General features: G+C 34.1%; 95 protein-coding genes (1 of these 95 cut by a window edge). 40 read left to right on the forward strand and 55 right to left on the reverse strand.

Annotated features, from left to right (window positions below):
- The first annotated feature begins 135 nt into the window (after window positions 1-135).
- Entirely contained in the window at window positions 136-4,065 is a 3,930-nt protein-coding gene (locus NU08_RS09070; RefSeq protein WP_129746820.1) for a two-component regulator propeller domain-containing protein, read from the forward strand.
- A 496-nt stretch (window positions 4,066-4,561) separates the two neighbouring features.
- Here the strand turns inward: NU08_RS09070 and NU08_RS09075 are convergent, their stop codons facing one another.
- The 7 genes from NU08_RS09075 to NU08_RS09105 form a co-directional block, all read right to left on the reverse strand.
- Window positions 4,562-5,269, reverse strand: a complete 708-nt coding sequence (locus NU08_RS09075) for a LytR/AlgR family response regulator transcription factor (protein ID WP_129746821.1) — start codon at window positions 5,267-5,269, stop codon at window positions 4,562-4,564.
- Window positions 5,269-6,429, reverse strand: a complete 1,161-nt coding sequence (locus NU08_RS09080) for a sensor histidine kinase (protein ID WP_129746822.1) — start codon at window positions 6,427-6,429, stop codon at window positions 5,269-5,271. The genes NU08_RS09075 and NU08_RS09080 overlap by 1 nt, the downstream gene beginning before the upstream one ends.
- 260 nt (window positions 6,430-6,689) lie before the next feature.
- The gene (locus NU08_RS09085; protein ID WP_129746823.1) at window positions 6,690-7,418 is read right to left on the reverse strand and encodes a CPBP family intramembrane glutamic endopeptidase; all 729 of its coding nucleotides are present in this window, start codon (window positions 7,416-7,418) and stop codon (window positions 6,690-6,692) included.
- A gap of 477 nt (window positions 7,419-7,895) precedes the next feature.
- Window positions 7,896-10,100 carry a TonB-dependent receptor gene (locus tag NU08_RS09090; protein WP_129746824.1) on the reverse strand — a complete coding sequence of 735 codons (2,205 nt, stop codon included), beginning with the start codon at window positions 10,098-10,100 and terminating at the stop codon, window positions 7,896-7,898.
- A 66-nt stretch (window positions 10,101-10,166) separates the two neighbouring features.
- Window positions 10,167-10,790 (reverse strand): GNAT family N-acetyltransferase, encoded by a 624-nt coding sequence (locus tag NU08_RS09095; RefSeq protein ID WP_129746825.1) that lies wholly within the window; start codon window positions 10,788-10,790, stop codon window positions 10,167-10,169.
- A 402-nt stretch (window positions 10,791-11,192) separates the two neighbouring features.
- Window positions 11,193-11,579 carry a DoxX family protein gene (locus tag NU08_RS09100; RefSeq protein WP_129746826.1) on the reverse strand — a complete coding sequence of 129 codons (387 nt, stop codon included), beginning with the start codon at window positions 11,577-11,579 and terminating at the stop codon, window positions 11,193-11,195.
- A 144-nt stretch (window positions 11,580-11,723) separates the two neighbouring features.
- A complete protein-coding gene (locus tag NU08_RS09105; protein ID WP_129746827.1) occupies window positions 11,724-12,737 on the reverse strand; it encodes a zinc-binding alcohol dehydrogenase family protein in 1,014 nt (337 codons plus the stop codon).
- Window positions 12,738-12,980: 243 nt separating this feature from the next.
- Here NU08_RS09105 and NU08_RS09110 point away from each other — a divergent pair, with 243 nt between their 5' ends.
- The 7 genes from NU08_RS09110 to NU08_RS09140 all read left to right on the forward strand — a co-directional run bounded on the left by NU08_RS09110 (window position 12,981) and on the right by NU08_RS09140 (window position 18,756).
- The gene (locus NU08_RS09110; protein ID WP_066034931.1) at window positions 12,981-13,541 is read left to right on the forward strand and encodes a GNAT family N-acetyltransferase; all 561 of its coding nucleotides are present in this window, start codon (window positions 12,981-12,983) and stop codon (window positions 13,539-13,541) included.
- Window positions 13,542-13,593: 52 nt separating this feature from the next.
- Window positions 13,594-14,466, forward strand: a complete 873-nt coding sequence (locus NU08_RS09115; RefSeq protein WP_129746828.1) for a helix-turn-helix domain-containing protein — start codon at window positions 13,594-13,596, stop codon at window positions 14,464-14,466.
- A gap of 78 nt (window positions 14,467-14,544) precedes the next feature.
- The gene (locus NU08_RS09120; RefSeq protein WP_207214064.1) at window positions 14,545-15,594 is read left to right on the forward strand and encodes an alpha/beta hydrolase; all 1,050 of its coding nucleotides are present in this window, start codon (window positions 14,545-14,547) and stop codon (window positions 15,592-15,594) included.
- A 181-nt stretch (window positions 15,595-15,775) separates the two neighbouring features.
- Window positions 15,776-16,210: a DoxX family membrane protein gene (locus NU08_RS09125; protein WP_129746829.1), complete on the forward strand. Its 435-nt coding sequence runs from the start codon at window positions 15,776-15,778 to the stop codon at window positions 16,208-16,210.
- A 207-nt stretch (window positions 16,211-16,417) separates the two neighbouring features.
- A complete protein-coding gene (locus tag NU08_RS09130) occupies window positions 16,418-17,254 on the forward strand; it encodes a sulfite exporter TauE/SafE family protein (RefSeq protein ID WP_129746830.1) in 837 nt (278 codons plus the stop codon).
- Window positions 17,241-17,648 (forward strand): DUF1634 domain-containing protein, encoded by a 408-nt coding sequence (locus tag NU08_RS09135; RefSeq protein ID WP_129746831.1) that lies wholly within the window; start codon window positions 17,241-17,243, stop codon window positions 17,646-17,648. Before NU08_RS09130 ends, NU08_RS09135 begins: the two co-directional genes overlap by 14 nt.
- 85 nt (window positions 17,649-17,733) lie before the next feature.
- Complete coding sequence (locus NU08_RS09140; RefSeq protein ID WP_129746832.1) at window positions 17,734-18,756, forward strand: LLM class flavin-dependent oxidoreductase; 1,023 nt, start codon at window positions 17,734-17,736, stop codon at window positions 18,754-18,756.
- Window positions 18,757-19,060: 304 nt separating this feature from the next.
- On the opposite strand, the gene NU08_RS09145 is transcribed toward NU08_RS09140, so the two are convergent.
- A complete protein-coding gene (locus NU08_RS09145; protein ID WP_129746833.1) occupies window positions 19,061-21,484 on the reverse strand; it encodes a TonB-dependent receptor in 2,424 nt (807 codons plus the stop codon).
- A 237-nt stretch (window positions 21,485-21,721) separates the two neighbouring features.
- Here NU08_RS09145 and NU08_RS09150 point away from each other — a divergent pair, with 237 nt between their 5' ends.
- Window positions 21,722-22,999 (forward strand): acetyl-CoA C-acetyltransferase, encoded by a 1,278-nt coding sequence (locus tag NU08_RS09150; RefSeq protein WP_129746834.1) that lies wholly within the window; start codon window positions 21,722-21,724, stop codon window positions 22,997-22,999.
- A 92-nt stretch (window positions 23,000-23,091) separates the two neighbouring features.
- Here NU08_RS09150 and NU08_RS09155 read toward each other — a convergent pair whose 3' ends face one another.
- Entirely contained in the window at window positions 23,092-23,703 is a 612-nt protein-coding gene (locus NU08_RS09155; RefSeq protein WP_129746835.1) for an FMN-dependent NADH-azoreductase, read from the reverse strand.
- A gap of 109 nt (window positions 23,704-23,812) precedes the next feature.
- Between NU08_RS09155 and NU08_RS09160 the strand changes: the two genes are divergently transcribed.
- The 4 genes from NU08_RS09160 (at window position 23,813) to NU08_RS09175 (ending at window position 30,090) form a co-directional block, all read left to right on the forward strand.
- Window positions 23,813-24,184, forward strand: coding sequence for a winged helix-turn-helix transcriptional regulator (locus NU08_RS09160; RefSeq protein WP_129746836.1), 372 nt, complete (start codon window positions 23,813-23,815; stop codon window positions 24,182-24,184).
- 191 nt (window positions 24,185-24,375) lie between these two features.
- Complete coding sequence (locus tag NU08_RS09165) at window positions 24,376-27,291, forward strand: PQQ-dependent sugar dehydrogenase (protein ID WP_129746837.1); 2,916 nt, start codon at window positions 24,376-24,378, stop codon at window positions 27,289-27,291.
- A 91-nt stretch (window positions 27,292-27,382) separates the two neighbouring features.
- Window positions 27,383-29,293, forward strand: a complete 1,911-nt coding sequence (locus NU08_RS09170; protein ID WP_129746838.1) for a fumarate reductase/succinate dehydrogenase flavoprotein subunit — start codon at window positions 27,383-27,385, stop codon at window positions 29,291-29,293.
- 50 nt (window positions 29,294-29,343) lie between these two features.
- The gene (locus NU08_RS09175) at window positions 29,344-30,090 is read left to right on the forward strand and encodes a succinate dehydrogenase/fumarate reductase iron-sulfur subunit (protein ID WP_129746839.1); all 747 of its coding nucleotides are present in this window, start codon (window positions 29,344-29,346) and stop codon (window positions 30,088-30,090) included.
- 192 nt (window positions 30,091-30,282) lie between these two features.
- Here NU08_RS09175 and NU08_RS09180 read toward each other — a convergent pair whose 3' ends face one another.
- The gene (locus tag NU08_RS09180; RefSeq protein ID WP_066035249.1) at window positions 30,283-31,032 is read right to left on the reverse strand and encodes a 4-hydroxy-tetrahydrodipicolinate reductase; all 750 of its coding nucleotides are present in this window, start codon (window positions 31,030-31,032) and stop codon (window positions 30,283-30,285) included.
- A gap of 358 nt (window positions 31,033-31,390) precedes the next feature.
- Here NU08_RS09180 and NU08_RS09185 point away from each other — a divergent pair, with 358 nt between their 5' ends.
- The 8 genes from NU08_RS09185 (at window position 31,391) to NU08_RS09220 (ending at window position 42,208) form a co-directional block, all read left to right on the forward strand.
- A complete protein-coding gene (locus NU08_RS09185; protein WP_129746840.1) occupies window positions 31,391-31,822 on the forward strand; it encodes a DUF1810 domain-containing protein in 432 nt (143 codons plus the stop codon).
- Between the two features lie 202 nt (window positions 31,823-32,024).
- Window positions 32,025-32,642, forward strand: coding sequence for a hypothetical protein (locus tag NU08_RS09190; RefSeq protein ID WP_129746841.1), 618 nt, complete (start codon window positions 32,025-32,027; stop codon window positions 32,640-32,642).
- A 225-nt stretch (window positions 32,643-32,867) separates the two neighbouring features.
- Window positions 32,868-33,467 (forward strand): RNA polymerase sigma-70 factor, encoded by a 600-nt coding sequence (locus NU08_RS09195; protein ID WP_129746842.1) that lies wholly within the window; start codon window positions 32,868-32,870, stop codon window positions 33,465-33,467.
- 68 nt (window positions 33,468-33,535) lie between these two features.
- Window positions 33,536-34,639, forward strand: a complete 1,104-nt coding sequence (locus NU08_RS09200; RefSeq protein ID WP_129746843.1) for a FecR family protein — start codon at window positions 33,536-33,538, stop codon at window positions 34,637-34,639.
- 10 nt (window positions 34,640-34,649) lie between these two features.
- A complete protein-coding gene (locus tag NU08_RS09205) occupies window positions 34,650-38,012 on the forward strand; it encodes a SusC/RagA family TonB-linked outer membrane protein (protein ID WP_129746844.1) in 3,363 nt (1,120 codons plus the stop codon).
- A 4-nt stretch (window positions 38,013-38,016) separates the two neighbouring features.
- Entirely contained in the window at window positions 38,017-39,474 is a 1,458-nt protein-coding gene (locus NU08_RS09210; protein WP_242502519.1) for a RagB/SusD family nutrient uptake outer membrane protein, read from the forward strand.
- Entirely contained in the window at window positions 39,443-40,927 is a 1,485-nt protein-coding gene (locus NU08_RS09215) for a hypothetical protein (protein WP_129746846.1), read from the forward strand. The genes NU08_RS09210 and NU08_RS09215 overlap by 32 nt, the downstream gene beginning before the upstream one ends.
- A gap of 138 nt (window positions 40,928-41,065) precedes the next feature.
- Window positions 41,066-42,208 (forward strand): cytochrome-c peroxidase, encoded by a 1,143-nt coding sequence (locus NU08_RS09220; protein ID WP_165352440.1) that lies wholly within the window; start codon window positions 41,066-41,068, stop codon window positions 42,206-42,208.
- A gap of 76 nt (window positions 42,209-42,284) precedes the next feature.
- Here the strand turns inward: NU08_RS09220 and NU08_RS09225 are convergent, their stop codons facing one another.
- Window positions 42,285-43,016, reverse strand: coding sequence for a hypothetical protein (locus NU08_RS09225; protein ID WP_129746847.1), 732 nt, complete (start codon window positions 43,014-43,016; stop codon window positions 42,285-42,287).
- 274 nt (window positions 43,017-43,290) lie between these two features.
- Between NU08_RS09225 and NU08_RS09230 the strand changes: the two genes are divergently transcribed.
- Together NU08_RS09230 and NU08_RS09235 are read left to right on the forward strand one after the other, a co-directional pair.
- Complete coding sequence (locus NU08_RS09230; protein ID WP_129746848.1) at window positions 43,291-43,905, forward strand: hypothetical protein; 615 nt, start codon at window positions 43,291-43,293, stop codon at window positions 43,903-43,905.
- A gap of 201 nt (window positions 43,906-44,106) precedes the next feature.
- On the forward strand, window positions 44,107-44,757 hold the full coding sequence (locus tag NU08_RS09235) for a VOC family protein (protein ID WP_129746849.1): 651 nt from the start codon (window positions 44,107-44,109) through the stop codon (window positions 44,755-44,757).
- 177 nt (window positions 44,758-44,934) lie between these two features.
- On the opposite strand, the gene NU08_RS09240 is transcribed toward NU08_RS09235, so the two are convergent.
- The 6 genes from NU08_RS09240 to NU08_RS09265 form a co-directional block, all read right to left on the reverse strand.
- A complete protein-coding gene (locus NU08_RS09240) occupies window positions 44,935-45,738 on the reverse strand; it encodes a hypothetical protein (RefSeq protein ID WP_129746850.1) in 804 nt (267 codons plus the stop codon).
- Between the two features lie 99 nt (window positions 45,739-45,837).
- Window positions 45,838-47,838, reverse strand: coding sequence for a heavy metal translocating P-type ATPase (locus tag NU08_RS09245; protein WP_129746851.1), 2,001 nt, complete (start codon window positions 47,836-47,838; stop codon window positions 45,838-45,840).
- Window positions 47,839-48,130: 292 nt separating this feature from the next.
- A complete protein-coding gene (locus tag NU08_RS09250; protein WP_129746852.1) occupies window positions 48,131-49,384 on the reverse strand; it encodes an efflux RND transporter periplasmic adaptor subunit in 1,254 nt (417 codons plus the stop codon).
- 2 nt (window positions 49,385-49,386) lie between these two features.
- Window positions 49,387-50,625: a TolC family protein gene (locus NU08_RS09255; protein WP_129746853.1), complete on the reverse strand. Its 1,239-nt coding sequence runs from the start codon at window positions 50,623-50,625 to the stop codon at window positions 49,387-49,389.
- Window positions 50,626-50,796: 171 nt separating this feature from the next.
- On the reverse strand, window positions 50,797-53,916 hold the full coding sequence (locus tag NU08_RS09260; protein WP_129746854.1) for an efflux RND transporter permease subunit: 3,120 nt from the start codon (window positions 53,914-53,916) through the stop codon (window positions 50,797-50,799).
- A gap of 108 nt (window positions 53,917-54,024) precedes the next feature.
- A complete protein-coding gene (locus NU08_RS09265) occupies window positions 54,025-54,348 on the reverse strand; it encodes a DUF6660 family protein (RefSeq protein ID WP_317126351.1) in 324 nt (107 codons plus the stop codon).
- 291 nt (window positions 54,349-54,639) lie between these two features.
- Between NU08_RS09265 and NU08_RS09270 the strand changes: the two genes are divergently transcribed.
- Both NU08_RS09270 and NU08_RS09275 read left to right on the forward strand, forming a co-directional pair.
- On the forward strand, window positions 54,640-55,761 hold the full coding sequence (locus NU08_RS09270) for a hypothetical protein (RefSeq protein ID WP_129746855.1): 1,122 nt from the start codon (window positions 54,640-54,642) through the stop codon (window positions 55,759-55,761).
- A gap of 13 nt (window positions 55,762-55,774) precedes the next feature.
- A complete protein-coding gene (locus tag NU08_RS09275) occupies window positions 55,775-56,539 on the forward strand; it encodes a porin family protein (protein WP_129746856.1) in 765 nt (254 codons plus the stop codon).
- Between the two features lie 62 nt (window positions 56,540-56,601).
- Here NU08_RS09275 and NU08_RS09280 read toward each other — a convergent pair whose 3' ends face one another.
- The 5 genes from NU08_RS09280 to NU08_RS09300 are packed head-to-tail and all read right to left on the reverse strand — an operon-like array spanning window position 56,602 to window position 63,175.
- Window positions 56,602-57,195 (reverse strand): chemotaxis protein CheB, encoded by a 594-nt coding sequence (locus NU08_RS09280; protein ID WP_129746857.1) that lies wholly within the window; start codon window positions 57,193-57,195, stop codon window positions 56,602-56,604.
- Window positions 57,174-57,986 (reverse strand): CheR family methyltransferase, encoded by an 813-nt coding sequence (locus tag NU08_RS09285; protein ID WP_129746858.1) that lies wholly within the window; start codon window positions 57,984-57,986, stop codon window positions 57,174-57,176. The genes NU08_RS09280 and NU08_RS09285 overlap by 22 nt, the downstream gene beginning before the upstream one ends.
- Entirely contained in the window at window positions 57,983-58,360 is a 378-nt protein-coding gene (locus tag NU08_RS09290) for a response regulator (protein ID WP_129746859.1), read from the reverse strand. Before NU08_RS09290 ends, NU08_RS09285 begins: the two co-directional genes overlap by 4 nt.
- Before the next feature lie 17 nt (window positions 58,361-58,377).
- On the reverse strand, window positions 58,378-61,944 hold the full coding sequence (locus NU08_RS09295) for a response regulator (RefSeq protein WP_129746860.1): 3,567 nt from the start codon (window positions 61,942-61,944) through the stop codon (window positions 58,378-58,380).
- Between the two features lie 16 nt (window positions 61,945-61,960).
- On the reverse strand, window positions 61,961-63,175 hold the full coding sequence (locus NU08_RS09300; protein WP_129746861.1) for a response regulator: 1,215 nt from the start codon (window positions 63,173-63,175) through the stop codon (window positions 61,961-61,963).
- 390 nt (window positions 63,176-63,565) lie between these two features.
- Here NU08_RS09300 and NU08_RS09305 point away from each other — a divergent pair, with 390 nt between their 5' ends.
- The gene (locus NU08_RS09305; protein ID WP_129746862.1) at window positions 63,566-64,411 is read left to right on the forward strand and encodes an SDR family oxidoreductase; all 846 of its coding nucleotides are present in this window, start codon (window positions 63,566-63,568) and stop codon (window positions 64,409-64,411) included.
- A gap of 165 nt (window positions 64,412-64,576) precedes the next feature.
- Window positions 64,577-64,837: a SemiSWEET family sugar transporter gene (locus NU08_RS09310; protein WP_111369762.1), complete on the forward strand. Its 261-nt coding sequence runs from the start codon at window positions 64,577-64,579 to the stop codon at window positions 64,835-64,837.
- Between the two features lie 71 nt (window positions 64,838-64,908).
- On the opposite strand, the gene NU08_RS09315 is transcribed toward NU08_RS09310, so the two are convergent.
- Both NU08_RS09315 and NU08_RS09320 read right to left on the reverse strand, forming a co-directional pair.
- Window positions 64,909-65,745 carry a hypothetical protein gene (locus NU08_RS09315; protein WP_129746863.1) on the reverse strand — a complete coding sequence of 279 codons (837 nt, stop codon included), beginning with the start codon at window positions 65,743-65,745 and terminating at the stop codon, window positions 64,909-64,911.
- Between the two features lie 328 nt (window positions 65,746-66,073).
- Complete coding sequence (locus tag NU08_RS09320; protein WP_129746864.1) at window positions 66,074-66,415, reverse strand: hypothetical protein; 342 nt, start codon at window positions 66,413-66,415, stop codon at window positions 66,074-66,076.
- A 199-nt stretch (window positions 66,416-66,614) separates the two neighbouring features.
- Between NU08_RS09320 and NU08_RS09325 the strand changes: the two genes are divergently transcribed.
- Entirely contained in the window at window positions 66,615-69,431 is a 2,817-nt protein-coding gene (locus NU08_RS09325; protein ID WP_129746865.1) for a PAS domain-containing protein, read from the forward strand.
- Here NU08_RS09325 and NU08_RS09330 read toward each other — a convergent pair.
- Window positions 69,421-69,852, reverse strand: a complete 432-nt coding sequence (locus NU08_RS09330; RefSeq protein ID WP_129746866.1) for a response regulator — start codon at window positions 69,850-69,852, stop codon at window positions 69,421-69,423. The two genes, NU08_RS09325 and NU08_RS09330, sit on opposite strands and share 11 nt — an antisense overlap.
- Before the next feature lie 233 nt (window positions 69,853-70,085).
- On the opposite strand from NU08_RS09330, the gene NU08_RS09335 reads away from it, so the two are divergent.
- Window positions 70,086-70,586 carry a pyridoxamine 5'-phosphate oxidase family protein gene (locus tag NU08_RS09335; protein WP_129746867.1) on the forward strand — a complete coding sequence of 167 codons (501 nt, stop codon included), beginning with the start codon at window positions 70,086-70,088 and terminating at the stop codon, window positions 70,584-70,586.
- A 329-nt stretch (window positions 70,587-70,915) separates the two neighbouring features.
- Here the strand turns inward: NU08_RS09335 and NU08_RS09340 are convergent, their stop codons facing one another.
- The 3 genes from NU08_RS09340 to NU08_RS09350 form a co-directional block, all read right to left on the reverse strand.
- Window positions 70,916-71,629 (reverse strand): DUF72 domain-containing protein, encoded by a 714-nt coding sequence (locus NU08_RS09340; RefSeq protein WP_129746868.1) that lies wholly within the window; start codon window positions 71,627-71,629, stop codon window positions 70,916-70,918.
- Window positions 71,626-72,357: a DNA-formamidopyrimidine glycosylase family protein gene (locus NU08_RS09345; protein WP_129746869.1), complete on the reverse strand. Its 732-nt coding sequence runs from the start codon at window positions 72,355-72,357 to the stop codon at window positions 71,626-71,628. The genes NU08_RS09340 and NU08_RS09345 overlap by 4 nt, the downstream gene beginning before the upstream one ends.
- Before the next feature lie 69 nt (window positions 72,358-72,426).
- A complete protein-coding gene (locus tag NU08_RS09350) occupies window positions 72,427-73,011 on the reverse strand; it encodes a ferritin-like domain-containing protein (RefSeq protein WP_129746870.1) in 585 nt (194 codons plus the stop codon).
- Between the two features lie 189 nt (window positions 73,012-73,200).
- Between NU08_RS09350 and NU08_RS09355 the strand changes: the two genes are divergently transcribed.
- Window positions 73,201-73,740 (forward strand): hypothetical protein, encoded by a 540-nt coding sequence (locus tag NU08_RS09355; RefSeq protein ID WP_129746871.1) that lies wholly within the window; start codon window positions 73,201-73,203, stop codon window positions 73,738-73,740.
- Between the two features lie 205 nt (window positions 73,741-73,945).
- On the opposite strand, the gene NU08_RS09360 is transcribed toward NU08_RS09355, so the two are convergent.
- The 4 genes from NU08_RS09360 to NU08_RS09375 form a co-directional block, all read right to left on the reverse strand.
- On the reverse strand, window positions 73,946-74,110 hold the full coding sequence (locus tag NU08_RS09360) for a DUF1328 domain-containing protein (protein WP_008463190.1): 165 nt from the start codon (window positions 74,108-74,110) through the stop codon (window positions 73,946-73,948).
- Window positions 74,111-74,187: 77 nt separating this feature from the next.
- The gene (locus tag NU08_RS09365; protein WP_317126352.1) at window positions 74,188-75,255 is read right to left on the reverse strand and encodes a DNA topoisomerase IB; all 1,068 of its coding nucleotides are present in this window, start codon (window positions 75,253-75,255) and stop codon (window positions 74,188-74,190) included.
- Between the two features lie 67 nt (window positions 75,256-75,322).
- On the reverse strand, window positions 75,323-75,562 hold the full coding sequence (locus NU08_RS09370; protein WP_129746873.1) for a Rho termination factor: 240 nt from the start codon (window positions 75,560-75,562) through the stop codon (window positions 75,323-75,325).
- A 240-nt stretch (window positions 75,563-75,802) separates the two neighbouring features.
- Window positions 75,803-76,465, reverse strand: coding sequence for a hypothetical protein (locus tag NU08_RS09375; RefSeq protein WP_129746874.1), 663 nt, complete (start codon window positions 76,463-76,465; stop codon window positions 75,803-75,805).
- A gap of 170 nt (window positions 76,466-76,635) precedes the next feature.
- On the opposite strand from NU08_RS09375, the gene NU08_RS09380 reads away from it, so the two are divergent.
- The gene (locus NU08_RS09380) at window positions 76,636-77,223 is read left to right on the forward strand and encodes a DUF4142 domain-containing protein (RefSeq protein ID WP_129746875.1); all 588 of its coding nucleotides are present in this window, start codon (window positions 76,636-76,638) and stop codon (window positions 77,221-77,223) included.
- Between the two features lie 222 nt (window positions 77,224-77,445).
- On the opposite strand, the gene NU08_RS09385 is transcribed toward NU08_RS09380, so the two are convergent.
- The 4 genes from NU08_RS09385 to galA form a co-directional block, all read right to left on the reverse strand.
- Window positions 77,446-78,498, reverse strand: a complete 1,053-nt coding sequence (locus tag NU08_RS09385; RefSeq protein WP_129746876.1) for an NAD(P)-dependent alcohol dehydrogenase — start codon at window positions 78,496-78,498, stop codon at window positions 77,446-77,448.
- A 223-nt stretch (window positions 78,499-78,721) separates the two neighbouring features.
- Window positions 78,722-79,120: a cupin domain-containing protein gene (locus NU08_RS09390; protein WP_066034969.1), complete on the reverse strand. Its 399-nt coding sequence runs from the start codon at window positions 79,118-79,120 to the stop codon at window positions 78,722-78,724.
- 311 nt (window positions 79,121-79,431) lie between these two features.
- Window positions 79,432-80,301 carry a helix-turn-helix domain-containing protein gene (locus tag NU08_RS09395; RefSeq protein ID WP_129746877.1) on the reverse strand — a complete coding sequence of 290 codons (870 nt, stop codon included), beginning with the start codon at window positions 80,299-80,301 and terminating at the stop codon, window positions 79,432-79,434.
- A gap of 96 nt (window positions 80,302-80,397) precedes the next feature.
- Window positions 80,398-83,217 carry a beta-galactosidase GalA gene (galA, locus tag NU08_RS09400; RefSeq protein ID WP_129746878.1) on the reverse strand — a complete coding sequence of 940 codons (2,820 nt, stop codon included), beginning with the start codon at window positions 83,215-83,217 and terminating at the stop codon, window positions 80,398-80,400.
- 214 nt (window positions 83,218-83,431) lie between these two features.
- On the opposite strand from galA, the gene NU08_RS09405 reads away from it, so the two are divergent.
- Window positions 83,432-83,812 carry a hypothetical protein gene (locus NU08_RS09405; RefSeq protein ID WP_129746879.1) on the forward strand — a complete coding sequence of 127 codons (381 nt, stop codon included), beginning with the start codon at window positions 83,432-83,434 and terminating at the stop codon, window positions 83,810-83,812.
- Window positions 83,813-83,977: 165 nt separating this feature from the next.
- On the opposite strand, the gene NU08_RS09410 is transcribed toward NU08_RS09405, so the two are convergent.
- On the reverse strand, window positions 83,978-84,472 hold the full coding sequence (locus NU08_RS09410) for a TlpA family protein disulfide reductase (RefSeq protein ID WP_129746880.1): 495 nt from the start codon (window positions 84,470-84,472) through the stop codon (window positions 83,978-83,980).
- Window positions 84,473-84,792: 320 nt separating this feature from the next.
- On the opposite strand from NU08_RS09410, the gene NU08_RS09415 reads away from it, so the two are divergent.
- Complete coding sequence (locus NU08_RS09415) at window positions 84,793-85,095, forward strand: ArsR/SmtB family transcription factor (protein ID WP_091496855.1); 303 nt, start codon at window positions 84,793-84,795, stop codon at window positions 85,093-85,095.
- 7 nt (window positions 85,096-85,102) lie between these two features.
- Entirely contained in the window at window positions 85,103-86,209 is a 1,107-nt protein-coding gene (locus NU08_RS09420) for an NADH:flavin oxidoreductase (RefSeq protein ID WP_129746881.1), read from the forward strand.
- A 485-nt stretch (window positions 86,210-86,694) separates the two neighbouring features.
- Here NU08_RS09420 and NU08_RS09425 read toward each other — a convergent pair whose 3' ends face one another.
- The 4 genes from NU08_RS09425 to NU08_RS09440 all read right to left on the reverse strand — a co-directional run bounded on the left by NU08_RS09425 (window position 86,695) and on the right by NU08_RS09440 (window position 92,852).
- Window positions 86,695-87,834, reverse strand: coding sequence for an acyltransferase family protein (locus NU08_RS09425; protein WP_129746882.1), 1,140 nt, complete (start codon window positions 87,832-87,834; stop codon window positions 86,695-86,697).
- A 106-nt stretch (window positions 87,835-87,940) separates the two neighbouring features.
- Window positions 87,941-88,588, reverse strand: coding sequence for a DUF1349 domain-containing protein (locus tag NU08_RS09430; RefSeq protein WP_129746883.1), 648 nt, complete (start codon window positions 88,586-88,588; stop codon window positions 87,941-87,943).
- Between the two features lie 195 nt (window positions 88,589-88,783).
- Window positions 88,784-91,000: a glycoside hydrolase family 3 C-terminal domain-containing protein gene (locus tag NU08_RS09435; RefSeq protein WP_129746884.1), complete on the reverse strand. Its 2,217-nt coding sequence runs from the start codon at window positions 90,998-91,000 to the stop codon at window positions 88,784-88,786.
- 205 nt (window positions 91,001-91,205) lie between these two features.
- Window positions 91,206-92,852: a DUF6377 domain-containing protein gene (locus NU08_RS09440; protein WP_165352441.1), complete on the reverse strand. Its 1,647-nt coding sequence runs from the start codon at window positions 92,850-92,852 to the stop codon at window positions 91,206-91,208.
- 115 nt (window positions 92,853-92,967) lie between these two features.
- On the opposite strand from NU08_RS09440, the gene NU08_RS09445 reads away from it, so the two are divergent.
- Window positions 92,968-93,312 carry a 5-carboxymethyl-2-hydroxymuconate Delta-isomerase gene (locus NU08_RS09445; RefSeq protein WP_129746886.1) on the forward strand — a complete coding sequence of 115 codons (345 nt, stop codon included), beginning with the start codon at window positions 92,968-92,970 and terminating at the stop codon, window positions 93,310-93,312.
- A gap of 121 nt (window positions 93,313-93,433) precedes the next feature.
- Here the strand turns inward: NU08_RS09445 and NU08_RS09450 are convergent, their stop codons facing one another.
- Entirely contained in the window at window positions 93,434-95,692 is a 2,259-nt protein-coding gene (locus NU08_RS09450; RefSeq protein WP_129746887.1) for an acyl-CoA dehydrogenase, read from the reverse strand.
- A 330-nt stretch (window positions 95,693-96,022) separates the two neighbouring features.
- Complete coding sequence (locus NU08_RS09455; protein ID WP_129746888.1) at window positions 96,023-96,937, reverse strand: EamA family transporter; 915 nt, start codon at window positions 96,935-96,937, stop codon at window positions 96,023-96,025.
- A gap of 110 nt (window positions 96,938-97,047) precedes the next feature.
- Here NU08_RS09455 and NU08_RS09460 point away from each other — a divergent pair, with 110 nt between their 5' ends.
- Window positions 97,048-98,469 (forward strand): PLP-dependent aminotransferase family protein, encoded by a 1,422-nt coding sequence (locus NU08_RS09460; RefSeq protein WP_129746889.1) that lies wholly within the window; start codon window positions 97,048-97,050, stop codon window positions 98,467-98,469.
- 188 nt (window positions 98,470-98,657) lie between these two features.
- Here the strand turns inward: NU08_RS09460 and NU08_RS09465 are convergent, their stop codons facing one another.
- The 6 genes from NU08_RS09465 to aspA all read right to left on the reverse strand — a co-directional run bounded on the left by NU08_RS09465 (window position 98,658) and on the right by aspA (window position 105,603).
- Entirely contained in the window at window positions 98,658-99,605 is a 948-nt protein-coding gene (locus NU08_RS09465) for a bestrophin family protein (protein WP_129746890.1), read from the reverse strand.
- A gap of 113 nt (window positions 99,606-99,718) precedes the next feature.
- Window positions 99,719-100,441 (reverse strand): hypothetical protein, encoded by a 723-nt coding sequence (locus tag NU08_RS09470; protein ID WP_129746891.1) that lies wholly within the window; start codon window positions 100,439-100,441, stop codon window positions 99,719-99,721.
- Between the two features lie 83 nt (window positions 100,442-100,524).
- The gene (locus NU08_RS09475) at window positions 100,525-101,907 is read right to left on the reverse strand and encodes a sensor histidine kinase (protein WP_129746892.1); all 1,383 of its coding nucleotides are present in this window, start codon (window positions 101,905-101,907) and stop codon (window positions 100,525-100,527) included.
- Between the two features lies 1 nt (window position 101,908).
- The gene (locus NU08_RS09480) at window positions 101,909-102,583 is read right to left on the reverse strand and encodes a response regulator transcription factor (protein WP_129746893.1); all 675 of its coding nucleotides are present in this window, start codon (window positions 102,581-102,583) and stop codon (window positions 101,909-101,911) included.
- 165 nt (window positions 102,584-102,748) lie between these two features.
- Window positions 102,749-104,035, reverse strand: a complete 1,287-nt coding sequence (locus NU08_RS09485; RefSeq protein ID WP_129746894.1) for a BamA/TamA family outer membrane protein — start codon at window positions 104,033-104,035, stop codon at window positions 102,749-102,751.
- 158 nt (window positions 104,036-104,193) lie between these two features.
- Window positions 104,194-105,603, reverse strand: a complete 1,410-nt coding sequence (aspA, locus tag NU08_RS09490) for an aspartate ammonia-lyase (protein WP_129746895.1) — start codon at window positions 105,601-105,603, stop codon at window positions 104,194-104,196.
- A gap of 156 nt (window positions 105,604-105,759) precedes the next feature.
- Between aspA and NU08_RS09495 the strand changes: the two genes are divergently transcribed.
- Window positions 105,760-106,338, forward strand: coding sequence for a pentapeptide repeat-containing protein (locus NU08_RS09495; RefSeq protein WP_129746896.1), 579 nt, complete (start codon window positions 105,760-105,762; stop codon window positions 106,336-106,338).
- A gap of 26 nt (window positions 106,339-106,364) precedes the next feature.
- Window positions 106,365-106,817 carry a hypothetical protein gene (locus NU08_RS09500; protein WP_129746897.1) on the forward strand — a complete coding sequence of 151 codons (453 nt, stop codon included), beginning with the start codon at window positions 106,365-106,367 and terminating at the stop codon, window positions 106,815-106,817.
- 1 nt (window position 106,818) lies between these two features.
- On the opposite strand, the gene NU08_RS09505 is transcribed toward NU08_RS09500, so the two are convergent.
- The 4 genes from NU08_RS09505 to glyA all read right to left on the reverse strand — a co-directional run bounded on the left by NU08_RS09505 (window position 106,819) and on the right by glyA (window position 110,562).
- Window positions 106,819-107,316: a GNAT family N-acetyltransferase gene (locus NU08_RS09505; RefSeq protein ID WP_129746898.1), complete on the reverse strand. Its 498-nt coding sequence runs from the start codon at window positions 107,314-107,316 to the stop codon at window positions 106,819-106,821.
- 21 nt (window positions 107,317-107,337) lie between these two features.
- Complete coding sequence (locus NU08_RS09510) at window positions 107,338-108,378, reverse strand: GMP reductase (protein ID WP_129746899.1); 1,041 nt, start codon at window positions 108,376-108,378, stop codon at window positions 107,338-107,340.
- A 220-nt stretch (window positions 108,379-108,598) separates the two neighbouring features.
- Window positions 108,599-109,192, reverse strand: a complete 594-nt coding sequence (locus NU08_RS09515) for a tRNA-(ms[2]io[6]A)-hydroxylase (RefSeq protein WP_026729503.1) — start codon at window positions 109,190-109,192, stop codon at window positions 108,599-108,601.
- A 95-nt stretch (window positions 109,193-109,287) separates the two neighbouring features.
- Window positions 109,288-110,562, reverse strand: coding sequence for a serine hydroxymethyltransferase (glyA, locus tag NU08_RS09520; protein WP_129746900.1), 1,275 nt, complete (start codon window positions 110,560-110,562; stop codon window positions 109,288-109,290).
- 109 nt (window positions 110,563-110,671) lie between these two features.
- Here glyA and fahA point away from each other — a divergent pair, with 109 nt between their 5' ends.
- A complete protein-coding gene (gene fahA, locus NU08_RS09525; RefSeq protein WP_129746901.1) occupies window positions 110,672-111,955 on the forward strand; it encodes a fumarylacetoacetase in 1,284 nt (427 codons plus the stop codon).
- A 107-nt stretch (window positions 111,956-112,062) separates the two neighbouring features.
- On the opposite strand, the gene NU08_RS09530 is transcribed toward fahA, so the two are convergent.
- Entirely contained in the window at window positions 112,063-113,244 is a 1,182-nt protein-coding gene (locus tag NU08_RS09530) for an endonuclease/exonuclease/phosphatase family protein (RefSeq protein WP_129746902.1), read from the reverse strand.
- Between the two features lie 213 nt (window positions 113,245-113,457).
- Window positions 113,458-114,498: an agmatine/peptidylarginine deiminase gene (locus tag NU08_RS09535; RefSeq protein WP_111369672.1), complete on the reverse strand. Its 1,041-nt coding sequence runs from the start codon at window positions 114,496-114,498 to the stop codon at window positions 113,458-113,460.
- Between the two features lie 183 nt (window positions 114,499-114,681).
- On the opposite strand from NU08_RS09535, the gene NU08_RS09540 reads away from it, so the two are divergent.
- Window positions 114,682-115,343: the 5' end (the start) of a choice-of-anchor I family protein gene (locus NU08_RS09540; RefSeq protein WP_129746903.1), read on the forward strand. The gene runs 859 nt beyond the window's last position; 662 of the gene's 1,521 nt are visible here — the first part of the coding sequence; it begins with the start codon at window positions 114,682-114,684; its stop codon lies beyond the right edge, outside the window.

The raw sequence follows: 115,343 nt of genomic DNA on the forward strand, positions 1-115,343 counted from the left end.
GCTTCATTTGTGTCAATATCTCTCTCAAATGATTCAAATTGTATTAAAAACAGTCCATTTTCATTCAGCTGCAACATTTTGTAGAATATTGAGACGATTTGCAGAAATCTAGATTTTAGCCTAAAAAATACAACTATGCGTAAATTCTTTCTTTTTTTATATTTCAGCTTTTTTTCGATAAATTTTTCGAATGCGCAAGACTATTATTTTAAACATTATCAGGTAGAAGAAGGACTTTCAAACAACACGGTTTTGACCTCAATACAAGATAATGACGGCTTTATGTGGTTTGGAACTAAAGACGGATTAAACCGTTTTGATGGTTATCGTTTTAAAACCTATAGAAGCAGTGGAGATCCTATTCATAGTTTAGGAAGCAACTACATACAATCATTACACGAACATAATGGCACAATTTGGGTCGGTACTGATAAAGGTTTGTATCATTATGATAAAAAACTGGATCGTTTTACGATTTTGAATGAAGCTATAAATGATCGTATCAACGACATCAATCACGACCAAAAAGACAACATTTGGTTTGTTTCTGGCAACATATTGTATAAATATGCACCAAAAAAGAAGGAAACAACCACTTTCAATCCGAACAAATATTTCATTACCACTTCGATTACGAAAGACTATAAAGGAGAAATCTGGGCTTCTTCTTTAAATAAAATCTATCACTACTCTGAAGAAAATCTTTCTTTTGAAAATATTCCGTTAAATCCGCCAGCGAATAAAGCCAATTTTAGAATTACCGTGATTTATGCTGTCGATTCTGAAAATATTGTAATTGGAACACAAGATCACGGCGTACTCCTATATAATAGAAAAACCAAATCGACAAGCGAACTTAAATTCGCAATCAAAGAGCCTGTTTTTGTACGCCAGTTTAGAAAAAAAGGAAATGATGAACTTTGGATTGCCAGCGAATCGGGGGTTTATGTCTATAATCTGAAAACTAAAACCGCTGTAAATCTTAAGAAAAACTACAACGATCCGTACGCGATTTCAGATAATGCCGCTTATTCAATAACAATTGATAAAGAAAACGGAATCTGGATCGGAACGTATTTTGGCGGTGTCAATTACCATCAGAAACAATACACGCAGTTTAAAAAGTACTTTCCGCAGAACAATCAAAACTCCATTATTGGAAGCGCCGTAAGAGAAATTCATAAAGACGATCACGGCGATTTATGGATTGGAACCGAAGACGCGGGCGTAAATCGTTTTAATCCGAAAACGCAGAAATTTACTTCTTATAATGTTTCGTACTATAATATTCATGCTTTAATGCCTCGAAAAGATAAAATCTGGGTGGGAACTTTTGAGCATGGTTTGGATGTTTTAGACCGAAATTCAGGCGCAATTCTCAAACATTATAGTGCAAACGATGGTCGAAGCGGACTGCATAGCAATTTTATTTTTTCTTTTTATGAAATGAAAAACGGAGACCTGATTGTGGTAACAACATCGGGACTTTATCGCTATAATGAACAAGCCGATAATTTTGAAATCTTGAAATTCTTCCCAGAAACGTATCATTATACGAATATGAAAGAAGACAGCGACGGCAATCTTTGGGCGGGAAGTTATCGCGATGGATTGTTGTTTTATAATCCGAAAACGAAGAAAAAAGAGGTTTTTTCGTATGATTATAAAAATCCGAAAGGAATTAGCAATAATACGATCAACGCCATTTTTGAAGATTCTTCAAAAAACTTATGGATTGCAACCGAAAATGGACTGAATCTCGTAAACAGACAAAATCATACTTTTACCAAATTCACAACCAAAAACGGAATGCCAAGCAATGTTTTCTATTCTATTTTGGAAGACGATTCTAAAAATCTGTGGCTGACGACTTCCAAAGGTTTGGTAAAATTTGGTCCAGATCATAAAACCATCAAGATTTTTACCACTGCAAACGGATTGTTGAGCGATCAGTTCAATTACAATTCGGCTTTTAAAGATGCAAATGGCGATATGTATTTTGGAAACCTAAACGGAATGATCAGTTTTAATCCGAAGCACTTCAGTAAAAACAAATACACGCCTTTTATTTACATTACCAATCTTCAAATTAATAATAAGGATATTGAGGTAAACAGTCCCGATTCTCCTATTTCGCAATCTATCTCGTTTTTGGACGAACTGGAACTCAACAACAATCAGTCAACTTTTAATCTGGAATTTGCATCTTTAAATTATACCGCGCCAGAATTGACCGAATATTGGTTTCAACTAGAAAACGTCAATAATGACTGGGTTTATTTAGGAAGAAACAACAAAGTTTTCTTTACCGAACTGGCGCCTGGCGATTATGTTTTTAAAGTAAAATCTTTGAACAGTTTTGGTGTTTGGAGCAAAGAAGTAAAACTGAAAATTACCATTCTTCCTCCGTTTTATGCCAGCAATTATGCCTATATCTTGTATTTTATATTGTTCTGCGCAGGACTTTATTACATTATCAGATATTCTCAAAATCTGACTCAGATTAAAAATAACCGTAAAATAAAACATCTAAACGACGAAAAAGAAAAAGAAATCTATCAGGCAAAAATTGATTTTTTTACGAATGTCGCGCACGAAATTAGAACGCCTTTGACTTTGATTAAAGGTCCGTTGGAAAAGCTTTTAGGCATGAAATACGAATCGGAAGAAGTACCTCAGCATCTTTCGATTATGAAGAAAAACACTTCGCGTTTATTGAAATTGGTAAATGAATTGCTCGATTTTAGAAAATCTGAAATTGGCGGTTTGAAATTGACTTTCGTCGAAGCGAATATCTCTTCGATGGTTCGAAATTTTCATTTGAGATTCAGCCAATTAATTGAAGAACGAGAACTTGAATTTGACTTAGAATTAGGAGAAAAAGACATTCATGCTTTTGTAGACAAAGAAGCTTTCAAAAAGATTCTGAGCAATTTGATCAATAATGCGATTAAATATTCGAATAAAAAGGTTTCCATATCTTTATTTAGAGATGAAAAGAAACTGCATTTGATTGTAAAAAATGACGGAAATGTGATTCCTATTCATTTAAAAGACAAAATTTTCGAACCATTTTTTAGAGTTGATGATAGCAGTACGGCATCAGGAACAGGCATCGGACTTTCGCTGGCATATTCGCTAGCGCAATTGCACAATGGAAGTTTAGAATTAATTGAAGATGTAAATTACAATATCTTCGAATTGGTTGTTCCGCTGCATCAAGAAGAAGAATTTATGCTTTATGCCGATTCTGAGAAAGAACAAACAGAAAGTGAAACGCCAAAAGAACCAATTGAAATCAAAAACGAAAAAGCACAAGTTTTGGTTGTTGAAGACAACGAAGATCTTTTGAGTTTTATTACTACTGAATTGGCAGGAACTTATACTGTTTTAAAAGCCCAAAATGGCGAAGAAGGCATCAAAATCATTCATAATGAAAACATTCAGTTGGTGATTTCAGACGTAACCATGCCAATTATGGACGGATTTACAATGTGTAAAAAGATTAAAACCAATCTTGAAACAAGTCATATTCCTGTTATTTTATTGACAGCAAAAAACTCGCTAAAATCACAAATCGACGGACTTGAAGTGGGTGCAGACGCTTATGTGGCAAAACCTTTTTCTATGGATTATCTAAAAGTGCAAGCCAATAACTTGATTGAAAACCGCAGACAGATTATGAATTATTATGCTAGTTCTCCCCTTTCGCACATTAAAAGCATTGCTCACAATAAAACCGACGAAAAGTTCCTGAAAAAACTAGACGACGAAATCCTGAAAAACATCACCGATCAAGATTTAAGCGTAGAATCGCTCGCCGAAATAATGAACATGAGCCGTTCGACTTTATACCGAAAAATTAAAGACATTACAAATCTGAGTCCGAACGAATTAATCAATATTGTACGATTAAAAAGAGCTGCAGAGTTACTGCTAAACGAAAACTATAAAATGTACGAAATCGCAGAAATGGTCGGCTACAAATCGCAAACAAGCTTTGGACGAAATTTCCAGAAGCATTTTAATATGTCACCAACGGATTATATACAGAAAAATCGTTGATTATTTAACCGCAAAGTTCGCAAAGGATTTTCGCAAAGAAACGCAAAGTTTAGTTTTTGCATTTTATTTAAAGTTCACAAAGTTTTTCAAGTTCAGCCTTTGTGAACTTAAAATAAAATGTATTGGCTTAGAAATACTTCGCGAGCTTTGCGAAAATCCTTTGCGAACTTTGCGGTTAAAAAAACTATTTAATTCCAAAACGTCCACGCGGTTGAAACCGAGGGCTATGTTTGAAAATTGGAATGTTTTGCTATCGCTCTGTGGCCTTTAAAATAAAATGCATCGACTAAAAACTTTGCGTTTCTCTGCGTAAATCCTTTGCGAACTCTGCGCTAAAAACCTTTTTAATCCCAATTACATGCTTAAAAAAACACAAAATCGGCAAAGCTATTTGTTTAAATAATCGCCACGAATTCACGATTTTTATTCTCAAAGATTATCAAAAATAATTCGTGAATTCGTGGCTAAAAAACTTTGTAAACTCTGCGTTAAAAAACTACTTAATCCCAAGCAACTGATACAATTCCTCTTTTTTATTCAAAGCTGCAGAAATGGTTTTCCCGTCAATCAATTCTACAACATTTCCGTTGAGGCTTCTCACAGCTTCGAGATTTAGAATAAAAGAACGCTGCACGCGAAAGAATATTGGGAGTTTCAAAACTTCTTCCATTGACTTTAAAGTTCCTAAAGTTGTATATGATCCGCCGTTGATAACGAATTTCAGATAATCGTCTTGTGCTTCCACATACAGAATTTCACTCAAAAGAATCTTAATCAGCTTTCCTTCCGATTTGATAAAAATGCGATCTGAATTGATCTGATGAACTGAAGTAGTTTTCTTTAGCGAAAGATATTCTTTGGCGCGATTTACCGCTTTCAGGAAACGGTCAAAACGAACGGGTTTTAAGAGATAATCGGCAGCTCCGGTTTCAAAACCTTCCAAAGCAAAATTGCGGTGCGCCGTTATAAAAATAATAACTGGAGCATTGGTAAGCGATTGCGCCAATTCTAAACCATTAAATTTAGGCATTTCGATATCGCTAAAAACAATATCAACTTCATTTTCCTGCAGAAACAATAATGCTTTAGAAGCTTCTGCAAACGAACCTTTAAGTTCCAGAAACGGAATTTCAGCAATAAAAGATTCGATAATATCTCTTGCAATTGGCTCGTCGTCAACGACAATGCATTTCAACTTTTCCATTATTTTCTTAAAACTATTTTTAAATCGACTTTAAACGAGTTTTCTAGTCTTTTAATTTCTAATTCATATTGATTGGGATACAGCAATTCTAAGCGTTTACGGGCATTCTCCACTCCTATTCCGCCAAAATCAGAATCGTTTGGCGTATCTTCCAAATCGTTCTCTAAACTAAACCAAAAAGTATTGTTTTCAATCTTAATGTCGAGTTTTATAAAGGCATTTTTACTTTTTAAACCATATTTAAAAGCATTTTCTATGAAAGTAAATGTCAGAAGCGGTGCAACAAAAAGTCCTGCGGTTTGTCCTTCAATAGCAACTTGAATATCCGTTTCATCTGCATAACGCATCTTTTCTAAAGCGATATAATTTTTGATAAAATCCAATTCTTTTTCCAAACGGACAATTTCGGTATTCGATTCGTAGAGCGTATAACTCATAATATCTGAAAGATTCAAGATGATTTCTGGAGCCAGATTATCTTTTCTAACCGTTAATCCGTACAGATTATTTAAGGTGTTAAATAAAAAATGCGGATTCAATTGCGCTTTTAAAAAGTCCTTTTCAATTTGAATATTCTGAATTTCTAAAGCTGTTTTCTCTCTTTCAACTTGAAATTTCTTATTATACAATTTCGTGATTTCGACCAAAATCTTTGCAAAGCAAAAAGGCGAAAGCAACGAAATGATAATTATAGTCTGCGAAAGCATTTTTTTTGGCGAAACTGCTTCAAAAAAACGTTGTTCTGCGCTCATTTTAATAACGCCTTTCAGTTCTCCAAAAGTAACTTCAAGACCTAAAGCATAATACAAAAGCGAAATAAAATACGTTGCCGCCATCCAAACAAATATTGAAATTGGAAAAACCAATAGCACCAATATTATAATTCGGGTTTTGCTTCCTGAGAATATCTTTGGCAATAGTAAATAAAACAGCATATAAAACACAATCATATTGACCAATGCCATTCTTATGGTTAGTAAAACAGCATCAAAATAGACCAATTTATAGCCAATTACATAACTCAAAAAAAGCAAAACAGAAAAACCTAACCACATGAAAACATGCAGTAAAATTCGATTTCTTTTGGTGAAAAAGCCGTCAAAATTCAGCGAAGCGATTTTATCTAAAAAATATCCCGAAGTCGATGTGGTATTTGGCATGTAATACTGTTGTAAAGCAGTTTCAAATATAATTTATTTTTTTCCATGAGTGGGAAAATATAATTAACACATAGAAGCATAGATTTTCTTTGCGCTTAAAGACGTTTCACTTTGTTTTAATACACATAGCCATTTCTGAAGATATATACAAAGGTTTACATCTATGTGTGAGAAACTAGTTTCTTTCTCTCTTCTTTTTCGAAATAAAAAAATCTATGTTTCTATGTGTTTCAAAATTAATTAGATATTGAATTCCTTTTTTATAAAATTCTAATAACCGCATTGATCAAATTAATCGTATTATGCCCCAGAATAGAATAAATAAGATTTCCCGAAAACTGTCTTAGAATACCAACGCTCAAAGAAGAAATTAATGTTAAGTATAACATTGTAATTACATCAAATTTCAAATGTAAATCCTGATCTAAAACCGCACCGTGAGAAACTCCAAACAAAACTGTTACAATAACAAATGCCCAACCAAATTTGATTCCGCGATAATTCCATGTTGGCGCAAAAGCTTTGTCTAAAAGCCATAAAGAGATTCCTCTAAAAAGGATTTCTTCTGTTAATCCGGGCATTGAGGCTTGAAAAAGGAAAGTTTCTAAATCGAAAGGATTGCCTTTTGGAAATAAAATCAGTTTGAATATAATATCAAATACCGTAAATCCGAAGAAAACCAATAATCCGAATTTCAAGCTTGCTGGCGAATTGGTTTTAGAAGTAAATCCGATTTTGATTCTTTCTTCTTTTGAAACCGAAAAGATTATAATCAATCCTAAAATTAGACTCAAGATTTTTCCAGCCCAATTAAATTTTAAATCCAAGTCGATTAATTGTTTTCCTGAAGCCTGCAAAAACACATCTGCAAGGAAATATAAAATGAAAAATCCTAAATATTTCAAATTAGATTTTTCAGTTTTGAAATGTGCAATAACAATAATCGGAGCGATTAACAAAATCCAAAGAAGAGGCGTAAATAGTGACATAATTTTGATTTTTAAGGTTTTAATTTAAATCAAAAGTATATCTAGAGTATATCAATTAAAATTGTAATCGGTAGAACACACAATCTGCTCGGTGAAAATGTTGTTTTACTCGATTGCAGATTTTAAAAATGTTCCGTAGGAACATCTCATCGGTAGAAAAAATATGTTTTTTAAGTCGTTTTACGTTCCGTAGGAACGTTTGTTTGGTTTCATCGTTTTTTATATCTAACCTATCAAACGTTCCTACGGAACGTGAATTGGGCTGGACACCATTTTTTTTTTCTACCGACGAAACATTCCTACGGAATGATAGCACCTATTAAAAATGAAGGGATCGATTGAATTCAATTCAATTCAATTCAATTCGACTCAATTCGATTCAATTTAAAACCAACCATTAAATAGAAAATGTGCCAATTAGATAATTACTCTCATTATCTAATTGGCACATTTTCTAATTGCCGCATTAATCAATTTCTACCACGTGTATTTCAAGATCAAACGCGCATTAAACGGTGTTCCTGCCGTAAAATGAATTTCTTCTACAGGATCTGTTTCATTTGCCAATCTTGATTCGGTTAAGAATTGTGTTTCTTTCCATTTTGTATTGAAAATATTGTCAATGTTAACGCCAATCGAAACTTTCTTAATCTGATAATTCACAGAAAAATCGGTAATACAATACCCTTTTGCGACAACCGAATTATCTTCGTTTGCTGGTCTGTCGCCTAAGAAACGCGTTCTTATACTTCCTGAAAAACCTTTTAAGTCCTTTACCGAAAGTCCGCTCATTAAAGTGTTTTTTGGAGCAAGTGGCAAATAATCATTTCCCTTAGGTTCGTCTATTGCTCTTGCGTGCGTATATGTATAATCTGCATTCCAGAATAACCAATTGGTCAATTGATATCTAATCCCAAAATCAAAACCTTTACGTTCTGTTTTACCGCTTGGTTCAACTACAGCTTCGTCTCCTACGTATACAAATTCTTGAGCTAGATATAAATACCAAAGAGCCGAATTGACAATCATTCTTGGAAATGGTTTCCAGTTTAAACCTAAATCTGCTCCGTACGTTTCTGGAAGAATTTTTTCTCCTTTTTGCGTCACAACTACACGGGTATCATTACTGTGAAATCCTTTTCCTAACTTCAAGAAATAGTTTAATTTGTCATTTTGAGTATACAAAAAGTTTAGTTTCGGACTAACAATTGCCTTGGTCTGCGTCTGATTGCTGTAATTTGCAGCCAATTGATCTTCATATCCAAATTTGAAATAATCTAAACGTAAACCTCCATTTATCAACCATTTTCCTGCTGTAAAATCAAGACTTGAATAGGTAAAAAGATTGGTTTGGTTGACATTTCCTAAACTCAAATAATCTAAAACTGTTTTTCTATTTAAAGTATGAGACAATTCTACATCTTTATTATTATCATTTCGAAGTCCAGCGCCTAGTTTAAAACGCCATTTTTCATTCAGTTTTTGATCGTATTCAGACTGAAAACCTACAATAGTTCTGTTTTCTTTCTGTTTGATTTGATCGCCGTTTACAGGATCATTCAAGAAAAATGTAAAATTAGAATACAGTTCAAAATCGTATTTACTTAAATATGCGCTGCTTTTGATATGTGTATTGTCATCAATTTTGGCATCGTATTGCAGATTGAAATTGGTTCTGTTTGTATTTCCTCCTTCATTCGGATCGATTGCTCCAAAATGCGAAATCGTTCCGTCGTTTACCGCACGGTCAGGAATTTGTCCGCTGGCGTCCCATTGACTTTTAAAATGCGAAACCGAAATCGCCAAACGGTCTCCATTTTCCATTTTAGCGTTGTATTTTCCAAACAAATTAATTCGGTTAAAATTCTGAGGAGCATCAAAATAACCGTCAGTCATCATATATTCTCCAGCAAAATAAGCCGATTGGTTTTCTTTATTCAATAAATTAAACATCGCAACGGTACGAAAAGTATCAAATTGCCCGCCTTCAAAAGAGATAGAACTGTTCTGCAATGCATTTTTGGTATTAAAACCAACATATCCGGCAGTTGTAAAATCGCCTTTATCTACAAAATAAGCACCTTTATCAAAATCAATATTATCTACGGTTTCAGGAATCACAAAATGCAGATCAGAATATCCTTGTCCGTGCGCGTGCGAAACCATGTTTACAGGCATTCCGTCTACGGTGATATTAATATCGGTTCCGTGATCGCAGTCAAAACCTCTTAAAAAGATTTGCTCTGCTTTTCCTCCGCCCGCATGCTGACCGATAAAAAGTCCTGGAACTTTTCGCAGTAAATCCTGAGAATTTGAAATAGGCTGAATTTCAAAATCGATTTTAGAAATCGTATTTAGGTATTTTAAATTATTGCTGATTTTAACTTCTTCCAACAAAAATGGCTTTTCTTCCAATTGAATGGAGAGAAAATCCAAAGAGGCAAGTTTAATTTTTTGAGTTGAAAACCCTTTTTTGGTAATAACCAGACTATCATTTATCTGCGTTCCTTCTAAGGTAAATTTTCCATTTGCATCGGTATGGGCGTGTGTTTTTGAATTTAGATTTCGAATTAAAACTTCTGAAGATGCTTTTCCATCAGAATCATTTACGATACCATTTAGAGATTGTGCATTAATAGAAAAAGAGAGAATAAAAAAGAGAAGTGCTGATAAAGATTTCATTGCTATTTTGGTAACTTATTGGAATAATTTGAGCGCAAAAATAGCATAGAAAAGCATTTTTCAGGTTTATTCCAGAGAATCTGAGATATTGTTGCTCTTAGGATCGTAGAGCATGGCAGTACACAAACAATTCTTTCTTTCTTTGCTTAATAGTATCGGACAATTGATACAGCTTTTGCAATTTTCCCAAAAAAGTTCATCGTTTGGTAATTCAGAATAAGTTACGGGTTCAAAACCGAGTTCGTGATTCATTTTCATAACGGCAAGACCTGTCGTCAAGCTAAATATTTGTGCTTTTGGATATTTTTTACGGCTAAGTTCAAAGATTTTTCTTTTGATTTTTTTGGATAAACCTGTATGTCTAAACTCAGGTGAGACAATTAATCCAGAATTAGAAACATATTTACCGTTTTCCCATAAAGATATAAAAGCAAAACCTGCCCATTTTCCGTCTGGTGCAAATGCGATAATGGCTTCACCTTCTTTCATCTTTTTCTCAAGCAGTTCTGGCGGTCGGCCTGAAATGCCTGTTCCTCGAGCTTTCGCAGATGATAATGTCTCTTCACAGATCTCATTTATATAGAAAATATGTTTAGCCGTTGCTTCTTCAATAACGAAATCATAAGATTCGCAAACTTTTTCATTTAAAGAAAAAACAGCCGTATCTGTTCTGTCTTGAATGGTTTTCATACTATAGCACTAAACTATTTTAGCGATTAGCATAACCGTAATAAAAAGAACAACCGTAAATACCATTAAGTTGACGAATCGATCTTTGTTTCGTCTAGATTTATTTGAAAAATACGTTTTTGTGATTTCTTTATTTCTTTTGTTACTTGTTTTCATATTCTTTACATGTTTTACAATTAAGGGCTTGTTTAATAATCCCCAACATAAAAACAAAAGGCGTGCCACAGCAACTCATTATATAATAAACCATTCATTATAAAACAAATAATAAAAAATCAGTTTGAGTTAATTTAGAAATGGCTATCAAAATGATACGATGATTTTCAAAATGAAAGGGATTTAAATAAAAAAGCCCTAAATCGAAATTTAGAGCTTTCTTTAATTTATATAATTGCCTGCAGATTAATCCCATTGACTATTTTTAGAAACGGCAAATTTACCTGCTCCAGTAAAGAACAATGCAAGAGCGCCTAAAAAATACAGCATTAATAATTCTAAAGCATATCCACCATGCTCACTAATTGAGAAAATTTCCTGACTATGCATTGTTGCAACTGCCACCACACAAGTTATTGCCAAAAGAACTGCTGCAATTCTAGTTCTGAATCCTAATAAAATGGCAATTGGCGCCAAAACTTCTCCGATGTAAACCGCATATCCAAATGTACCCAAGCTTTCTACAAGGAACGAAACTCCGTGAATAAGTTTAGAAACACCGTGAAAAAGCATTAATCCGCCAGTACTGATACGCAACAGTAATAATCCAAGGTCTGTGTTTTTTGAAATCATAAATAATTTTGTTTTAGGTTAAAAATTTATACTCAATTGGGTTTGTAAGCCGACTAAAATACAAAAATTTCTTATTTAAAAACACTATTATTTAAAACAGTTCCAAATAACTATTCCAAGCTATCACAAAGCCGATTTTAAGCATTAAAACTTAATCGCAATCTTTCCAATTGTCTTTCCAGATTCCAAAAGTTCATGTGCTTTTTTAAGATTTTCGGCTGTAAGTCCGTTTAAAGTTGTGTTTAAAGTTGTTTTCAGAATGCCGTCGTCCAACAAATCTGCTACGATATTTAAGATATTATGCTGTTCAATCATATCTTCTGTTTGATACATCGAACGTGTGTACATTAATTCCCAAGAAAAAGAAACACTTTTGCCTTTCAGTTTATTCAAAACTACAGGCTCAGCACTTCCAGTAATCGAAGCGATATGTCCCTGCGGTTTAATCAATTCAACCATCGTATCCCAATAAGCATTGGTGTCTACGAAATCTAGAATAAAATCAACATGTTCAAAACCTGCTTCACGAACAGAAGAAACCAAATCTTTATGATCTACCACAAAATCAGCTCCTTGCTGTTTGCACCATTCAATAGTTTCAGGACGAGAAGCTGTTGCAATAACAGTTAAACCTGCAATTTTCTTAGCCAATTGAATCGCAATCGAACCAACACCGCCTGCTCCTCCAATAATTAAAATCGATTTTCCTTTGTCTTTGTCAGCACTAATTCTAATTCTGTCAAATAAAATTTCCCAAGCGGTTAAAGCTGTTAACGGAATCACAGCCGATTCTTCAATAGATAATGATTTTGGTTTTCTGCCGACAATTCTTTCATCAATAATCTGATATTCGGCATTGCTTCCTTGTTTGGTAATATCTCCTGCATAATATACAGGATCTCCAACTTCAAACAATGTAACGCTCTCTCCTACAGCCTGAACAATTCCGACAGCATCCCAACCAATGATTTTTGGGGTATCCAAAACGGTTTCTTTTGCTGAACTCTGGCGAACTTTAAAATCGACTGGATTGACCGAAATCGCATCAATTTTAACTAATAAATCGTGTGGCCCAGGAATTGGTTTTACAGCTTCAAATTCGATAAAACTTTCTGGATTTTCTATGGGTAATGAGGTTTTAAATCCTATTGCTTTCATTTTTTTTAATGTTTAAATTAAAACTATACTACAAATATAAGGCGAGTTGAAATCTCTTAATTGGTATATTTTGAGTGTATATTTGTATATATTAAGCACAATGTGTTTTTTGTTTCACGCAGATGTTACAGATTATAGCTGATTCTGCAGATTTTTTATTTAAAATTTGCTAAGATCTGCTCAAATCCTTTAAAATCTGCGTGAAATAATTTTAAAGACTAAATTTGCTAAAAACAATTCACTATGAATATCAGAAAAGCCGAAAAATCAGACTCAAAATATATTGCACCTATATTATTATTAGCAATGGAAGATATTATCTACAAGTTTATTGCTAAGAATGATTACGCTTCCGCGAAAGACTTTCTGGAATATTTCGTTGAAAGAGAAAACAACCAATATTCGTATCAAAATTGTTTTGTGGCTGAGGAAAATGGCGAAATCATAGGCGCAGTCAATATTTACAATGGTTCTGATATAGAAGCTTTACGAAATCCGATTGTGGAATATGTCAGAGCACATTATAATCCAGAATTTGATCCTGAGTTTGAAACGCGTGCTGGGGAGTTTTATATAGATTCTTTAGGCGTTAATCCAAATCATCAAGGAAAAGGAATTGGTTCTAAACTGCTTGTTTTTTTAATTAACGAATATGTACATCAAAACAAACAGACATTAGGTTTATTGGTAGAAGAAGAAAATCCGCTGGCAAAGAATCTTTATTTAAAACTCGGATTTAAAATTGTGGGCGAAAAAACTTTGGTTGGCAAAAAACTGGAACATCTTCAAATTGGCAATGAATAGTGCTGCTTTCGCTAAAGAAAATCATTAAATTTAAAATCCAAAACAAACCGCGATGAACCTTAATAATGTATTTGAATCGAATTATAAAAAACTGGGATTTCTAATTCTGAATCAGGAAACTGTAGAAGAAATAAACAGCGACGAATACAAAGCGTATATTAAAGTATTATATCTTCCGGAAGAGTACCAGGTTACTATTGATTTTAAACAATATCAAACCAAAAGTCCTTCTCTGTTTTTCATCAACAGCAATCAATATCTGCAGATTAATAAGGAAGGAAAAAAACAGGGTTATTTTATGTATTACAATCGTGATTTCTATTGTGTACAGATTCACGATGCCGAAGTAGCTTGCGACGGATTGCTATTCAATAATATATTTGAAATGCCAATGACCACTTTACCCGATAAAGAGGTTTTGTTTATTGAAGGCATTTTCAATCAGATTCAGGAAGAGTTTGTTTCGCCCGATTCGTCTCAGGAAGAAATGATTCGAACGTATTTGAAACAGCTTATCATTAAAGCGACGCGAATCTGGAAAATTCAGCAATTAGGTGTTTTAAACGAAGAACCTTCAAAAGAAATGGATTTCTTTAGAGATTTCAGCCGATTGGTCGAAATTCATTTCAGAACTAAACATACTGTTGCCGATTATGCCGATATTTTGGGCGTTGCTCCTAAAACACTTTCTAATAAATTCAATCGTTTAGAACTGACACAGCCAAACGATATTATAAAAGACCGCATTATTCTGGAGGCAAAAAGGCTTTTGGGTTATTCTTCTTTAAGCGTAAAAGAGATTGCATACCAGCTCGGATATGAAGATCCAGCCTATTTTAACCGACTTTTTACCAATAAAGTTGGTGATACTCCATCTAATTTCAAGAAAAAATACCTTCAAGGGAAAAATGTACAATTAGAATAGACTTTTATCCATTTTCAGAGCTTTATTACCGCCATATCTTTGTCCTATCAAATTATAAATGATTAAAACATAAAAGATATGAAAACTATTAAAGTATTACAACAGAGTTTATTTATTGCAACATTATTAATCGTAAATACAGTTGCTTCAGCACAAGAAAGACCTTATAAAGGGCAAAATGACCCAGAAATCTTTACAGAGGTTCGCAGCTTTTTAAATGCATTAAATTCAGGTGACGGAAAACCATTAGAACAATTATCTGTAACGGATGCAAGAAACGTTTTAGTAGGCGCTCAAAAATCGGTTCAAGTAGATTATTCTGGTATCGAAGAAACTGAAAAAGTAATTTCTCAAAACGGATTAAAAGTAAAAATTCATATTACTAAACCTAAAGGAGCAAAAGCAAATGCGCCAGTATTCATTTTTATTCACGGCGGCGGATGGGTTTTAGGTGATTATCCAACACACAGACGATTAGTAAGAGATTTGGTTGTAGAAAGTGGTGCCGTTGCGGTTTTCCCAGATTATACGCCATCTCCAGAAGCTAAATATCCTGTGGCAATTAACGAAATTTACGCTGCAACACAATGGGTAGCCGAAAACGGAAAAGAAATTGGTGTAGATGGTAAAAACCTTGCTGTTGTAGGAAACAGTGTAGGCGGAAATATGACTGCTGCGATTACTTTAATGGCTAAAGATAAAAAAGGCCCACATATTAAATTACAAGTTTTATTATGGCCTGTAACGGATGCTAATTTTGAAACTGAATCTTATAATTTATATGCCAACGGACGTTTCTTGACTAAAAATATGATGAAATGGTTCTGGGACAACTACTTGCCTGATACTGCTAAAAGAACTGAAAAATACGCTTCTCCATTGCAAGCTAGTTTAGCAGAATTAAAAGACTTACCTCCTGCTCTTGTTCAAACTGCTGAAAATGATGTTTTAAGAGACGAAGGTGAAGCTTATGCCAGAAAGCTTAATGAAGCTGGAGTTCCTGTAACTTTAACTAGATACAACGGTTTGATTCACGATTACGGACTTTTAAATCCGATTGCTAATGTACCTGCTATTCAAACAGCTGTACAACAAGCTGCAATTGTGATCAAAACGACATTGAAATAAGAATTTCAAAACAAATTGAAAATGGGATAGATTGACTTCTATCCCTTTTTTATGCATTTTATCGATTATTTTAAACAATTTGGCGATGATTCTGTCGTTATTAAAAAAAACAGTTCGACGATTTTTGTCTTTTTGAGATAAAATTTGCAGAATGAAATTGCAATAAAAATTAATAATCAGAATGAAAAACATCACCATATTAGAAGCAGGTTTAATTTTAAGAATAGTTTTAGCCATCACAATGCTTTCAGCTGTAGCTGATCGATTTGGAATCTGGGGAGCGCCAGGTTCAAACGGAGTCGCATGGGGAAATTGGGAAAACTTTGTAGTTTACACTAACACTTTAAATCCTTATGCAAACAAAGCAACAGCCGAAATTTTAGGCGTGGCCGCAACTTTCTTTGAGGTTGTGTTGAGTCTGCTATTATTATTTGGATTTAAAACCAGACTTGCCTCTTTAGGAACTGCTTTTTTATTGTTCTTTTTTGGATTTGCAATGGCCGTTTCGGTTTCGGTAAAAGCACCTTTCGATTATTCGGTTTGGACAAGTTGTGCCGCTGCTCTACTTCTTGCTAATATTGGAAAAACAGCTTTTGCTGTTGACAATAGAATATAGTTTTTGGTTGATGGTTTTTTGTTGATAGTTACGGCTCTCTATAGCTTTGACAAAACTATAAACTTCAAAACGGTCAAAACAAAAAACACTAAAACAAACAACCAACCAAAAACTACAAACCATCAACTATAAACATTTTTAAGGTATATTTAAGTTCGTGAACAAATTTGTATTCGTAAATTAGCAAATACAAAAACACATCACTAAATGACAATACTTACCTTTACGCTTATAATGATTCTGGGTGCTTTTTTAGCAGGTTTTATCGGTTCATTATCAGGCTTAGGAGGCGGTATCATTATTATTCCGCTTCTTACTATTATTCTCGGTGTCGATATCCATTATGCCATTGGAGCCGCTTTGGTTTCCGTTATCGCCACTTCTTCAGGCTCAGCCGCAGCTTATGTAAAAGAAGGAATTACCAATATGAGAATGGGAATTTTTCTCGAAATCGCCACTACTATCGGAGCAGTTTGCGGTGCCTTGCTTTCTACAATTGCCCCTACTTCTTTTATAGCAGTTTTATTCGGTTTAACGCTGATTTTTTCTGCAATTAATTCGTTACGAAAAAAAGAAGAACACATTGTTTTAGAATCTAGTCCTTTGGCTAAAAAACTAAAATTGGACGGAACTTATCCTTCTCACGATGGTGAAGTCATAAAATACGGAACTAAAAACGTGCTTGGCGGTTTCAGTATGATGGGCGTTGCTGGAATGATGTCTGGTCTTCTCGGAATTGGTTCTGGTGCTTTTAAAGTAATTGCAATGGATAACATTATGCGTGTTCCGTTTAAAGTTTCAACCACAACTAGTAATTTCATGATGGGTGTTACAGCGATGGCGAGTTCTGTAATTTATATTCAAAAAGGATATATCGAACCTGGAATTTGTATGCCAGTTGTAATTGGAGTTTTGTTTGGAGCTATGGCTGGAGCCAAAATCTTAGTGCGAACAAATCCGAAGAAATTGAGAATATTTTTTGCCTGCCTGATTTTTGTTTTGGCAATAAACATGATTTATAACGGACTAAATGGAAAAATCTAATATGGTACAGGAAGAAAAATTTGGAGAAAAAGATTTTCAAACAATCATAGGAAACTTGCTTCGTTACGGAGTTTGGATTTCACTGTCAGTAGCTTTTATTGGCGGAATTGTATATTTGATTCACAACGGAAGTCAGATTGAAGACTATTCTGTTTTTAAAGAAAATGATAGAAATATATTTGAAGTGATTACGGCTGTTTACAATGGTGCAATTCAAGGAAATGGTGAATCCTTAATATTTACTGGTATTATTTTGCTTTTCCTTACGCCTGTTTTACGTGTTTTGCTTTCGCTATTTTCGTTTTTATTAGAAAAAGATTATTTATATGTCGGCATTACATTAATTGTTATTGCGATTATTATTATCAGTATTTCATTTGGTTTCTCACACTAGATAATTGTAGATTTTAGATTGCAGATTTTAGATTTTGAAATTTGGAATTTGGAATTTCCCAATATTGGAATTTAAAATTAAGCTTATGGAAATAGGAATAGACAGTTTTGCTTCGGCAATGTATGGCGACAACAACACGCTGAGCAGCGTTGACGCTATGGAGCAGCTTTTGCAGAGAATCGAATTTGCAGATCAGGCTGGACTTGATGTTTTTGGAATTGGTGAACATCACAAAAAAGAATTTTTAGATTCTGCTACGGCTGTTATTTTAAGTGCAGCGGCGGCAAGGACAAAAAATATTCGACTCTCAAGTGCTGTAACCGTTTTAAGTGCAGCAGATCCTGTTAGAGTTTATCAGAGTTTTGCGACTTTAGATTTAATTTCAAAAGGAAGAACTGAAATTGTTGTAGGAAGAGGATCTGCCATTGAAGCTTATCCCCTTTTTGGATATGATTTGAGGGATTATGATGCTCTGTTTAAAGAAAAGCTCGAACTTCTTCTTCAAATTAGAGACAATGAATTTGTTTCTTGGGAAGGGAAATTCCGCCCTACTTTAAATAACTTACCTGTTTACCCAAGAGCTTTACAAGAAAAATTACCCATTTGGCTTGGAGTTGGCGGAACTCCAGAATCTTTTATCAGAGCGGGTTCGTTGGGACTTCCGTTAATGGTTGCAGTTATTGGCGGACAAACACATCGTTTTAAACCTTTAATAGATTTGTATAGAGAAGCAGGAAAAGCCGCAGGATATAAACCTAATGAATTAAAAGTTGGCTTGCATTCGCCTGGTTATGTTGGAACAACAACAGAAAAAGCAATCGAAGAATATTATCCAGGTTACGCCGAATTATGGACAAAATTAGGATATGAAAGAGGCTGGCCTCCTGTAACCAAAGGCAAATTTGACGGTTTAATTGATGATTTAGGCGTTCTAATAGTCGGAAGTCCCGAAAGAGCGGCGGAGAAAATTTTGCGTCATAGCGAAGCACTTGGCGGGGTGGATCGATTCACTTTCCAGATGGACAATGCAGGATTGACACACAAACAATTAATGAATGCCATTGAATTGATTGGAACAAAATTGATTCCGTTGATTAAGAAGGCATAATTATATTCTCGCAATCCCAATAAATATCGGGAGCAAAGACGCAAAGATTTTTTTTAAAGCCACTCCCGATAGCTATCGGGATACACAGATTAAAAGGATTTTTTAGAAATTAAATAGCGTCCAGCTTTAGCTGGATGAAATTATAAGCCAAAATTAAAGGCTTTAGCCAAACATCTCTAGTTTAGCTAAAGCCTTTTGACTTTTAAAATTACAAACCTCCAGTTAAAATTGGAGGCAATCCAAAAGGACAATATTTCAGAATCTTTCTTTGAACCCCTGAACCTTTGTCCCTTTGAACCTTTATTTAGAATTTATAAGCAACACCAACTCTAAAATTTCTTGGAGCTTCAGCCTGCCAGTAGTAAGCATTTAACCAACTGTAGAATGAACCGCTATATAAATATTTATCTAAAATATTGAATACGTTTGCAGTAACTTTGATTTTACCGGTTTCATAAGATAAACCTCCATCCAATTTAAAGTAAGAAGGTAATTTTTGAAGACCTTCACTCCAAGTATCTGTTTGGCGTCCGTCAAGGAAAGTTCCTCCAAGAGAAGCACCAAAACCTTTTAATTTTCCATGCTGAAGCGTGTAATTTAACCATGCATTTGCTGTATGTTTTGCATAACCAGGAACAACAGAACCTTCTTTTATAGTCGAAACGTTTGAGTTAAGTACAATCGATTCAGTAAAAGCATAATTAGCAATAAGATTTAAACCATCAACAATTTTTCCTCTCACATCAAATTCGACACCCTGCGCTCTTTTCTCACCTAATACAACACTAACTGGGTTGCTCGGATTACTTGTAGGATCCGCAGTCAATTCGTTTTTCTTTAAAATATTGTATACCGATAAAGAAGTACTCCATGAGCCATCAAACCAATCTTTTTTAAGACCAAATTCAATATTATTTCCAGTCAAAGGCTTAATTTCCTGTCCTGGTGCAACATTACCTATTTGTGGTAAAAAAGCCTGATCATACAAGCCATATATTGCAAAACTATCTGTTATAGAATAACTTGCTCCAAAACGTGGAGTAATATGACTGTCTGACTTTGTTGGCTCATAACTGCTAGTCTGGCTAATCCAAGTATATCGGGCAGCAAGAGTCAATCTCAATTTATTCTCAAAAAAACCAAGTTCATCCTGAACATATGCAGCCGCATACTTTGAACCGTAAAGTCCGCCTGCTCTTTGGCTTAAAGGGGTATCGTGATCAAATTGCGGAAAACCATTTGAAGGCGTATCATAATTTGGATTATAAACATTAAACGGATTATCATAAGTATCCAAATCATGAGATTGTCCCCAATCTGCCATATAATCTTTGCTTCCTAAATCTACTCCACCTAATAGTTTATGAGAGACATTTCCAGTATTGAATTTTCCATTCACAAAAATCTGTCCTAAATACATATTGCTATCTGCATCCCAAATACCAACATTTCTAATGATATCTCCTTTATCAAGAAAAACATCCGAAATCTTGTCACCATCCGTATCAATTTCAGCTGGTCCAACTAAACTTGGCCACGAACTATATCCTTGCTGAATATACTTAAAATAAGACGTTTGAGCTGTAAGTTTCCAATTTTCATCAAATTTATGTTCAAACTGCAGATAACCACTATGATCTTGAATATTAGTATCTGGCAATCCAGGCTGTGTCATGGTAAAATTACGAGGCAAAGTTGCATAACCTCCTGCTTGTGGTCCAAAAACATAGTAAGAACCTACTTCGGTCATATTTGCATATTGAAAGTTGTATTCAAATGTCAATTTTGTTTTATCATCAATCTGATAAGAAATTACAGGCGCAATTACGTAACGGTCGTTATGCTCAAACGGACGGAATGATCCTTTCTTTTGTGCAGCTCCGTTAAATCTGTATAATAATTTTCCTTTTTTATCTAATTTTCCGTCAAGATCGAGGCTTACTCTATAAAAATCGTAGCTTCCGCCAAGTACACTTACTTCGCCTTTTGTTACTCCCGTAGGCTTTTTAGTCACCACGTTGTATAATCCGCTTGGGTCACCGCTTGAAAGCATGAAACCAGCAGGACCTTTTACAAACTCGATATGATCTACAAAACTCATATCTTCAGTTAATGGTCCCCAAAACGAAGAAACCACGTTAAATCCGTTCCTAAAAGCTTGAATTTGAGAACCTCTCATTGTAATATTCGTATACAAATCTCCCCAATGCTCCAAACGTACAGCACCACTCACGTTACGAATCACACCGTCACTCATGCTCGTAATCTGCTGGTCTTTTAAAGTCTGTCCGCTTACAATTTGTATGTTTTGAGGAATTTCTAAAACTGGAGTCTGAAGACGCAAAGACAATGAAGGTTTGTCTTGTTTGTATTTATTCTTTTTAATTACCACTTCGTCAAGATCTTCCTGACTTTCGGAAAGAGTAAAATTCTTAGTCGTAGTTTGTTTAGAATTTACTACAATTTTATCCTCAACAGACTGAATTCCTACTCCATTTAATACGATAGTGTATGTTCCTGGTTTTACATTTTTAATTTCATAATGTCCTGAAACAGTTGTAATGTCTGAATATTTAGTTCCTTTTAAAGCTACAGCAATGTTTTCTGCAGGTTTATTGCCACTTAAAGAAACTTTCCCGTTTACAGTTCCAAGCTGTTGTGCCATCATATTTAATGAGCTCAAAAACAGCACAAAAAGGTAAACTCTGGCATTAATAATTATTTTCATTTGGTTTTGATTTTATATTGAGCGACAAAAGTATGTGCAAATCTCAACTTATCCAAATTATTTTAATTCATTCTAAATAAATACAACAAATTATACTAAATAAGTCGGAATAAATTTAAAAACAGAGTTACTAGGTTATTTCCTGATAATATTAATCTACATTAAGTTTCAAAACGAAATCTATTTCTATCTTTATACTTCTAAATTTCAAAAACCACAAACAAATAACTTCCTGATATGAAACCAAATACCATAAGAAAAGTGGCCATTGTAGGCTATAACAGAATTCCTTTTGCGAGAGCCAATACAGCGTATTCTAATGTCGGAAACAAAGAAATGATGACAGCATCTCTCAATGGTCTTATTGATAAATACAATCTGAAAGGAAAATTATTAGGTGAAGTTGCCGGAGGCGCCGTAATCAAACATACTTACGACAATAATTTGATTCGCGAATGCGTGATGCAGACCAGCCTTGACCCCGCTACACCCGCATGTGATTTGCAGCAAGCTTGTGATACGGGAATTGAAAGCGCTATTTACATTGCCAATAAAATTGCTCTCGGTCAAATTGATTCTGGAATTGCTGGCGGTGTAGATTCTATCAGTGATATGCCGATTGCTGTGAGTGAAAAACTGAGAAAAATTCTTTTAGAAGCAAGGCAAGCCAAATCGTTAGGTGGAAAAATTAAAACTTTTTTAAAACTTCGTCCAAAAGATTTATCTCCATTAGTTCCTAGAAATGAAGAATCGCAAACTGGACTTTCTATGGGTGGACATACTGAAATTACTGCGAAATATTATAAAATATCACGCGAAGAACAAGATGAGTTTGCTTTAAAAAGTCACCTAAATATGGCAAAAGCATATGATGAAGGATTTTTTGACGATATGATTACTCCTTTTAATGGTTTAGAAAAAGATAACAACCTTAGAAGAGACAGCACAATTGAAAAATTAGCCAAATTAAAACCAGCTTTCGATAAAGTAAACGGAACTCTTACAGCAGGAAATTCAACTCCTTTAACAGACGGAGCTTCTTGTGTTCTTCTGGCTAGCGAAGAATGGGCAAAAGAACAAGGACTTCCTATTTTAGCATATATTACTTTTGGTGAAATTGCCGCAATAGAATATGTTAAAAATCAGCAGAATCTTTTGTTAGCGCCTTTGTTTGCTGCCTCGAGAATGTTGGAAAAAGCAGAATTAAACCTGCAAGATTTTGACTATTATGAGATTCATGAAGCTTTTGCCGCTCAAACTTTAGCAACTCTAAAAATTTGGGAGAGCCCAGAATTAAGTGCCGAAATAGGTTTGAAGAAAACTTTGGGAGCTATTGACCGAAATAAACTAAATGTAAAAGGAAGCAGTTTGGCCGCCGCCCATCCATTTGCTGCAACTGGGGGAAGAATTATTGGTGTAATGGCGAAATTATTGAATGAAAAAGGTTCGGGAAAAGGGTTAATTTCTATCTGTGCCGCTGGCGGACAAGGAGTAACGATGATAATTGAGAAATAACACTTAACATTATTTAGTTTTCACCATAAAAATCTGCTAAATCTGCTGGAGTATTTTTTCCACGCAGATTTTGCAGATTTTTTTTGATTTTCTTAAAAAGCAAATTCTTCAACAGAAGACAATGCCTTTGGCAACGCATTTGCGGCAAAGTCTGAAATTGCGGTTCCTTCTACTCTAAAAGTGGTAACATCTGTCATTCCCAAAAAGCCAAATACAGTTCGTAAATACGATTCTGTGAAATCATAGCTTTTCATTGGTCCTTCAGAAAAAATAGATCCTGATGCTATTGACAAATAGACTTTTTTATTGGTTACTAAACCTATTATTCCTTCGGCACCATAACTAAACGTTTTTCCAGCTCTTGCAATTTGGTCTATCCATCCTTTTAAAACCGCAGGAATTCCAAAGTTATATAAAGGAACACCAATTACAATAATATCAGATTCTAGCAAGTTTTTTATTGCTTCATCAGAATATTTAATTGCAGCAATCTGCTCTGGCGTATGTGTTTCTGCAGGAGCGTAAATGGCGCTTATATGAGCATCTGTCAAATACGGCAATGGTGTTTTAGTTAAATCCAACGTTTGTACTTGACTATTAGGATTTAGTAATGCCAACTTCTCGATAATCGCATCTGACAATTTAGTGCTAAATGAATTTTCTCCATTTGTACTTGTAATAATTTTTAGAATTTTTTGGCTCATTATTTTTAATATTATTTGTTTACAAAGCAAACTTATTTACATTTGCTATACATTTTATAGTACTATCCTCGAGGATAGCGCTATAATTGAGGATAGTAAAGCAAAACATATGAAAACAAAGGCCGAAATAACAAAAGAAATGGGGTGCGAACAGGAAGGATGCCTTGCCGCATTATTACCGGTAAGAGATGCTTTGGAAGTTTTAAGCGGCAGATGGAAATTACCTATTTTGATTGCGTTATCAAACAGACCAAAACGCTTCAAGGAAATCTCTAGAGACATAAACGGAATTACTGACAAAATGCTTTCTAAAGAACTTAAAGATCTAGAGATAAACAAATTAGTTATTAGAACTGTCTATGATACGTTTCCGCCAACTGTTGAATATGCAAGAACAGAACACAGTCATACCTTATATAAAGTAATTAGTGCGTTAAATGAATGGGGAACTTTACATCGTAAGGAAATTATAGGAAAGTAATGTTTTTCAAGTTGTTTTTACAGCATCTAAAACACTACAAAAACTTTACAGCATAATCGTAACTATCAATTATTCTTGATTATTGCGCTACGATCAGCACCTCTCAGAAAAACATAACATCTGAATTTTAAGTAATTATACAGAAAAGGGTTAAATTTGAGTACCCAAACCTATAAAATTTCTGAATAATTATGAGAAAAAATCTACTATTTAAAATTCAAAAGCGATTTAGGCAATTATTATCTATTGCTGTTTTATTTATTTACTCCTTATCTTACTCACAATACATTACCCAGAACCTTGCTCCTACAGCAGTAATAAAAGAAGGGCTTGCTCTAGAACAATCTTCTGACGGAAGAATTTTTATAGCAGAAAGAGCGGGTATTGTAAAAGTATTCCAAAATAATGCAGTTTCTACTGTTTTTACTGTAACAACTGTTACAGACAAAGAACAAGGTTTGCTTGGACTAACCTTGCATCCAAACTTTGCTGCAAATGGCTACATTTATGTTTTTTACTCTATAAATGAAGCAAATGTAATTCGACATAGAATTGAAAGAATTAAGATTGACGCTAACAACCAAGTAATCAATAGGCAGGAAATCTTGCTTTTGGAACCCATTGGTGAGGGTTTTCATAATGGTGGTGACCTGAAATTTTTTAACGGCTATCTTTATGTAACAGTCGGTGATAGTCAGCTGAATACAAATTCACAGGACTTGGATACTTACAAAGGAAAAATTCTCCGCTTGACTGAAGACGGACAGCCAGCGCCAGGAAATCCTTATTATGGAAGCGGTTCTATACAAAGACAAAGCATTTGGGTGTACGGTTTTAGAAACCCTTGGAGATTAGTAGCCAATGAAACTGCCAACAAACTATTTGTCTTAGACGTTGGAACTTCGTGGGAAGAAGTAAACGAAATCAGTAATCCTGCCATCCGTAATTATGCTTGGGGCCATCCGCAGGGAGGCGATGGAAAACAAACCGAAACCAACTTATTTACCAATCCAATCTTTACATATGCCACTGGAAGTATCGGAAATGCTTTGACTAATGGCGTACTTTATAATCCTGCAATATCTCGTTATCCAAATCTTCAAGGAAAATTTATCATTAAAGATTTTGTTCGAACAGAAATCAGATCGTTTGATCCAAATGTTACCGATCCCGTTTCTACGGTCTTTTTTACAGCTCCGCAACAGCAGGCTCTTGGAATGATGTTAGGCAATGACGGTTATATTTATTATTGCGCTTATGGAAATAATGGTTCGCTGATTAAGCTGGATTATATAGAAACTGCAGCACCAACAATCGTAAACCATCCGCTTTCTCAATCTATAATGGAAACCAATCCCGTGACTTTTACAGTTTCTGCAAGCGGAACTGGTTTAACCTATCAATGGCAATATAATAATGCCAATATAAGTGGGGCAACTGGTGCAAGTTTTACCATTCCAAACGTAACAACAGCAAATGCCGGAAATTATAGAGTCATAGTCACCAATACCGCGGGAAATGTAACCAGTAATCAAGCAGTATTAACGGTAACGCCATTTAGCAATGCACCTACGGTTTCTATTGTTTCTCCATTACCAACATTAAAATGGAATGCTGACGATATTATTTATTTCGAAGCCACAGCTAATGATGTTGAAGACGGAGCACTACCTGCAAGTGCTTTTTCGTGGAGCATGGATCTTTTTCACGAAGACGTTCCAGGAGCAGGACATTCGCATCCAGGAGCAAGTCCACAGGGTATAAAATCAGGCAATTTTACGGCTTCTAACCAAGGCGAAAAAACACCAAATGTTTGGTATCGCTTTACGGTAAAAGTAACCGATAGCAACGGATTGACGGCAACAAGTTTTGTAGACATTAAACCGAATTTGGTTGACGTTACGGCAGCAAGTTCGCCAGTGCCCCTAAATTTAGAATTCAACCAAAAACCAGTTACTGCGCCTTCTACAAAACAAGTTGTAGCCAATGCTGCTTTACAGACTCTAAACGCGCCAACACCACAGTATGTAGGCAATATCCGCTATGATTTTGATCATTGGAGTCAAGGCGGAACGGCCAATCAAACCTTTAAGGCTCCAGCCTCAGGAGCAATTACCTATACCGCATTTTATACCCCAACTACACTTCAAAATGCACCTTATCAGGGAATAATTGCGCAAATACCTGGAATTATAGAAGCCGAAAATTATGATATTGGCCCAGAAGCTATTTTCGATATCAATGCTGGCGGAGATACGGCTTACAGACCAGGCGACCGTGTTGGAACTGAAGCTTGTAACGAAGGCGGATTCAATTTGGCTTATGTCGTAAAAGATGAATGGCTGAAATATACCGCCAAAGTAAATACAACAGGAAATTACGCGATAAATTTAAGAATTGCTACTCCTTACAACACCAGAAAACTACATTTAAAAGTAGATGGCACAAACCTAACTGGAACTGTCAATATACCTAATACAGGAGGTTTTCAGAACTGGCAGACTGTCGCAATTCCTAATATAGCTTTGACACAAGGAACTCATGTGATCACTTTATATTTTGAAGAAAATGATATCAATGTCAATAAAATGGAATTTGTCCTTTCAGGAAGCACCACTGCTCCTATTGCCGATTTTGAATACAGTCCGCAAATGGGATGTTTGAATACTGCTGTCACCTTTACTTCGGTTTCTGTAGGCACTGTTGATTCTTATTCATGGAATTTTGGCGCTGGAGCGCAACCGCAAACTGCAACTGGAATTGGTCCGCATTCTGTTATTTTTTCTACAGAAGGAGATCGAGAAATTTCTTTAACTGTTACTAATTCAAATGGAAGCAACACAAAAAAAGTTACTTATGACGTCCATAATTGTAATCTTGGAGTAGAAAATCCAGATGCAGAATCCAATAAAATTATCATTTATCCAAATCCTTCAAAAGGAATATTTCATTTATCAAAAGAGCTAGAATGGACTATTTATTCAGTTACAGGAAGTAAAATTAAACAGGGAACAGGAAATGTTATTTCAATCTCAGAATATCCTGCAGGCATTTATTTCATAAAATCAGACACAACCAGTAAAGCCATGATAATCAGCAAACAATAATTTCATTTTATAAGATTTTTATAGTATATTAGAGTCCCTAAAGTATAGTTGCTTTTAAAGTTTTGCATCAGTTCATTTTAAAATAATAAAAATGATGGAATCAAAAATACCCGAAGGACCACTTTCAGAAAAATGGAGTACTTATAAATCGAAAGCCAAACTGGTAAATCCGGCAAATAGAAAAAAGCTTAATATTATAGTCGTTGGTACAGGTCTTGCAGGAGCTTCATGCGCTGCATCCTTGGCAGAACAAGGCTATAATATTAAGTCTTTTTGTTTTCAAGACTCTCCTAGACGTGCACATTCTGTTGCTGCACAAGGTGGTGTAAATGCTGCCAAAAACTACAAAAATGATGGCGATAGTACTTTCAGAATGTTTTATGACACCATTAAAGGCGGCGATTTTAGATCTCGTGAGGCCAATGTATATCGTTTAGCCGAATGTTCTGCCGCTTTAATTGATCATGCTGTAGCACAAGGCGTTCCTTTTGCCCGCGAATATGCTGGCTATTTAAATAACAGATCTTTTGGAGGTGTTCAGGTTTCTCGAACTTTTTATGCCAGAGGCCAAACCGGACAGCAGCTTTTATTGGGTGCTTATCAAGCTTTAGAACGTCAAAATGCTTTAGGAAAAGTAGCATTATATACCCGTCATGAAATGCTGGAATTGGTTGTTATTGATGGCAAAGCCAAAGGCATAATTACAAGAAATCTTGAAACAGGAAAATTAGAGCGTCATGCTGCAGACGCCGTTGTACTGGCTTCTGGCGGTTACGGAAAAGTATATTATTTATCGACTCTGGCGATGGGCTGCAACAGCTCTGCCGTATGGAGAGCACACAAAAAAGGCGCATTTATGGCTGGTGTAAGCTGGATTCAATTTCATCCTACTTCATTGCCACAGCATGGTGAAAATCAATCGAAACTGACCTTAATGTCGGAATCGCTTCGAAATGACGGACGTATTTGGGTTCCCAAAAAAGCCGCAGACGACCGAAATGCAAATGCCATTCCAGAAGAAGAACGTGATTATTATTTAGAACGCCGTTATCCTTCTTTCGGAAATCTTGCTCCTAGAGATATTTCGTCAAGAGCCGCAAAAGAAAGAATTGATGCCGGTCATGGCGTTGGACCTATGAAAAATGCAATCTATCTCGATTTCTCAGATGCCATAAAAGCGCAGGGAAAAGATAAAATAGAAGCCAAATACAGTAATCTTTTTGCTATGTACGAAAAGATTACAGGAATAAACGCTTACAAAGAACCAATGCTGATTTCGCCTTCAGCGCATTTTACAATGGGCGGACTTTGGGTCGATTATGAGCTTATGACTACGATTCCAGGCTTGTTTGCTTTAGGTGAAGCCAATTTTGCCGATCATGGAGCAAATCGTCTTGGGGCAAATTCACTGCTTCAGGCTTGTGTCGATGGTTATTTTATTGCTCCCTACACTATTCCGAACTATTTGGCAGGCGAATTGAATTTGCCTAAACCTGATATTTCGCATCCCGCATTTGAAGAAGCTGAAAAAACTGTGAGAAGACAGCTGGATCGCTTTTTACATACCAACGGAACACTTTCTGCAGATTATTTCCATAAAAAAATAGGACGTCTTCTTTACGAAAATTGCGGTCTTTCACGAAGCAGAGAAAAACTGGAAGAAGCAATAGTCGAAATTCGAGAACTCAAAGCTTCATTTGAAAAAGATCTCAGAATTACTGGCGATAACACTTTAAACAGCGAACTTGAAAAAGCTGGACGGATTGCAGATTATATAGAATTGGCCGAATTAATGTGTTACGATGCCTTACAGCGTGAAGAATCTTGCGGTGCACACTTTAGAGAAGAATATCAAACTGTTGACGGCGAGGCCGTCCGAAACGATGATGAATTCTGTTATGTATCTGCCTGGGAATGGAAAGGTTTAAATAACGAACCTGAACTCCATAAAGAACCTCTAAAATTTGAAGCGGTAGAACTTGCAGTGAGAAGCTATAAATAAAATGGTGAATTGTAAATTGTAAATTATTAATTCATAACTCATAATTATCTATGAAACTTTATCTAAAAATATGGCGACAGTTTAATTCTTCTTCAAAAGGAGAAATGACCGATTATGAAATTGATGGAGTGTCAGAACATATGTCGTTTCTAGAAATGCTGGATCTTTTGAACGAATCTCTTATTCAAAATGGCGAACGCGTAATAGAATTTGACCATGACTGTCGTGAAGGAATCTGCGGACAATGTGGGGTCATGATTAACGGACGTGCTCACGGACCTCTTAAAAACACTACAACCTGCCAGCTTCACATGAGGAGTTTTAAAGATGGTGACACCATTTATATTGAGCCTTTTCGCGCAAAAGCTTTTCCCGTTTTACGCGATTTAAAAATTGACCGCAAAGCATTTGATTCTATTATCGCTTCGGGAGGTTTTATTGGTGCTTCAACAGGTCAGGCGCCAGAAGCAAACAGTATTCCGATCTCGTATGAAACCGCCGAAGCCGCTTTTGATGCCGCTGCCTGCATAGGATGCGGAGCTTGTGTAGCTTCTTGCAAAAATGCCAGCGCTGCCCTATTTGTGGGCGCCAAAATAACGCATCTAGCACTTTTACCGCAAGGAAAATTAGAAGCGCCCAAACGTGCTGTTTCTATGGTAAAACAAATGGATGAAGAAGGTTTTGGAGCTTGTTCGGATACAAGAGCGTGCGAAATCGAATGTCCACAGGCAATTTCGGTGCTTTCAATTGCCAAAATGAATTTAGAATACATGAAGGCTTTGACTTTTAGGAAGTAAGTTTTTTTTTGCCGCTAAGGCTCTAAGGCGCAAAGCTTTTCGTTTAAAACTTTGCGCCTTAGCGTCTTTGCGAGATTAAATATACTCTAAATACATTGCGTTTATCCTTCGACTCCGCTCAGGAAGACAAACCGCACCAACATTTTTCAATAAAAAAACTTTGTGTCTTAGCGCCTTTGTGGCAAAAAAAACTTAAACCGTAAAATAAGGCGTCAGGATATCTTCAAAATTATATAACCCTTTTTCTTTCTCTTTAAGATTTTCAGCCACAAAAATAACTCCGTTTCCAAAAGCTTCTCTTGAAATTGATTCGTGAATTAAACGCACGGTTTGAAAAGGAAAACCAAAAATAACTTCATGTTTACCTACAATTCCTCCTGCCCTAACCGAATTGATGTTTTCTTTATCTACATCAAGCGCTTCTGCTATTTTTACTGCTGTTCCAGATGTTCCTTGTTTCGTTTTAAAATGTTCTTCGTTCACTTCAATATCCACCCAAGGTGCAATTTTCTTTAAAAACTTGGCTGCAAACAATAAATAGTTGACTCCCAAAGTAATATTTGGCGACCAAAATACAGTAGTCTTTTTCGAAAGCTTTTTTAGAAAGGCAAGCTCTTTATCTTTATAATGAGAAATTGCAGAAATAATTTTTACTTGCTTTTTTGCAGCTACTTCTCCATACGTATATATTCCTTGATGCGACGAAAAATCTATAATGACATCAACGGGATGTTTTTCTAATAATTCTTCAATAGATGTTTTTGAACTAGAATAAATTAAGCCGGGTTCTTCTGACTGCACTCCAAAAAATTCTGGAACCGATCTGTGTTCTAAAACCGTACTTTGACGTAAAACCCATTCTAAACAGAATTTTTTATTTTCTAATAATATTGAAGCTACTGATTTTCCAGTTTTTCCGAATCCGATTAATCCTATTTTCATAAGCATTTATTTTTTTTATGGGCGAAGCTTGCCCGGTTGAAAATATTGATATTGTAAGGTGGTCAATATCAATTCTTTTTTTTTTGTGAAGGTTTTAGAACCGTCTGTTCATAAAAATAGGAAAATCATAACAGAACTGCCAATTAAAATTGGTTTTTATAACAATAAAAACTTTTATTAGTACGCTTTTATTTACAAACACAAAATTGTTTTATAAAATTTTACAGATAATACCTTTTCTAAATTATTCCGTTTAAAATGTTAAAAAGTGCTTTCAAAAAATGAATTAGGCCTTGTACAACTAAACAAATTTTGACTAGATTTATGACCTGATATCCCAAATAAACATCAGTAAGTAATGGCCTACAACAATAACGGACTGCTTCGTTTTTTAGATGCTCAGAACAAATTGTATTTGACAGCTCTAGACGAAATAAAGAAAGGTAAAAAAGAATCTCCTTGGATGTGGTTTATATTTCCGCAGATAAAAGGAATGGGTTCTAATGATACATCCAAATTTTACGAAATCAAAAATGCCGATGAGGCAATTGCTTTTTTTGAACACCCGATTTTAGGAAAACACCTTATAGAAATCACTTCTGAACTTATCAAAAAGGAAGAAAATGTTTCTGATATCTTTGAAAGCATAGATATAGAAAATCTTCAATCGTGCATGACTTTGTTTGCCAGCGTTCAAAATACAGAAACTATTTTTCAGGAAGTGCTTCATAAATACTTTAACGGTTCTTCTGATTTTCATACGCTGCAGCTATTATATAGTAATCTCTAAATTTTAGAAATATAGTATTGACAGATAAGACAAATAAGCCCGTAAAGACCTTTATAACAATGTTTTAGTATCTTTCTTTTGAAATAAAATTCATTTTAAAAAACTTAACAAACTTTAATGTAAAATAAACTGTCATTTTACTATTTTTGGCCAAATTTTTAGAAAAATCTCAATAAAACAATACTTGTACAAATTAAAATTAATGAAAAAACTACTTTTTATAAGCATTTTATTAGTCCTTGCAATTTATGTATTCAGAGAAACAGTCTATAAACCTTATCTATGGAAAGAAGCTATGGAAACTCCAGAGCATAAACTAAAACTAGGAAGTTTTGTTTTCAGTAAACAAAGAGATGAAAATGGAAATAGTGGAACAGCAAAAAAATATTTTGTTTTTAAAGTCACCGAAATAAATGGCGATTATGTACGTTTTTCGATAGTTCGTAAATTATCTGAAAAAGGAACTATCAAATCTTCTGATTTTTCAATGCCAAGAGAAACTTATAGAAGTTTTAAACGTAATATCAAAAAAGTTATAGTAACAGGTATTCTGCGTGAAGATTTAAATAAAGAAGGAGGACATACTGTAAACGATTATCTTTTAAAAAAATATCCTTCGTTAAAAAAATCACTTTACTACTACGAGGAGATTCCTAAAACAGAAGAAAACATTAATGAACCGAAAGAATATTTTAATCTCATTTATTCAAAAGAGAAAATCATCGAGAAGAGAAAACTCATTCCGTACATTGTCTCAGACAATAATGTCCCTGAACTAGCAAGGCATTTATCACAAAGAGTATGTGTAATTCTAAATTAAACTAAGAACTCCCAATCATTATAATTGGGAGTTTTTTTGTGAAAGTTTTCATCAAAGAGAATCCCTTTCTAAACCTATTCTGAATAATTTTTTGAGAAACGAGTAATAATTTTATTTTATTTAGAATTAATATAAATAAACTTTTATATTTGCCGCTTTCTGAGCAAAATTGAGTTGTTTCTAAAATTTAATTAATATTGCTTTTTTGAATGTAAATATCGTTTAATGAATAAGAATGTCCGTTTCGAATTAGATCTTTTCCATTCCTTTAAGGAAGGTGACGAAACTGCATTCAATTTTTTTTACGATAAATATTTTAGAAGAATCCAATCTTTCAGCGTTCAGTTTATCTATGATCAGGACGAAGCTGAAAACCTGGCTCAGGAAGCCTTACTACACTTATGGCAAAATAGAGAAAATGTAGAATCCATTAACGGAATTCAAGCTTTCTTATTTACTTATGCCAAATCAAAATGCTTGAATTTAATCCGCCATAACAAAGTGAAGGACAAATTCAAAAACGACCTCTTAAACCATAAAGAAAGAGAACTGAACATTGAAGTTCTAAACTCAATTCAGTTCGATCCTTTAGAATTAACTGAACTAGAACGAATTATTCAGGAATCTATCAGTGATCTGCCTCCAAAAACTAGAGAAGTTTTTATTAAAAAACGCTTTGAGAATAAAAAAAATGCAGAAATCGCCGAAGAATTAGGAGTTTCATTAAAAGCTGTCGAAGCCCACATGACAAAGGCTTTGAAACTTTTAAAATCCAGATTATCTGATTATTTGTTCTTAATTTTTGTACTTATTTATAATAATTAAGAATAAAAAGATAGGGTATTTTAATTCTGAGGTGTACTTATAATGAAGAGAAGTTTTAAAAAGCAGATATGACATCGGAAATAATAAGCAAATACCTTTCTAACGAAGCTTCAGAACAAGAAGTTCAGGCACTTTTTGACTGGATTGAAGCATCGGAAGAAAACAGAAACCAATTTATAAAGGCTAAGAAGATTTGGGCATTGACCACTCTTTCTTCAGATTTGTATTTTGATGCTGCACCAATACTCCAGATAAAACCAAAAAATAGGACTAAACAGTATTTACAATATGCTGCGGTATTTTTAGTGTTTTTGGGTTTAGGAACCACTATTTTCTTATTGAACAAAACAACTGAAACTCCAAAAGAAATTGTTCTGGAATTGGGCGACGGCCGTCTGGAATATTTTTCAGGAAAAACTCAGAGTGCATTGTTAAATGAAAAAGGTGTGTTGGTTGCCAAAAAATTTCCGACCGAAATTGTTTACTTTGGCAAAGTTCAGGATCATAAAGTGATTTATAATACACTTTCTGTTCCATACGGAAAATGTTTCAAACTTAGACTCTCAGATGGCACTGTTGTGAGTTTAAATTCTGGAACAACTTTGCGCTATCCGGAGCAGTTTGGCTTAAACGGAAACAGAAATGTTTACTTAACCGGTGAAGCATTTTTTGAAGTAGCCAAAGATAAAATGCATCCGTTTATTGTTCATGCAAATCAGGCAGATATTGAAGTTCTCGGGACTACTTTTAATGTGAGCGCGTACCCCGAAAACCCTACAATTAATAGTACATTGATTGAAGGAAGTGTACGAATGTCTGAAGCTGCTAATCCTTCAAACGCTATTTTGCTGGAGCCAAATCAAATGGCAACATGGCAGAATAATTCAAAAAAAATTGTCTTAAAAGAAGTTGATCCCGCCTTTTATACTGCCTGGACAAAAGGTGAACTCGCTTTTAAAGACACTCCATTTTCTACAATTGCTAAAATTATCCAGCGTACTTATGATGTTGAAATCATCAACGAAAATTCTGATTTGGCCAAACAGAATTTTACGGGTACAATTAAAATTAGCGAATCTAGTGTCGAAAACATTTTAGATCTTCTAAAACGTGACACGCCTTTTAATTATTCTATTAAACAAAAAACCATTACAATTACCAATCCGCGATAAATAAATAACCATGACATTTACGATACAGCCCGCTTTAAGAAAAATTCTGTTTTTCTTAGCCATTCTCATATCTGGATTTAAAGGATTTTCTCAGAATAAACTCATAACAGTACATGTAAAAAACAAGCCTATAAGCTTAATAATCAAATCTATTGAAGAGCAAAGTGATTTTAGAATCATTTATAATGCTAAAAAAATAGATACCGATCAATTAGCTGATTTAGATGTTAATAATGTGACTTTAGAAACGGCTTTAAAGAAGTTGCTGAAAGGCACGAATATCTCCTACTACATTCAGAAAAAACAAGTTTTATTGACAGATGCGACTCGAGTTGATAAATCTAATTCTGGTAACCAGGAAACTGAACGGATGATTAAAGGAACAGTTTACAGCGCAAAAGACAAACAGCCTCTTCCTGGTGCCACTATTCGCATAAATGGAACTGGAATGGGTGCCATAACCGATTCAAATGGAAAATTTGCTTATGAACTAAAAGGTGAAAACATTAAGGATCAGATTCTTGAAGTTGCTTATTTAGGAATGGAACCACAATCGCAAACAGCGGGTTACAAAAAAGAATTTGTTTTTTATCTTCAAGAAGTTACAGATGAATTGAACCCTGTTATCATTACTTCTTCTTATGGAACTACAAAATTAAAAGAAGAAATTGTCGGAAGTATTTCGACTTTGACCTCAAAAGATATTCCGGTACAACAAGCTTCTGAAAGTTTTGACAAAATGATTACTGGGCAAATTGCGGGTGTAATGGTTGAGAATACTTCTGGCGTTGGTGGACCAGTTAAAATTAACATCCGCGGACAAGGAACTTTACCTTCTTTATCTGGAGCACGTATTGGTACATCCAGCCAGCCCCTTATCATTATTGATGGAGTGATTATGGGTGAAGAATATGGTATTGACAGTGCTTATTTTAGCGGAAATGGAGATTTTACTGAAAATTTCGGAAATCCTTTAATGAAAATTGCGCCAGAAATTATTGAAACAATATCGGTTCTTAAAGATGCCGCTGCAGTTGGAATTTATGGTGCTGACGGAGCAAATGGAGTAATTTTAATTACCACTAAAAAAGGAAAAAAAGGAAAAACTCAGTTTGGTTTCTCTAATCAGCTGGGTATTTCATCTGCCATTAATCAGATTAAATATCTTAATGGCGAGCAGTACACAGAGCTACGAAATGAATTTTTGAAAAATACTTCTCCAGGAACTGCGCCGCTTACTTACAATGGTGTAAGTACAGATTGGTTTGGACTTTTGAACAAGTCAGGGATTTTTAATAAATACAATTTTAATGTTTCTGGTTCTACATCAAAAATTTCATACCGAACCAATATCAGCTATACCAAAATTGACGAACCGCAAATGGGCAACAGCACCAAACAATTGAATGCGGGAATTAATCTTGGATATAGCTCTGGAAAATTAGATATTAGTTTAATGCTGAACCCTAGTTATATCCAGAAAGATGCTCCTAATATTTTTTATTCTTTTGCTTACCTCCCTACTCTGTCTCCATACAACGCTGATAGTTCTTATTCTTATCTAGGAGTCAGCGGTATGACGAGAGGAAATCCTTTAGCGGCAATCGAGCAGAATAAAAATGAAGCCAATACCTATGGTATTTTAGGAAGTCTTGGTATTTCGTATAAGCTGAATAATTTCTTGAAATTCACTACTCTTTTCGGAATGGATTATGTTGATAAAGACCAGGATCGTTATTTTTCTGCTGAGAACGAAAGCGGTCAATTTACAGGAACTTTTGTCTTAGATAATATTACTTATCCAAGATGGGGACGACGTCTTTTGAACCAAAGAAATGCAACGAAATGGAACTGGCAGGGCCAAGCCTTATTCGATAAACAACTTAATGAAAATCACACCATTGACGGTGTTGTAGGTTTTGAACTTTCTGAAGATAAAACTGATTTTCATTATCAATCTGGGATAGGTTTCGTAAATCCAAATGTTATAAATCCTGTCTCTAATGCAATGCGAGATGATAATCCGTTAACTCCTAATGTGGATGAATCTACAAGCAACCAGACTTATGGAAATGAAATTAGCTATAATTCAAGAGTTTCTTTGTTTTCACAAGTCAATTATAATTATAAAAAACGTTACTACTTGTTAGCTAATTTCCGCCGTGACCAAAGTTCTGTTTTTGGAGATGATAATGATGTAGCCAATAATGGAGGCGCTGGAGCAAGCTGGATTATAAGTAATGAAAGCTTTTTTAACAATAATTCTTGGGTGAATTTCTTAAAATTAAAAACAAGCTACGGTACAACAGGAAACTCTAGAATTGGTTCATATCGTTCAAAAGGATTATATAATTACGTTCAAAACAACTATAATGGCGGTACAGGCGCAACTCCAGGTTACGCACCAAACGGAAATTTAGGCTGGGAAAAGAACACAAAATTCAATGCTGGAATTGACTTCAATATCTTTAACAGAATTGAATTTACACTTGAATACTATCGTGACAACAAAAGCGATATGATTACTACAAGAGATATTCCTACTGAAACTGGTTACAATTCTATGCAATTAAATGCTGCAAGCATGTATAATCAAGGATTAGAATTTCAAACTCGAATTAAATGGATAAAAAATAATAATTTCAAATGGACTACCGCTTTTAATATTTCTACTGTCGACAGTAAAGTGACTGACTTAAAAGGTTTAGGAAGCGATTTTTCTACAGCCGAACTAGCTTTAGCCCAAAAAATTGGTTACAGTTCAACTACAGTTTGGGGAATAAACTGGGTAGGCGTTGATCCAGCAACAGGAAGAGATTTAGTTACAAAAAATGGACAAGTTTATGATCTTGCAACTTACAAATCTTTATTTACTATTGCTGATTGGGAACCAATTGGAGATACTCAAGCAAAAGCTTATGGCGGATTCTACAATAGCTTTACATTTTACAAAAATCTTGCATTAACTTTTAGAGGAGATTTTCAATTAGGGGGTGATTTCTTTGCTTCGGATGCTGTAATTGATAAATATTCGAATACTTCAAACAGAAATCTTTCTATAAATGCCTATAATCACTGGAGAAATCCAGGAGATGTTGTGCCTTATGCTGCTGTAACAATTGTACCAGTCACTGCAAATTTGAGTAAATATGTTTACGATGCTACTTATGTAAGACTAAGCAATATTAACTTGAGTTATAATGTGCCAATCAAAAATATATTTCTAGACTCACTTGCCGTTTTTGCTGATGCTACAAATGTATTGTACTGGTACAAGGAAAAAAGTCCAAAAGGAATGAATGGAATTCGAGAATTTAGTTTTATCTATCCACAGGCAAGAACAATTTCGCTTGGTGTAAATGCAAAATTTTAAAACGATGAAATATTTAAAATACATAACAATAATAATTCTGATTTTTTCATTACAAAGCTGTAGTGATTTTCTGGAACAAGAGCCTGGAACCCAAACATCCATAGATGAACTTTTACAAAATAAAGAAGGGGTTTTAATCGCTCTAAAAGGACTTTACCGCGATGTAGAAGCTAATGTGAGAGGTGAACGTTTTGCTGTTTATTCTGATTTACAAGGCGGGAATATAAAATTTACACCTACCTCATCTGGAAATAGTGCTGGGCAGATTACCTCAGGAGTAAACATTAGAGAAGTGTACTCTTTTGAAGATACTGCAGAGACAAGTAATTTTGTTAGTTTTTACAGTGGCAATTACAGTATCATTAATCAGGCTAATTTACTTTTAGAATATACGCCTAAATTAACTGATGCAACTGATTCCGAAAAAAAACAGATAATAGCCGAAGCTTTAACCATAAGAGCGTATGCCCACTTTTTGTTATCGCAAGTTTATTGCCAAAACTATTCTTATACTTCAAATGCTTCACATTTGGGTATTGTGTACAATAAAGAATCCATAAAAGAGGGACTTAAATATCCAAAGAGGGAAACGCTTGCGGTTACTTATTCACTTATTATTGAAGATCTTAAATTGGCTATAAAAAATTATACCGACAATCCTTCAATGGCTGGACCGACCTATTCTTATTTTAACAGGAACAACACAAAAGCACTATTAGCTAGAATTTATTTGTACAAAAGAGACTGGACAAATGCCTATGAAACAGCAAATGATGTAATTACAAGTTCGGGATTCCAATTAATGAGTTCTGAAAATTATATTGCACAATGGGCGCAACCAGATCTTCCTGTTTCCGAGGCTTTACTAGAGTTTTCAATTCCAAAAGATGCCGAAAACGCAGCAACCTCTTCAATGGCTAGTTATTTTGGCTACAATTCAAATACATATGCAAAGTATGTTGCTTCAAATGATCTTGTAAACCTTTATGAGAATAATGACATCAGAAAGCAATTATTTCTAACGGTTAATCTTCAAACTTTAGTAAATGGGCTGTTAACTCCTCGCCCATACAATTTTACAAGGAAATTTCAAGATAATGCTGGTTATGTAGCCTTTAGACTTAGCGAGATGTATTTAATTCGTGCCGAAGCAGCGCTAGAAAACAACCAGTATGCAATTGCAATGCAAGACATCAATACAATTCGTGCGCGTGCTAATGCCACTTTACTTACAAACACTTCAAACCTAAAAGAAGAAATACTTTTAGAAAGAAGAAAAGAACTTTGCTTTGAAGGACATTTGTTTTTTGATCTAATGCGTAATCACAAAGATATTTCAAGAAATGACGGGTGTATTTCTACAAACTGCAGTATGAAATATCCATCTCTAAAATTTGTGCTTCCAATCCCACAATCCAATATTAATCTTAATGAAAACTTACAGCAAAATGAATCCTATTAAGATATTTAGCATATTATCAGCAGCATTACTTTTGGCTTCCTGCTCAAAAGATGATTACAAACTAGGCTCTGAGATTGACCCGTACTTAAGATTTAACTTCTTGGTAAACAGCAATAATATTCCGTTAGAATATCCTACGGTAAATTCTGTTTTAGTACCTCAGTCCACATATACAAATAGTTCTGTAAAAACCCTAAAAGTTCCGGTTGCTTTAACTACTCGTGCCTTAAAAAGTGCGGTAACCACAAATTTCAGTGCGGTTTCTTCAACTGGAGACAACGAAAGTTTTACTGTAAATCCAGTAAATCAATTAGTATTTGAAGGCAGTAAATTAACAGATACCATTTATGTTTCTTTTGATAAAAGATGGGCTGCAAACCAAAGCATCAATCTAAAACTCGAAACGGTTTCTAATCCTGATATTCATATCGGAAATTTAAACACAGCATATCCAAACAATACTTTCAAAATTGATTTGGGAACAATTGCAACTAACTACACTTTTCCTGTAACGCAATATAATGTCAAAGGTGAAGTGGGCGAAACAGTCGATTTTATAGTGAATTTTCCAAATGGCTTTTTCCCTGAAGAAATTAAAAATGCTAATTTTTTCAAATTTCAAAACGGTTTTGAATATTCTTTAACGCACGATGATTTTGGCGATAACAGAAGTTCTGTAACATATCATTTAACTCTTTTAGAAGATCTGCAAAATGATGATGCCCGTTACGAATCAAAAATTACTTTAATAAATATTCCTAATTACACTGCTACAGGAAACACCAACCTAACAATTGTAAAACCAATAAAATCTCTAAGAGATATTCAGGCAAATCCAGCATCAAAATTTACCGATCCTACAAATGCGTTTTATTTGACTTATGGAGAACATTGGTTTAGCAACGGGACCACTTGTAGTTGGCAAACTTTCAACGCTCTGACTTTTCCGGTTGTAGTTACAAAAGATGATCCAAATGCAATCTTATACAGCGACAAAGGAACAACAAATCCTAATGATGAAGTCTATCACGATGCTTTCAAAATCGGGTTTAACGTTGCGAGCGGAACCAATACGGTCAATTCTTTTGGTTTAAAAAGATGGTTTTCTAACGAAAGTAACTCTGCTGCCATTTCTCCTGGATTTAATATCACTTCGGCTTTGGAGTTTTTCCCTGCAAACGGAAACAGCAAAACCGAAGGAACTGTTTTAGTAATTCCACAAGACATTACAATCGGATCGAGTGCAACAAATACCCATATAATTGCTATTTCTGGTGAAGGAACTTATAAAGAGATCAATAACGGTTTATATGAAATTTCATTTGAATTAAAATTGACCAATGACAAACTCTTCGGAGGAACAGTGTCAACACAATACAGAATTTACAATAATAGAACGTATCCAAAACCAGCGGCTTTGAGTATACCGTGCCCGAAAGAAGTTACTTTATAATTATGAGTTATGAATTGTGAGTTATGAATTGTAAATATTTTACATAGTGAACTTTGTCAAAGTTTTCGGAAGTTAAGACAACCTGAGACTGAGACTGAGACTGAGACTGAAAACTTGAAACTTGAAACAAAATTAAAATTGAAAAAGCTAATCTTCCCTCTCCTATTCCTGCTATGCTTAACGGCTTACAAAAGCGTGGAAAATCCTGATTACATTGATATTCAGGAATTACGAAAACTATATTCTAGCGGAGATTCATCAAAATGGCCTGCTGCAGAATTACACGAAAGCATTGATAAATCCAAATTTCAGGATATTGGCGTTTTGCCAGCCGTCCCTTATCCTGCTTATAATCCGTATTCTAAGGAAAAAGAAAATTTGGGAAAAATTTTGTTTTTTGACCCGAGATTATCCCGAAGCGGACAAATAGCATGTGCTTCTTGCCATAATCCAGAACTGGGCTGGACAGACAATCTAACGCGTTCTTTTGGCCACGATCGCCAAACAGGAAAACGTAATTCGATGACGATTTTAAATTCGGCGTATGCCACTTCTCTATTCTGGGACGGACGTGCTTCAAGTTTAGAAGATCAGGCGCAATTTCCTGTTGCAGATCCGTTGGAAATGAATGAAAAACTAACGATTGCCGTTGATAAAATTGCTAAAGTAAAAGGTTATAACTCTTTATTTGCAGCTGCTTACGGAGACAAAAAGGTGACTTTACAAAGAATTCAATACGCGATTGCGACTTTCGAAAGATCTATCAATAGCCCGAAAAGTAAATTTGATCAGTTTGTAAGCGGAAAATCAGATGTTTACACAGATCAGCAGGTAAAAGGAATGCATTTGTTTAGAACAAAAGCACAATGCATTAATTGCCATAATACGCCTTATTTTAGCGACAATCAGTTTCATAACGACGGACAGACTTTATTCGGAACAAAAAATGAAGATTTCGGACGTTATAATGTAACTAAAGATGTAAAAGATATTGGAAAATTCAGAACGCCTACGCTTCGTGAAGTTGTAAACACAAAACCTTGGATGCACCACGGACACTTTCCGAGTTTATTGGATGTTGTCGAATTATACAATTTAGGAAATCCGTCTCCTGTTCAAAAAAAATATCTAGGAACGGCGAGAGATTCTTTAATTCCAAAATCAGATCCAATGTTGAGAAAATTAGATTTAGGCAAAGAAGAAATCAGTGATTTGTTAGCATTTATTGAAACTTTAAGCACACCAACAAGAAGAATTATAATTCCAGAAATGCCGAAGTAATTTAGTTAAAACTGATTTGTATTTTGCAGATCTCAAAAGTCCTTTTCGTTTTGAAAAGGGCTTTTTAATCTTAAATCTAATCAATTACTTTCATTTTAACCTTAGCATTTTCATTATTTAAAATTGTAGGAGTAAAAATCCAAATTTGATTTTCATCAGATAATTCCATTTTCTTTTCAGGATTAATATTATATAATCCTTCAATTTGTTTTTTATTAAAAACATTTATAGGATATAGCTTTTTAATTGTTCCTTTTGGTATTTGCAAAAGCTTATCTTCCCATATTCTTTCTTGTTCTGGAACTTTTAAAACACTTGAGAAAATATAACTTTTAATTCTTCCTTCTCCATTTTCAAATAAAGTTTTATCATCTGAATATCCATATGCATAATCAATTTTTAAATATTTAGAAATCAGTATAATAATTTCAATGGCTCTTTCTAGACTTTTAGATTCTTCATAAGGCCAGCTAAAATACATATCCATTCTATTTACAACATTTTCATTCGAGAAGATAGAAAAACCTGATTTATATCTGTGGTCACTTGAATGAACTATAAAGCCAAAGAGATTTTTATATCCTTTTTTATCTATTTTATTTTTTAAAGCTTTTTCACCAATAAAACCATCTCCTTTTGAAATTCCATATCCAGAACCTGAAATATGATACTTCAATTTTGAATCCTTGCATAAAGTATTTGCAATGCTTATCAATAATTCTGTCGCATTCTTCTTTTCTTCTTCTGAGTATTCTTTTTTTCCTATATTTAAAAACACTCTCAAATAATTCTTTTCAAATTTTTTCATTTATTAAACAGTTCATTATTATCAGCAAAATTATACTAATCAAAAAATCCAAAGCATACGTAAAAAGTTATAAATGTATTAAGTTAAGCCAATCAATACTATTTCATTATTCTTTTATTGAAGCATAAAATAATACATCAATCAAATCAGATCCAATGTTGAGAAAATTAGATTTAAGCAAAGAAGAAATCAGCAATTTGAAACTTTAAGCACACCAACAAGAAGAATTATAATTCCAGAAATGCCGAAGTAATTAATTTTAAAACAAGCTTTCATGAAATCATTAAACATTATTATAATTCTTTTTTTAGTTTTCAATTCGATGTTTGCACAAGAAATTACTAAAGAGATGATACTTAAAAGAGAGGCTAAAATCGATTCGTTAACAAAAATTGATTTTTTAAGTTATAAGTATACATATCTTGATGGAAATTTTAAGATTATAATGCCTAAAGAAGTTTTCGATAAAACGGTTATTAATTTCAAATTCTATCCAGAAAGAATTAAAAAATACATTGATTCTCTTGGAGTCGCTTTAATGGCTGAATTTAAAGATTCAGATGCTGCAAGAATTGCCGAACTTAGAATCAATTATCAATGGAAAAGAGTTGGTTACTATGCTTGGATGAGCGAAAATGAAGTTTTAGCATTAGCAAAAAAACTAAATGTAAAAATGCCTTATAGACTTCAGGAATTATTCTTGAATAATGATCCAAAAGTAAAAACGGAAATTCAAACTTTAAGAGATAAACTTTTTTTACAATTAGGAAAAGAAGAAATTAAAACAATGTCTACAAAAGAGCTTCTTAATTATCGTTTTAAATATAATCCTGAATTAATTGAAATCAGAAAAAAAGGACATCAACACAAACCGCAAGAAAACAAATGATTTGTATTTTGCCCCAAGTATTTTGCAGATTTCAAAAGTCCTTTTCGTTTTGTAAAGGGCTTTTTTTATTATAAAACAACTCTTCAATACTTTTTTACTATACTTTTATTGAAGCTTAGAATGCTATATCCTTCCGAAAAAAGACTTCATTTTTTAAATTTGTTTAAAACAAAAAGAAATATTCTTTCTATAAAACATATCATGAAGTTAGAACACATTCAAATCGAGACCAACAATATTCTAAAAATAACTGCTTTTTATCAAGATGTTTTAGAACTTTCAATTATAGAAAAAGACGAAAATTCAGTTAGTATACAAGCAGGAAATTCCGTTTTAAAATTCGTTGAAAATTCGAGTTTCAAATCTATTTATCATTTTGCTTTTAATATTCCAGAAAATAAACTAGACGAAGCAATTAAATGGTGTAAAAACAAAGTAGATTTTATTCTTATCGAAGATCAAAATGTTATTACCAATTTTGAAAATTGGAGTGCCCAAGCTGTTTATTTTTATGATACAAACGGAAATTTATTAGAATTTATCGCCAGACACGATCTCAATAATTCGCAAACAGAAGCATTCAATTCTAAATCTATTTTAAATATTAGTGAAATCGGAATTGTAAATGAAAATCCGTTGGAATTAGGCAATCAATTAATAGCAAAACACGGTTTAAATTTCTTTTCTAAAAACACAAACAGCGAAGCTTTTGCTGCCATTGGCGACGATGAAGGTTTATTGATTATGGTAAAACCGAATCGAAATTGGTATCCGACGCAAACTCCTTCTGAAAAAAACAAAACCGAAGTTCGATTAGAAAACAATGGAATTAAAATTGATTTATATTTTTAAATACCCTAAAATTCTACTTAATATATCATCAATAATTAAAATTCTTCTCGTTTATGAAAAGAGCTTTTTTTATCTATATTTCACTTTCAACTTCCCTTAAAACCTCACTTAAAGTTTGCAAATCCAACTTATCAATTTTTGCAATGTCGTTCAAACCATCTTTAATTAAATCAAAAACTATTCTATTCTTTTCTTTTCTTCTTCTTTTTTCTTTTGATAATCTTTGTAATCTTTTAAAACAGCAATTCCGCAAACATAACAGTTTTCATTTCTTACAGTATTGTACAGCGAATTTTCAAAAGAATCAGAAACTTGAATATATAAATGAGTATAATCTGGAAGTTTAAACTTTCTATCGCGAAGTTTATTTAAAATTTTATCACAAATTTCACTATCATAAGGATCAAAATAACGATAACCAATATTTTCGAAATGATAGTAAAATCGTAAATCGCGAATGGCTTTTTTATTTTCGACACTTCTATTTTCTCTTTCTTTTCTATCTTCAGTTCTTCTGGTTAATGCTTCTTGATATAAAAGTGATTCGTATTCTTCATTTAATTTTCTTAAGTCAGTATTTTGTAATTCTATTTCTAAAAGAGATAATACTTGTTTTACCTTTTCAATATCATAAAGATCATCCTTCTTTTTCTTGGCAAAAATTAATTCAAAACCACGATAAATTAATTGAAAAATATCTTCTAAACTTTTTTCATTTGCAAATACTGGTAAAGTTACACTAAGTATATTTTTACCTCTATAAAATCTTGGTAATTTATTAAACCAATCATTATAAATTTCTTTATCTTTTCCTTTTGGTTTATTTGAAAAAAGAGCTAATATAATTTCAATCTCTTTAAAAGGAAATTCTACTCCTTCTGTTCGAAATCTATCTGAAATTATATTTCCTAAATATCTAAAAGGCTCATTAAAAGTACCTCCATATGAGTTAAATCCACTTTTTATAAAATAAATTTGCATTTTTTATTTATTAAAATTTCACAAATTTACTTGTTTGAAAACGTTTAGATGTCTCAATAAAATTAAAAATATATCGAAATAAGACAGAATTTCATACACCTAAAACCTCATCTTCTGAATTCTTACCGCATTCAAAATCGCCAACAACGCCACACCAACATCTGCAAAAACAGCTTCCCACATTGTTGCCAATCCTCCAGCGCCTAGAATCAGCACAAAAGCTTTTACTACAAATGCTAAAGTGATGTTTTGCCAGACAATTTTTTTGGTTTGTTTACCAATGTTAATTGCCATTGCAATTTTGCTAGGTTTATCATCTTGAATAACCACATCGGCAGTTTCTATTGCAACATCGCTTCCTAAACCGCCCATCGCAATTCCAACCGTACTTAAGGCAATTACAGGCGCATCGTTTACTCCATCGCCTACAAAAGCAATCGTTTCGTTTTTAGCTTTAATTTCATTGACTTTATTGACTTTATCTTCTGGAAGCAAATCTCCAAAAGCTTTTGTGATTCCCAATTTATCGGCAACAAACTGAACCACATTGGTTTTGTCTCCGCTTAACATGGTCAATTTTATGCCTAAAGATTTTAGTTTAGAAACGGTTTCTTTTGCATCTGCTTTAATTTCATCTGCAATAGTCAAATAGCCTGCAAATTTTCTATCAAAAGCAATGGCAATTGTAGTATAAACAATTGAGGACGGATCAATATCATACGAAATCAAATATTTATCCAACAATTTAAAGTTACCTACATGCAATTCTTTTCCGTTGTGAAAAGCTTTTAATCCGTGGCCTGAAATTTCTTCAATATCTTTTAATTCTACTGAAGAATCAATTGGTCCAACATGATTGTGGATTGCTGTTGCCACAGGATGCGAACTTTTATTTTCTAAAACATTTACCAGTTTTAATATTTCATCTTTATCAAATTCGGGTTTTATAATTACTTCTTGAACTTTAAAAACACCTTCGGTCATAGTTCCTGTTTTGTCTACCACGACATTCTTAATCGTCGAAATACTGTCAAGGAAATTACTTCCTTTAAACAAGATTCCGTTTCTGCTCGCAGCGCCAATTCCGCCAAAATATCCAAGCGGAATACTAATAACCAAAGCGCACGGACAAGAAATCACAAGAAAAACCAACGATCTATAAAGCCAGTCTGTAAAAACATAATTCTCAACAAAAAGAATCGGAATCAAACAAATTCCAATTGCCAAAAACACTACAATTGGCGTATAAATTTTAGCAAACTTTCTGATAAACAATTCCGCTGGCGCTTTTTTGGTTGTGGCATTTTGTACCAATTCCAAAATTTTAGACAATTTACTGTCGCTGTAAGCTGTTGTTACTTTTACTTCGGCGATTGTATTGCCGTTTATCATTCCTGCCAAAACAGTTTCACCTTTCTTCTTGGTATCAGGTTTGCTTTCTCCCGTTAAAGCAGCTGTATTAAAAGAAGCAGAATCAGATAATAATTCGCCATCCAATCCTAATTTTTCTCCCGCTTTAAGCTGAATAATAGCTCCAATCTGAACGTCTTTGGCTTTGACTTTTACTGCGACATTGTTTTCTAAAACATGAACCTCATCGGGACGTTGATCCAATAGGCTTTTAATACTCGATTTTGCCCTACTAACCGCCATTCCCTGAAAGGTTTCACCAATAGTATAAAACAGCATAACGGCAACACCTTCTGGGTATTCACCAATGGCAAAAGCTCCAATTGTGGCAATGCACATAAGGAAAAACTCAGAGAAAACATCTCCTTTTACAATACTTTCGTATGCTTCTCTCAAAACCGGAAGTCCGACTGGGAGATACGCAATTGCATACCAAACAATTCTAACATATCCTGTAAACCAATCTTGCGGAAAATAATTATCAAAACCAATTCCGATAATCAGTAAAATAAAGGATATAATGGACGGCAGAAACAATTTAAATAGATTACCGCTTGCATTGTGTTCATGGTCATGTCCTCCGTGGTCGTGTCCGTCATTATCAGAATGTACGGGTTCGTCATGTGAACAACAGCAGGAAGGTTTGGCTTTATTTTTTGCAGTTTTTATTTCTTTATCTTGATGTATCATTTTTTCAGTTTCATGTTTCTGGTTTCATGTTTTTGCTGTTCTGAAACTCTGTTTAAATAATGTTCTAAATTTAAGCATTTTGTGGGAAAGTTTATTGCCACAAAGGCACTAAGGCACAAAGTTTTTTTTCTCATTTTTTGTCATTTCTACGAAGGAGAAATCTCCGCGAGAAACTCCACAAAGATTGGATTTTAGGAACGGAGCTACTTGTGGAGATTTCTCCTTCGTCGAAATGACAAATAGTTCGTTTATTCTCTATATAAAAAACTTAGCGTCTTCGTGGCAAAAATAGCTAGTGTGTATGCTCTCCTCCGCCTTTCATTGCTGAAAGCAGATAAAATGCACCTTTTGTCACGATTTTAGCATTTGCAGAAATATCATTTACAAACTTCACTTCGGTAAAACCTAAATCAGTTGTTCCCGGAATTACTTCTATCGCTTTAAAATGCACTTCTTGCTCGTGTACTTCTTCTTTTTCACCTTCTTTATGATCGTGTTTTTCTTCGGCTTTTTCATCTTCTTGAACAAAAACAAAATATTTATCTGCATTTTTGACAACAGCATCTTTCGGAAGCGCTGGAACAGTCGCATTAACAATATTGATATTTGCCGAAACATACATTCCCGGAATCAGACCTTTAGCGTCAGCGGGATCAATTTTAGCGTGAACGGCAACGGTTTTACTTTCGTTAGAAAAAGATTTATTGATTCCGAAAATCTTTCCTTTAATAGATTTATTGGACTGATTTGTTAAGACAAAATCAATCACCTGACCAATTGAAATAGAACCTAAATCTTTCTCATAAACATTCAAATCCAAATGCATTTGACTGTTGTCAACGACTTCAAATAGTGAAACTCCTGTGTTCGCAAAAGCACCTTTAGCAATATTAATTTTTCCAACATAACCATTTATAGGAGAAACAATTGGCACAACTGAAGCAGTTCCTTTTGTATTGACATGCAATGCATCCAGCTTATTCTTTGCCGCTTGTGCACGAGCTCTTTCAGCTGCTAGTTTAGCTTTCACTTCTTGAAAAGTCTTTCTCGGATTGACATTTTCGTCGCTCAAAGTTTTCTGACGATTATATTCTAACTGCAGATATTCCACATTGGCTACAGCCGACTGATAATCTTCCTGCATTCCAATAACTTCCAGATTTTGAATTGTTGCCAAAACTTTGCCTTTGTTTACATACGTTCCTTCCAAAACAAAAATATCCTTAACCGTTCCGCCAATTAAAGTCGAAACTTCAGCCGAATTTTGTGGAGGAACTGTCGTGTAACCATTTGCTTTAATAACTTTATTTAGGTTTCGATCTTCTACAAATCCTGTCTCAATTCCAACTGTTTTAGCTTGAGAAAAGGTTAAAGCTACTTCTGTAGTTGATTTTTCTTCCTCCTGTGGTTCTTCGGCTTTCTTTTCGTTACAACTTGTTAAGGTAACCGCAAAGAGCGCAAAGACAAAACGCAAGGAAATTAAACTTTGCGCTCTTTGCGAAACCTTAGCGCTCTTTGCGGTTAAACTATTATCTATATTTTTCATTTTTAATTGTTTTTGATGGTTGGAAATTGAAGTTCGATGGCACTTTGATTGTAGCTGTGCGTTGCCTCCGCAAATTGTTTCTTAATATCGATTGCTTGATTTAGAAAGCTGATGTACGACCAATAACTCATATCGCCGTTAGCGTAGCTTTTCTGAGCTGTTTCGATAATCTGATCGGCATAATGCAAACCTTCATTTTGAAAATAGGCTAAGTTTTTCTGCTGCTTTTGAAAGTTATTCTGTAATTCTTCTCGTTGCAGATTCAGCATCATTTTGTTTCTATCTAAAGCCAGTTGAGACTGCGAAACACTAATTTCAGCCGCTTTTGCTTTAGTAGTATTAACGCCTCCAAATAACGGAATCTGCAATCCTGCTGTAAAACCCTGAAACAGCGATTCTGTGTTAATAGTTTGTGCAAAATATCCCAAACCGACTTTTGGTGTTCGCAGTGCCTTAAATGTTCCCGCTTCTTTTTGATAAACTGAAATCTGCTGCTGATAAAAATCGGTCATTAGAGCTTCTGCTTTTGTATTTTCCTGATTTTCCATAAAAGTATATTGCAAAGCGGTATTTGAATCAGGAACAATATTTTCATCTGTCTGAATGAAAAACTGTAATTGTTTCTGATAAATAGCCAAATCGTATTCTAACTGCGCTTTCTGCGTTTCAATTTCTTTTACTTTGGCTTTCGCGCTAATTACTTCTATATTTCCGCTTTCTCCTGTTTTAAAACGCAGTTCGGCATTTTTTAGGAATTTCGTATAAATATCATTCAATTCTGAATTGAGTTTTTGAATTGAAACGCCGTACAAATATTGATAATACGCCAATGTAACCGCTTTTTCAATTTCATAAGAAGACAAAGCTTTTCGTTTTTCGGCGAGTTTAGCCAATTCTTCCTGCAATTGTCGGTTGGCTTTTGTAATATTTCCTAACGGAAAAAACTGCTGCACGGAAACATTATGGTCAAAATCGGCACTATTAAATTGACCGCCCTGATACTGCACTTGAAGCGGATCTGGCTGAAAAGCTGCTTTTTTGAGAACGGTTTGTTTTTCGATTTCTTTATCGGCAATTTTTAAGTCGATGTTGTTTGATTTGGCAAGTTCTATGGCTTTTTCCAGACTTATCGTTTGCTGTGCAAATGTTGCTGTTCCTGCCAATAGAAACGCAATTAACCGCAATCCCGATATCCATCGGGAGTAAAACTTTTTCTGTACTTTATTAATTAAATTTTTCATTTTTATAATTTTTGTTTCACGCAGATTTTAAACAGATTTAAGCTGATAAACGCAGATTATTAATTAAAATCAAAATTAAATCTGCTTCAATCTGCAGAATCTGCGTGAAAAATCTTTTTTACATTCAGCAGTAAATTATCTAATAATCTAATTATCAAATTTTCTCATTTACTAATTATCTCTGCGGTTAAATCTCTCCAACAATAAATACAAAATCGGAAGAACGATTAAGGTCAATAGAGTCGCCGAGATTAATCCGCCGATTACTACCGTTGCTAGAGGCTTTTGTACTTCTGCTCCTCCACTTGTAGATAATGCCATTGGAAGAAATCCTAAAGAAGCCACCGCTGCGGTCATTAAAACGGGACGCAGACGTGTTTTGGTTCCGATCAGGATTCTCTGAAACGGATCTGTAATTCCTTCTGTTTTTAATTGATTAAAATATGAAATCAGAACAATTCCGTTGAGGACCGCAATTCCAAATAAAGCAATAAAACCAATTCCGGCAGAAATACTAAACGGCATTCCTCTCAGCGAAAGCGCAAAAACACCTCCAATAGCCGATAACGGAATCGCACTAAAAATCAGCAACGCTTGTTTGGCGCTTTTAAAAGTAAAATACAGCAAGACCAAAATCAGTCCTAAAGCAATTGGCAATGCTACAGAAAGTCTTTTGGTTGCTTCAATCAGATTTTCAAATTGTCCGCCGTAAGTCACATAATAACCTGCAGGAAGTTTGAAACTTTTATCGAGTTTTGCCTGAATTTCTTCGACAACGCTTTTAATATCTCTTCCGCGAACGTTTAATCCAACGGTGATTCTTCGTTTTCCGTCTTCGCGGATGACCTGTACAGGACCTTGTTCGTATTCAACAGAAGCAACCTGAGACAAAGGCACTTGCTGGCCATTTGGAAGCGGAATAAACAAATTGCTTACATCTGTGATATCTCCTCGATTGTTTTCGTCCATTCTAACTACAACATCAAATCTTTTGCTTTCATCATAAATCTTTCCAGCTACTTCTCCTGCAAAAGACGAACGGATAATTTGGTTGATATCAGAAATGTTCAGTCCGTAAAGGGCAATTTTATCGTAATCGTATTTGATAGTAATCTGAGGCAATCCTGTGACTTTATCAGCTTTTAAATCTCCGATTCCTTCAATTCCTTTTATTTTCGAAATCAATTCTGTTGCTTTAGCGTCAAGAATCTCCAAATCATCGCCAAAAATCTTGATGGCAATATCAGATCGGCTTCCCGTCATTAATTCGTTAAAACGCATCTGAATTGGCTGAGAGATTTCGATATTGGCTCCTGGAATAATTTCCATTTCTTCTTTCATGGCATTAGCCAATTCTTCCCAATTACGATATTTGCCTCTCCATTCTTTTTTGTCTTTTAAAACAATAATCAAATCACCACTTTCAATTGGCATTGGATCGGTTGGAATTTCACCGCTTCCTATTTTGGTTACAATGGTTTTGATTTCTGGGAATTTAGCTTTCAGAATCTGTTCGTACTTCGTAGTAGTTTCAACCATCTGCGTTAGCGAACTTCCCGTCATGATTGTGGCATTGATAGCCAAATCGCCTTCTTCGATTGTCGGAATAAATTCTCCTCCCATATTTTGGAAAACGATAAAAGCAAAAGCAAATAATCCAACCGCAACAGAAAGCACCACTTTTTTAAACTCTAAAGCTTTTTTCAATAATGGCGTATAACGGCTTTCTAACCATGCAATCATGCGATCGCTGAAGTTCTCCTTGTGCTCTGTTTTTTTCGAAAGAAACAAAGCGCTCATCATTGGGATATAAGTCAGTGAAAGAATAAATGCTCCAATAATGGCAAAACCAACTGTCATAGCCATTGGTTTGAACATTTTTCCTTCGGTTCCAATTAAAGCTAGAATCGGCAGATAAACTATTAAGATGATAATTTCACCAAAAGCGGCGCTATTTCTAATTTTTGAAGCTGAATTGTAAACCTCAGCGTCCATTTCTTCCTGCGTCAATTCTTTTTTATTTTTGAATTTCTGCAAATGATGCATCGTAGCTTCCACAATAATCACGGCTCCATCGACTATGATTCCGAAATCTATGGCACCGAGACTCATTAAGTTTCCGCTTACGCCAAAAGCATTCATTAAAATAACAGCAAATAGCATTGCCAGCGGAATTACTGAAGCTACAATCAGTCCTGCACGGAGGTTTCCTAAGAATAAAATCAGAACAAAAATCACGATTAAAGCTCCTTCTAATAAATTCTTTGTAATCGTTTTAATGGAATTATCAACGAGTTTTCCTCTGTCAATAAAAGCTTCTGCAACAACTCCTTCTGGAAGGCTTTTGTTAATCTGAGCCATTTTTTCGTGCACACGATTAACCACTGCACTGGAGTTTTCTCCCTTTAACATCAAGACCAAACCAGAAACAATTTCTCCTTTTCCGTCTTTGGTTGATGCTCCGTAACGCAATGCAATTCCCTCACGAACCTGTGCTACATTTCGAACCAAAACGGGTGAACCATTTCGGTTTTTTACCACTACATTTTCAAGATCTTTAATGCCTTTTGCCATTCCGACACCACGAATAAAATAAGTGTATTGATCTTTTTCAATGTAAGCTCCCCCAGTATTTTGATTGTTTTTTTCTAACGCATCAAAAATTTCGGTAATCGTAACGCCCAAACTATTGAGCATATTTGGGTTTACAGCAATTTCGAACTGTTTGAGTTTTCCTCCCCAAGAACTTACTTCGGCGACACCTTTAATTCCCTGCAATTGCGGAATAATAATCCAATCCTGAATAGTTCTTAGTTCAATTGCGCTGTATTTGTTTTCGTAGCCTTTTTTGGCATACACGTCATATTGGTAAATTTCTCCTAAACCTGTAGAAATTGGCGCCAATTCGGGAGAATTTACATAATCAGGAATATTTTCTTCGGCTTGTTTTAAGCGTTGAAATATCTGTTCACGAGCCCAGTAAATGTCTACATCGTCTTCAAAAACAACGGTTACAACCGATAATCCGAAACGTGAAATACTGCGGAGTTCTATTACTTTTGGAACTGTTTTTACAGCTCTTTCTAAAGGATAAGTTATTAATTGTTCGACTTCCTGACTTGCTAATGTTGGTGCAGTGGTAATAATCTGAACCTGATTGTTGGTTACATCTGGCAGGGCATCGAGCGGTAATTTTTTAAGCGAATAGCTTCCCCAAGCAATTAGCACAAGGGTAAATAATAGTATAACGAATTTGTTTCGTATACTAAACTGAATGATTTTATCTAACATTTGAATATATAATGACGTGAGAAATTAGACAATTAAATTGTCTGTAAATGTGTGGAAAGTCCACAACTCTCTCGCCCGTTTCCGATTTTTATCGGACAGGCATAATCATTATGCTATCTGAGGGGGTTGCCAAATACTTCCGTAGAAATTAGAAGTAAAAACAGAATTGTAGCTTGGTAAAGCTATTGAAATTTGATTGTATACTTTAGGAAATTCGAAAATTACAGCAGAATGGTAACTTAAAACTTGCGCGCCACAACAATTGCAGGCACAAAATGGAGAACATAAATCATTTGTTTTATCATGCGAATGATTGTCTTCTGACGCAAACTGAGCTGTTTTATGCATAGCACTGTTTACTTCCATATCTGCACATGGCATATTAGATAATGCCATCAGGTAAATCGACAATATGATTGTTATCCATTTCACAGGTGTAAAAATACAATTTTCCAATTAAATATTAATGTCAAAATTAAAAATAATCTCTTCAGTAATGGTCTGAAAATTATTTCATTAGTTTTTTATTTTATCTAAAAAAATTGTGCGAGGTAAGAAAATTTCGTTAACTTTAACAATAATTTTAACAATTCTTTAAGTTCCCTAATTTTAAATCCTAAAAAATCATTTTCTATAAGCCAAAAAAATAACAAAGATTTCTTTACACAATTAGTACCATTTATTTTTCGCAGTTTAATTAATTAATTTTAAATATTCTAATCAATGAAATGTAATACACTAATATCAGCCTCTTTATTATTTTTCAGCATGCAAATTTTCGGACAGGTTTATACCGATAAAATTGTAGGAGAAAAAAATCAACCGTTAAAAGACAGTCTTAAAACAGAAAAATATCCTTATGCTCTTCCTATTTGGGGAGAAAAAGTAGCTCAAAAAGGCTACAAACTTCCTTATTCTGCCGGAGTTTCTGTGAATTATTTCTGGCAGGAATCTGAAATTGTCATTAATGATTTAAATATTGGGTTTAATCATGGCCCTCAATATAACTTAGATGAAATTGTACGATTTGATAAATCAACCGTTGAAGCTGGGGCACTTACTATAAGACCAGATATATGGCTGCTTCCTTTTTTAAATATTTATGGAATTTTCGGAAAGGCCAAAACGGCAACTAAAATTAATGCTGGCATTTGGGTTCCGGACGCAGATAATAATTGGTCTGAAATTGCAAATTTCAGCACCAAAGCAAATTTTGATGCTACCACTTTTGGTATTGGTATGACACCAACAATTGGTATTGGCGGTGGCTGGCTGGCTCTGGATATGAATATGGCTTGGACTGATATTAGTTCGCTAGATAAACCCGCTTTTTCTTATGTTTTTGGCCCAAGATTAGGAAAAACATTTAAATTCAATAAACCAGACACAAATATAGCGATTTGGGTTGGAGGTTTCAGAGTTCATATTTCTGGAGATACTAATGGAGACTTGCCTTTATCAGATTTTATTGATCTAAGCAGTGCTCAGGCTAAAGTGGACAACGGGCTTCAAAAAGTATCTGAAAATCAAACAAAAGTAGATAATTGGTGGGATGGTTTAACTCCTGCTGAACAAAAAAATCCCGTTAATATTGCCAAACATAATACTGCCGACAGAGCTTTAGAAAGAGCTGGAACATTCCTGGCAACTCTGGACGGCGCATTGAGCACAGCCTCAGACTCATCTGTTCAATATTCACTTCAAAAAAGACCTAAAGATATGTGGAACTTTATTATCGGGTCTCAATATCAATTCAGCAAGCATGTTATGTTTCGTGCAGAATGCGGTTTCTTAGGCTCTCGTACACAAGTTCTGGGCAGTCTTCAGTACCGTTTTGGACTTTAAATTCATGAATTGTATGAAAAAAGGTTTTCTAATCCTTATCACATTTTTTAGCATTACTACGGCGCAGTCGCAAGTTTTGATTTCCTTGATATTTGGAGACAAACTCAATTCGGAATTTTTAGAATTTGGTCTGGAAGGTGGCGCTAATTTTTCTACCATTTCAAATATGGGATCTTCTGCCTTAAATCCAGGTTTTAATCTTGGTTTTTATTTTGATCTCAGATCGAGAAAAAATCCTGCTTGGATGATCAATACGGGAGTAATTGTAAAATCGCCAATGGGTGCAAAAGACATTCCAGTGTATTCATTGAATGATGAAAATCTGGACAATACTTTTGCCGGCGGACATGTCAATCGTGAAATTCGTTATTTTAACGTTCCGATATTAATTAAATACCAGTTCAAAAATAATATCTATCTTAAAACAGGGCCACAATTTGGTTTATTGGCCAAAGCCTTTGATGAGTTCAAAAACGAAATCAACAAAGACGACGTGGTTTATAAGAAAAACATCAGAGACCAAATTCATGTTATAGATGCCGGACTTGCCTTTGGCGCCGGCTATCACATGAATGTTGGGAACGGTTTAAATATTACAGTTCAATATTACTACGGACTTGTTACAGTAATGAAAGGAGACGGTCCAAATAATCAATATAACAGATCTTTATATGTTACCGCAGGATTGCCTATTGGAAAAGGAAAAGCAGCACAGAAAAGAGCTCAGAAAGAAGCTGAACTTAATAAAGTGGTTCTTCCTGAAGATGAAAAAAATTAAGAGATTGAAGATTTTAGATTTCTTTCATCTGAAATCAAAAATCGTTAATCAAAAATCGTTAATCAAAAATCAGTAATATTAATTTCTTTAATAAATTCAAGAATTTCTTCGGTTTTTAAAACAAAATCTGGAACTGTATGTAGAATTGCATTATTAGGCATAAAAGGCATTTCTGCAGAAAGCGGATTCTGCACTACACTTATACCGCCAGCGGCCTGAATTGCACGAAGCCCAATTGTTCCATCTGAATTGGAACCTGAAAGCAATATTCCAACCAAATGTTCACTATATATTTCTGCAGCCGACTCAAAAGAAACATCTATGCTTGGTCTGCTATAATTTACTTTTTCTGAAGTGTCTAATGAAAGTGTTCCGTCTTTCTCAAACAGTAAATGATAATTGGAAGGTGCGATATAGAGAAAACCAGATTCTAGTTTTACTTTGTCTTCTACTTCTTTTACAATGATTTTAGATTTTAAAGCAATTAAGCTTTCTAAGGTTTGCTCGTCTGAGTTTTTTCTGTGAACTACAATTACAACAGCAAATGAGATTGATTTTTCTATAAAAGGCAAAATCTGCAATAATGCCTGTAAACTTCCAGCCGAACCTCCAATTATTACTACTTTACAATTTGTTATTCTTTTATTTTTCTCCATATTTTCTCTTTAGCAAATTGTTTGTATTTGGTTTGAGATATAGAATACTTTATCGTTTCTTTTGTTCCGAGTGCCAAAAAACCCAAAACGGCCAGACTGTCATCAAATAGATTAACAACTCTTTTTTGTAGATTATTATCAAAATAAATTAAAACATTGCGGCATAAAATAAGGTCAAACTCATTAAATGAAGTGTCTGAAACTAAATTATGCTGTGAGAAAACCATTTTCTCAGAAAGGCTTTCGTTAAACTTTGCGAAGCCGTAATTGGCAATATAATAATCTGAAAAATCATGCAGACCACCCGCATCACGATAATTATCGGCATAATCTTTTATCATTCGCAACGGAAAAATACCGCTTTTGGCTGTTTCTAGCACCGAAGCGTTTATATCTGTTGCGTATAATATAGATTTATGCAATAGTCCTGCTTCTTTTAGCATAATCGCCATCGAATATACTTCTTCTCCCGTAGAACACCCTGCATGCCAAATACGGATAAAAGGCTTGGTTCCTAATAACGGAAGGATTTCTTTTCTAAGTGTAAGGTAAAATGACGGATCACGAAACATCTCTGTCACGTTGACCGTAATTTCGTCAATCATTCTTTTGCAATATTCTGGATCTGTACGGACTTTAGACAAAAAATCATGAAAATGCTTAAATCCATCCAAAGTAAAAACCCTACTTACACGTCTTTTGAGTGATGCTCTGGAGTAACTTCCAAAATCAAAACCGTAATATTCGTAAACATCATTTATAAGGGTTTCCAGTTCAATATCTTCAATCATAATTCATTTAAATTTCCTCCCAAGATCTGAAGTAATTTATCAACATCTACAGGTTTTGAGATGTAGGCATCTGCTCCAGCTTGTAAACATTTTTCTTTATCTCCTGCCATTGCCTGTGCTGTTACGGCAACCACCAATGTAGATCCTTGTGATGGAATTGCTTTTATAAGCGGAATTGCTTCATAACCATCCATTTCAGGCATCATCATATCTATCAAAACGACATCTATCGATGAGTCTTCTTTTAATATTTTTAAAGCTTCTTCGGCACTTAGACAAGATACACAATCATAAGATTTTGCTTTTAAGGTATTTACCATAGCAAAAATATTCCTTGAATCATCATCTACAATCAACACACGTTTTTTTCCCATTTAAAGCATTTTAAAGATTAGATTTTATCATAAAGCCATACTCGCAGCAATGATAACAGCTGGTCAACATCTACAGGTTTTGTAATATAATCTGAGGCTCCAGCCTTAATACATTTTTCTCTATCACCGGTCATTGCTTTGGCCGTTACTGCTATTACTGCTAAGTTAAGAAATTTAGGATTGCTTCTTATCTTTTCCGCTGTTTCATAGCCGTCCATATTTGGCATCATCATGTCTAACAATACAACATCTGTGTCTGGATTTTCATCCAAAATTTTGATGGCTTCTTTTCCGTCAAAAGCCGTAATTACATTCATTTTAAATGCTTCTAGAGCTTTTGAAAGCGAATATATATTTCGCACATCATCATCTACAATCAATACTTTTTTCTCAAACAGAATGTTGTTTAGCGAATTCAGTTTCTTATGGTTCTCTTTTTGACTATTCCCATCTTTCTTTTCTTCAACCAAATGAAGGAAAAGCGAAACCTCATCAAGCATTCTTTGGTATGAATGTGCCGTTTTTACAATAATAGAGTCAGCATATTTTCTGATCTTTAATTCTTCTTTTATCGACAAACTTTTTCCTGTAAAAACAATTACTGGCAGATTCTCTAATCCTGGACTTTTCTTCACGCCATCCAGAATCTCATACGCTTGCTTGTCTGGAATTCCCATATCCAGAATCACGCAGTCTACTTCTTCTTTGCTTAACGCCGATAAACCTGCCGAAACTTCACTTTTAATTTCAGAATTGATATTATAAGTTTCTAAGAAATAAGCCAATGCCTTTGCATGTTTTGGGTTATCTTCGATAATTAAAACCTTTTGAGATTCTTTATTGATAATATGTTCGATACGCATAAAAACCTCAGGAATTTTATCAAAAGCAACTGGTTTGTCTAAGAAATCTACAGCTCCTTTCAATAAACTCTCTTGCTTTAATTTGTGCGATGACATAATATGCACCGAAATATGTTTGGTTTGAGAATGATTTTTCAATTCTTCCAAAACTTCCCAACCACTCTTAATTGGAAGTTCAATATCCAATAGAATTCCGATTGGTTTATAGATTAAAGCAAAGTTCAACGCATAATCTCCTCTCACGGCAACCACTCCCTTGTAACCTTTTTTCTGAGTAAAAGCTAGTAACGATTTGGCAAAACTGATATCGTCTTCTACAATCAGAATCACTTTATCTCCTTCTACGATTGAATCTCTGTCGTCTTCAATTTCTTCTGGTACAACTTCGCTAATATATTTTGGTTTTACCTCTTCGCTTTCGGTGGTTTCTTCAACTTCTTCTGCATGCGGAATTTTATTAACCGAAACTTTATTGATTGCAAATCCAAAAACTGGAAGGCATAATGTAAATGTACTTCCTTCATTGACTTTACTATTCAGGATGATTTCTCCTCTTAACAATTTAGCCAATTCACGACTAATTGATAATCCTAAACCAGTTCCGCCATATTTACGTTTTGTTGAACCATCAGCTTGTTGGAAAGCTTCAAAAATTAAAGGCTGTTTTTCTAACGGAATTCCGATTCCGGTATCTTTTACAATAAAGCAGATTATTTTATCATCGTCTGTATCTACCTTAATTTCAAGAGAAACAGTTCCTTTTTCGGTAAATTTAATGGCATTTGAAATCAAGTTTTTCAGAATTTGCTCCAAACGCATTTTATCTGTTTTAATAACAATCGGCGCTTCTTTGGCAATAATTTCAAAATTAATTCCCTTCTCTTTTGCCACCATATAGAACAAATTATGAAGGTTATCTGTAATTTCTTTAGTAGAAACGTCCAAAAATTCGAGATCCATTTTACCAGCTTCAATCTTAGATAAATCCAGAATTTCATCTATTAATCCAAGCAAACTGTTACCTGAACTCTGAATTACTTTTGCAAATTCAATTTCTTCATTATTCATCGTTTTATTGTTATTTTCAGACAATAAACGGCTCAGCAATAAAATCGAATTCAGCGGTGTTCTCAACTCATGCGACATATTTGCCAAAAACTCAGATTTGTAGCGAGTTGTCAGCTCTAAAGCTTCAGATTTCTTTTGAATTTCTGTATTTTTCTCTTCTAATAAAACACTTCTTTCTGATAATTCTTCGTTGGTTTGTTCCAATTCCTCCTGCTGTACGCGAAGTTCTTCCTCCGAAGCCTGCAATTTTTCGGTCTGCGCTTCCAACTCTGCGTTTATGGCTTCCAATTCGCTATGCTGAATTTGCAATTCTTCTGCTTGAGATTTAGTTTCTTCAAGAAGTTCCATTACTCTTTTACGGTTTTGCGTTGCTTTCAAAGCAATTCCGATATTATTGGCAACCATATTTAAAAACTCTAACTGCAGCACAGAAAAACCATAAATACTCGCCAATTCAACTGCACCTTCTACTTTGAAATCCATTAGCGGAAGCGCCACAATATGAGTTGGCTTAATTTCTCCTAAGGCATAATTGATTTGAATATTATCTGGCGAAAGTGATTTCAATTCGAGCATTTTACCCGAAACAATTGCTTGCCCAATAAGCCCTTCACCTTTTTTAATGCGTTCTCTATTTTTACTTGGTATATAACTGTAGCCTCCAGAAATTGCCATTTCTTCTCCATCAACAACATACAGAACTCCAGCGCTACTATTGGTATATTGGCATAAAAATTCGATAACGTCTTTAGATAATTTCTGAATGGTTTTTTCGCCCAGCATTTTATCATTTAAAGCTGCAACTCCCGACTGAAGCCATTCTTTTTGAGATAATAACTCGAAAGAATTTTTCAACGAATCTTTCATTTCGTGAATAGATGTTCCTAGAGCACCAAGCGTATCGCCTTTTCTGTCATCAATCTGAACATCATAATTTCCTCTCGAAATCTGAGACGCAATTCCTCCAATGACTTCAAGCCTTTCCGCAGTTTCTTTATCTTTATTGATCAATTCCTGCTGTAATAGAGATCTTTCGTTATAATCTTTCAGAATTCTAATCATGAAAACAATAGAAATAAGAACGGCAATAACAAAAGCAATAACAATCAAAATCAAGCTGTAAGTTCCGTAACGTTCTGAATTTGAGTTACGTTCTTGCAAAAGATTTTGTTCTGTATTTTCAATTTTCTTGATGATCGCTCTTATCTCGTTCATCATATTTCTTCCCTCATTCAGATCAAAAATCAACGTCTGCTTGCTTAAACGTTTTTTTACAATCTGATTGTTTAAATATTTAAAGAAACCTGAACGTTTTGTATTTAATTCTTCGAGCAGCTTTTGCTGTGAAGGATTATCAGACGTCAATTTATCTAATTTTTCAAAATAACTATTTGATTTGGATTCAGAGTCATTAAAACGATCTACAAACTGCTCGTCTCCTGTAAGTAGATACCCTCTCATGCTAGTTTGAGCTTCTGTTATAATCGACGAACCTTCATTTAGGTTATAAATTACATCTTGGGTATGATTGACCCAAAAGTTACTGTTTAATAAACTTTTGATACTAATAAATGAAGCTACAGAACTAATAGTAAGCACAAGAAGTGAAACCAGTGAACTAATTAATAAGTTTCTTTTAAAATTACCATTCATATATTTCTAAATTATTTTATTCGTATTTTAAAGGAAGTACAATGATAAAACTTGCACCTTCTCCCTGTTTGCTTTTAGCCGTGATTAATCCGTTATGTTTTTCTATGATTTTCTTTGCAATTGCCAATCCGATTCCAGTTCCTTCATAGGTTTGGCGGTCATTTAAGCTTTGAAAGATAATAAAAATACGGTCAAGGTAAATTTCATCAAAACCAATTCCGTTATCTTTTACTGTAATTCTGCAAAATTTTCCTTCTGGAGAAGTCGGACTTTCGATTGTTTTCTCTAAAATGGTTTCAGAAGTAATCTCTATTATCGGTTTTTCTTCATTTCCAGAAAATTTCAAAGCATTACCAATCAAATTTTGAAAAACCTGGCGCATCTGACTCGGAATACTATCAATCGTTGGAAGTTCGTTGGTTTTTATTACAGCATTTTTGCGTTCTATGAGATAATCAAAATCTCCAAGCACTTCTTGCAAAACCACATTTAAATCTGTTTTTTCAGGTTTTACCTGCGCCGAAAGTCTGGAATATGCCAAAAGATCGGTAATTAAAGTCTGCATTCTCTCTGCCGATTTTATAGTTCGGTCTACATAATCTACTGCTTTGTCGTCTGCTTTTAAGTAAAGGTCTTTTATAATTTTAATGAAAATTTGGATTTTACGGATAGGCTCATTCAAATCGTGGGAAACAACCCAAGAAAACTGCTGCAGTTCATGATTTCGGAGTTCTAATTCTTCATTTTTCTGAACCAGTTCTTTGGTTCTTTCTGCAATTTTGATTTCCAGATTATCCTGCGCCTCTTTTCTAATCTTGATTTCTTTAGAAAGCAGGTCTTTCATCGCTTTCAATTCGTTTTGCTGTTCGTAGATTTTAAGGAAGGTCTTTACTTTAAGAATGAGTAAATCGCTATCTACGGGTTTTGTAATGTATTCAACAGCTCCTGTTTCGTATCCTTTAAAGATGTATTTTTTCTCAGTATTAAGGGCCGAGAGGAAAATAACAGGAATATCTTTTGTACGCTGATTTCCTGAAAGGATTTTTACCACTTCAAAGCCGTCAAGTCCGGGCATTTGAACATCCATAATAATCAGGCAGTAATCTGTCTTAAGAATTTTTTTAAGAGCTTCTTCTCCAGATTCGGCACTATCAACATCGATATTATGCAGCTCTAATGTTTTTTTTAGGGCGATAATATTTGCCCTTATATCGTCTACAATTAATACCATGATGGAAAGCTAAATCGGTTGTAAATCAAAATACTTAATTTTAAAATATTATAAAAATTTTCTTATTTTTCAAACAAATTGTAAAATCATTTCGTAAAAAATGATGTGGAAATTCTCAAATGTATAAAAAAAATAACGGGCAGGTTTTTTATTTAAATTGAAAATAGTTACAAAATTCCCATCTTTTGCAATCCTTTTAAATCTACTACGTGATTGCTAACCTATTAGAAATTCATTATTATTTTAACATTTTACAAGAACAGGTGTATTTTCATACATGATTTACCATTTTTGCTTTGATTGAGCTAAACAAAATTTCTTTTAAGACAAAGCTATTTTTAGTTATCAAGTAATTTTAAATAACATACAAAGCCTAAAAAGATTGAGATCATGAAAAAGAAACAAACATTTCCCGAACAGAAACAGAATCTTCCCGGAAACGAACATATGATGAATCCGGAACCTGAGATTATTAGAGAAAATTATGTTGGCAGCGGTAAATTGCTAGGCAAAACAGCTTTTATTACAGGAGGCGACAGCGGAATCGGCCGAAGTGTTGCCATACATTTTGCACGCGAAGGCGCCAATATTGCAATTGTTTATTTGAAAGAAGATAAAGATGCACTCGAAACAAAAGTCTTGGTCGAAAAGGAAGGTCAGCAATGTCTCTTGATAAGCGGCGATCTTAGAGATGAAAAGTTTTGTAAAAGTGCTATTAAAAAATGTCACACCACTTTTAAAAGTCTCAATATCATTGTAAACAATGCAGCGACTCAGTTTCCGCAAAACGAGTTAGAAAAAATAACTGTTAATCAGCTTCATAAAACCTTTGAAACCAATATTTATCCTTTTTTTTATATTACCAAAGCGGCACTTTCATTTCTAAAAGAAGGCGACACAATTATCAATACCACTTCTGTAACAGCTTTTCGCGGAAGCGAACACTTAGCAGATTATGCCAGTACAAAAGGCGCGATTGTAAGTTTTACGCGTTCTCTTTCGACTATGCTGGCCAAAAAGAAAATTCGCGTAAATGGCGTTGCACCAGGACCTATTTGGACACCTCTGATTGTAGCAAGCTTTGACAAATTGTCTGATTTTGGAAAAGATAATCCGATGGAAAGAGCGGGACAGCCATCAGAAGTGGCGCCTGCTTATGTGTTTTTGGCTTCTCAAGATAGCAGTTATATTACAGGGCAGTTTATTCATATTAATGGCGGGGAAATGGTAGGTTGATTTTTTAAAGGTTCAAAGTGGCTAAGTGGCAAAGGTTCAAAGTTTTTTCACTTTGAGTATATTTCCCATCTGGTTTGTCATACAAACCAAGGATAAATTACACATGAAACTTTGTGCCTTTGCGCCTTTTTACCTGTGGAACTAAAAAAATGAAAAAATGAAAAAATGAATTACATAGACATCATAGGCCTTTTTGCTGGAGCGTGTGTTACGATATCGACAATTCCGCAAATTCTGAAGGTTTGGAAAACCAAAAAAGTAAAGCAGATTTCGCTTAAAATGTTTGGTACGCTTACTTTCGGAATTGCGATTTGGGTGGTTTATGGCATTCTAAAAAACGATCTTCCCATAATTATCACCAACAGTATATCTCTGATTTTAAATCTTATAATGGTTTATTTTATTCTTTATTTTGAAAAAGAGTAAGTTATAAAAAGAAAAAAACAGCTCGATCAAAGCTGTTTTTTTTTTGAAAGTGAAGGTTATAATAATGCTTACTAGCTAGCTAATTTTTGATTGTATGGTTCTAATTCTAATAATTTTCCTTTTAGTGTTCGTGCTTGCAAATTCCTTTTAAGATATAAAGCTGGTGCTATAATGTGCCCAAAACCTATATCTGATAGTTTCTTAATTTCACTCAACTGTTTAACAGCAAAGTTTAAAATTGGCACAAATGGCGTCAGATAATTATAACTATGCTGCGCTATCTCTAGTTCCAATATTTCTCGCAAAATGCTTTTCATTAACACATAACGAAGTGCTCCTTGGTTTGGAAGTATTTTAAGTTTTTGTGATTTATCTTCAATTTTGTGATTTTTATCTCCTATGTAAATGTAATTTCCAGAATTGCTTGTAAATATTTTTTTTACTTGCGAAACAAAGTCAATTTCTTGATTTTCGATTGTTGTTGGCATCCCGATTATTGAAAATTGAATCTGCTGATGACTTTGAAAATACAATACACTATTAATCGTAGAAGAATTACTCAAAATACCTGATTGCTGTTTTTTAAGACAATTAATCGCGCCATTGGCACCAAAGCTATGCAAAACATTTCCATTCTCGCAATACGCAAAAAATACAGGTGAAAACGGATTTGATTCAATACTTAAACTAACCTCTTGATTGAAAGTTAAATCAAAACTTAGATATGACATCTCTTTTTCAAAACGAACGCCAGTAATACTCCCTTTTGCCCATTTTGATTTAATTGTCAATTTGTATTCATTGACATTCACTTTATTGACGTTCACTTTTAAGTTTCCGCCAAAACTTTCTTTTAAATTATTAAAAACAGCATCAAAGCTTCCAGTATTTATGTAAAGTTTTTTCATTATATGGTTGTTTTGGTTTAACGAATCAGTTAGTAATTATTTACGTACAAAAACTAACTTTGGTTTTTACTTCATTTCTATAATCCAAATTTCGTTCATATTGTCGGTCAAATCTTTATAGAATTTTGTAGAGATATTTCATAATTTTTATTTAAAGTTGCTGAGATACTAAGTTGCTGAGTTTCTAAGATTTCAAAAAACAGTGAGAAAAAAACTTAGCATCTCAGCAACTTAGTATCTTAGCACCTAAAAAAAAAGCAGCTGCCTCAAATAAATTTGAAACAACTGCTCATCAGCAAAATAAAAATACCAATCTATTTTTATCCTTTTATGTTAGTTCGTTTATGTCTGCATTTTTAGAATAATTGGCTTTTGGAATATCTTTAAAAAATTCGGCTTCTTCTAAATCGGCCATTGGACCATATCCTAACAAATGCGTTCCCTTTCTTTTATCTTTTGTTTCTATAACATACAAAATCGACATATCATCAGGATCGCTCATTCCTTCATATCGATGGTGTGCTACAATAAATATATCTTCAGGTTTATAAGATTCTTTAGTTTCTGCGTCTATTAAACGATCATTTTCGAATAGATAGCTGGCAGTATAACCTTCATCCTGATATCTCTTTATATTGTCGGTTTCATGTTTTGAATCTTCTCGTTTCATATCTTTTAACTTTATCTGTTTATCAAATTTCCGTATAGAAACAAGATAAAATTAACTCAATTGATTTTAATGTTGCCTCATTCAAAAATCGCCTTCAAATGAATATTTATTTTTTCTTAATTTTAGCTAAGGCTAATTTGAATCACTAGAAAATATTGAAAAATTAGCTGATTTTGAGACCAATAAATACAACCTTTAAATGAATAAAAACTATTCTTTTCTGGCTAATGGAGGAGAAATGGGACAACTAACCCGTGCTAAAGATTGGAGCAAAACGGCTGTTGGACCAATAGAATTATGGCCACAGAGTCTGCGCACTACTTTAGGAATTCTTTTAAACTCCAAATTCCCCATGTTTCTGTTTTGGGGACCGGACCATATATGCTTTTATAATGATGCTTATCGCCCAAGCTTGGGAAACGATGGCAAACATCCTTATATTCTTGGTGAAAAGGGTGCTGAATACTGGCCTGAAATCTGGGATTTTATAAAACCTTTAATAGATCAGGTGTTGGATAAAGGAGAAGCAACATGGCATGAAGACCAGTTGCTGCCAATTTACAGAAATGGCAAAATGGAAGATGTTTATTGGACTTTTAGCTATAGTCCCGTAAATGATGAAAACGGAAATACAAATGGTGTTTTGGTAATTTGCAATGAAACTACCGATCAAGTGCTTACGCGCAAAAATCTGGAAGAAAGCGAAAGACGCTTTAGAAATACAGTCAAACAGCTGCCTCTTGGAATCTGCATTCTAAAAGGACCAGATTTTATTACCGAATTGGCCAACACAACTTGTCTTAATATTGTAGATAAAAAAGAAAGCGACATTTTAAATAAAACTATTTTTGATTCGCTTCCTGAAATCAAAGAAGCCATTTATCCTTTATTAAAAAATGTATTTGAAACTGGTGTTCCTTATTTTCAGGACGAATTTGCCTTGACTCTAAATCGTTACAACCAGCAAGAATTAGCCTATTTTAATCTCGTCCTATATCCTTTAAAAGAAGAAAATGATAGAATCACAGGAGTTATAGTCGTTGCCTATGAAGTAACAGCAGAAGTAAAAGGAAGACATTTGCTTACCGAAAACGAGATTGCTTTTCGCAGTATTGTAATGGAATCTCCTATTGCAATGGCCATTTTTAGAGGAAAAGATTATGTAATCGAAATGGCCAATAATGCCATGATGCGTGATATTTGGCAAAAAGAGGAAAAAGATTTTATAGGCAAGCCTTTGTTGGAAGTTTTTCCAGAATTGCGCAATCAGAAATATCCTGAATTATTGCATGAAGTTTTGGTGAATGGAAAAAAAATTCGTGAAAACGAAGCCATCGCTTATGTTAATATTAAGGGAAAGCTTAAAAAATTCTACCTTGATTATCAATATACAACATTATACGAAAAAAACGGAAAAGCTTCAGGAATTATGTGCACCGTTTATGATGTAACCTCCAAAGTGAAAGCTAGAAAAAAAGTAGAAACTACAGAAGAAAGAGCACGTTTAGCTGCTGAAATTGGACAAATTGCTACTTGGGATTTAAATCTTCAAACCAAAAAATTAATTTATAGCGATAACATTCTAGATATCTTCGGATTTGAAAAAGGCACTAAAATAGTACATGAAGATGTTCGAAGCCGTATTCTTCCTAAAGATGAACATATTGTCAAAGAAGCTTTTGCAAAAGCGCTAAAGGAAGGCATTTACAAATATGAAGCCCGCATTTTAAAAGTCGACAATTCGATAGGATGGATTAAAATGCATGGCAAAATCTTTTTTGATGAAAATAATAATCCGTCAAAGATGATTGGGACTGTAATGGATTTTACCGTAGAAAAAAATATGCAGCATGTGCTAATTAAAAGCGAGAAAAAATTTAGACTTCTTGCCGATTCTATGCCTCAACTCATTTGGACCAGTGACACTTTGGGCAATCTAAATTATTTTAATGAAACCTTTTATAATTATTCTGGACTATCAAAAGAAGAAATTGAAAAAAATGGCTGGCTCCAGATTGTTCATCCTGACGACCGCGAAGAAAATGTGAAGCTATGGATGGAATCTATCAAAACGGGACATGATTTTCTTTTTATTCATCGTTTTCAGCGCTATGACGGCGAATATAGATGGCAGCTCAGTCGTGCAATTGCTCAATTGGACGAATCTGGAAAAGTGCAAATGTGGGTGGGAACTAGTACCGACATAGAAGAACAAAAAAACTTTACCAATCAGCTGGAACAACAGATTATGGAACGCACAACACAACTGGAACTCAAAAATAGAGATCTTGTCAACATGAATATAGAACTGCAGTCATTTGCTTATATATCAAGTCATGATCTTCAGGAACCTTTGCGTAAAATTCAGACTTTTGCAAGCCGACTAGCCGATTTGGATGAACAGAATATTTCTGCGAATGCCAAAACCTATTTAGCTAGAATTGAATTTTCGGCAAAAAAAATGCAAAATCTCATACAGGATCTCCTCACCTATTCTCGCACTAATTCTGCCGATCGTGTTTTTACAAAGGTTAAAATTGATGAAATTGCAGAAGAAGTCATAAGCGATTTTTCGGATCGAATTGAAGAAAAAAATGCCATTGTAGAATACCATGATTTGGGAGAAGCTACTCTTATACAATTTCAATTTAGACAGCTGCTTCATAATTTGATAGAAAATGCCTTAAAGTTTTCACATCCTGGTATTCCTCCAAAAGTAAAAATATCTGTTACAAAAGTGGATGGAAAATTGCTTCCAAATGCTGAATTTAAAGCGTACCATCATCTCCAAGTTTCAGACAACGGAATTGGGTTTGAACTTATTTATAAAGAAAAAATATTTGAGGTTTTCCAGCGTCTAAATACTGAAAGCGAATACAAAGGAACAGGAATTGGTCTTGCCATTGTGAAAAAAATCGTAGAAAACCACAAAGGATTTATCACCGTTTCGAGCGAAAAAGGAAAAGGTTCTGTTTTTAATATCTATATTCCCGATTTATCTGAAATCAATATTTAAACACAAAATTGGATTGGTTGGGAATAAATTTTTTCCAGTCAATCTGCATGGCGTGTTCTATAGCTTTTATGATATCACTCATTAAAACTGGTTTGGTAATAAAACAGTTGGCTCCAAGATTAAGACATCTTTCAATATTGCCAGGTTCACTTGATGTTGAATAAATTACAACAGGGATATCTTTTTTATCATCAGATTTTCGAAGTTCTTCTAAAACATCAAACCCATTTTTTCCTGGCATATTTAAATCCAAGAAAACAACAGAAGGAACAACAGAAGGATCAGAAATTGCGTTCAAGAAATTTTGCCCTCCAGAGTAGGTTTGTAACTTAATATTATGAGGAATAGATTCTACGGCATCTGCAAAAATACATAAATCATCTTCGTCGTCATCAGTATAGAATATAGTAAAATCTGTCATGGTATTTTAGGCTTAGAAATTTTAATCTTTCAAATATAATGCAATTTTATGTAACAAATCAGCTTTAGAGTTAATTTCTTACAAAAAAATGAATTGAAATCTCATAATTTATAAGCTTAATTATATAATCCAAAAAAGTGCAAAAAGCGCCAACTTTACTTTTAGAATTTTATCAGACAATATCTATTTGTTTGTCAAACAATTAAATATAAAAACTTTAAAAATATAATGTTATGGGCGATCATAAAGACCTTACAGATGAATTTGCAGTAGACAAAATAAAAGATCTTGCTGCGCATATTAAAACTTGCATGTTTTGTACATATAACGAATACAGATTGCAGTCTCGACCAATGTCTGTTCAGAAAATTGACGATTTGGGAAACCTATGGTTTTTATCGGATCGAAACAGCGGTCAGAATGCAGAAATAACCTTAAATCCAATGGTTGAGATTTTCTTTGCAGAACCGCATGATAAGTTTCTAACGCTTCATGGAACTGCTAGCATTTCGTACGACAGAGAAACTATAGAGAAATTATGGGATCCGGTAGTAAAAATATGGATGCCAGGCGGAATAGATGACCCAAATTTAAGTGTCATTAAGGTAGTTCCAGAAGATGGATATTATTGGAATAATAAAAACGGAAAAATGGTTGCCATTGCAAAAATGACAGCTGCTTTTATTACAGGAAAAACGATGGATGACGGAATTGAAGGAAGTTTGAAATTGTAGTTTTTTTTAACTGCAAAGTTTTCTTTTAACCGCAAAGAGCGCAAAGTATACGCAAAGTTCGCAAAGAAATTATCTTTTACACTTTGAATATACTTTGCGCTCTTTGTACTTATTTTTTATGTTTACGCGCAATCATTTTCTCGCAGATTTTGCAGATCATGCAGATTTACTATGAGAAAAGTATTCTGCAGATTAAAAAAATCTGTTTAGATCTGCAAAATCTGCGAGAAAGAAAAATTAACTACAAAAAAAAAGCTTTGCGATCTCTTTTTAATCTGCATTAAGCGCTCAAAATAAAAAAGCTTAGCGTTCTCCGCGCTAAAAAAAAATCAAATAGTCATCCTTTTTAATTCTAAAGCATTCAGAATCCCTGCTTCGCTTGCAGTATTATTGAAATAAACAAATCCTTTTTTGGAATGAATCTGCTGGTTTACATGTTTTAATTCTTCGGTAGAATAACTAGAATGAAATAATTTTGGAACTCCATGAAAACGCATATAAAGTATTGGAAAATCTTTAAAAATAGTTTGGGGAAGATTGGGATAACTTACACTGCAAAAAGTAATATTATTTTCTTTAAAAGCATTCCAAACCTCATCATTCCACCAGCTCTTATGACGAAATTCTACCACATTTTTAAAATCATGATCGAGAATTCCAATTATAGCATCTAGTTTCTCTCTGCTGAAAGCATAACTTGGCGGAAATTGAAACAAAATAGCGGCGAGTTTGTCTTTCATTCCTTCTTTACAAATTTTATAAAACTCATTCAAACGGCTTTCGCAATCTATAAGCTTTTTAATATGAGTGATTTCTTTTGGAACTTTGACCGAAAACAAAAATGATTCGGGTGTTTTATTGTACCAGTTTTGAAAAATACGAACTGTTGGAAATTTGTAAAAACTTCCATTAAACTCATATGTATCAAAATGCTGGCAATAGAACTCAAACCATTTCTTGGAAGGAAGATTTTGAGGATAAAAAACAGTCTTCCAAAAACTGTTGTAAAAGCTAGAGCAGCCTATTGTTACTTGGTTTTTCATATATATAATTGTTGGCAGTTAGTGCAGAAAAAACTTCTGCGTTTTCGTTGTCCCGTCTGTTTTTTCTGAAACGGAAGATTACATCGCAAACACACACTTTTGGTATACGCTTCCCAATGTTTTTTGAGCTCAAATTTCTTTTTCCAATATAAAAATTCGAAGCTGTAAGTCGAGCATTCGGCGATAAGCTGGCTAATGGTATGAGGCGGAATTTTTTCTACAATTGATTCTGGATGAACATAGCAACGATACAAAACTTCATTTTTGATAATATTACCAACTCCAGAGAAAATATCTTGATCTAAAATAACATCACAAATCATTTTTTCCGGCATTTTTTCAATACTCCTCTGTGCTTTCTTCGGATTCCAATCTTCATTCATCACATCAACACTCCAATCATAATGAGAATTGATATCGCCTTCTAGGATTTTAACCGAGCAGGTGTAGAAATTTATTTCGCCATTCTCAAAAACTAAGCTCAATCTGGGTTTTGAAGCTTTGCGTTCATTTACTCGATACGTTCCAAACATCAGCATGTGAATTTTTACTGTAAATGAATTAAAACAGATTAAAAAATGCTTTCCCCAAGTTTTAAAAGCAAGAATAGTTTTGTCTTGTAGCCGAGCAATATCAATATGTGAGTTTCCAGATACAGAAATTATTTTCTGTCCTGCAAATTGCTGTACTTCTTCTTTTAAGATTACTATAGATGGACCTTCGGGCATATATTCAATTTTTTATTTAACTAAAAAGTGCAGCTTAAGAACTGCACTTTTATTTTATTTATCGCCGCCTTATTCAATTTCGGCGGCTTCGAGATTCACTGCATTTACAGCAACTTCTGTAAGTGTTTTATCAGCACCTTTTTCTTCATCAAGTGTTTGCTCTAGCAAAGTGGCTGCTTCAGCAATACCTAGAGTTTCTGCAAATTGTCTTAAAGTACCGTAAGTAGCAATTTCGTAATGTTCTATTTTTTGGCTTGCAGCAATAATTCCAGCATCACGCACTACTCCAAACCCGGTTTCTTCCAGCATTCCCTTAGCTTCCTCGATTAAACCTTCCATAGCATCGCATTTTTTTGCACTTGCCTTTTTACCAATAATTTTAAATACTTCTTCTAAACGGACAATCTGTTCTTCTGTTTCTGTTAAATGATTGTCAATCGCATCTTTCAATTCTACAGAAGAAGCATTCTTTACCATTACTGGCAATGCTTTTGTCAAAGCTTTTTCTGCCCAGTAAATATCTTTTAGTCCTTCTTCAAATAATTCAGTTAATCCTGAAGCTGCACTCGATTTTGGTTTAGTAACTCCTCTTGGCGTGGTCTCTTTTTTAGTTTCTTTTGCAGTAGTTGCATTTTTACTATCTGTCGTTTTCATGGTAATAATTTTTATGATTAATATGATGATAAAATTACTGCGTGTACTGCCAGAGGGGTTATATGATTTCAACTTTAAATTCTATTCTAAACATCTGTTAATTATACAATTACACTTAGAAATCTTATAAGTAATTCCTTAAATCTTCACGCTAGCTTTGTAATTATTAATCATAAAAAACAAGATATCATGAATACTATCAATAAAAAAAACAGCTATAACACAGATTTAAAAAATCATTTTTCTGATGATCGAAATTTAGGAGAAGACTTAAAAGATGATGGAAGACAAACAGATAATGATAATAGAGAAATTGTCGAAAGAGGCTATATGGTTCGAAATGGCTATAATCCGAATAGGCCAAATCCTGATCAGGAAGATTTTGTAAGCGATGACGATTTAGATGATCTTAATGATGATTTTCATAACGACAGAGACTTAGAAAACAACAACGATGAAATATATGAAGTCGAACTGGAAGATGATAATTATATTGAAGAAAATGACGAATTTGACAATCCCTCAGATCTAAAAGAAGACGAATTTGACTTTAATGAAACCGAAGATGTCCTGGAAGACATTGACGATGAAGATGAAGATGAAGATGAGGATGACGACGATTTCATAGAAGAAGATATTGACAACAATGATACGGACTACATTGAAGACGATGTGCAAGAAGACAATGATGACGAAAGTTATCCAGAAAATGATCCACGTCGATTTTAATATTTTCTTATCAGTAAAAAATAAAAACCGTCTCGTTAAATAACGAGACGGTTTTTTTGAGTCTAAAATTTAACTACTTAATCTCCAATAATTTTCAGTACTGGATTATCGTCCTTCGTGGTTTTATAATTATTACAGAAACCACAAAACGACACATTATAAAAGTCAATGTGCCGTTTTAAATTTATTTTTATTTACTGATATTTTATACCCTTGTAGATCTTCCGCTGATTAATGAAATAACGAATAGAACTAAAAATATAAAGAATAAAATTTTAGCTATACTAGCAGCTCCGGCAGCAATTCCACCGAAACCAAATATTCCCGCCACTATGGCTAGAATAATAAAAGTGACTGTCCAACGTAACATAATAATAGTTTTTTAGTTAATAATGATTTTGTTTGTATTGCAAACTTTTTAAGCTTTTGGAGAGATGCAGTAACTCTTTAGGAACAAGGCGTTTCTAAATTGATTTCGTAATTCTGAATCAATTCAGAAAATGCTATTTCTGATTTTGTAAAATATTTTCGAGTGCTTCGGCTTTTCTTTGCCAAATCAAAATATTGCTGAATAGAACCGTCTTCGTAAGTAGAAATTAAAAGCGGATGAACATAATAATCTTTGCAGACTTTTCTAGTATTTCCAAGCGCTTCGGCCGTGAGATCAAAAGCTGTGATAATATTCTGTTTGATCTCTTTCTCGTCTGAAGTAACTCCCATTTCCATTAAACTTTCAAAGAAAATGATAGAAGCAGCCCAAGTTCTGAAATCTTTTGCACTAAAATATTCTCCAGAAATATTGTGCAGATATTCATTTACAGCATGACTGTCTAAAACTTTTCTTTCGCCATTTTTATCATAATATTTAAAAACCTCATAGCCTGGAATTTCTTCACAACGGCTTACCAGTTTAACCAACTGCTTATTTCGAGTGGTAATAGTGTGCTGTTTTCCCTTTTTACCGATAAACTCAAATCGAAGCGAATTTCTATTGATATTGATGTGGCGTTTTCTTAAAGTCGAAAGTCCATACGATTTATTATCCTTAGCATATTTCTCATTTCCAATTCTAATATGCGTTTCTTCCATTAATCGAATTACCAAAGCGGTCACTTTTTCCTTAGACCATTCTTTCTTCTCCAAATCAAGATCAACTTGTTTTCTAATGGCTGGAAGTTTAGCTCCAAATTCAGCAATTTTATAAAACTTGGTTTGGTTTCGAATCAAATTCCATCTCGGATGATAACGGTATTGTTTCCTATTTTTAAGATCTGTTCCTACCGCTTGTAAATGTCCGTTTGTAACATCTGTTATGCGAACATTCTCCCATGCTGGCGGAAGCACCAAACTATTAATGCGTTTAATTTCATGTTTGCTCTTTACATTCTTTCCGTTTTTTTTATAAACGAAATTTTCTCCTTCGCGGCATCGAACAATAGTTAACTGATGATCATTAATATATTCCAAGTCTAGTTTTTCAATAACTAGATGTGGCGCTTTAATTAGCTGATTCATTAAATTTTCTTTTTTCGCCGCATTCATGGTATTTAAAAATTTATCACAGAAATAGTTTTAAATAATTTTAATTATTTCTTAAAGACTCAATTAAGTCTTTTTTGTTCATATAAGATCTTCCCTTTATGCCTACTTTACTGGCTTGTTTCAAAAGTTCTTCTTTGGTCCATTCATCATAAGGCTTTTCTTTTCCGCCTTTCTTTCCTGCATTTGGCGTATTGGCAATACGAGCCGATTTTTCTTTGCTGTATCCTTTTTTTACCAATGCTTCATATTGCTCTTCATTCTTAATTCTTGGATCTGGCATGACTATATCTTTTTTAAGGGATTAAATTCTAAAAAATCTGATAAGTCAAAGTTCTTCAAAAAGTTAAGCGAATCTGTTATAGAATTTTTGCTGGAAATTTCATTTTTGTAGGATGGGAATTGTGAAAGTGGAGATGTAAATTTTTCTTTTTTTTTGTGAAATGTAAGATGTGAGATGTGAGATGCAAAAAAATCCCAACTCTTTTGGAGTTGGGATTATAATAAGAAAAAAAATGAGTTATTAATTTAATTTTTGCAATTTAATGTTCATCCAAATAAATATAAAAATTGTTCCTATTTGAATAATTAGATTAACTAAATAATTCAATATCCACGAATTGGATAAAATCATTGGTATTAAACTACATAACCAATAAAAAATTTGACCTAAACCAAAAAAAGTTGTAACTAATATAAGAGTTACTGCTACCCTTTGAGAAATTGTGGATACTTTATCTATAAACAACATTAAAAATATCATTGCAATTCCTAATAATATATATACTCCAGATGCCGTAAAATAAAACCAAAAATCACTTGGCGCATCTATTTCTTCTACTGGTTTAACTGATTTTGAAATATTATCTTTTTTTATGTCTTTTCTAAAAGACAATTGAGCAAAGTAATCATATGAATATTCTAAAACACTTTTCCTTGAAAAAATTTCTTCTCTAATTTTTTTAGCTGCTTTAATAGTAACACTATCTGATGCAGGATTAGAAATTATCAAATTTAATTTTTGAATTTGTTCAATTTTATTATTGACAACATAATTACTAGAAACTCCTAGAACATTATTTATGAGCAGCACTCCAAATAGCACTAGTATTATTATAGCAGCTTTCGATGAAATTTTTTTCCTTTCATCAAAAACAAAATCAAAAAATTTGTCAAAAAAATTCATATTCATTAATTAGTTTCTAGAAATTATAATATAGTATAATTAAAATCTTTTAAACAAAAATAGGTTTAATAAAAACTGCATCCAAATCCTATAACAATCCCTAAAAATCCTGTAAAATTTTCTTACAGCTTCTCCATAATTTTACATTATAACATTAAACTATTAAAATCATGAAAAAGTTATTATTAGCCGGAAAAGCCATTTTAGGAGCAGGACTTATCATTATATTCCTTCAATCTTGTAAAAACGAAACCAAACAAGAAGATCCAAAAGAAGTCGCTGAAGATGCAAACGAAGCAAAATTCGATTCTATTGACAGTAAAGAAGATGACTCTGAATTTTTAGTAGATCAAGCCGAAATTAATTTAGCTGAAATTGAAATTGGTAAACTGGCTCAAACAAAAAGTACAAATCCTGAAGTGAAAAAATTTGGTAAAATGCTTGTTGATGAGCATACAAAATCAGCTTCTGAAGTGAGTGCTTTAGCAAAAGCGAAAAACTTTACTCTTCCAACTTCTTTAACTGAAGAAGGTCAAGAAGAATACAATAAATTAAACGAAAAATCGGGTGTTGATTTTGATAAAAAATTCGCTGACATGATGATTGACGGTCACGAAAAAGCAATTAAAAAACTGGATAAAGCTGCAAAAGATGCTAACGATCAAGAAATAAGAACTTGGGCTTCTAACAATATTGCAGGTTTAACAGCTCATTTGGAACACGCTAAAATGCTAAAACAAAACTTAGATAAAAAGTAAAATGAATTAAGACGCTAAGATTCTAAGGTTCTGAGATTATAAGCTTATTGAGTCTAAGAACCTCAAATCTTTGCTAAAAACCCCTTCAAGAGTTGAATTGCTTGAGGGGTTGTTTTTTTGAGATGCTAAGATCATCGTTCTGCTTTATTAATTTCTAAATTCGCTAAGATTCTAAGCACAAAAGAAAAACGTAGTATTTTAGAATCTTAACAACTTAGCATCTTATTTAAGCGACGCCATATCAATCACAAAACGATATTTAACGTCTCCTTTTAATAATCTTTCGTAGGCGTCGTTTACATCATTTACACCGATTACTTCGACATCTGATGTGATATTATGTTCGGCACAGAAATCAAGCATTTCCTGAGTTTCGGCAAGTCCTCCAATAAGAGATCCTGAGAAGCTTCTTCTACCTAAAATCAAGCTGAAAGAAGTTACAGGAAGCGGATCCATTGGTGCTCCAACCAGAGTTAATGTTCCGTCTACTTTTAGTAAATTTAAATATGCATCAATACTGTGTTCGGCAGAAACGCAGTCTAAAATAAAATTCAAACTTCTTGCATGCGCTGCCATTTGCGCTTCGTCTGTAGACAATACCACCTCATCTGCTCCAAGACGTTTTGCATCGTCTGTTTTAGATAAAGATGTTGTAAAAACCACTACATGAGCGCCCATAGCTTTAGCTATCTTAATTCCCATGTGACCAAGGCCGCCGATACCTACAATTCCGACTTTTTGACCTGGACCGACTTTCCAATGTTTTAATGGTGAGTAAGTCGTAATTCCTGCACATAATAATGGAGCAACAGCAGCTAAATCTAACTTATCTGAAATATGCAAAACGAAGCTTTCGTCTACTGTAATGCTTTGAGAATAACCTCCATAAGTTTGTCCTCCTAAATGTTTGTCTGGCGAATTAAACGTCTGAGTACTTCCTTCATCGCAGAATTGCTCTAAATCATTTTTGCAATGTTCGCACTCTCTACAAGAATCAACCAAACAACCCACTCCAGCTAAATCTCCAACTTTGAAGCCTTTTACATGATCTCCAACTTTAGTCACGCGTCCCACAATCTCATGTCCCGGAACAATCGGATAAATGGTTCCATGCCATTCATTTCTAGCGGTATGCAAATCTGAGTGGCAGATTCCGCAATATAAAATTTCAATTTCTACATCATGCGCTTGTACAGCTCTTCTTTTAATATCTAAGGTTTTTAGTGGTGCTTCGGCAGCTTCTGTACCAAAGGCTTTAATGTTTTTTGTTTCCATAATTATATTGTTGTTTTTTGTTTTTGTTTCATCCCGATAGCTATCGGGACAGGTTTAAAACCGTTCTGAAATTGCAATAGAAATCCGGCTGACTTATACTGATTTGCAAACAGTTATATAAATTTCGATTATTTTTATCTAATCAAAAAATATAATCTGTTATAAATCAGTAAGATCTGCGTAAAAAAACTTAGAATCTCAGAATCTTAGAACCTTAGCATCTTTAAAAAGAATAATACTCTTCGTCAGTAACACTATCCAGCCATACTCCCGAGCCTTTGTCTACTTCTGTCACAATGGTGATATGAGAATATTTGGTGTTTGGTGTTGCTCCGTACCAATGTTCTACTCCAGGCAAAACAGTAATTACCTTTCCTTTTTCGATAAGATTAATTTGTCCGCCTCTTTCTTGGTAATAGCCAACTCCATCTGTTACAATGATTAATTGCAAACTTGCATTACTGTGCCAATTGCTTCTCGCTCCGGGTTCAAAAGAAATATCTTTTATTACAGTATTTTCAGGGTGAATTTCGCTTGTTTGCTTTTTATATGACACTTCGCCTGTCATATAAGTGTTTGGAATTTTACCTTCTTCGATTACAGCAGTGAAATGTGTCGACATAATTTCGTTGTTTTTAGGTTAATAATTAATTTTTAAAATTCTTATAAGCTTATTTGAATGAAATAATCAGTACATCGAATCTCTTTTTAGAAGGAGATTTTGATTTTAATTTATACTTTAAAAATTTTATATTTTTCTATTATCAGAATTTAAAACTAAATGCAAAGCGGAGCATTGCTTTTGTGAAGTATTATTTAGTCATTTAAAAAACTGATACAAAGAGTTCGTTGTTTATTTCAGGGCAAATGTAGTGCAATACTGCAATCCCAAAATAACAATATTCAAACAAAAAATTAAGAAATTGAAACAATTTACATTCGAAGCGATTTTGGAACCGTTCCTGTAAGTCTTTTAAAATAATTATTGAAATAACTCGGATACTCAAATCCAAGCGAATAACCAATATCAGAAATGCTCCAATCTGTGTGCTGCAACAAAGCTTTTGCTTCATTGATCACTCTTTCTGTAATGTGTGCCGTTGTCGGTTTTCCTGTAACTTCTTTCACAGAACGATTTAAGTGATTCACATGTACAGAAAGGCTTTGCGCATAATCTTGAGGTGTTTTTAAAACTAATGGCTGATCTTTTGTCTCTATTGGAAATTGTCTTTCTAATAATTCTAAAAACAGCGAAGTAATCCTTGACGATGCATTTTTATGTTTAAAGAAGTTCTCTGAAGGTTGCATTTTCATGGATTCATGAATAATCAAATTGACGTAACTGCGCATCAAATCATCTTTGAAAGCATAATCGGTTTCGTATTCTTGAATCATTTTTTGGAATAAAGAATCGATAAACACTTTTTGTTCAGGAGTTAAAGTAAAAATTGGCGTTCCTCCTATTTTAAACAAAGGCGATTCCTGAAGGGTTTCTGATCGGTCTTTTGTTTTAAAAAATTCCTCAGTAAAAACACAAGCATAACCTTCAAATTTCTCAGAAACCGTTTCCCATGAATACGGAATAATCGGATTACCAAAAAACAAAATCGTTCCGTCGGTTTCTATTCCGCGATCGGCGTATTGTATAATACTTTTGCTAGTGTTTATGCAGATTTTATAAAAGTCTCTTCGGCTGTAAACGGGAACTTTACTGAAATCTCCATTTATAGGATACACTTTAAAGCCCTTCATTTTTAAATCTGAAGTAAAATCGCAATTCTGAGTTTCTGTCTGATTATTCATTTTGCAAAGTTATGAAAATCAAACAATATTTTTTGTTTCAGGTTTAAAGTTTCAGGTTTAACCGCAATCCCGATAGTTATCGGGATTGCGGTTAATTTAATTTTTAAAAATGGCAGCACGTAATCCTTTTGAGGAAGCAGACAAAACTACTTCTTTAGCATTTTCATCTTTCTGAATAATGATTTGCGCATAACCATTAAAAAGCTTTCTTTTCCAAGATTCTGCTGGCGTGATAATTTGAATGATTCCTGGATCTGTATTCATTACATCCCAGTCTTTTACTTTTTGTAAAGGTGTTGCCGCAATATGAATCGTGTTTTTACCTTCTTTTAAAATAGATGCATTCAAAGTATATTTTTGTGAATCTTCTTTACTTGGTTCTACTTTATTTCCATTTATAAAAACCACTGTTTCCGTTCCTATTTTTTTATAAAAGAAGCTCACTGTATTAGAAGCTGAATTGCTCTTTAAATTAAATTCACCTTTATAAATATAAGATGGCGCTTGTTTTTTGTAATCACGGTCTTTAAAAGCTTCTGTCCACTCATTTTCTGAATAATTGCGTAATTGCTGAGGCAGAGTCGCAATTGTTTCTTTTTGTTCCATAAAATTACTTATAGCAACCAAAGCAATATCATCAATAAATTGATCACTTTCTAGCGAAGTTGGATCTCCGTTACCGACTCCTAAAATTTTTCCTCCCTTTATAGAAAACATAATTTCGCTATTTGCGGTCGGAACGTGCAAGCCACTTTTATCTGTAGTTTCAACCGTTACAACCGAAACATTTCCTTTTAAAACATTTTCTTTATCTAATGACAATTTGATGTTTTCTGGTTTGCCCGTTGTTTTTTTAACATCTGAAAGTACTTTTTTACCGTTTTTATATCCAACAGCTTCTAGAGTTCCAGCAACATAATTCACTTTCCATTCTAAATGGCCGTTTTGTTCCATTTTCTTTTTTCCTAAACTCTTTTTGTTAAGGAAAAGCTCTACTTCATCACAATTAGAATACGCCCAAACATCAATTGCTGCACCTTCCATTCCAGTCCAATTCCAATGCGGTAATAGATGCAGAACAGGCTCTTTTCCCCACCATGATTTTAAATAAAAAACATTGTCTTTTGGGAAACCGCAGACATCCATCATTCCGAAATAAGAAGTTACAGATGGCCAGCCATAAGGCGTTGGTTCGCCACGATAATCGAAACCTGTCCAGATAAACATTCCGGCCAAATAAGATCTTTCGGCATAGAATTTCCAGCCTTCTTCGATACTATAAAAAGTTGGTCTCGGTTTTTTATCATAAGCGCTTTGATAATGTTTGGCATCATCAGTAAAATAAATGCCTCGCGTTGCAAAAGTCGAACCTTCCTCGGTTCCCATTCCAGGCTGATTTTTAAACTGATTTCTATGCGCGTCGATATCTCCATTTCCGAGATAATTGTAACCCATAATTTCTACTACAGAAGAAATCCCGCTTTTAAATCCGCTACTAATTCCAACTGTTACAGGTCTTGTCGGATCGATGCTTTTACTAAAATCTTGCATAATATTGGTAATTCTTTCGCCTGTAATTCCGCCTTCAATCTGCCATTCTTCATTTCCAACCGACCAGCAGAAAATACTCGGATGATTTCGGTCGCGCTCCATCATTCGCTGCAAATCATTCAAATGATACTCGTTGATTCCCATTAAACGCGTTTCATCAATAACCAACATTCCTAATTTATCGCAAGCATCCAATAATTCTGGTGTTGGCGGATGATGCGAACAACGATAGGCATTTGAGCCCATTTCTTTCAGTTTTGCAATTCTATAATACTGAATCTCATCTGGAAGCGCCGTTCCAATTCCTGCATGATCCTGATGATTGTTTGTTCCTTTTAGCTTTACATGTTTTCCGTTAAGGAAAAAACCATTTTCTGGATCAAATTTTATAGTTCTGATTCCGAAAGAAGTTCTGTATTGATCAATTACTTTTCCATCACTTTTGATTTCAGTAATTAACTGATACAAATTAGGAGCATCAACATCCCATAAAAGCGGGTTTTTGACATTTAATTTTGATGTATAAGTGTTTGTTTTGTAAAATTCAGGAGCAGAAACATTTTCAGAATTTGTTGCTACTTGCTTTCCTGAAGCGTCTAAAATAGTTTGATTTATTTCAACATTTCCTTTATAATGACCTTTGTTTTCCAATTTTACTTCTGCCGTAACTACAGCATTATTATTTGTAATTTCTGAAGTTGCATAAGTTCCGTTCTGCGCCACATGAAGCGGATTTGTTTTTTGAAGATATACATGTCTATAAATCCCTGCTCCTTCATAAAACCAACCTTCTTCCATTGAAGCATCAACACGGACTACGATTGTGTTTTCGCCACCATAATTAACATAAGCCGTTACATCATACTCAAAACCATTATAACCGCTTTCTTGTGTTCCTAAATAAAATCCGTTAAAAAAGACTTTTGAATTTCTAAAAACGCCATCAAATTTTAGAGAAATTATCTTTCCTAAATCATCATTTGAAATGTTTATCTTTTTTCTGTACCAGCCAATGCTTTTCTCTGGAAAGTTTTTTCCCGTCGCTTTAAATCCGTGGCTAAAACTTGCGCTTTCGCTAAAAGGCTGTTCGACTGCCCAATCGTGCGGAAGATCTAATTTTCTCCATGCGCGATCGTCAAAACCAGAAGCTGCTGGCCCGTCAGCAAATCCTGTTTTGGTCAAATAGGAAAAGTAACCTTCTGCATGCCCGAAATCTTTCTTGGTATCATATAAATGTCCAAATGAAAACCGCCAGTCTTTATCAATTAAAATAAGTTCTCGTTCTGATTTGTTTTGTGCAAAAACAGGAATAGAGAATAGAATAAAAAAACAAAGAATTGTTCTTAAGAGAAAAGTGGTTTTCATAGGTTTGGTTTGTTAGTAAATTCAAATAGCGATAAAAATAAGGCTTTTAGAAAAGAAACATTAATAGTATTTTATCAAAATATGATAACTCATTCATAACAAATGCTTCTAGAATGGGCTTTCAAAATTTAGAATGAATCTAATGGCTTCAGATTCAAAAATAATTTTCTTTTGATGTAATTTTATATTTAAATCATAAAAAGCAATTACCACTATGAGTACTATTATTAACGAAAATAGACTCCAGACAACTTTTAAAAACCTTGATCAGAAGATTAGCAAACTTAATGATCAGAAGATTGTCGCTTTTTTTGAATCTTTAGGATTATTAGAAAGAAAAGATGTTCCGAAAGACTTTTTGAACTGGGAAAACATACTAATTGTTGTTCCAAATCGACATGTCTCGCACGAACTGAAATATTATAAATATACCATTTCACGAATTTCATTCTTAACTAATCCTTACGCAGATCAGATTCATATTTTTGATCTGAAAGATTGGAAAAGCGCTTCTCAAAACAAAACGCAGTTTCAGATTAGAGAAATGCTGAAAACGAATTTTGGAGGTGTAAAGAAAGTGATTAAAGAGTCTTAAGAAAAGAATTAAAAATCTGGAATTAAAAATTAAAAGCCCAATCTTTCTTGATTGGACTTTTGTTTTTAACCGCAAAGGCCGCAAAGATTTACGCTAAGCACGCTAAGAATTAAAAAACTTTGCGAACCTTGCGTAAATCTTTGCGGCCTTTGCGGTTTAATAAAACTACTGTACCTCTAAAAGTTCTTTAATTTTAGCTTCTAAAGCTTGTCCGTGAATATTTTTAGCTAAAATGATTCCGTTTTTATCAATCAAAAAATTCAACGGAATAGATTGAAGCATATAATCTCCTATAACTGGAGACTGCCAGTATTTTAAGTCACTAACATTTGTCCAAGGCAATTTTGCTTTTGCAATTGCTCCTGTCCATAATGGCTTTTTAGTATCCATAGAAACTCCATAAATCGATAATTTGTCTGGATAAGCATTGTGCAATTTGATTAATAATGGCTGTTCCTTAATGCAAGGCCCGCACCAAGAAGCCCAAAAGTCAACTAACACTAAAGTTCCTCGCAAAGAAGAAAGCGCTACTTTTTCTCCTTTTGTATCCGGAAGATCGATTTCTGGAGCAATATCTCCAACATCTACACCTACAACTTGAGCTTTAGAATTGGTAATTGCACAGCATAAGAATGCTACGATAAGTAAAGTTTTTTTCATAATAGATTAAGTTTTGTTTGTTTTGGGAATTTTTTTAATCTCGTAATCAACACACGAGTTTGTCATTTCGACGAAGGAGAAATCTCCACGAGAAGCTCGACAAAGATTAGACATTCGTTGCAGAGTTACTTGGGGAGATTTCTCCTTCGTCGAAATGACATAAAATGAGTGTAAAAACTGCTCATCTCAACGAGATTATAAAAAAACAAATATAAATTTTCTTTATTAAATTACTCTCCATTTCATCATCCCAATCATAAAATTATCCTAAATATTTTTCTTTAAATTCATATATCGGGAAAAGTCGATATATTTGCATCATGGAAACGATAGAAATTTTTAAAGCATTATCTAATAAGTCCCGACTGCAAATGTTGGAATGGCTAAAAGAGCCCGAAATTAACTTTCCTGGCCAATTGGAACATGCAGGATTTGAGCATGGAGTCTGCGTTGGACAGATTCAAGCCAAAGCTGGTTTGACACAATCCACAGTATCCGAATACCTTTCTATTTTACAGCGCGCAGGTTTTATAGAAGCCAAACGTGTTGGACAATGGACTTATTATAAACGTAACGAAGGTGCCTTTGAAGCACTTAGTAAATTAATTCAATCTAATTTGTAAAATTACTATGAGTACAAACAACCTCTTTTCTGAATTTAACTTAAAGTCGTTAAATCTGAAAAACCGAATTGTAATGGCGCCAATGACGCGCTCTTTTTCTCCTAACGGAGTTCCAACTGATGAAGTCGCAGCTTACTACCAAAAAAGAGCTGAGGGCGAAGTTGGATTAATTTTGTCTGAAGGAACTGTTATTGACAGAAAATCTTCTTCTAATGATGCGAATGTTCCTCACTTTTATGGCGATTTAGCTTTAAATGGATGGAAAAAAGTGATTGATGGAGTTCATGCTGGAGGCGGAAAAATGGGACCGCAAATCTGGCATATGGGAATTATGGACAATCATCATTCTGGATGGGTTCCTCCTGTTCCATTTGAAGGTCCATCTGGATTAAATCGTCCTGATTTTAGAAATGGTGTTGCCATGACTGAAAAAGACATTGAAGAAACCATTCTAGCTTTTGGAAAAGCTGCTGCAGATGCCAAAAGATTAGGATTTGATACTGTTGAAATTCACGGTGCACATGGTTATTTAATTGATCAGTTCTTTAGAGCTGAAACAAACTTGCGTGAGGATATTTATGGCGGAAAAACTTTGCCAGAACGTAACCGTTTTGCTATTGAAGTGATTAAAGAAGTAAGAAGACAAGTTGGTGATGATTTTGCAGTAATCATGAGATTTTCTCAATTTAAACCTTCTGATTACAATTATAAACTGGCTAAAAATCCGCAAGAATTAGAAGCTTGGCTTACTCCTCTTGTTGATGCCGGAGTTGATATTATTCACGCTTCACAACGCCGTTTCTGGGAACCAGAATTCGAAGATTCAGATTTGAACTTTGCAGGATGGGCTAAAAAAGTTACTGGAGCGCCAACTATTACTGTTGGTTCTGTTGGACTTTCTGGTGATTTCTTCGGTGCTTTTGCTGGAGAAAGTTCGCAACCAACTTCTTTAGAAGAATTAAACAGACGTTTCGACAGAGGCGATTTTGATTTGGTTGCCGTTGGAAGACCTCTATTATCTGATCCAAATTGGGTTGCTAAAATCAAAGCTGGAAAAACTGATGAGTTGAAGGGTTTCAGTAAAGAAGCTTTGGGGCAATTGGTGTTAGAATAATTTTCTTTTAAGGTTCAAAGATGCAAAGGTTCAAAGGGACAGAGTTTTTCCTTTGATTGTCTTTATTTCTATCCGAAAAAAAGTGGTTGTTTCGATTTCGAGACAGTCACTTTTTCTTTATATATTTTTGTTCCGTAGGAACATTTCATCGGTAGAAAATAATAATTTCATCCCGTTTTTTTTACGTTCTGTAGGAACGTTTGAAATCTCTCAAATGTTAGAAACGATGTCTAAATCAAACGTTCCCACGGAACGTAATATCTATAGGCATTATTCTATTCTACCGATTAAACATTCCTACGGAATGATGACCTGTAATGAAGTAATCCCAAAAAAGAAAAGGGATAAACATTAAGTTTATCCCTTTTTGAATATCTATAACTAACAAAATTTAGAAATTCATTTTTTTGAGGTCTAGAGTTGCAGAGGCACAAAGAGACAAAGTTTTTCACCTCTGTACCTTTGCCACTTTGAAACTTTGTCCCTTACAAAGAACCTTTTTTTCTCTGAAATTTTTTCACAAGCCAGTTTCTTACTGGTTCATCGTATAATTTTAAGCATACAAAAGCCAATATTATACTTACAATCAATACTCCTATTCCTTCTAAATAGCCATTTTCCATGGTTACTTTATTATCTACAATCCATGCTGTAAACCAATAAATTAATGGATAGTGTGTAATGTAAATTGGATAAGAGATGTCTCCTAATAGTTTACAGATTTTTAATGAAAATTCATTTTTAATTTCTCCCCCTGCCCCGATTGCTACAATTAGAGGGAAAATAAAAATAATACAGATTGATTCGTATAAACCGTTTATCCAAAGGCTATTTTCATCTCCAAATCTTGGCAATGCCAAAACAATTGTTATTAGGATGCTACAAACCCAGAAAGCATTTTTTACATGGATTAATTTTCCTAAACGGCACAATAATACTCCAGCAAAAAACGGATACAATAAACGGGTAAAACCAATATTCATTTGTCTCCAATTTAATGACCAGCCGCCGATTACATCTCCTTTTGGTCCAAAGACTGTATAATTAATTAACAGTCCGGCAAATATCAATACAAAAACTGATAGCACTTTATTCGAAAATTTACGGAAGATTAAGGCGTACAAGATGTTTGCAATATATTCGAAAAAAAGTGACCATGCTGGACCATTTAAAGGATGCATTTCTCCCCAACCTCTAATTTCCATTGAAGGCGGAATTGGCAATAACGTAAAACCTATTACCATTGTCAGAATCACTTTCCAAACTTCCATTCCTGCAATCATAGGGAATAATGTATCTGAAGCTTGAAAATAGTAAAATATAGCACCAATGATCATTCCTAAAATTACCATTGGCTGTAAACGGATTAAACGGCGTTTGTAAAACTCCCATTGCCCCATTTTCCCCCAGCGGTCATCGTACGCATAAGCCACTACAAATCCAGATAAAAGAAAAAAGAAATCAACGGCCAGATATCCGTGATTTATAATTTGAACAAATCTATTGCCACCAGCAAAAGCTTCAAAAATATGAAAAGCAACTACTAAAATAGCGGCAACACCACGTAATCCGTCCAGAATTTCGTAGTGCTTTTTGGGTTTAATATCAACTGAAATTGAACTCATTTATGTTTGGTTTAAGGTTAAGTTAGGTTTTTAATTGCAGATTTTAGATTTTCTACACTCTTAAAATTTGAAAATTAAGTTTGGAATTTTTAAATTGGAATTTAATCTATTGGTGATTTTTAAGCCATTCTAATCTTCTTTGGTCTGGTAAATGTTTTACAGAGAAGTTTTCGAATTTTGCTTCAAAGCCTTTTCCATCTGGAGAAGCGGCCATTAAACCAACCATAACTGGAGTGTTGTCTTGCAAAGGCGCATTTCTGGTTAGGATATAGTTTTTATCGTCAAAAGAATAAAATATTTCAACGGCATCTAATCTTCTTACCGCTTTAATCCAAATAAAAGGAGGCACTTTGTCTAAAGTCGTCACACTCCAATCACTTTTATCGTGTGTTACAACTGTGCTGACATTAAATTTTCCGTCAACGAACTCTACTCCTGTTTTGATATAATTCTTTTCGTCAATACGAATCATTAATCCCATCTGATCAAAACGAGCAATATAATTTCCCGTCAATTTTACTTTCGCTTCAAACTCGCCTCCATAAGTTGCGTAATAAAAAGGCGCATCATCTACCGTAAAACCATAATGCGAAATTCTCCAATAATCGCTGTTTGCAGTAACATTCATAATTAAAGCATTGTTTTTAATTTCCCATTTTTCAGGTTCATTAAACCATTGCATTTTATTCAGTGTCTGTGCTGAAATATTTTTCGCAAAAAATAAAGTCAATATTGCAATCGTAATTTTTTTCATGTTGTTTCTTTTTTTTACTATTAAGAAAATTGAGTCTGACTTAATGATTTTAATCTTAATGCTTAAATATTAACAAAATAAAGCTTCTCTTTATGTTTCTTAATGTCTTAATAATGAATTTTTAACCAAAAGCAAAGCTGCAAATTTTTACACTTGCAGCTTTACAAACCAACCAATTTTTAGAAATAAAAAAACTTATTTAAGTGAAAAATTCACTTTAGATTTAATATCTGTCGAAGAAGCTCCAACAATCGCTTCAAAATCACCAGGTTCAGCAACCCAGTCATGTTTTTTATCATCAAAGAAACTTAGAGCCGATTTATCAACTGTAAACGTAACTGTTTTTTCTTCACCTGCTTTAAGAGCTACTTTTTCGAACCCTTTTAATTCTTTTACCGGACGAGGCAATGAAGATTTTAAATCAGAAATATACAATTGTACTACTTCAGAACCTTCTCTGCTTCCTGTATTCTTTACGTTTACTGAGAATGTGATTTTATCTCCAGCATTTATTTGTTTTTTGTCTGCTGTAACTTTTCCATAAGCAAAAGTTGTATAGCTTAAACCGTGTCCAAAAGGAAATAAAGGTTTGATCTTGTTTTTGTCTGTCCAGCGGTATCCAACATAAATGCCTTCGTTGTATTTTACGTCATCACCACCTGGAAATTGGCCTAAAGCATGAGCTCCGTTATCAGATAATTTTACTGGAAAAGTGAAAGATAATTTTCCTGACGGATTCACATCTCCAACCAAAACATTCGCCAAAGCATTTCCTGCCTCTGTTCCTAAAAACCATCCTTGAACAACTCCTGGAACTTCTTTAATCCAAGGCATTGCCACTGCATTTCCAGAAATATTTACAAAAACAATATTTTTATTTACTTTCGCTAATTCGCTTATTAATTTATCCTGACCATAAGACAAATTCAATTCTTTACGGTCGTGTCCTTCATCATCCTGATTTGGGCTTTTGTTCAATCCGCCAATAAAAAGAACAATATCAGCATCTTTAGCTACTTTTAAAGCTTCTGCAGTCAATTCAGCTTGAGGACGTTTCTCTTCTAAACTTACTTTAGCTACAACGCCGTTGTAATTGCTTGTAGGGTCTCCAACATAACCTCTTGCATAAACGATTTCAGCTTGGTTTCCAATTCTTTTCTTTAAACCTTCAAGCGGAGTGATTTCGTATCTTGCTTTAAGTGAAGAACTTCCTCCTCCAACTGTCATCATTTTAATAGCATTTTCTCCAATTACAGCTATCTTTTTAGTTTTAGAAAGGTTGATTGGCAAAATATTGTTGTTGTTTTGCAATAAAACGATTCCTTCTTCAGCAATTTTGCGTCCTGCCAAAGCATGTTCTTCAGTTCCAAAAGATCCAAAAGGACGGTTTCTGTCCATTGTTGTCAAGAAAGATAAACGTAGAATGCGACGTACTTTTTCGTCTAATTCTTTAGTTCCCACCTCGCCTTTTTTAATCATTTCTGCGTATGGTTTTGCTAAATAATAATTGTCATAAGCATTGCTTGTTCCCCAAGAAAGACCGTTTGTCCATGAACCAAATTCCATATCCAAACCATTGTGGATTGCCTGTTTAGTATCGTTAACTCCTCCCCAATCTGAAACTACAACTCCTTTAAAGCCCCATTCTCCGCGAAGAATATCATTTAATAAATATTCGTTGTGGCAGCATTGCTGGCCTTTGTATTTGTTGTAAGATCCCATAATTGACCAAACATCACCTTCTTGAACGGCTGCTTTAAAAGCTGGAAGATAAATTTCATATAATGCACGATCGTCAACAATTACGTTTACAGAGTTACGGTTTGTTTCCTGATTGTTTAAAGCAAAGTGTTTTACGCAAGCAGCAACACCGTTTGACTGAACTCCTTTAATGTAAGGAACAACCATTTTTGCAGCTAAAAACGGATCTTCTCCCATATATTCGAAGTTACGTCCATTTAATGGGCTTCTATAAATGTTTACACCAGGTCCTAATAATACGTTTTTGTTACGGTAACGTGCTTCCTCTCCGATAGATTTACCATATAAAGAAGCCAATTCTTTGTTCCAAGTTGACGAAAGTGCTGTAAGCGCAGGGAAAGCAATACAAGAATCGTTTGTCCATCCTGCTTGATCCCATTCGTCCCATTTTACCTCTGTACGAATTCCGTGTGGTCCATCGGTCATCCAGTTTTCTGGAATTCCAAGACGTTTTACACCTGGAGAACTAAATTTAGACTGCGCATGAATCATAGCGATTTTCTCTTCGGTCGTCATTCGTTTAAGCGCGTCTTCTACACGCTCTTCAATCGGTTTTTTATCGTCTAGATAAACTGGAACTTTGTTCTGGGCATTCGCTCCCAAGGAACTTAGTAAAAGTAAAACAACAATTGTTTTAACGTTTTTTAACATAACAGTAATTATTAAAGCATTAGTTTATTAAGTGGGAAAAGTCTTCTTGAGAAAAAACTTTTATCATATTGTAAAACTAAAACGTTATCGTACAAGTTACATTTTTAGGCAAAAAAAAGTAGTGAATTAAAAAATCAAAATACTGAATAACAGGTATTTAAATTTTAAAAAGGACAAAAAAAAGTAGTAGATTTAAAATATTTTTTTATGCTTTCAAAGCCATTGAGCCTATTTTCATGACCATTTCTTCGAAATCATTTCGCGAAACTGCAGCCTTATTTCGAGCTCTTGTACGATAGTTGTAAATTGTGCTTAAAGAATAACGTAAAAATGCTGCTATTTTAACACTGTCCGTAATTCCAAGTCTGATTAAAGCAAAAATTCGAAGTTCTGTATTTAGCAATTCATTTTGTTTGAGGACAATCTGTTCTTCTGGAATCAATAGAGCATTAAAATCTTTGACAAATGTTGGATATAAGTTTAAAAAGATAATATCGAAGTTTTTGTACAATTCTTCCAGCTCATTATCAACCAAAGTAGTTGATTTTAAAATTTTATAGATTTCATCAAACTGTTTTGCAGTTGCTTTCTTGTTTAGAATAATGCGGTAATTTTCTAGCTTATTGATGTAAGTTGAGCAAAGATTGAAGAAATGTGCAATATATTCTTCTTTAACCAAATTAGATTCAGACAATTGCAAGTTACTTTCCTGCAGCTGGCTGTTGGTTTCGGTGATATCTTTATTCAATTCCGCTAGTTTCTGACTGGTTTCGTAGAGTTCTGTTTTAATTCTCGAAACCTTTTTCATCTGTATATACACATAAATAACCGCAACGATCAAAAACAAAGAAAGCAGACTAATGCAAAGCAGATAAATCTGTAATTCGCTTTTTCGCTGTGCTTCACGCTCTAAATATACTGTGTTGATAATCGAATATACTTCTGACATCAGCAAAGTTCTAAACTGAACATTGCAATATAGCGCATCTTCAATAGCCGATTGGGTGAGTTTATATGCCATATCAACATCGCCAATTTCGTAAAAAACCAAAGCGAGTTCCTGCAATGAAGCATTGTCTTTATTGGCATTTTTAATATCCGAAGTCGCAGAAAGCGCGTAGTATCTTTTTCTGGCTTCTAAATCATGTGTAGCTTCTCCTATTTTTCCTAGCAGATAGGTAATCATAGCATATTGCGGATTTTCCTCTTTCGTTTTATTCAATAAAACCAATAACTGCTTTTTGGGATCATTGTATTTTTTATGAATAAAAATATCTTGCTGAATTCTATTTATTTGATATTCTAAGGTATTCGAGTTGAGAACACTTAATAATGAATCTCGATATTTGCCAATCTGTTTTCTATATTCGGGGCTATAACTATTAGCCGCATAATGCTCGAAAAATTCGCGATATGAAATGTAATAATTAGGAACCAATGAAAGTGCCAAGTTCTTTTTGTTGATACTTTTCAGAATGGCTTCAGATTCACGGTATTTTCCAGAAGAAGAATAAAGCGTCACCAATTGTAACTGAGCTAAATCGTAGAGCTCTTTATCCTGAAGTTCTTCTGCGATTTTGAGATTCTTTTTTACGTACTGAATAGCCGAATCAGAATTTAGTTTCTGGTATTCTAAATACAGTGTTTTATTATAATTGTATTCCTGCTCTTTAGTAAGATTATCTGATTTAATTTTCTTGAAATTCAGAATTCGTTCTTCTTTAATCTTTACGTAATGCTGTTTATTTTTGATTGCTTCGTTTAATTCTTTTAAAATAGCATCTGTGCTCTCTGATGCAAAAAGAGGAAAGCTGATAAGAACTATAAAAAGGGACAGAAATAGATTTTTCAAACTAACAAAAAAATTAATAAGATGTACAAATATAATAAAGTGCAAATTCAATAATATTACAAGTATCCTTTTTTATAATTTTGTTACAGCAAACCTTATCTAAAACTTAAAAATTATGCCACACTTTATAATTGACTGCTCAGAAAATGTATTACGCAGAAGACCTGCAGATGAGATAATGCAAGAGGTTTTTGATGCTGCTTTATCGACGAATCTCTTTATCGCTTCTGAAATCAAAGTACGCATTAATCCCTTTACTTATTATAACAACGGAAATACCTTAGATGATTTTATTCATGTTTTCAGTTACATCATGGAAGGAAGAAATGACGACCAAAAAGGTAATTTATCTAAAGTTATTGTTTCAAAATTAAATACGCTATTTCCTGAAGTTCCCGTAATCTCTATTAATGTAATGGAATTCGAAAAGTCCAATTATTTCAATAAAACGATGGTATAAACATATTTAAAACATAAATATACTTATATCATTAAATAATGTTTCATAAAAAAACTTTGTCAAAGTCTAAAACTTTGACAAAGTTGTTTCAATTCTTATATCACTTATATGGTAAAAAAAATTAGACCGCAATTGGCGCCGCTAAACAGCTTTCAGGAATATTAAAAGCATTTACTAAAGCCACAGCATCTGGGCGAATATCCCAGCAAAGCTGATTGACCATTTTACGGACTGCTTTAGTCTTAACCGCTTCCATATAACCGTCTTCCAAATACCAAGCTTTATTTTTTTCGATTGTTGAAAGTGCGTACAACTGATTCAGTTTAGTTAAAATTGCTTTTGATGATTCATCTTCGACCGCTTTTATTGCAATCTGAAATTGTTCTAAAACTATTCTCTCTAAATACGCCTGCGCTACATCAATCATTTGATGCTGAACGACATTAAATGCATCGTAAGGTTCTAATCCTCCATCAATTAATTTCTTGATGCGTCGCGCTGCCGAAGCCAAAATTGTTTTTTCTCTGTGAACAAATGCCTGAAGATGAAATTCTCCATCTAATAAATGCTCATCGTCTGTTCTACGAGTTGCGATTGGATTTTTCTCTGCTATAGCCGTTTTTGCATTTTCGTACACATAATTAATGATTCCAAGCGAACCCATTTCTCCAAACGCCTTTCTGAATTCTGCCAAACGGTTTTTCGCAACCAACTGCATCAAAACTGTATTATCGCCTTCAAAAGTGGTATAGATTTCCGTATCATTTTTAAGTGCATCGATTCGATTTTCAGACAAATAACCTTTTCCTCCACAAGCTTCTCTGCATTCCTGCAAAATATCTCTGGTGCTCCAAGTAGAATATGATTTCATTCCTGCAGCTAGTGCTTCAATTTCTTGCATTTCGGCTTCGGTTCTATTTAAAAATCTGTTGGTTAAATACTGGAGCGCAAAATGAACCGCATAAGTTTTCGCTAAATGTGGTAATAATCTGCGCTGATGCATTCTATAATTCAAAATAGGCACTTCAGAACCGCCTTCTGGTCCAAATTGTCTTCTTTGATCGCTGTAGCGAATGGCAATTGTCAATCCAGATTTTGCTGCCGCTAAAGCCGAACGCGGAATCCCTATTCTTCCACCAACCAAAGTTCCCAACATGGTAAAAAATCTACGGTTATCACTTGGAATCGGACTTTCGAATTCTCCTTTATCATTCACAGAAGCAAAACGATCTAACATATTTTCTTTCGGAATTATAACATTATCGAAACTAATCGTTCCGTTGTCTACACCGTTTAATCCCATTTTATGGCCGCAATCGCCGATTGTTACACCGTTTACAACATTACCATTTGGATCGCGTAACGGAACCACAAAGGCATTTACACCATAATCATGATCGTCAATAATTAATTTGGCAAAAACAGTCGCCATTTGTCCGTGAACAGCAGCATTTCCAATATATTCTTTTTGGGCGTTTTTGTTTGGCGTATGAATAGTGAAAGTCTGATTGCTATGATTGTATGTTGCTGTGGTTTCCAGACCTTTTACGTTCGATCCGTGATGTGTTTCGGTCATAGCAAAACAGCCAGGAAGTTTCAACGAACCAATGTCTTTTAGATATTTAGCATAATGTTTTTCGGTTCCTAGAGATTGAACGCTCATTCCCCAAAGCCCAAATTGGACACCAAATTTAATTACCAGACTTAAATCGTGATAGCTCAGCGTTTCCATAATGGCAAAATAATCTTCGATATTTCCTCCTCCACCGTATTCTTTTGGATAAGCCATGCTTCCTAAATTTTCATCAGCTAGAATCTTGCACCATTTATAGACAGTCTGTCTGAAAACATTGATATCGGTAGAAGTTTCATAAGCAAATTCGGGTCTCGAAATCACTGCTTTTACTCTTTTTATTATTGCTGCTTCCTTTCCATCTAAAATTTTTGTGATTTTCTGAATGTCAAAACTGACATTAGTTTGAGAATTGGCTGTAAAAGAACCTGCTTTTGTCTTGAAATTTTGCAATGCTTCTTCGCCCAAAATTCCTAAATCATTCTCTAGTTTTTTGAAATCAGATTCGATTGGCGTTAAATCTAAATCGGTTCCTGAAAGTGCTTTTGCAATATCAAAAATCGATTTGATTGAAGAAGTATCTTGAATACTTTTTTCGATATCCAATTTCCATTGTGTGAGTTCATTTCGCGAAGGCGGATTTGAAATATCGGCTTTAGAAAGCAAATATTCTTTTTCTTCTTGAGATAATACATTAAGGGAATTTATAAATTCTTTTAAAGTTGTAAATTCTTTTTGTGTCAGTAAATCATCTGACCACACTAAATAAAATAATGGAGTAAAGGCTTGAAGTTTGGCAGCTTTCATAATATTAAGATTCGGTTTGTAATAGTTTTTTTTTTCCACAGATTACACAGATTAGAAAGGATTTTTTGTTTGCCACGAATTACACGAATTTGCACAAATTTTATTCTCAATTCTATAACAAATTAATTCGTGGTAATTCTTGTAATTCGTGGCAAAAATTTTTAGTCCAAAGATTATAATCTTTTTAATCCTTTAAATCAGTGGCTAAATAATTTTTCTGTTTAGAACATAAAAAAACAGGAATGAAATATACTCATTCCTGTTTAAACATCCTGTTAAGATTCTGACAATTTTCGATTTTAAACCAATAAAAAATATGAAAACTAAGAATTAAGAACCCTTGGATATTGAGGTCATTTTTTGCTTTATGGCAAAAATATGATGCGAATTAAAAACTAACACTGCGGTAAAAATGATACCGTATGCTGTAATCTGCAAAGGCGTAATATTTTCTTTGAAGAAAAAGGCCGCCAAACCAAATGCAATCATCGGATTAATGTTTAACAACATTCCAACTGTCGAAGAGTTGATTCCTGAGAGTGCATACAAATTGAGAAATAACGGAATTATAGTAAATACAATTGCAATGGTTTCAATGCAGAGATAAAACTTAAATTCCGTTGGAACCGGTCCCCCAAAAACCGGATAAAACGGTAATAATACTAATGCTGCCAAGGTAATGTGAAAAGTCAGTACAATAAAGTTATCAAAACCTTTATTGGCGCGCTGGCTTACTAAATAAGAGGCATACGTTAGTCCTATAATGATACTGAAAACCATATCCATAATAGCGGCATATGACAATAACACACAGCCTGAAATGCTTAATCCTACAGAAATCCACTGTGTTTTAGAAAGTTTTTCTTGTAATATAAAATAAGCTAGTATGGTTGTCAGAATAGGACAAACTAAATATGCCAGAGAAGTTGCTTTTACGCTGACATGATTCATTACATAAATATACGTAAACCAATTTCCCATCAAAAATGCGCTCCCGCCAATATTAAGCAGAATTGATTTTCTTTTTTCTGATTTTGGCAACGCTTTAAAGATCTCGATGGTTTCTTTTATTTGTTTTCTTTTGAATAAAAGAGCAATCAAAAGCATCAAAATACTACAGCTGAAAACTCGGAAAAATAAAATATCTAATGACGGATATTCATGAATTGGTCTTAAAACCAAACTGAAAAGTCCCCATGTTGTAAAGGCAGAAATAGCTGCTATATAATATTTTGTTGTTTTCACTAAAGCTGTTTTTGAAATGTTTTCTTTTGATGAAGCAAATTTCTTAAAAATAAAACAGCAATACAGATACAGTTTTTGTAAATTGCAGCATAACAGTTTTTATTTTGATAATGAAAAATTCCAATTACTTATATCTTCAATTTGCTGACCTCATCGAAAAACAAATCAAATCTGGGCTTTTAAATGTAGGCGACAAACTGCCTTCTATAAGAGAAGTATGTGCAGAAACAGGCTACAGCATGAGTACTGTCAGCAAAGCATATTATGAAGTGGAGAGCCGATCTTTGATTGAATCCAGACCGCAATCAGGTTATTATGTAAGTAATATTTCGGCCAGAACAATTCCAGAACCATCTGCAAGTAAACCGCTTTTAACTCTTGAAAATATTGAACGTGAGGATTTAGTGGATTTGGTTTACGGTGATATGCGCAAAAAAGATATTACGATGCTTTCGCTTGGTTTCCCTTCTAATGAATTACTTCCAATAGCAAAACTAAATAAAGGAATGGTTCAAGCTATGCGTCAACTGCCCAACAGCGGAACGAGTTATGAAGAAATTGAAGGAAACAGTAATCTAAGAAAAGAAATTGCACGCTGGTCTTTTACTTGGGGCGGTTCTCTTACTGAAGATGATATTATAACGACTCCAGGATGTATTTCGGCAATTTCAAATTGTTTGCTGGCACTGACTAAACCAGGAGATACTATTATTACTGAAAGTCCTATTTATTTTGGTATTCTTCAGCTTGCAAGATCACTAGGTTTGTATGTAATGGAACTTCCTACCAATATGACAACTGGAATTGAACTCGAAGCGGTTAAAAAGACTCTTGCTTCTAATAAAGTAAAAGCTTGTGTTTTAATGACTAATTTCAGCAATCCGTCGGGAAGTATGCTTCCAAACGAACATAAAAAGGAAATCGTCCGTTTAATGGAATTTTATAATGTTCCTCTAATTGAAGACGATATTCATGGTGATTTATATTTCGGTTCAAGCCGTCCTACGAATTGCAAAACTTATGATGAAAGCGGGATTGTTTTGTGCTGCAGTTCTGTTTCGAAAAGTCTGGCACCAGGCTATCGTGTGGGCTGGGTTTCTCCGGGGAAGTTTAAAAAAGAAGTTCTGAGAACCAAATTGTACCATACGATCTCCAATTCAACAATTACACACGAAGTGGTTGGCGATTTTCTAAAAAATGGCCGCTACGAAAATCATCTTAGAAAAATTCGTCAGATTCTGAATCGAAACTGCACTAACTACATTAATACTGTTTTAGAGTCTTTTCCTGCAGGAACCAAAGTAAGTCAACCACAAGGCGGATTCTTCTTATGGCTCGAATTGGATAAAAAAATCGACACAGCCGCTTTTTATCATTTAGCGCTGAAACATAATATTAGCATTGCTCCAGGAAGGATCTTTTCATTTCAAGATCAGTTTTCAAATTGCATGCGATTGAGTTTTGGATTGCCTTGGTCTAATGAAGTGAGAACTGCTATTCAGACGTTGGGAAGATTAGCGAAACAGCTTTAGACTCCAAAAACAAACACAATATTGTCATTTCGACGAAGGAGAAATCTCCGTGAGAAGCTCGGCAAAGATTGAAAAATTGTAACGGAGTTACTTGTGGAGATTCTTCGTTCCTCGCAAAGACAAAAAAACCGGACAGCGCAACTACACACTGTCCAGCCAACAATTAAAAGAAGACCAAAATTAAATAGTTATAAGACAAAATAAGCGTCTTTTTCGACTTTCTTAGGTTCGTCATTTAAATCAAATTCTTTCAGGATATCAAATTCGCTTTGATATTCGTTTAGCATTTGTTTGATATTTTTTTCAATTGTATTTGCAATTGCAGTAACTGGCGTATCTGTTGGTCTGTTTTCGAACGGATCTTGCAAATGAATCGCCATTCTTTCGATCAAAAAGAAAGCGGCACCGATTGCAGTAATCAGCGGAATGGCAAACCAGCTTAATACGCTTGTTAATCCGAAAGGCAATACAAAAATGAATAAACATAAAGTCAATCTAATGTACATACTGTATGTTGTTGGAAAAATCGTGTTTTTAATTCGTTCACATTTTCCCATTTCATCACATAATCTCGACAAAGTATTATCGATTTCAACCTGCTGATACATGTTGATTCTCTTTTCATTTTTCGCATTTCTCAAATCTCTCGCGTGCAACATTAAAATCGCATTCGGAACGTTTTGATGATTCTTGATATATTTAATTTCTTCTTCGCTAATTAAACCTTCAAGCGGTTTTATGGCATCTCTTTTTCTAAGTGATTCCCCTAAACTGTAACACCACGCAATTTGTCTTTTAGCAAAATTTTCTTTGAATTCACTAGCTTCAACAGAAAAATCAGGATCCTCGTAAAACGTCAATACCTGACGAATTAAGGTTCTGGAATCGTTAACTACGGCTCCCCAAACAATTCTCGCTTCCCACCATCTATCATAAGCCTGATTTGATTTAAAGGCCAATAATAGAGAAATAATCGTTCCGATCATGGTCGGAATGGCAATCGGGATATCTACAGGAAGATTGATAAAATAGTGATGGAAAATTTCAAACAGTATCGTATAAGCCAATACTAGTGCAATTTCTACTTTAATTTTCCCGAGAACGTACTTCATTGGTATTCTTTTCTTTAATAACATATTTCCGGATTTAAATTAATTTTTTTTAAGAGGCTAAGATGTTAAGGTCCTGAGATGCTAAGAATTAAAAAGCTTAGAGACTTAGTGTCTTAGAAACTTAGAATCTCAAACTCTTAAACCATCTCTTCATACAATGAAAGAACTGGAAGTCCTAGTTTTTCATTGACATTTTCTTTTTTAGCTTTTTTAAACTTGATTTTTTCGCCTTTTCGGGTTTCTACTAGCATATCGATGTTGTGTTTTGAAATGGCTTCTGATAAAAACGGCGCAACATTTTCGTAGTTATCTTCAAAACTAGCTGTCTGACTTACAATTTCGAAAGAGAAATTAGCGCTCAAAAATTCCTGCACATCTTTTACATGGATATTTTTGCTAGAATTTTCGACATAGAGTGCTTTATGGAAAACTTCTTTATTGATTTCTGTGCTTAAATGAAGAATTGGACATTTTTGATTTCCTGCCAATTGCACCAAATATTGATGAATTCTTTTGGTTTCTTGTTTATAAGAATGTGTGAGAATGACCAATTTTACCGAAAAAACGTCTATTAATCTCTTAAAAATCGGTGCAGAAAGTCCGTATTGATTATGAACTTTTAATTTGACATTTGCAGTATGATCAATAATATATCTGCAAGTTTCCAGAACTTCTTCTTGGCTCCTAGTAAGTCCGGATTTCATTTCTCTTAAAAAGCCCGATGACGAAAATGTATCAGGAGCTTCTGAAACTAATACTAAAATAATTTCCGAATCAGTGTTCTTAGACTGATTTACCGCAGATTTAACAGCCGAAATGGTGTCATCTTTTAAAGTTGTAGGTATAAGAAAATTTTTCATAAGTATATTCTTTTAGTTTATACTTACAAAATAACTCTCAGTAAATTAGACTGTTATTAATCTAAAATTAGAATTTTCTAAAATTAAACATTAGATTTTTTAATATTGGATTTTTTGAACATAATCGTAACAATTGTTCCCTTGTTTTGTTCAGATTGCACTTGAAGTTCTCCATCGTGCATTCTAATAATTTTAGACGCTAACGGAAGACCTAAACCATAGCCAATATATTTCGCAGCGATTTTACCTCTAAAGAAAGGTTCGTACAAATGCGGAATATCTTCTGGAGGAATTCCTATTCCGATATCATTGATCGTGATTTTGATCATTTCTTTATTTGCCGTAAGATTCACAAACACTTCATTATTATCAGAATACTTTACGCCATTGGTAATAATATTGTTGATTGCCAATTCTAAAAGCGGTTTATTGCACGGCAAAAGCAGTAAATTAGAATCTTCTGGAGCAAAATTAAGTTTAATGCTTACACGGTTGTCAGGATAAATCTTATCGAGATCAGATTTTACATCCAATAATAGTTCGTCCATGCGAGCAATATCCGATACTTGTTTTTGTCCGTCATATCCTGTTTGCGTAAGCTTAAGAAGACTTTCTGTTAGATTCCCTAATCGTGAAGCTTGACTATAAATATTTTGCAAAGATTCTACATATTCATGTTTTTCTCTTTCTTTTAGCAGCATAATTTCAGCTTCAGCAATAATGGTTGTTATTGGCGTTTTTAATTCGTGAGAAGCATTATTAATAAAATTAGCCTGAATTTCGAAAGATGTCTCCAATCGATCCAGCATATTATTAAAAGTATTTGTCAAGTCTGATATTTCATCAGAGTTCTTAACTTCGGGAAGACGATTATGAAGATTAGAAGCGCTAATTCTTTTTACTTCTTTTGTAATTCTGGCTACGGGATTAATGACGCGTTTTGCTAAAAATCGACCTAAAAGAAAGGCAAGAATCACGAATCCAATTCCGCCAAACAGCATGATTTTAACAATATAAACCGTTGTATCTTTTCCTTTGCGATCTCTCGCTCCAACAATCACAATATATTTTTGATCGCTCTCTTGAAAAATCTGCCCTAAATAATATTTGTTATCCCTTTCATAAGAATCTTTTCCTGTTCTAAGAATATTGGTATAAAAAGAGTTTGGAAGATTTAGATTGGTATTATAATCAAAACTATTATGGCTATTGATTTTTAATACATATTCCTCTTCTTCTATGAGTTCTTCAAGCCCGTTTTTTTTAAGATTTTTGTAATACTTAATTTTTTCTGGATCTTTTTGAAAATGGATAGAAGAAACAATTTTTGCTCTATCGTCTAGACGTTTTAAGAAATGGTAACGGTTGTTTTCTCTAAACAAGAAAAAAACAATGATACACAATAGTGACGTACTAAAGGTAGAAAGGGCAACGTAATTAAAAGTAATTTTTTTTCTTATATCCATATTATGGTTTTATAACATAACCCAAACCTTTCATGGTATGAATAAGTTTGGTCGAAAAAGGCTTATCGATCTTTCTTCTTAAATATGTAATATAAACGTCAACAACATTGGTGTTCATATCAAAATTAATATCCCAAACATTATCCAAAATCTGATCTCTGGAAACAATTCTGCCTGTATTTTTAGCGAGATAATATAAAAGTTTGAATTCTTTAGCAGTCAAAATAATGTTTTCTCCATCTCTTTTAACTGTTTTCGCACGTCCATTTATTTCTAAATCACCAATTGTAATAGTGTCGATTTTTTCTGTTTCCTGTTGCGATCTTCTATACAAAGCATTCACTCTAGCATCCAATTCGCCAAATTTAAAAGGTTTAACCAAATAATCATCTGCACCTGCATTCAGTCCCGTTACAATATTTTCTGAGGTTCCTAAAGCGGTTAAAAGCAAAATTGGCACAAAGTTTTTGGCTGCGCGAAGTCTTCTGCAGATTTCAATTCCGTTAAGATCAGGAAGCATAACGTCTAGAATCACCACATCGAAGATATAATTATGAATCATTTCCATGGCAGTTTTACCATCCATAGCAACGCTTACTTCATTATTATTCTCTGCAAAACCTTTTCGTAATATCGATAATAGATTTGGCTCATCTTCGACTATCAGTAATTTCATATTAAGAAGTTTGTATATACAACAAAAATAAGAATACAATTTAAAATAATTTTAAACAACTTTACAAATTATGATTTAATTATGAAGAATAAAAAAAGCAAGCCATATCGCCTGCTTTTTGATATTATTTCTGAATTAAAGTTTTTGATTCTTAATTTTTTGAAATTAAAAAGTTTCTCCAGCATTCAAATAAAATCCTTTAGAATTGTTGCCCCACGAGTAATCAAAAATAAGATTGGTTTTGGACGCTTTATCAATTAAAAGCCTTAAACCAATACCCGCGGCGGGCTGAATTGATTTGAATAATTTAAGATCGTTATCTGAATTACTTGTAGTTACAAAATTGGTAAAAACAGTGCCACTCAGCAATTGATTACAGGTAATTGGAAACCTAAATTCTGTCGATAAATACACTAAACCATTTCCTCTAAACAAACCCTGTGTATACCCTTCTCCACTTCTGCTGCGCTGATCCCAGCCAATTGCAGGAAGATTTAAGTACGGAACTTTCCCTCGGGTCACAAATTGTCCGTAAGTCCAAATGGCCAAAATATAACGCGGATTTTTATGCGAAACAGGAATAAAATGACGGTATTCTGCAAACAAAACATTACTGTAATCCTGATTATCAAAGATTACTGGATTAAATCTGTAATTGATATTGGCAAACCAGCCTTTTGATGCATTTACTTGATTGTCTCGCGAATCATGAACCAGATTTAAACTTACTCCGTTTAAAAAATACTCTGTATTATCAAAACCATATTTTTGGCTGTAATTATAATGATAGGTATATTTTCCATTTGCAATATCTAATTCTTTGTCATCTATACTCGAATACCAGTCAATATTGATGCCTCCACCTACATAATAATTCTCTTTAACCTCAAAAGAAACCGTCTGATGAAATTTAAAGTAATTGTAATCCATATCCTGAGCTAATGAATCTACACTAAAACCGGGCGGACGGTCTCGTCTTGGCGGAATTATATCGGTTCCTAAACCATAATTGGGTTGAGAAAACAGATACAATCGGTAGTCTCCGCTTAAAAAGATTTTATTATTCTTGAGCAGAATATTGTTTTTTACATTGACCAGCCATTGATCTTTTAAGGTGTAAGTAATTCCGATGTTAGCAATAGAATATTTGTCTTTTTCTTCTTTCCCTTTAAATGTGTACTGAGCGACCGCACCAAAAAAGAAACCCGTTGCGGGTTGCGAACCTATTGCAGGAATTACCAAGAAAAAATTGTTTTTTGTAGGCTTAACGACTAGTGCGTCGTCATCTTTTTTAAAGATATCAAATATCGTTTTAGGTGGACAGATTTTTGGGTTTTGAATTTCAGGATTTTGAATTTCTTCTTGAGCGAACAAATTGAAGGAAATAAAAAATAGCAATCCTAGGATTTTACACTTGTACTGAACGGCTTTATTTTCAAAAAAAAACACCATTGTAAAGTTTTGTTTTAGAAATAAGACTACTATCTCATTGTAAATATAAGTCTTATTTTCAACATGTTAAACACTAAAACCAAATAATTTTAAAAATATTTTAACAAAAAAAGCCGTCAAAAAAATATTTGACGGCTTTTTCATATCGCTATTTAATATTATTTAGTTATAAACTTTGGATGAATTAGATTTTCTAAAGAATAAATTTCATCCCATTTTTCTTGTGTAATCAATTTTCGCTCTAAAACCGCAATTTGATGAACACTTTTACCTGTTTTTAAAGCTTCTCCAGCAATACTTGCACTTTCTTCGTAACCTAAAATTGGATTCAATTGCGTTACAATTCCAATACTGTTCATCACCATATTGTAACAGTGATCAACATTTGCTGTGATTCCGTTAATACATTTATCAATTAAAGTCTGAATCGCATTTGAAAGATAATCCAACGAAGTAAACATCGCAAAAGCAATTACAGGCTCCATTACGTTTAATTGCAATTGTCCTGCTTCTGCCGCCATTGTAACCGTTAAATCTTGGCCAATTACATAAAAACAAGTCTGATTTACCACTTCTGGAATTACAGGATTTACTTTTCCTGGCATAATAGACGAACCTGGCTGGCGCGCTGGAAGATTGATTTCGTTAAAACCTGTTCTTGGTCCTGAACTCAATAAACGTAAATCGTTGCAAATTTTAGAAATCTTAACCGCAGAACGTTTTAAAGTTCCCATAATCTGAACGTAAGCTCCTGTATCTACAGTAGCTTCAATTAAATCTGGAGAAAGTGTCAACGGAATTCCAACCTCATCTGCCAAATATTTCACGCAGATTTCAGGATAACCTTCTGGCGCATTTACTTTTGTTCCAATTGCGGTTGCGCCCATATTAATTTCCAAAAGCAATTCTTGAGCATTCTTCAAACGCTGAATATCTTCTCCAATTGTTGTAGCATAAGCTTTAAATTCTTGTCCTAAAGTCATCGGAACAGCATCTTGCAATTGAGTTCTTCCCATTTTCAGGACATCTTTAAACTCCTCGCCTTTTTTAGCGAAAGCAGTTTCTAAACCTGCAAAAGTTTTAATAAAGCTTTCCATTTTAAGATACAAAGCAATTCTAAAAGCCGATGGATACGCATCATTTGTAGATTGAGAACAGTTTACATGATTGTTTGGATGCAGAAAATTATACTCTCCTTTTTTATGGCCAAGATATTCCAAACCAATATTGGCAATTACTTCATTGGCATTCATATTCACAGAAGTTCCTGCACCGCCTTGAATTAAATCGCTAACGAATTCCTGATCAAATTTACCTGCAATAACTTGATCACTTCCGTAGCAGATCGCTTCAGCAATCTTAGAGTCTAATGCTCCGCAATCTTTATTAGCCAAAGCTGCAGCCTTTTTTACATATCCTAAAGCTTTTATGAATAAAGGTTCTTTTGAAATTGGAATTCCTGTAATATTAAAGTTTTCTACCGCTCTAAAAGTCTGGATTCCGTAGTATAAATGATTCGGAATTTCTAATTCTCCTAAAAAATCGTGTTCCTTTCTTGTTGGTTCCATATAATAAAATTGATATGTTTTGACTTAAAAATAAGTGTAAAGCTACAGTATTTTATGCATTAAAAATGTGAATAGAATCAAAATCATTTATGATTTGTTCAGATTATTTTATGCTAAATCACTACCTTTTCACTCTCAAATAATTACCAAAAGGAGTTGAAAAAAGAAAGCGAATATTTTCTTGATAAAGAGTACAATACAATTGTTTACGACAAAGATGATTTGAATTTTAAGGACTTTGAATCTTGCGTTTTTAACAATTGTAATTTCTCTGCCTGCACTTTTCTTGCCGTTACTTTTATCGACTGCGTTTTTAATGATTGTATTTTCAGCGAAGCCAAAATCAATTATGTCGCTTTGAGAACGGTCACTTTTAACCGATGTGAAATTAAAGAAGTGAATTTTGCCATGTGCGACAAACTCATTTTTGAAGTTCGTTTTAATGATTGCATTCTCGATTTTTCTAAGTTTTATACCTTAAAACTAAAAGGAACTCCATTTATCAATTGCAGTTTAATTGCTGTAGATTTTATGGCCGCAGATTTAACGAGCGTAATTTTTGACAATTGTGATTTATATCGTTCAGAATTCAGCAAAGCCATCGCCAATAAAGCCGATTTTAAAACGAGTTTTAATTATACTATTGATCCATCAAAAACTAAATTGAAGAAAGCAGTTTTTTCTTTGAATGAAGTGAAAGGTTTGCTGTTTACTCATGATGTGATTGTGAGTTGAATTAATTTTTAATTTTAATAAAACAAATGAAAAAGCTTTCTATTCTTCTTTTTTTACTCTTTCATCTAATAACATACTCTCAAAAAACAACTTCGCATAAAAACATAGGAGTAATTTTTTCAAAAGATTATGATTCCTATCTTTTTGATAATTCAGAGCGCTTCACCCCTACTTCAAATGAAATCAAAGAATTAGAATTTTTGCTTAATAAAAACATAAAAGCTATCAACACTAATAAATTAACCCCTTTAATACACAAAAACTTAGATAAGTACAATAGACAATATATTGGCTTTTTTAACGAGAAAGGGGAAAGAATTATTTATATAAATTTTCTTTGGAGAGAAAATTACACTTCAGAAAAAAAATGGAAAACCGAATGGTATGATGTCGAAGATGGAGGCAGTTATTATTGGAATATAAAATATAATTTAGTCAATAAAACTTTCTTTGATTTTCGAGTAAACACCCTTGGTTAAATTAAATTTCCTTCTCCATCACATAATCCTCCATCAAATACCCATTCCCAATTTCTATATCAACGGTTTCTTTAATTTCGAAACCTAGTTTTTTATAGAAATTTAAAGCAGTATTAAAGCGATTTACGTTTAATAAAAGTTGATTGGAATTATTTTCTGAAGCCATTTTTGCGATTTCTTCAAATACTATTTTACCAAAACCTTTTCCTTGTGTTTCTGGCAAAAGATAGATTTTATGAATTTTGGTTATAGCTTCATTTTTATAATTGTGTTCAATTCCTATAAAGCCAATTGTAGAGTCAGAATCTAGAATGAGATAAAATAATTGTTCTTTATTCTCAATTTGCTTTGCTAAAGCCTCATCAGAATAAAACAAACCTAACATATAATCTAATTGCTCTTTGGATAATATCTCTCCATAAGTAATAGGCCAAGTGATGTTTGTAATTTTCTGAATTGTAGAGATATCACCTAACCCTGCTTCTGAAATGCTAATCATAATGTATTTTGAAATATATTTTTATTTTGTAAAAACTTGATTTTCTTGTTCGCTTACGCGGATGAAAGTCGTTCGTTTAGTCAATTCTTTTAATCGTGAGGCTCCAACGTAAGTGCAAGTACTTCTTATTCCGCCTAAAATATCTAAAACCGTATAAATTACTTCGCCTTTAAACGGAACTTGAACTGTTTTTCCTTCACTTGCCCTGTATTCTGCAACGCCTCCAGCATGTTTGTCCATTGCGGTTTTCGAACTCATTCCGTAAAACTGTTTGAATTTTTCGCCATTTACTTCGATTAGTTCTCCACCACTTTCGGTATGTCCTGCCAGCATTCCGCCTAACATTACAAAATCGGCACCAGCACCAAAAGCTTTGGCTACGTCTCCTGGAGTTGTACATCCTCCATCGCTTATAATATGTCCGCCTAAACCGTGAGCGGCATCAGCGCATTCTATAATTGCAGACAATTGCGGATAACCAACACCCGTTTTAACACGCGTTGTACATACAGAACCAGGACCAATTCCGACTTTTACAATATCAGCGCCGGCTAATAATAGTTCTTCGGTCATTTCTCCTGTAACGACGTTTCCTGCAATAATGATTTTATCAGGATACTGTTTTCTGGTTTTCTTTAAAAATTGAACAAAATGTTCCGAATAACCATTGGCAACATCAATACAGATAAATTTCAGTAAAGGATTTGCAGAGATTATTTTTTCGATTTTCTCAAAATCTTCTTTTCCTGTCCCAGTGCTTACCGCAATATAATCGTAGAAATCTGGAGTTGCATTTTTTAAGAAATTATTCCATTCTTCTAAAGTGTAGTGTTTATGAATGGCCGTAAAAAGTTTTTCTTTTGCTAAAACCTTCGCTATTTCAAAAGTTCCTACCGTATCCATATTGGCCGCCATAATCGGAATTCCTGCCCAACTAGCAGTGCTGTGCAAAAACTTAAAATTTTGTTCTAAGGAAACTTCAGATCTGCTTTTGAGCGTTGATCTTTTAGGTCTAAACATGACGTCTTTAAAGCCAAGCTTCAGGTCCATTTCTATTCTCATAGTTCGAGATTTTGGTTACTCTCAAATGTAAGAATTTCTGATTTTAGATTTCAGATATTAGATTAACAAAAAGTTGAACTTGTGAACAATTGTCCATTAGTTTGCTTTCGCGAAAGCACTGATTAAAGCTCTTTTAATTTGATGTACTTTGCGCGGGCTTCGACTTCGCTCAGCCTGACAAACTTGAAACTTTAAACCTGAAACAAAACAAACAAAAAACTTATCCGTGAATAGTTTCTCCTTTTCCGTAATTGGTAATGATAGATTCTTCAAAAGCCAACCATTCTCTCCAACGTTTTTCAACATCAATTCCAACTCCGTATTTGCGAGCATAAGTGATGAAAGTGGTGTAATGTCCTGCTTCGCTTTCCATTAATTCTCTATAAAAAACTGCTAATTCTTCATCTTGAATATTTTCTGAAAGCACTTTAAAACGTTCACAACTTCTAGCTTCGATCATAGCGGAAAAAAGAAGCCTTTCTACAAGACCAGAAACACGGCTTCCGTCACCGCTTCTTTTCATGTATTGGTAAAGTTCGTTTACGTAATCGTCTTTACGCTCGCGACCTAATTTTAGTCCTCTTTTAATGATGATATTATGAACTTGCTCGAAATGATCTACTTCTTCTTTTACTAAAGCCAATAAATCTTGAACCAAATCCTGATGCTCTGGATTGTTTGTAATAATTGTAATCGCGTTTGTTGCTGCTTTTTGTTCGCACCACGCGTGATCTGTTAAGATTTCTTCAATGTTTTTCTCAACAATATTTACCCATCTTGGGTCGGTTGGCAATTGTAATCTTAATACGCCCATTTCTTAATTATGAGTTATGAGTTATAAATGCAAAAATCGAAAGTCAAAAATAAGGCTTTTGACTTTCGATTTTAAAACTTTAAGACTTATCTTAATTAGTAAGCAAAAATTGGTCTTTCGCTCATCATATCGTTTACTTGTTCAGCAACTTCTTCAATAACAGCTTCATCTGTATGGTTAGACAAAACTTTATCGATAAGCTCAACAATAGTTTCCATATCTTTTTCAACTAAACCACGAGTTGTGATTGCAGCTGTTCCAACACGAATTCCAGAAGTGATAAATGGAGATTTATCGTCAAAAGGAACCATGTTTTTGTTTACTGTAATTTCAGCTTTTACTAATGCATTCTCAGCTTCTTTACCAGAAATATTTTTATTTCTTAAGTCAATAAGCATCATGTGGTTATCAGTTCCGCCAGAGATAATGTTGTAACCTCTTTTTACGAAAGCGTCAGCCATTGCATTTGCATTTTTTTGCAATTGCATTGCGTAAGTAAAGAACTCATCTTTAAGAGCTTCACCAAAAGCAACTGCTTTAGCTGCAATAATGTGCATTAAAGGCCCACCTTGATTTCCTGGGAAAACCGCTAAGTCTAATAATGAAGACATCATTCTGATTTCTCCTTTTGGAGTTGTTAATCCTTGTGGATTTGGGAAATCTTTACCCATTAAAATCAAACCTCCACGTGGTCCTCTTAATGTTTTGTGAGTTGTTGTAGAAACAATATGACAATGTGGAATTGGATCATTTAATAGTCCCTTTGCAATAAGACCAGCCGGGTGAGAAATATCAGCAAATAAGATCGCTCCTACGCTGTCAGCAATTTGTCTGAAACGAGCAAAATCCATATCACGAGAATAAGCAGAAGCTCCAGCGATGATTAATTTTGGCTGTTCTTTAGTTGCAATTTCTTGAATTTTATCATAATCTAAACGACCAGTTTCAGCATCTACACCGTAGAATACTGGACGATATAAACGTCCTGAGAAGTTTACAGGAGAACCATGAGTTAAGTGACCTCCGTGAGATAAATCGAAACCTAAAATAGTATCACCAGGATTTAAACAAGCGTGGTATACAGCTGTATTTGCTTGAGAACCTGAGTGAGGCTGTACGTTTGCATATTCAGCGCCAAACAATTCTTTAGCTCTGTCAATTGCAATCTGCTCAATAACGTCAACTACTTCGCAACCGCCGTAGTATCTTTTGCCAGGATAACCCTCAGCATATTTATTAGTTAAAACAGACCCTGCTGCTGCCATTACTTCATCACTTACAAAATTCTCAGAAGCGATAAGCTCTAGTCCGTGAATTTGTCTTTCTTTTTCCTCTTGGATAAGATCAAAAATTTGTTCGTCGCGTTGCATTTTTTTGTTTTTCGTTAATTTCACGCAAAAATACAAAAAAACGTTTGTCAAACAGCTAGATTATGATATATTTGACATGTAATTTTTCAACAAACAATTAACATTAAACATGCCAATAACCGCCAACGATACCAGTAGAAAATCATGGTTAGAAGTGCCTCAAAATAGCGACTTCCCTATTCAGAATATTCCTTTTGGTGTATTTCTTACCAAAGAAAATGTCGTTACAGTAGGAACGAGAATTGGCGATTATGCCATAGATTTAGGGGCTTTACAGCAATTAAACTATTTTGAAGGAATAGAATTAACCGATGATATGTTTATGCAGGATACGCTGAATGATTTTATTTCTGACGGAAAAAAAACATGGCGTTTGGTTCGAAATCGTATCGCAGATATTTTCGACGAAAACAATCCGCAACTAAGAGATTCAACAAAACATCGAGATATTGTTATATTTAAAATTGAAGATGTAGAGATGCAACTTCCTGTTTTAATTGGTGATTATACTGACTTTTACTCAAGTAGAGAACACGCTACAAACGTAGGTAAAATGTTCCGTGATCCTGAGAATGCGTTATTGCCAAACTGGCTTCATATTCCAGTTGGATATCACGGAAGAAGCTCTACAATTGTGCCTTCCGGAATTCCAGTTCACCGACCAATGGGACAAACTCTGCCTGCTGGTCATGACACTCCTGTTTTTGGTGCTTCACGCTTAGTAGATTTCGAATTGGAAACTGCTTTTATCACTACAGATGTGAATGTAATGGGCGAGAATATTTCAACTTATGAAGCTGAAGACTATATTTTCGGAATGGTTTTACTAAATGACTGGAGTGCTCGCGATATTCAGAAATGGGAATATGTGCCTCTTGGACCATTTTTAGCTAAAAACTTTGCCACATCCATTTCTCCTTGGATTGTAACTATGGATGCTTTGGAGCCTTTCAGAACAAAAGGTCCAAAACAAGATCCTTCGCCGCTTCCTTATTTACAAACAAAAGGCAAAAAAGCTTTTGACATCCATTTGGAAGTTTCTTTACAACCAGAAGATCAAGAAGAAACTGTTATTTCAAGATCGAACTTTAAATATATGTATTGGTCTATGGCTCAGCAATTGACACACCATACCTCAAACGGATGTCGTGTAAATTCTGGCGATATGATGGGTTCTGGGACTATCTCTGGTCCAACTCCTGATAGTTTTGGTTCTATGCTGGAATTAACTTGGGGAGGAAAAAATCCATTAAAATTGAAAGATGGAAGCGAACGTAAATTTATTGAAGATAATGACACTGTAATTATTCGCGGTTTCTGTGAAAATAACGAAGTAAGAATTGGTTTTGGAGAAGTTTCTAGCCAATTGTTACCTCCATTTACAAGACAATGAAGAGCAGATTTAACATCTGAAGATAAATAAAAATAAAAAACCTTGGCAATGCCAAGGTTTTTTTATGCTTTTACATTAAACTAAAATTGAAAGGAAAAAATTATTTATTATAAAACCACCTTTACCCAAACCAAACGATGATCTGAGCTGGATTCACGTTTTTCAACTAATTGCGACATTGGCTGTCCTTTTGCAGGCCAGAATACACCGCTATTGACCACCTTAAATCCAAGTTTGGACGGCAATACATAATCAGCTCGCATTCTCCAAAAGGCAGTATGATTAACTCCAAAAGGATTTTTAGGACTAAATTCTGCGCCACCTTTACTTGCAGGCGTAAAGTCGCTATTAATTTTCGGACTTTCTATTAAGAATTTTATGCCTTCTCTAATGGCGTCTCCCTCAACCGGCGAAGCGTTTTGATCGCCCAATATTACAAATCGAGAATTTGGAGACAAACCACCTTTTACTCCTTTATCATCATAAATATACGAAGCCGAGTTGTCTGAAATATAATCTCTCCAGAATCGGATTTCATCATGATTTCTTTTTCCGTTTCGATCTTCAGCACCATCAAAAGTAGGAGGAGTTGGATGACTGACTAAAACATGAACTATTTTATTGCCAATCTGTACAGGAACATCCCAATGCGATTTTGAAGATAACGGAAATTCCTTCCATGCTTTCTTACTGTACCAATCCGATCCATCTGTTTTTTTTGTAATCAATGCTCCTGGCATATCTTTCCATTTAAAATGCTGAAAAGTGCGAACTGCCTTAACATCAATAGGATATTTAGACAAAAACATCATTCCATATTGCCCGGGATACATACCAAACGCCCATGCATCATTTCCAAAATTATCCAACTTTCCGTCATTGTTCAAATCGTAAGGACTTGGCTGACCCGTATTCACTGTTGAATAATAGTAGTAAGGATAATCGATAGCTGTTGCTTCGCCTTGGCTCACATTCAAATAATTTTTTATAAACGCCTTTACACCAAGTTCAGGATCTTTAATATAATCAAATTCGTTTAACAGAATAACATCTGGCCTAACGGTCTGAATAATCTGGGCAATATTTCTGATTTGAGTATTATTTCCTGAACTAAGCTGCTTAATCAATATCTGCTCAGATTTTCCCATTGCGCCTTTGGGAGAATAATTATCAGATTCCATACTTACATTGTAGGTAGCAAATGTAAGCTCATTTTTTTCCTGCGACTCAGACTGTGAAAATAGAACTCCTGAAGAAAGCACGGAAAGAATAAAAAATATTTTCTTCATATAAAATTAAATCTGCATTTCTGCATTGTTGAACATACGAATATAAGAAGGATGTTGGGACACGCGGCAAATCTGTCTGTTAAATATACAACAAAAAAAGCTGCCACTTTTGGTGACAGCTTAAATATTATAAGAAAGTCTCTGAATATCTGATCATTTTATCACAGATTAAAAAAATCAAAACGATTACTTTATAATCTGCGGCTACTATTTTTATGCAGGAATCTGCTGACTTAAACAATGTAATGTTCCAAATCCCCAGATGAAATCAATACAGCTGATACCGATTACCTCTCTATCTGGGAAACATTCTGCTAAAATATTTAAAGCTACACGATCATTACTATCGTTGAATGTTGGCACTAAAACACAATTATTCAAAATCAAGAAATTAGCATAACTTGCTGGCAATCTTAAATCTTCAAAATCTACACGTTTTGGCATTGGAAGTGCCACAATCACAGGAGATTTTCCGTTTTCTAATTTTGCGTTTTGCAGACGTTTCAAATTATCCTGCAAAGGTTTGTAATTTGAATCGTTTTTATCTGTTTCTACAATTGTTACAATCGTATCTTCATTGACAAATCGACATAAATCGTCGATATGTCCGTGCGTATCATCTCCTTCTATTCCATCACCTAACCAAATTACATTGGTAACCCCAAGATATTCTTTAAAAACTGCTTCGTAATCTTCTTTGGTAAAGCCAGCGTTACGAACCTGAATTGTTGGATGCATTAAGCATTCTTCAGAAGTCAATAAAGTTCCTTTTCCGTTTACATCAATCGCCCCACCTTCAACAATTACGGGTTTTCCTTTGTACATTACCTGCGTTAGCGGCACATCAATAAAATCGGCCACTTTACCTGGAACAAATTTATCTAATTGATAATTTTTATATTTCGCCCAACCGTTAAAATTGAAATTTAATGCTTCTCTTTTCGAACCATTTTTCACAATAATTGGTCCTGAGTCACGCATCCAGCTTCTGTTGGTTTTATGAATGATATAAGAAACATTTTTAAGATTTACACGAGCTCTTTCAAGCATATCAGCAACTTTTTCTTTTAGTTTTTCGTCGGCTACAACCAAAAAAACAGTTTCAAAAGTGGCTACTTTTTTTATAAATTCTACAAAAGCCCATTGAACTGCTTCGTATTTTCCTGGCCAATCATTACCATTATGCGGAAAGCACAATACAATTCCTTGCTGTTTTTCCCATTCTGCTGGAAATCTTCTATTATTTGTTGACATAAATAGGTTCTAATTTAGAAAGTGCAAAGATAAGCATTCGTTAGGATTATAAAACATCTGATTAAAATTCCTCATGATTTCACAAAATTTATCCTGCAAAATTTAAGTTAAAGATTAAATAATACAGCCTTAATATTTAACAGAGACCTCAGAATTACTTTTGCCAAAACTAAAAACTAACACATGAAAAATTTATCAATCTCATTATTAGCAGCGCTATTCATATTAGCAAGCTGTAACAATGATGAAAACTCGAAAAGCGAACCTGAAGTTGTTGCAAACGAAAATCCCGGAACTTTTAAAGAAATTGGTTCTATTACCATTGGTGGAGAAGCTGCTGCTGAGATTTCTGCTTACTGCGAAAAAACAAAGCGCCTATTTACTGTAAACAACAGCGGTGTAAACCAGATTGATGTTATTGATATCACAGACCCTACAAAACCACTTAAAATCGGAAAAATTGATTTAGCGTCTTACGAAGGTGCTGCAAACAGCGTTTCTGTTTTTGACGGAAAGTTGGCTGTAGCTTTAGAATCTAGTGTAAACAAACAAGGAAACGGAAAAGTAGTTGTTTTTAATACTTCTGACTATAGCTTAATCAAACAAGTTACCGTTGGAGCATTGCCTGATATGATTACTTTTTCTCCAGACGGGAAATATATCATGACAGCAAATGAAGGTGAGCCAAATGCAGATTACTCGCAAGATCCAAACGGAACTGTTTCTATTATTGAAACAAGCTCTTATAATGTAACAACTTTAGATTTTGCTTCATTTGCTGGTCAAGCAGAAGCTTTAAAAAAAGACGGATTCAGAATTTCAAAATTTGCAAAAACTAGTTTTGC

It is taken from the genome of Flavobacterium anhuiense (assembly GCF_004151235.1).
Classification (GTDB): Bacteria; Bacteroidota; Bacteroidia; order Flavobacteriales; family Flavobacteriaceae; genus Flavobacterium; species Flavobacterium anhuiense_A.

What these genes read in the sequence shown, in the direction of transcription:
- NU08_RS09500 (WP_129746897.1), top strand. Translation starts at nt 106,365, where the DNA reads ATGAAAAAGCTTTCTATTCTTCTTTTTTTACTCTTTCATCTAATAACA.
- NU08_RS09250 (WP_129746852.1), bottom strand. Translation starts at nt 49,384, where the DNA reads ATGAAAAATATAGATAATAGTTTAACCGCAAAGAGCGCTAAGGTTTCG.
- NU08_RS09145 (WP_129746833.1), bottom strand. Translation starts at nt 21,484, where the DNA reads ATGAAAATAATTATTAATGCCAGAGTTTACCTTTTTGTGCTGTTTTTG.
- NU08_RS09300 (WP_129746861.1), bottom strand. Translation starts at nt 63,175, where the DNA reads ATGGTATTAATTGTAGACGATATAAGGGCAAATATTATCGCCCTAAAA.
- NU08_RS09535 (WP_111369672.1), bottom strand. Translation starts at nt 114,498, where the DNA reads ATGTCAACAAATAATAGAAGATTTCCAGCAGAATGGGAAAAACAGCAA.
- NU08_RS09155 (WP_129746835.1), bottom strand. Translation starts at nt 23,703, where the DNA reads ATGAGCCAAAAAATTCTAAAAATTATTACAAGTACAAATGGAGAAAAT.
- NU08_RS09305 (WP_129746862.1), top strand. Translation starts at nt 63,566, where the DNA reads ATGAAAAAGAAACAAACATTTCCCGAACAGAAACAGAATCTTCCCGGA.
- NU08_RS09310 (WP_111369762.1), top strand. Translation starts at nt 64,577, where the DNA reads ATGAATTACATAGACATCATAGGCCTTTTTGCTGGAGCGTGTGTTACG.
- NU08_RS09475 (WP_129746892.1), bottom strand. Translation starts at nt 101,907, where the DNA reads ATGGATATAAGAAAAAAAATTACTTTTAATTACGTTGCCCTTTCTACC.
- NU08_RS09230 (WP_129746848.1), top strand. Translation starts at nt 43,291, where the DNA reads ATGAAATCATTAAACATTATTATAATTCTTTTTTTAGTTTTCAATTCG.
- NU08_RS09395 (WP_129746877.1), bottom strand. Translation starts at nt 80,301, where the DNA reads ATGAATAATCAGACAGAAACTCAGAATTGCGATTTTACTTCAGATTTA.
- NU08_RS09360 (WP_008463190.1), bottom strand. Translation starts at nt 74,110, where the DNA reads ATGTTACGTTGGACAGTCACTTTTATTATTCTAGCCATAGTGGCGGGA.
- NU08_RS09160 (WP_129746836.1), top strand. Translation starts at nt 23,813, where the DNA reads ATGAAAACAAAGGCCGAAATAACAAAAGAAATGGGGTGCGAACAGGAA.
- NU08_RS09425 (WP_129746882.1), bottom strand. Translation starts at nt 87,834, where the DNA reads ATGAGTTCAATTTCAGTTGATATTAAACCCAAAAAGCACTACGAAATT.
- glyA (WP_129746900.1), bottom strand. Translation starts at nt 110,562, where the DNA reads ATGCAACGCGACGAACAAATTTTTGATCTTATCCAAGAGGAAAAAGAA.
- NU08_RS09280 (WP_129746857.1), bottom strand. Translation starts at nt 57,195, where the DNA reads ATGGAGAAAAATAAAAGAATAACAAATTGTAAAGTAGTAATAATTGGA.
- NU08_RS09105 (WP_129746827.1), bottom strand. Translation starts at nt 12,737, where the DNA reads ATGAAAGCAATAGGATTTAAAACCTCATTACCCATAGAAAATCCAGAA.
- NU08_RS09465 (WP_129746890.1), bottom strand. Translation starts at nt 99,605, where the DNA reads ATGTTATTAAAGAAAAGAATACCAATGAAGTACGTTCTCGGGAAAATT.
- NU08_RS09315 (WP_129746863.1), bottom strand. Translation starts at nt 65,745, where the DNA reads ATGAAAAAACTTTACATAAATACTGGAAGCTTTGATGCTGTTTTTAAT.
- NU08_RS09410 (WP_129746880.1), bottom strand. Translation starts at nt 84,472, where the DNA reads ATGAAAAAAACTTTACTTATCGTAGCATTCTTATGCTGTGCAATTACC.
- NU08_RS09290 (WP_129746859.1), bottom strand. Translation starts at nt 58,360, where the DNA reads ATGGGAAAAAAACGTGTGTTGATTGTAGATGATGATTCAAGGAATATT.
- NU08_RS09470 (WP_129746891.1), bottom strand. Translation starts at nt 100,441, where the DNA reads ATGAAAAATTTTCTTATACCTACAACTTTAAAAGATGACACCATTTCG.
- NU08_RS09320 (WP_129746864.1), bottom strand. Translation starts at nt 66,415, where the DNA reads ATGAAACGAGAAGATTCAAAACATGAAACCGACAATATAAAGAGATAT.
- NU08_RS09295 (WP_129746860.1), bottom strand. Translation starts at nt 61,944, where the DNA reads ATGAATGGTAATTTTAAAAGAAACTTATTAATTAGTTCACTGGTTTCA.
- NU08_RS09085 (WP_129746823.1), bottom strand. Translation starts at nt 7,418, where the DNA reads ATGTCACTATTTACGCCTCTTCTTTGGATTTTGTTAATCGCTCCGATT.
- NU08_RS09240 (WP_129746850.1), bottom strand. Translation starts at nt 45,738, where the DNA reads ATGCAAATTTATTTTATAAAAAGTGGATTTAACTCATATGGAGGTACT.
- NU08_RS09385 (WP_129746876.1), bottom strand. Translation starts at nt 78,498, where the DNA reads ATGGAAACAAAAAACATTAAAGCCTTTGGTACAGAAGCTGCCGAAGCA.
- NU08_RS09335 (WP_129746867.1), top strand. Translation starts at nt 70,086, where the DNA reads ATGGGCGATCATAAAGACCTTACAGATGAATTTGCAGTAGACAAAATA.
- NU08_RS09365 (WP_317126352.1), bottom strand. Translation starts at nt 75,255, where the DNA reads ATGAATCAGCTAATTAAAGCGCCACATCTAGTTATTGAAAAACTAGAC.
- NU08_RS09415 (WP_091496855.1), top strand. Translation starts at nt 84,793, where the DNA reads ATGGAAACGATAGAAATTTTTAAAGCATTATCTAATAAGTCCCGACTG.
- NU08_RS09435 (WP_129746884.1), bottom strand. Translation starts at nt 91,000, where the DNA reads ATGTTAAAAAACGTTAAAACAATTGTTGTTTTACTTTTACTAAGTTCC.
- NU08_RS09095 (WP_129746825.1), bottom strand. Translation starts at nt 10,790, where the DNA reads ATGAAAACCATTCAAGACAGAACAGATACGGCTGTTTTTTCTTTAAAT.
- NU08_RS09180 (WP_066035249.1), bottom strand. Translation starts at nt 31,032, where the DNA reads ATGAAAATAGGATTAATCGGATTCGGAAAAACTGGAAAATCAGTAGCT.
- NU08_RS09505 (WP_129746898.1), bottom strand. Translation starts at nt 107,316, where the DNA reads ATGATTAGCATTTCAGAAGCAGGGTTAGGTGATATCTCTACAATTCAG.
- NU08_RS09350 (WP_129746870.1), bottom strand. Translation starts at nt 73,011, where the DNA reads ATGAAAACGACAGATAGTAAAAATGCAACTACTGCAAAAGAAACTAAA.
- NU08_RS09170 (WP_129746838.1), top strand. Translation starts at nt 27,383, where the DNA reads ATGATGGAATCAAAAATACCCGAAGGACCACTTTCAGAAAAATGGAGT.
- NU08_RS09340 (WP_129746868.1), bottom strand. Translation starts at nt 71,629, where the DNA reads ATGAAAAACCAAGTAACAATAGGCTGCTCTAGCTTTTACAACAGTTTT.
- NU08_RS09175 (WP_129746839.1), top strand. Translation starts at nt 29,344, where the DNA reads ATGAAACTTTATCTAAAAATATGGCGACAGTTTAATTCTTCTTCAAAA.
- NU08_RS09185 (WP_129746840.1), top strand. Translation starts at nt 31,391, where the DNA reads ATGGCCTACAACAATAACGGACTGCTTCGTTTTTTAGATGCTCAGAAC.
- NU08_RS09200 (WP_129746843.1), top strand. Translation starts at nt 33,536, where the DNA reads ATGACATCGGAAATAATAAGCAAATACCTTTCTAACGAAGCTTCAGAA.
- NU08_RS09080 (WP_129746822.1), bottom strand. Translation starts at nt 6,429, where the DNA reads ATGCCAAATACCACATCGACTTCGGGATATTTTTTAGATAAAATCGCT.
- NU08_RS09115 (WP_129746828.1), top strand. Translation starts at nt 13,594, where the DNA reads ATGAACCTTAATAATGTATTTGAATCGAATTATAAAAAACTGGGATTT.
- NU08_RS09090 (WP_129746824.1), bottom strand. Translation starts at nt 10,100, where the DNA reads ATGAAATCTTTATCAGCACTTCTCTTTTTTATTCTCTCTTTTTCTATT.
- NU08_RS09225 (WP_129746847.1), bottom strand. Translation starts at nt 43,016, where the DNA reads ATGAAAAAATTTGAAAAGAATTATTTGAGAGTGTTTTTAAATATAGGA.
- fahA (WP_129746901.1), top strand. Translation starts at nt 110,672, where the DNA reads ATGCCAATAACCGCCAACGATACCAGTAGAAAATCATGGTTAGAAGTG.
- NU08_RS09515 (WP_026729503.1), bottom strand. Translation starts at nt 109,192, where the DNA reads ATGGGCGTATTAAGATTACAATTGCCAACCGACCCAAGATGGGTAAAT.
- NU08_RS09510 (WP_129746899.1), bottom strand. Translation starts at nt 108,378, where the DNA reads ATGAGAATAGAAATGGACCTGAAGCTTGGCTTTAAAGACGTCATGTTT.
- NU08_RS09530 (WP_129746902.1), bottom strand. Translation starts at nt 113,244, where the DNA reads ATGAAGAAAATATTTTTTATTCTTTCCGTGCTTTCTTCAGGAGTTCTA.
- NU08_RS09075 (WP_129746821.1), bottom strand. Translation starts at nt 5,269, where the DNA reads ATGGAAAAGTTGAAATGCATTGTCGTTGACGACGAGCCAATTGCAAGA.
- NU08_RS09330 (WP_129746866.1), bottom strand. Translation starts at nt 69,852, where the DNA reads ATGACAGATTTTACTATATTCTATACTGATGACGACGAAGATGATTTA.
- NU08_RS09275 (WP_129746856.1), top strand. Translation starts at nt 55,775, where the DNA reads ATGAAAAAAGGTTTTCTAATCCTTATCACATTTTTTAGCATTACTACG.
- NU08_RS09135 (WP_129746831.1), top strand. Translation starts at nt 17,241, where the DNA reads ATGGAAAAATCTAATATGGTACAGGAAGAAAAATTTGGAGAAAAAGAT.
- NU08_RS09210 (WP_242502519.1), top strand. Translation starts at nt 38,017, where the DNA reads ATGAAATATTTAAAATACATAACAATAATAATTCTGATTTTTTCATTA.
- NU08_RS09190 (WP_129746841.1), top strand. Translation starts at nt 32,025, where the DNA reads ATGAAAAAACTACTTTTTATAAGCATTTTATTAGTCCTTGCAATTTAT.
- NU08_RS09355 (WP_129746871.1), top strand. Translation starts at nt 73,201, where the DNA reads ATGAATACTATCAATAAAAAAAACAGCTATAACACAGATTTAAAAAAT.
- NU08_RS09480 (WP_129746893.1), bottom strand. Translation starts at nt 102,583, where the DNA reads ATGAAATTACTGATAGTCGAAGATGAGCCAAATCTATTATCGATATTA.
- galA (WP_129746878.1), bottom strand. Translation starts at nt 83,217, where the DNA reads ATGAAAACCACTTTTCTCTTAAGAACAATTCTTTGTTTTTTTATTCTA.
- NU08_RS09325 (WP_129746865.1), top strand. Translation starts at nt 66,615, where the DNA reads ATGAATAAAAACTATTCTTTTCTGGCTAATGGAGGAGAAATGGGACAA.
- NU08_RS09255 (WP_129746853.1), bottom strand. Translation starts at nt 50,625, where the DNA reads ATGAAAAATTTAATTAATAAAGTACAGAAAAAGTTTTACTCCCGATGG.
- NU08_RS09270 (WP_129746855.1), top strand. Translation starts at nt 54,640, where the DNA reads ATGAAATGTAATACACTAATATCAGCCTCTTTATTATTTTTCAGCATG.
- NU08_RS09460 (WP_129746889.1), top strand. Translation starts at nt 97,048, where the DNA reads ATGAAAAATTCCAATTACTTATATCTTCAATTTGCTGACCTCATCGAA.
- NU08_RS09285 (WP_129746858.1), bottom strand. Translation starts at nt 57,986, where the DNA reads ATGATTGAAGATATTGAACTGGAAACCCTTATAAATGATGTTTACGAA.
- NU08_RS09430 (WP_129746883.1), bottom strand. Translation starts at nt 88,588, where the DNA reads ATGAAAAAAATTACGATTGCAATATTGACTTTATTTTTTGCGAAAAAT.
- NU08_RS09120 (WP_207214064.1), top strand. Translation starts at nt 14,545, where the DNA reads ATGAAAACTATTAAAGTATTACAACAGAGTTTATTTATTGCAACATTA.
- NU08_RS09195 (WP_129746842.1), top strand. Translation starts at nt 32,868, where the DNA reads ATGAATAAGAATGTCCGTTTCGAATTAGATCTTTTCCATTCCTTTAAG.
- NU08_RS09125 (WP_129746829.1), top strand. Translation starts at nt 15,776, where the DNA reads ATGAAAAACATCACCATATTAGAAGCAGGTTTAATTTTAAGAATAGTT.
- NU08_RS09345 (WP_129746869.1), bottom strand. Translation starts at nt 72,357, where the DNA reads ATGCCCGAAGGTCCATCTATAGTAATCTTAAAAGAAGAAGTACAGCAA.
- NU08_RS09445 (WP_129746886.1), top strand. Translation starts at nt 92,968, where the DNA reads ATGCCACACTTTATAATTGACTGCTCAGAAAATGTATTACGCAGAAGA.
- NU08_RS09100 (WP_129746826.1), bottom strand. Translation starts at nt 11,579, where the DNA reads ATGATTTCAAAAAACACAGACCTTGGATTATTACTGTTGCGTATCAGT.
- NU08_RS09245 (WP_129746851.1), bottom strand. Translation starts at nt 47,838, where the DNA reads ATGATACATCAAGATAAAGAAATAAAAACTGCAAAAAATAAAGCCAAA.
- NU08_RS09150 (WP_129746834.1), top strand. Translation starts at nt 21,722, where the DNA reads ATGAAACCAAATACCATAAGAAAAGTGGCCATTGTAGGCTATAACAGA.
- NU08_RS09370 (WP_129746873.1), bottom strand. Translation starts at nt 75,562, where the DNA reads ATGCCAGATCCAAGAATTAAGAATGAAGAGCAATATGAAGCATTGGTA.
- NU08_RS09205 (WP_129746844.1), top strand. Translation starts at nt 34,650, where the DNA reads ATGACATTTACGATACAGCCCGCTTTAAGAAAAATTCTGTTTTTCTTA.
- NU08_RS09165 (WP_129746837.1), top strand. Translation starts at nt 24,376, where the DNA reads ATGAGAAAAAATCTACTATTTAAAATTCAAAAGCGATTTAGGCAATTA.
- NU08_RS09110 (WP_066034931.1), top strand. Translation starts at nt 12,981, where the DNA reads ATGAATATCAGAAAAGCCGAAAAATCAGACTCAAAATATATTGCACCT.
- NU08_RS09390 (WP_066034969.1), bottom strand. Translation starts at nt 79,120, where the DNA reads ATGTCGACACATTTCACTGCTGTAATCGAAGAAGGTAAAATTCCAAAC.
- NU08_RS09375 (WP_129746874.1), bottom strand. Translation starts at nt 76,465, where the DNA reads ATGAATTTTTTTGACAAATTTTTTGATTTTGTTTTTGATGAAAGGAAA.
- aspA (WP_129746895.1), bottom strand. Translation starts at nt 105,603, where the DNA reads ATGGAACCAACAAGAAAGGAACACGATTTTTTAGGAGAATTAGAAATT.
- NU08_RS09215 (WP_129746846.1), top strand. Translation starts at nt 39,443, where the DNA reads ATGAAAACTTACAGCAAAATGAATCCTATTAAGATATTTAGCATATTA.
- NU08_RS09130 (WP_129746830.1), top strand. Translation starts at nt 16,418, where the DNA reads ATGACAATACTTACCTTTACGCTTATAATGATTCTGGGTGCTTTTTTA.
- NU08_RS09380 (WP_129746875.1), top strand. Translation starts at nt 76,636, where the DNA reads ATGAAAAAGTTATTATTAGCCGGAAAAGCCATTTTAGGAGCAGGACTT.
- NU08_RS09235 (WP_129746849.1), top strand. Translation starts at nt 44,107, where the DNA reads ATGAAGTTAGAACACATTCAAATCGAGACCAACAATATTCTAAAAATA.
- NU08_RS09260 (WP_129746854.1), bottom strand. Translation starts at nt 53,916, where the DNA reads ATGTTAGATAAAATCATTCAGTTTAGTATACGAAACAAATTCGTTATA.
- NU08_RS09140 (WP_129746832.1), top strand. Translation starts at nt 17,734, where the DNA reads ATGGAAATAGGAATAGACAGTTTTGCTTCGGCAATGTATGGCGACAAC.
- NU08_RS09070 (WP_129746820.1), top strand. Translation starts at nt 136, where the DNA reads ATGCGTAAATTCTTTCTTTTTTTATATTTCAGCTTTTTTTCGATAAAT.
- NU08_RS09405 (WP_129746879.1), top strand. Translation starts at nt 83,432, where the DNA reads ATGAGTACTATTATTAACGAAAATAGACTCCAGACAACTTTTAAAAAC.
- NU08_RS09485 (WP_129746894.1), bottom strand. Translation starts at nt 104,035, where the DNA reads ATGGTGTTTTTTTTTGAAAATAAAGCCGTTCAGTACAAGTGTAAAATC.
- NU08_RS09450 (WP_129746887.1), bottom strand. Translation starts at nt 95,692, where the DNA reads ATGAAAGCTGCCAAACTTCAAGCCTTTACTCCATTATTTTATTTAGTG.
- NU08_RS09420 (WP_129746881.1), top strand. Translation starts at nt 85,103, where the DNA reads ATGAGTACAAACAACCTCTTTTCTGAATTTAACTTAAAGTCGTTAAAT.